At 71.6% G+C, this 113832-nt stretch carries 97 protein-coding genes and 4 pseudogenes (1 of these 101 only partly in view); 57 read left to right on the top strand and 44 right to left on the bottom strand.

The genetic code is table 11. The annotated features are described in order from the left end of the window. From ACZ6EG_RS17630 to ACZ6EG_RS17610, 5 genes are all read right to left on the bottom strand, one after another. On the bottom strand, window positions 1-1862 hold the 5' portion of the coding sequence (locus ACZ6EG_RS17630; protein WP_391969733.1) for an ABC transporter permease. Its footprint begins 481 nt before the window's first position; only the first 1862 of its 2343 coding nucleotides appear in the window; the start codon lies at window positions 1860-1862; its stop codon lies off the left edge, out of view. Continuing rightward, on the bottom strand, window positions 1859-2548 hold the full coding sequence (locus ACZ6EG_RS17625; RefSeq protein WP_356604141.1) for an ABC transporter ATP-binding protein: 690 nt from the start codon (window positions 2546-2548) through the stop codon (window positions 1859-1861). The genes ACZ6EG_RS17630 and ACZ6EG_RS17625 overlap by 4 nt, the downstream gene beginning before the upstream one ends. Then, window positions 2545-3069: a PadR family transcriptional regulator gene (locus ACZ6EG_RS17620; protein WP_384701420.1), complete on the bottom strand. Its 525-nt coding sequence runs from the start codon at window positions 3067-3069 to the stop codon at window positions 2545-2547. Before ACZ6EG_RS17620 ends, ACZ6EG_RS17625 begins: the two co-directional genes overlap by 4 nt. A 163-nt stretch (window positions 3070-3232) precedes the next feature. Continuing rightward, window positions 3233-3604, bottom strand: coding sequence for a type II toxin-antitoxin system antitoxin (locus tag ACZ6EG_RS17615; RefSeq protein WP_391969801.1), 372 nt, complete (start codon window positions 3602-3604; stop codon window positions 3233-3235). Then, on the bottom strand, window positions 3550-4497 hold the full coding sequence (locus tag ACZ6EG_RS17610) for an SPFH domain-containing protein (protein ID WP_391969732.1): 948 nt from the start codon (window positions 4495-4497) through the stop codon (window positions 3550-3552). The genes ACZ6EG_RS17615 and ACZ6EG_RS17610 overlap by 55 nt, the downstream gene beginning before the upstream one ends. A 292-nt stretch (window positions 4498-4789) precedes the next feature. Between ACZ6EG_RS17610 and ACZ6EG_RS17605 the strand changes: the two genes are divergently transcribed. Further along, complete coding sequence (locus tag ACZ6EG_RS17605; RefSeq protein WP_391969731.1) at window positions 4790-7096, top strand: transglycosylase domain-containing protein; 2307 nt, start codon at window positions 4790-4792, stop codon at window positions 7094-7096. Window positions 7097-7159: 63 nt separating this feature from the next. Here ACZ6EG_RS17605 and ACZ6EG_RS17600 read toward each other — a convergent pair whose 3' ends face one another. The 4 genes from ACZ6EG_RS17600 to ACZ6EG_RS17585 all read right to left on the bottom strand — a co-directional run bounded on the left by ACZ6EG_RS17600 (window position 7160) and on the right by ACZ6EG_RS17585 (window position 13476). Beyond that, window positions 7160-9241 carry a SpoIIE family protein phosphatase gene (locus tag ACZ6EG_RS17600; protein WP_469605431.1) on the bottom strand — a complete coding sequence of 694 codons (2082 nt, stop codon included), beginning with the start codon at window positions 9239-9241 and terminating at the stop codon, window positions 7160-7162. 283 nt (window positions 9242-9524) lie between these two features. Beyond that, window positions 9525-10229, bottom strand: a complete 705-nt coding sequence (gene fomD, locus ACZ6EG_RS17595; RefSeq protein ID WP_361017738.1) for a cytidylyl-2-hydroxypropylphosphonate hydrolase — start codon at window positions 10227-10229, stop codon at window positions 9525-9527. Between the two features lie 89 nt (window positions 10230-10318). Beyond that, window positions 10319-11722 (bottom strand): class II fumarate hydratase, encoded by a 1404-nt coding sequence (locus ACZ6EG_RS17590; protein ID WP_391969729.1) that lies wholly within the window; start codon window positions 11720-11722, stop codon window positions 10319-10321. A 77-nt stretch (window positions 11723-11799) separates the two neighbouring features. After that, a complete protein-coding gene (locus ACZ6EG_RS17585) occupies window positions 11800-13476 on the bottom strand; it encodes a fumarate hydratase (protein ID WP_356604156.1) in 1677 nt (558 codons plus the stop codon). 219 nt (window positions 13477-13695) lie between these two features. Here ACZ6EG_RS17585 and ACZ6EG_RS17580 point away from each other — a divergent pair, with 219 nt between their 5' ends. Further along, entirely contained in the window at window positions 13696-14400 is a 705-nt protein-coding gene (locus tag ACZ6EG_RS17580) for a DUF1707 SHOCT-like domain-containing protein (protein WP_391969728.1), read from the top strand. Window positions 14401-14504: 104 nt separating this feature from the next. Next, window positions 14505-14885, top strand: coding sequence for a WhiB family transcriptional regulator (locus tag ACZ6EG_RS17575; protein ID WP_356604160.1), 381 nt, complete (start codon window positions 14505-14507; stop codon window positions 14883-14885). Between the two features lie 191 nt (window positions 14886-15076). On the opposite strand, the gene glpX is transcribed toward ACZ6EG_RS17575, so the two are convergent. Further along, window positions 15077-16108, bottom strand: coding sequence for a class II fructose-bisphosphatase (glpX, locus tag ACZ6EG_RS17570; protein ID WP_356604162.1), 1032 nt, complete (start codon window positions 16106-16108; stop codon window positions 15077-15079). Window positions 16109-16234: 126 nt separating this feature from the next. Between glpX and ACZ6EG_RS17565 the strand changes: the two genes are divergently transcribed. Continuing rightward, entirely contained in the window at window positions 16235-16768 is a 534-nt protein-coding gene (locus tag ACZ6EG_RS17565; protein WP_391969727.1) for a DUF4245 domain-containing protein, read from the top strand. An 83-nt stretch (window positions 16769-16851) separates the two neighbouring features. On the opposite strand, the gene ACZ6EG_RS17560 is transcribed toward ACZ6EG_RS17565, so the two are convergent. Next, window positions 16852-17442, bottom strand: a complete 591-nt coding sequence (locus tag ACZ6EG_RS17560; protein ID WP_383648293.1) for a malonic semialdehyde reductase — start codon at window positions 17440-17442, stop codon at window positions 16852-16854. Window positions 17443-17902: 460 nt separating this feature from the next. Here ACZ6EG_RS17560 and ACZ6EG_RS17555 point away from each other — a divergent pair, with 460 nt between their 5' ends. After that, entirely contained in the window at window positions 17903-18115 is a 213-nt protein-coding gene (locus ACZ6EG_RS17555; RefSeq protein ID WP_356604168.1) for a DUF4287 domain-containing protein, read from the top strand. 60 nt (window positions 18116-18175) lie between these two features. Here the strand turns inward: ACZ6EG_RS17555 and ACZ6EG_RS17550 are convergent, their stop codons facing one another. From ACZ6EG_RS17550 to ACZ6EG_RS17540, 3 genes are all read right to left on the bottom strand, one after another. Beyond that, the gene (locus tag ACZ6EG_RS17550; protein WP_391969726.1) at window positions 18176-18427 is read right to left on the bottom strand and encodes an exodeoxyribonuclease VII small subunit; all 252 of its coding nucleotides are present in this window, start codon (window positions 18425-18427) and stop codon (window positions 18176-18178) included. Between the two features lie 9 nt (window positions 18428-18436). Beyond that, a complete protein-coding gene (xseA, locus tag ACZ6EG_RS17545) occupies window positions 18437-19645 on the bottom strand; it encodes an exodeoxyribonuclease VII large subunit (RefSeq protein ID WP_356604172.1) in 1209 nt (402 codons plus the stop codon). A 125-nt stretch (window positions 19646-19770) separates the two neighbouring features. Beyond that, window positions 19771-21168 carry an APC family permease gene (locus ACZ6EG_RS17540; protein ID WP_391969724.1) on the bottom strand — a complete coding sequence of 466 codons (1398 nt, stop codon included), beginning with the start codon at window positions 21166-21168 and terminating at the stop codon, window positions 19771-19773. Between the two features lie 127 nt (window positions 21169-21295). On the opposite strand from ACZ6EG_RS17540, the gene ACZ6EG_RS17535 reads away from it, so the two are divergent. After that, on the top strand, window positions 21296-22312 hold the full coding sequence (locus ACZ6EG_RS17535) for a 4-hydroxy-3-methylbut-2-enyl diphosphate reductase (protein ID WP_391969723.1): 1017 nt from the start codon (window positions 21296-21298) through the stop codon (window positions 22310-22312). Between the two features lie 29 nt (window positions 22313-22341). Then, window positions 22342-23106, top strand: coding sequence for a polyphosphate--glucose phosphotransferase (ppgK, locus tag ACZ6EG_RS17530; RefSeq protein ID WP_391969722.1), 765 nt, complete (start codon window positions 22342-22344; stop codon window positions 23104-23106). A gap of 223 nt (window positions 23107-23329) precedes the next feature. Here the strand turns inward: ppgK and ACZ6EG_RS17525 are convergent, their stop codons facing one another. Beyond that, complete coding sequence (locus tag ACZ6EG_RS17525) at window positions 23330-23986, bottom strand: DUF6542 domain-containing protein (RefSeq protein WP_469605418.1); 657 nt, start codon at window positions 23984-23986, stop codon at window positions 23330-23332. Window positions 23987-24162: 176 nt separating this feature from the next. Between ACZ6EG_RS17525 and ychF the strand changes: the two genes are divergently transcribed. Both ychF and ACZ6EG_RS17515 read left to right on the top strand, forming a co-directional pair. Beyond that, the gene (gene ychF, locus ACZ6EG_RS17520) at window positions 24163-25251 is read left to right on the top strand and encodes a redox-regulated ATPase YchF (RefSeq protein WP_391969720.1); all 1089 of its coding nucleotides are present in this window, start codon (window positions 24163-24165) and stop codon (window positions 25249-25251) included. 160 nt (window positions 25252-25411) lie between these two features. Next, window positions 25412-25566 (top strand): annotated as a pseudogene (locus ACZ6EG_RS17515) (DNA-binding protein); the annotation flags it as partial. Between the two features lie 415 nt (window positions 25567-25981). Here ACZ6EG_RS17515 and ACZ6EG_RS17510 read toward each other — a convergent pair. The 3 genes from ACZ6EG_RS17510 to ACZ6EG_RS17500 form a co-directional block, all read right to left on the bottom strand. After that, window positions 25982-26845, bottom strand: coding sequence for a carbohydrate ABC transporter permease (locus tag ACZ6EG_RS17510; protein ID WP_391969719.1), 864 nt, complete (start codon window positions 26843-26845; stop codon window positions 25982-25984). Next, window positions 26842-27816, bottom strand: coding sequence for a carbohydrate ABC transporter permease (locus ACZ6EG_RS17505; protein ID WP_391969718.1), 975 nt, complete (start codon window positions 27814-27816; stop codon window positions 26842-26844). Before ACZ6EG_RS17505 ends, ACZ6EG_RS17510 begins: the two co-directional genes overlap by 4 nt. Window positions 27817-27904: 88 nt before the next feature. Beyond that, window positions 27905-29227 (bottom strand): ABC transporter substrate-binding protein, encoded by a 1323-nt coding sequence (locus tag ACZ6EG_RS17500; RefSeq protein ID WP_469605413.1) that lies wholly within the window; start codon window positions 29225-29227, stop codon window positions 27905-27907. 268 nt (window positions 29228-29495) lie between these two features. Here ACZ6EG_RS17500 and ACZ6EG_RS17495 point away from each other — a divergent pair, with 268 nt between their 5' ends. From ACZ6EG_RS17495 to ACZ6EG_RS17430, 14 genes and pseudogenes are all read left to right on the top strand, one after another. Continuing rightward, the gene (locus tag ACZ6EG_RS17495) at window positions 29496-31967 is read left to right on the top strand and encodes a glycoside hydrolase family 2 protein (RefSeq protein ID WP_391969716.1); all 2472 of its coding nucleotides are present in this window, start codon (window positions 29496-29498) and stop codon (window positions 31965-31967) included. Beyond that, entirely contained in the window at window positions 31964-32992 is a 1029-nt protein-coding gene (locus ACZ6EG_RS17490) for a LacI family DNA-binding transcriptional regulator (RefSeq protein WP_469605410.1), read from the top strand. The genes ACZ6EG_RS17495 and ACZ6EG_RS17490 overlap by 4 nt, the downstream gene beginning before the upstream one ends. A gap of 466 nt (window positions 32993-33458) precedes the next feature. Next, window positions 33459-34616, top strand: coding sequence for a cellulase family glycosylhydrolase (locus ACZ6EG_RS17485; RefSeq protein ID WP_469605407.1), 1158 nt, complete (start codon window positions 33459-33461; stop codon window positions 34614-34616). A 110-nt stretch (window positions 34617-34726) separates the two neighbouring features. Beyond that, window positions 34727-34825, top strand: a pseudogene (locus ACZ6EG_RS17480) (XRE family transcriptional regulator); the annotation flags it as partial. A gap of 52 nt (window positions 34826-34877) precedes the next feature. Then, a complete protein-coding gene (locus ACZ6EG_RS17475; protein ID WP_469605404.1) occupies window positions 34878-37172 on the top strand; it encodes a DEAD/DEAH box helicase in 2295 nt (764 codons plus the stop codon). A 39-nt stretch (window positions 37173-37211) separates the two neighbouring features. Beyond that, window positions 37212-37712 (top strand): annotated as a pseudogene (locus tag ACZ6EG_RS17470) (SDR family NAD(P)-dependent oxidoreductase); the annotation flags it as partial. A gap of 226 nt (window positions 37713-37938) precedes the next feature. Continuing rightward, entirely contained in the window at window positions 37939-39525 is a 1587-nt protein-coding gene (locus tag ACZ6EG_RS17465) for a S8 family peptidase (protein ID WP_391969712.1), read from the top strand. A gap of 246 nt (window positions 39526-39771) precedes the next feature. Further along, a complete protein-coding gene (locus ACZ6EG_RS17460; protein WP_469605399.1) occupies window positions 39772-40941 on the top strand; it encodes a DUF4190 domain-containing protein in 1170 nt (389 codons plus the stop codon). Between the two features lie 147 nt (window positions 40942-41088). Further along, a complete protein-coding gene (locus ACZ6EG_RS17455) occupies window positions 41089-41841 on the top strand; it encodes a GntR family transcriptional regulator (RefSeq protein ID WP_391969710.1) in 753 nt (250 codons plus the stop codon). Between the two features lie 372 nt (window positions 41842-42213). Further along, window positions 42214-42405 (top strand): SPOR domain-containing protein, encoded by a 192-nt coding sequence (locus ACZ6EG_RS17450; RefSeq protein WP_391969709.1) that lies wholly within the window; start codon window positions 42214-42216, stop codon window positions 42403-42405. 51 nt (window positions 42406-42456) lie between these two features. Then, window positions 42457-42906 carry a (deoxy)nucleoside triphosphate pyrophosphohydrolase gene (locus ACZ6EG_RS17445; protein WP_391969708.1) on the top strand — a complete coding sequence of 150 codons (450 nt, stop codon included), beginning with the start codon at window positions 42457-42459 and terminating at the stop codon, window positions 42904-42906. Between the two features lie 139 nt (window positions 42907-43045). Then, window positions 43046-43456 carry an ATP-binding protein gene (locus tag ACZ6EG_RS17440; protein ID WP_356604726.1) on the top strand — a complete coding sequence of 137 codons (411 nt, stop codon included), beginning with the start codon at window positions 43046-43048 and terminating at the stop codon, window positions 43454-43456. 233 nt (window positions 43457-43689) lie between these two features. Then, window positions 43690-46275: a SpoIIE family protein phosphatase gene (locus ACZ6EG_RS17435; RefSeq protein WP_391969707.1), complete on the top strand. Its 2586-nt coding sequence runs from the start codon at window positions 43690-43692 to the stop codon at window positions 46273-46275. A gap of 278 nt (window positions 46276-46553) precedes the next feature. Further along, window positions 46554-47669, top strand: a complete 1116-nt coding sequence (locus ACZ6EG_RS17430) for a glycoside hydrolase family 18 protein (protein ID WP_391969706.1) — start codon at window positions 46554-46556, stop codon at window positions 47667-47669. Here the strand turns inward: ACZ6EG_RS17430 and ACZ6EG_RS17425 are convergent. From ACZ6EG_RS17425 to ACZ6EG_RS17410, 4 genes are read right to left on the bottom strand one after another with little or no spacing between them, the layout of a single operon-like run. Next, the gene (locus ACZ6EG_RS17425; RefSeq protein ID WP_356604218.1) at window positions 47653-48420 is read right to left on the bottom strand and encodes a succinate dehydrogenase/fumarate reductase iron-sulfur subunit; all 768 of its coding nucleotides are present in this window, start codon (window positions 48418-48420) and stop codon (window positions 47653-47655) included. The two genes, ACZ6EG_RS17430 and ACZ6EG_RS17425, sit on opposite strands and share 17 nt — an antisense overlap. Beyond that, the gene (locus ACZ6EG_RS17420) at window positions 48417-50354 is read right to left on the bottom strand and encodes a fumarate reductase/succinate dehydrogenase flavoprotein subunit (protein WP_469605392.1); all 1938 of its coding nucleotides are present in this window, start codon (window positions 50352-50354) and stop codon (window positions 48417-48419) included. The genes ACZ6EG_RS17425 and ACZ6EG_RS17420 overlap by 4 nt, the downstream gene beginning before the upstream one ends. Then, on the bottom strand, window positions 50354-51190 hold the full coding sequence (locus ACZ6EG_RS17415; RefSeq protein ID WP_356604222.1) for a hypothetical protein: 837 nt from the start codon (window positions 51188-51190) through the stop codon (window positions 50354-50356). Before ACZ6EG_RS17415 ends, ACZ6EG_RS17420 begins: the two co-directional genes overlap by 1 nt. A 28-nt stretch (window positions 51191-51218) precedes the next feature. Continuing rightward, complete coding sequence (locus ACZ6EG_RS17410) at window positions 51219-51509, bottom strand: hypothetical protein (protein WP_391969704.1); 291 nt, start codon at window positions 51507-51509, stop codon at window positions 51219-51221. Between the two features lie 335 nt (window positions 51510-51844). Between ACZ6EG_RS17410 and ACZ6EG_RS17405 the strand changes: the two genes are divergently transcribed. From ACZ6EG_RS17405 to ACZ6EG_RS17375, 7 genes are all read left to right on the top strand, one after another. After that, window positions 51845-54115, top strand: a complete 2271-nt coding sequence (locus tag ACZ6EG_RS17405) for an ABC transporter family substrate-binding protein (protein ID WP_469605387.1) — start codon at window positions 51845-51847, stop codon at window positions 54113-54115. A gap of 156 nt (window positions 54116-54271) precedes the next feature. Next, window positions 54272-56179, top strand: coding sequence for a translational GTPase TypA (gene typA / locus ACZ6EG_RS17400; RefSeq protein WP_356604228.1), 1908 nt, complete (start codon window positions 54272-54274; stop codon window positions 56177-56179). A gap of 700 nt (window positions 56180-56879) precedes the next feature. Continuing rightward, on the top strand, window positions 56880-57914 hold the full coding sequence (locus ACZ6EG_RS17395; RefSeq protein ID WP_391969702.1) for an ABC transporter permease: 1035 nt from the start codon (window positions 56880-56882) through the stop codon (window positions 57912-57914). Window positions 57915-58015: 101 nt separating this feature from the next. Further along, window positions 58016-59827, top strand: coding sequence for an ABC transporter substrate-binding protein (locus ACZ6EG_RS17390; RefSeq protein WP_391969701.1), 1812 nt, complete (start codon window positions 58016-58018; stop codon window positions 59825-59827). A gap of 104 nt (window positions 59828-59931) precedes the next feature. Then, on the top strand, window positions 59932-60909 hold the full coding sequence (locus ACZ6EG_RS17385; protein ID WP_391969700.1) for an ABC transporter permease: 978 nt from the start codon (window positions 59932-59934) through the stop codon (window positions 60907-60909). Window positions 60910-60919: 10 nt separating this feature from the next. After that, window positions 60920-61981, top strand: a complete 1062-nt coding sequence (locus ACZ6EG_RS17380; protein ID WP_391969699.1) for an ABC transporter ATP-binding protein — start codon at window positions 60920-60922, stop codon at window positions 61979-61981. A 12-nt stretch (window positions 61982-61993) separates the two neighbouring features. Next, the gene (locus tag ACZ6EG_RS17375) at window positions 61994-63118 is read left to right on the top strand and encodes an ABC transporter ATP-binding protein (RefSeq protein ID WP_391969698.1); all 1125 of its coding nucleotides are present in this window, start codon (window positions 61994-61996) and stop codon (window positions 63116-63118) included. Between the two features lie 142 nt (window positions 63119-63260). Here ACZ6EG_RS17375 and ACZ6EG_RS17370 read toward each other — a convergent pair whose 3' ends face one another. From ACZ6EG_RS17370 to ACZ6EG_RS17350, 5 genes are all read right to left on the bottom strand, one after another. Then, window positions 63261-64301, bottom strand: coding sequence for an ABC transporter ATP-binding protein (locus ACZ6EG_RS17370; RefSeq protein ID WP_391969697.1), 1041 nt, complete (start codon window positions 64299-64301; stop codon window positions 63261-63263). A gap of 26 nt (window positions 64302-64327) precedes the next feature. Further along, on the bottom strand, window positions 64328-65365 hold the full coding sequence (locus ACZ6EG_RS17365) for an ABC transporter ATP-binding protein (protein ID WP_391969696.1): 1038 nt from the start codon (window positions 65363-65365) through the stop codon (window positions 64328-64330). Between the two features lie 46 nt (window positions 65366-65411). Next, a complete protein-coding gene (locus tag ACZ6EG_RS17360; protein ID WP_391969695.1) occupies window positions 65412-66392 on the bottom strand; it encodes an ABC transporter permease in 981 nt (326 codons plus the stop codon). 105 nt (window positions 66393-66497) lie between these two features. Next, window positions 66498-68258 carry an ABC transporter substrate-binding protein gene (locus tag ACZ6EG_RS17355; protein WP_391969694.1) on the bottom strand — a complete coding sequence of 587 codons (1761 nt, stop codon included), beginning with the start codon at window positions 68256-68258 and terminating at the stop codon, window positions 66498-66500. 79 nt (window positions 68259-68337) lie between these two features. Continuing rightward, window positions 68338-69366, bottom strand: a complete 1029-nt coding sequence (locus ACZ6EG_RS17350) for an ABC transporter permease (RefSeq protein WP_391969693.1) — start codon at window positions 69364-69366, stop codon at window positions 68338-68340. A gap of 524 nt (window positions 69367-69890) precedes the next feature. Between ACZ6EG_RS17350 and ACZ6EG_RS17345 the strand changes: the two genes are divergently transcribed. The 5 genes from ACZ6EG_RS17345 to ACZ6EG_RS17325 are packed head-to-tail and all read left to right on the top strand — an operon-like array spanning window position 69891 to window position 75488. Next, window positions 69891-71519: a peptide ABC transporter substrate-binding protein gene (locus ACZ6EG_RS17345; protein ID WP_391969692.1), complete on the top strand. Its 1629-nt coding sequence runs from the start codon at window positions 69891-69893 to the stop codon at window positions 71517-71519. A gap of 8 nt (window positions 71520-71527) precedes the next feature. Continuing rightward, window positions 71528-72451 carry an ABC transporter permease gene (locus ACZ6EG_RS17340; RefSeq protein WP_469605373.1) on the top strand — a complete coding sequence of 308 codons (924 nt, stop codon included), beginning with the start codon at window positions 71528-71530 and terminating at the stop codon, window positions 72449-72451. After that, complete coding sequence (locus tag ACZ6EG_RS17335) at window positions 72444-73427, top strand: ABC transporter permease (RefSeq protein WP_469605370.1); 984 nt, start codon at window positions 72444-72446, stop codon at window positions 73425-73427. Before ACZ6EG_RS17340 ends, ACZ6EG_RS17335 begins: the two co-directional genes overlap by 8 nt. An 8-nt stretch (window positions 73428-73435) precedes the next feature. Further along, complete coding sequence (locus ACZ6EG_RS17330) at window positions 73436-74419, top strand: ABC transporter ATP-binding protein (protein ID WP_391969689.1); 984 nt, start codon at window positions 73436-73438, stop codon at window positions 74417-74419. Next, complete coding sequence (locus ACZ6EG_RS17325) at window positions 74412-75488, top strand: ABC transporter ATP-binding protein (RefSeq protein WP_391969688.1); 1077 nt, start codon at window positions 74412-74414, stop codon at window positions 75486-75488. Before ACZ6EG_RS17330 ends, ACZ6EG_RS17325 begins: the two co-directional genes overlap by 8 nt. Window positions 75489-76111: 623 nt before the next feature. Here ACZ6EG_RS17325 and ACZ6EG_RS17320 read toward each other — a convergent pair. After that, complete coding sequence (locus ACZ6EG_RS17320) at window positions 76112-78235, bottom strand: S9 family peptidase (RefSeq protein WP_391969687.1); 2124 nt, start codon at window positions 78233-78235, stop codon at window positions 76112-76114. Between the two features lie 186 nt (window positions 78236-78421). Between ACZ6EG_RS17320 and ACZ6EG_RS17315 the strand changes: the two genes are divergently transcribed. The 4 genes from ACZ6EG_RS17315 (at window position 78422) to ACZ6EG_RS17300 (ending at window position 82500) form a co-directional block, all read left to right on the top strand. Beyond that, window positions 78422-78616 (top strand): hypothetical protein, encoded by a 195-nt coding sequence (locus ACZ6EG_RS17315; protein WP_029393692.1) that lies wholly within the window; start codon window positions 78422-78424, stop codon window positions 78614-78616. Window positions 78617-78705: 89 nt separating this feature from the next. Then, window positions 78706-79611, top strand: a complete 906-nt coding sequence (gene mshB / locus ACZ6EG_RS17310) for an N-acetyl-1-D-myo-inositol-2-amino-2-deoxy-alpha-D-glucopyranoside deacetylase (RefSeq protein ID WP_469605364.1) — start codon at window positions 78706-78708, stop codon at window positions 79609-79611. Continuing rightward, complete coding sequence (locus ACZ6EG_RS17305) at window positions 79608-80030, top strand: DUF6113 family protein (protein ID WP_356604264.1); 423 nt, start codon at window positions 79608-79610, stop codon at window positions 80028-80030. Before mshB ends, ACZ6EG_RS17305 begins: the two co-directional genes overlap by 4 nt. Before the next feature lie 157 nt (window positions 80031-80187). Beyond that, a complete protein-coding gene (locus ACZ6EG_RS17300; RefSeq protein ID WP_469605360.1) occupies window positions 80188-82500 on the top strand; it encodes a hypothetical protein in 2313 nt (770 codons plus the stop codon). Between the two features lie 94 nt (window positions 82501-82594). Here the strand turns inward: ACZ6EG_RS17300 and ACZ6EG_RS17295 are convergent, their stop codons facing one another. Then, entirely contained in the window at window positions 82595-83470 is an 876-nt protein-coding gene (locus ACZ6EG_RS17295; RefSeq protein ID WP_469605358.1) for a transglutaminase-like domain-containing protein, read from the bottom strand. 30 nt (window positions 83471-83500) lie between these two features. Further along, window positions 83501-84514 (bottom strand): GNAT family N-acetyltransferase, encoded by a 1014-nt coding sequence (locus tag ACZ6EG_RS17290; RefSeq protein ID WP_469605356.1) that lies wholly within the window; start codon window positions 84512-84514, stop codon window positions 83501-83503. Window positions 84515-84654: 140 nt separating this feature from the next. Between ACZ6EG_RS17290 and fdxA the strand changes: the two genes are divergently transcribed. Both fdxA and ACZ6EG_RS17280 read left to right on the top strand, forming a co-directional pair. Next, on the top strand, window positions 84655-84975 hold the full coding sequence (fdxA, locus tag ACZ6EG_RS17285; protein WP_006603298.1) for a ferredoxin: 321 nt from the start codon (window positions 84655-84657) through the stop codon (window positions 84973-84975). 117 nt (window positions 84976-85092) lie between these two features. Continuing rightward, window positions 85093-86190: a bifunctional succinyldiaminopimelate transaminase/glutamate-prephenate aminotransferase gene (locus tag ACZ6EG_RS17280; protein WP_391969682.1), complete on the top strand. Its 1098-nt coding sequence runs from the start codon at window positions 85093-85095 to the stop codon at window positions 86188-86190. 110 nt (window positions 86191-86300) lie between these two features. On the opposite strand, the gene ACZ6EG_RS17275 is transcribed toward ACZ6EG_RS17280, so the two are convergent. Further along, window positions 86301-86750, bottom strand: coding sequence for an ATP-binding protein (locus ACZ6EG_RS17275; RefSeq protein ID WP_391969681.1), 450 nt, complete (start codon window positions 86748-86750; stop codon window positions 86301-86303). 321 nt (window positions 86751-87071) lie between these two features. After that, complete coding sequence (locus ACZ6EG_RS17270) at window positions 87072-88040, bottom strand: heavy metal transporter (protein ID WP_391969680.1); 969 nt, start codon at window positions 88038-88040, stop codon at window positions 87072-87074. Window positions 88041-88124: 84 nt separating this feature from the next. Here ACZ6EG_RS17270 and dapE point away from each other — a divergent pair, with 84 nt between their 5' ends. Together dapE and ACZ6EG_RS17260 are read left to right on the top strand one after the other, a co-directional pair. Continuing rightward, window positions 88125-89204: a succinyl-diaminopimelate desuccinylase gene (gene dapE, locus ACZ6EG_RS17265; RefSeq protein ID WP_391969679.1), complete on the top strand. Its 1080-nt coding sequence runs from the start codon at window positions 88125-88127 to the stop codon at window positions 89202-89204. Window positions 89205-89313: 109 nt separating this feature from the next. Beyond that, a complete protein-coding gene (locus ACZ6EG_RS17260; protein WP_391969678.1) occupies window positions 89314-90072 on the top strand; it encodes an LOG family protein in 759 nt (252 codons plus the stop codon). Between the two features lie 59 nt (window positions 90073-90131). Here the strand turns inward: ACZ6EG_RS17260 and folP are convergent, their stop codons facing one another. Further along, window positions 90132-91004: a dihydropteroate synthase gene (gene folP, locus ACZ6EG_RS17255; protein ID WP_469605563.1), complete on the bottom strand. Its 873-nt coding sequence runs from the start codon at window positions 91002-91004 to the stop codon at window positions 90132-90134. 212 nt (window positions 91005-91216) lie between these two features. Here folP and ACZ6EG_RS17250 point away from each other — a divergent pair, with 212 nt between their 5' ends. Then, window positions 91217-91570: a DivIVA domain-containing protein gene (locus ACZ6EG_RS17250; protein WP_391969799.1), complete on the top strand. Its 354-nt coding sequence runs from the start codon at window positions 91217-91219 to the stop codon at window positions 91568-91570. Continuing rightward, window positions 91567-92151, top strand: a complete 585-nt coding sequence (locus ACZ6EG_RS17245; protein WP_356604282.1) for a DNA-3-methyladenine glycosylase I — start codon at window positions 91567-91569, stop codon at window positions 92149-92151. Before ACZ6EG_RS17250 ends, ACZ6EG_RS17245 begins: the two co-directional genes overlap by 4 nt. A 28-nt stretch (window positions 92152-92179) precedes the next feature. Here the strand turns inward: ACZ6EG_RS17245 and chcB are convergent, their stop codons facing one another. Beyond that, window positions 92180-92983 (bottom strand): 2-cyclohexenylcarbonyl CoA isomerase, encoded by an 804-nt coding sequence (gene chcB / locus ACZ6EG_RS17240; RefSeq protein WP_469605347.1) that lies wholly within the window; start codon window positions 92981-92983, stop codon window positions 92180-92182. 367 nt (window positions 92984-93350) lie between these two features. On the opposite strand from chcB, the gene ACZ6EG_RS17235 reads away from it, so the two are divergent. Further along, a complete protein-coding gene (locus ACZ6EG_RS17235; RefSeq protein WP_003966491.1) occupies window positions 93351-93518 on the top strand; it encodes a DUF3117 domain-containing protein in 168 nt (55 codons plus the stop codon). A gap of 131 nt (window positions 93519-93649) precedes the next feature. Here the strand turns inward: ACZ6EG_RS17235 and ACZ6EG_RS17230 are convergent, their stop codons facing one another. Next, on the bottom strand, window positions 93650-94348 hold the full coding sequence (locus ACZ6EG_RS17230; protein WP_162492159.1) for an O-methyltransferase: 699 nt from the start codon (window positions 94346-94348) through the stop codon (window positions 93650-93652). A 298-nt stretch (window positions 94349-94646) separates the two neighbouring features. On the opposite strand from ACZ6EG_RS17230, the gene sigE reads away from it, so the two are divergent. The 5 genes from sigE (at window position 94647) to ACZ6EG_RS17205 (ending at window position 100193) form a co-directional block, all read left to right on the top strand. Then, entirely contained in the window at window positions 94647-95318 is a 672-nt protein-coding gene (gene sigE / locus ACZ6EG_RS17225) for an RNA polymerase sigma factor SigE (protein WP_356604288.1), read from the top strand. After that, window positions 95315-96331 carry an anti-sigma factor family protein gene (locus ACZ6EG_RS17220; RefSeq protein WP_391969676.1) on the top strand — a complete coding sequence of 339 codons (1017 nt, stop codon included), beginning with the start codon at window positions 95315-95317 and terminating at the stop codon, window positions 96329-96331. The genes sigE and ACZ6EG_RS17220 overlap by 4 nt, the downstream gene beginning before the upstream one ends. Window positions 96332-96426: 95 nt before the next feature. Then, window positions 96427-98682: a S1C family serine protease gene (locus ACZ6EG_RS17215; protein ID WP_469605342.1), complete on the top strand. Its 2256-nt coding sequence runs from the start codon at window positions 96427-96429 to the stop codon at window positions 98680-98682. 147 nt (window positions 98683-98829) lie between these two features. Beyond that, complete coding sequence (locus ACZ6EG_RS17210) at window positions 98830-99276, top strand: sec-independent translocase (protein WP_391969674.1); 447 nt, start codon at window positions 98830-98832, stop codon at window positions 99274-99276. A gap of 245 nt (window positions 99277-99521) precedes the next feature. After that, window positions 99522-100193, top strand: coding sequence for a hypothetical protein (locus tag ACZ6EG_RS17205; protein ID WP_356604296.1), 672 nt, complete (start codon window positions 99522-99524; stop codon window positions 100191-100193). 74 nt (window positions 100194-100267) lie between these two features. On the opposite strand, the gene ACZ6EG_RS17200 is transcribed toward ACZ6EG_RS17205, so the two are convergent. The 3 genes from ACZ6EG_RS17200 to ACZ6EG_RS17190 are packed head-to-tail and all read right to left on the bottom strand — an operon-like array spanning window position 100268 to window position 103326. Next, a complete protein-coding gene (locus ACZ6EG_RS17200; protein ID WP_391969673.1) occupies window positions 100268-101401 on the bottom strand; it encodes an Mrp/NBP35 family ATP-binding protein in 1134 nt (377 codons plus the stop codon). Window positions 101402-101444: 43 nt separating this feature from the next. Next, on the bottom strand, window positions 101445-102044 hold the full coding sequence (locus ACZ6EG_RS17195) for a DUF1003 domain-containing protein (protein WP_469605337.1): 600 nt from the start codon (window positions 102042-102044) through the stop codon (window positions 101445-101447). Continuing rightward, window positions 102034-103326 (bottom strand): magnesium transporter MgtE N-terminal domain-containing protein, encoded by a 1293-nt coding sequence (locus ACZ6EG_RS17190; RefSeq protein ID WP_391969671.1) that lies wholly within the window; start codon window positions 103324-103326, stop codon window positions 102034-102036. Before ACZ6EG_RS17190 ends, ACZ6EG_RS17195 begins: the two co-directional genes overlap by 11 nt. A gap of 281 nt (window positions 103327-103607) precedes the next feature. Between ACZ6EG_RS17190 and ACZ6EG_RS17185 the strand changes: the two genes are divergently transcribed. Next, on the top strand, window positions 103608-104303 hold the full coding sequence (locus tag ACZ6EG_RS17185) for a hypothetical protein (protein WP_391969670.1): 696 nt from the start codon (window positions 103608-103610) through the stop codon (window positions 104301-104303). 27 nt (window positions 104304-104330) lie between these two features. Here ACZ6EG_RS17185 and ACZ6EG_RS17180 read toward each other — a convergent pair whose 3' ends face one another. Then, window positions 104331-104843 (bottom strand): hypothetical protein, encoded by a 513-nt coding sequence (locus ACZ6EG_RS17180; RefSeq protein WP_469605332.1) that lies wholly within the window; start codon window positions 104841-104843, stop codon window positions 104331-104333. Window positions 104844-104876: 33 nt separating this feature from the next. Beyond that, window positions 104877-105995, bottom strand: coding sequence for a magnesium and cobalt transport protein CorA (locus tag ACZ6EG_RS17175; protein WP_391969668.1), 1119 nt, complete (start codon window positions 105993-105995; stop codon window positions 104877-104879). Window positions 105996-106505: 510 nt separating this feature from the next. On the opposite strand from ACZ6EG_RS17175, the gene ACZ6EG_RS17170 reads away from it, so the two are divergent. Beyond that, window positions 106506-107102: a suppressor of fused domain protein gene (locus tag ACZ6EG_RS17170; protein ID WP_469605329.1), complete on the top strand. Its 597-nt coding sequence runs from the start codon at window positions 106506-106508 to the stop codon at window positions 107100-107102. A gap of 29 nt (window positions 107103-107131) precedes the next feature. Here ACZ6EG_RS17170 and ACZ6EG_RS17165 read toward each other — a convergent pair whose 3' ends face one another. Continuing rightward, window positions 107132-108391 (bottom strand): MFS transporter, encoded by a 1260-nt coding sequence (locus tag ACZ6EG_RS17165; protein WP_469605326.1) that lies wholly within the window; start codon window positions 108389-108391, stop codon window positions 107132-107134. Window positions 108392-108563: 172 nt separating this feature from the next. Between ACZ6EG_RS17165 and ACZ6EG_RS17160 the strand changes: the two genes are divergently transcribed. The 3 genes from ACZ6EG_RS17160 to ACZ6EG_RS17150 all read left to right on the top strand — a co-directional run bounded on the left by ACZ6EG_RS17160 (window position 108564) and on the right by ACZ6EG_RS17150 (window position 111012). Beyond that, a complete protein-coding gene (locus ACZ6EG_RS17160) occupies window positions 108564-109205 on the top strand; it encodes a DUF6758 family protein (protein WP_356604314.1) in 642 nt (213 codons plus the stop codon). Window positions 109206-109493: 288 nt separating this feature from the next. Beyond that, window positions 109494-110351, top strand: coding sequence for a PHP domain-containing protein (locus tag ACZ6EG_RS17155; protein WP_361017836.1), 858 nt, complete (start codon window positions 109494-109496; stop codon window positions 110349-110351). A gap of 55 nt (window positions 110352-110406) precedes the next feature. Further along, window positions 110407-111012 carry a MarC family protein gene (locus ACZ6EG_RS17150; protein WP_391969665.1) on the top strand — a complete coding sequence of 202 codons (606 nt, stop codon included), beginning with the start codon at window positions 110407-110409 and terminating at the stop codon, window positions 111010-111012. A gap of 67 nt (window positions 111013-111079) precedes the next feature. Here ACZ6EG_RS17150 and ACZ6EG_RS17145 read toward each other — a convergent pair whose 3' ends face one another. After that, window positions 111080-111232: a hypothetical protein gene (locus tag ACZ6EG_RS17145; RefSeq protein WP_320774363.1), complete on the bottom strand. Its 153-nt coding sequence runs from the start codon at window positions 111230-111232 to the stop codon at window positions 111080-111082. 321 nt (window positions 111233-111553) lie between these two features. On the opposite strand from ACZ6EG_RS17145, the gene ACZ6EG_RS17140 reads away from it, so the two are divergent. Further along, window positions 111554-112459 carry an NYN domain-containing protein gene (locus tag ACZ6EG_RS17140; RefSeq protein ID WP_391969798.1) on the top strand — a complete coding sequence of 302 codons (906 nt, stop codon included), beginning with the start codon at window positions 111554-111556 and terminating at the stop codon, window positions 112457-112459. Here the strand turns inward: ACZ6EG_RS17140 and ACZ6EG_RS17135 are convergent. Both ACZ6EG_RS17135 and ACZ6EG_RS17130 read right to left on the bottom strand, forming a co-directional pair. Continuing rightward, complete coding sequence (locus ACZ6EG_RS17135) at window positions 112456-113343, bottom strand: alpha/beta fold hydrolase (RefSeq protein WP_469605320.1); 888 nt, start codon at window positions 113341-113343, stop codon at window positions 112456-112458. The two genes, ACZ6EG_RS17140 and ACZ6EG_RS17135, sit on opposite strands and share 4 nt — an antisense overlap. Before the next feature lie 151 nt (window positions 113344-113494). Beyond that, window positions 113495-113832: pseudogene (locus ACZ6EG_RS17130) on the bottom strand (DEAD/DEAH box helicase); the annotation flags it as partial.

Raw genomic sequence — 113832 nt, 5'->3', positions numbered from 1 at the left:
TCCGGCACCGACTCGTCGAGCCTGAGGTAGGCGTGCCCCTCCAGCCCCGGTGCGAGCGACGGGGGCAGCGCCTTCGGCGTGATCAGGAAGCCGCCCCGGTCCGTGCCGGCGAGCAGACCGGCGCGCGGTGCCGCCTCCTTGACGTCCGAGGGCACCTCCCAGGGGATCTCCAGGCTCTTCGGGGAGCCGTCGAAGGACGGGTCGAGGTAGAGCGTCCGCCGGTCCTTCGCCATCGCCGGCACGTCGACGCCGGCGTCCCACTCGGCCCCGCGCACGGCGAACACGTCACCGTCGCGGCACGAGGAGAGCGTCGCGATCGCGCGCAGCGAGGCGCAGTCGCCCACCGTCAGCGTCGTGGAGTCCTCCGGGTTCCGGCGGCGGTCGCCGGCGTAACCCTCGGAGTACGAGAAGACGGCGTCGACGCCCTCGGTCTCCCGGAACTTCGTCGCGGCCGCGGGGACCGGCACCTCGCTCGGCAGGGCCACCTCCATCTGCGCCTGCGTGACGTCCTTGCCCGTGCTCTTGGTGTAGTCGTCGTCCACGCCCGCGAACAGCATCTGGAGCGCGATCGCACCGGCCACCGCCACCGCGATGCCGTTGACCATGCGGGCCGCGGTGCCGCTGCTCAGCTGGAGCCGGCGCACGGCCAGCTGCCAGGACAGCGCGCCGCTGCCGAGCCGGGCGACGACCGTCTCCACGATCCAGGGCAGCAGCGCGGTGACGCCGACGAGCAGCAGGACGACACCGCCGGTCACCAGGTACTGGTTGAAGTCCCCCTGGGAGCGGCCCTGGCCGATCATCGGGTACAGCATCGCCAGTCCGGCCACCGGAAGCAGCAGCCGCCACCACAGGCGCCGCCGTGCGGGCCTGGCCGTACGCACCACGCCGAGCGGTTCGATGACCACCCCGCGCATCGCGAACAGCGTCACCAGCACGGCAGCGGCCGGCACCGCCACCGCCACCAGCAGGGCCAGCAGCGGCGAGGGGTTGAGGTAGCTCGGGAAGACGCTGATGCGGAAGACCTCGGCCGTGCCCGCCAGTTGCCGCCCGACCAGGAAGAAACCGGCGCCGAAGACGAGCCCGAGCACCGCGCCCGCCAGCGCCTCGCCGGCCGCGATCCGCCGGGTCATGCGACTGTCGGACCCCACCAGCCGCAGCGCGGCGAGCCGCCGGTCGCGTCGCTCGCCGCCGAACCGCACGGCCGCGGCGATGAAGACCGCGACCGGCATCAGCAGCACCACGAAGACGACGAGGATCAGCAGCAGGAGGACCGGGTCGGACCGCTCGGTCCCCGGGTCGGGGTCGCCGAAGTGGTCGATGCGGACGACCCGGCCGCCGTCGAGGTGCGGCGCGAGTCCGTCGGCGCCCCGGTAGAAGGCGAGTTCGTGCGAGCCGACCAGCCCGCTCTCCCCGATGGTGCCGGTGATGCGCTCCGGCAGCCGCTCCCGCAGCAGCTTGCCGGCGTCGGAGGCCAGCAGCCGCTCGAGCGCGGGGGAGACCACCATCTCGCCCGGCGCGGGGAACCGGTCCACCCCCGGCGGCAGCGGCGCCCGGGGCCCCTCGGGCTCCAGGGCGCGGCCCCGGACGGAGTCGTCGCGGAAGTCGGTGCCCACCTCGGCGACGATCAGGGTGTCGGCGCCCTTCGGCGGCCGGTCGTCGGTGAACGTGATGTCGGTGCGCGCGGCCTCCCGCTCGTGTCGGACGGCCAGTGCGTTCGGCAGGGCCGTCGTCAGCAGCAGCAGCGCCACGCCGAGCCCGACCCCCACGGCCGTCAGCACGGCCCGGGTCCACCCCTCGCGCCCGCCGGTGACGGTGAAGCGCACGCCCATGGCCAGGTCGCGGGCCCACCGGCGCACGCTCATACGACGCGCTCCATGTCCCGTGACTTCCCGTCCCGTACGACGACCTCGCGGTCGGAGTAGGCGGCCACCCGCGCCTCGTGCGTGACCAGCACGACGGCGGCGTTGGTGGAGCGGGCGGCGTCCGTGAGGAGCTCCATGACCCGCTCGCCGTTCAGGGAGTCCAGCGCGCCGGTCGGCTCGTCGGCGAAGAGCACCCGGGGACCGGTCACCAGCGACCGCGCCACCGCGACCCGCTGCCCCTGGCCGCCGGAGACCTCACCGGGCCGCTTCTTCCTCAGGTCGTCGACCTCCAACCGCTCCATCCAGGTCAGCGCGGCCCGCTCGGCCTCCTTGCGGGAAGCGCCGTTCAGCCGCAGCGGGAGGGCCACGTTCTCCACGCAGGTCAGCTCCGGCACGAGCTGCCCGAACTGGAACACGAACCCGAACTCCGAGCGGCGCAGGGCGCTGCGCTCGGCGTCGTTCATGGCCGACAGCTCGCGCCCGTCGTACGTGATCGTCCCCGAGTCGGGGGGCACGATCCCGGCGAGGCAGTGCAGCAGCGTCGACTTGCCGGACCCGGAGGGGCCCATCACGGCGACGACCTCGCCGGGGTGGATGGAGAACTCGGCGCCGTCGAGGGCGAGGGTCGGACCGTAGGCCTTGCGCAGTTGCTCGGCCGAGAGCAGCGAACCTGCGGGGGGAGTCATCGGGCCACCGCCTCACGGAGCTTGTCGAGGCGCGCCGCGGTGAGTTCCAGCCACCGCAGGTCGGCCTCCAGATGGAACAGGGCGTGGTCGCAGATCAGCTGGTCGGCGAGGTCGCCCTTGCGCTTGCGGTCGGTCAGGATGCGCATGCTGCGCAGGTGCTCCGAGCGCTGCGTGTCGAGGACGTCGGCGGCGTCGCGGTGGGTGAGCAGCGCGAGGACGACCTTGGTGTACAGGGTGGACTGGAGGTACGGCTCGGGCTTCTCCGGGGTGGCGAGCCACCGCTGTACGTCGGTGATCCCCTCCTCGGTGATCGCGTACCGCTTGCGTTCGGGACCGCCGCCCGCCTCGATGCCGTCGACGACGACGAGGCCGTTCTTCAGCAGGCGGGACATCGTCGAGTAGACCTGGCCGTAGTGCAGCGGCCGGTCGTGACCGAACTTCTCGTCGAAGGCGCGCTTCAGGTCGTAGCCGTGGCGCGGCCCGGACTCCAGGAGCCCCAGGAGGGTGTGACCGATGGACATGCCGAGCACTCTACACACGGTGTATACGCGCCATGTATACGCGGTGTGCAGAGTCCGGTGCGGGATGTGCAGGACCGCAGGTCAGGGCCGATTGTCACGGTTCCGTGACGACGGAGGCCGCGCCTCCGCACCCGGTGATGCGAGGGCGCGGCGCGCGGTTTCGTCACGGCGACGGCGTGGTGCCGGGCCCGGGGCCCGTCCCGCCGGGCGGGCGTCCCCGGCGCGGCAGCGGTCCCGCGTCCCCGGGCAGGCGGCCGGCCTCGGCCAGGGCCCTGCGGAGCAGGAACTCGATCTGGGCGTTGGCCGAGCGCAGCTCGTCCCCCGCCCAGCGGGCCAGCGCCTCGTACACCTGCGGGTCCAGCCGCAGCAGCACCTGCTTGCGCTGCTGCGGCCGACGCTTGGGGGCCGGGCCCCCGGACGGCTCGGGCCCCCCGGAGGGCCCGGTCCCCTCGGGCGATGCGGGCCCCTCGGGCGGGGTGGTCACTGGTAGAGCGTCCCCGTGTTCAGGACCGGCTGGGCGGCGCGGTCCCCGCAGAGCACGACCATCAGGTTGGACACCATGGCCGCCTTGCGTTCGTCGTCCAGCACCACGATGTCCTGCTCGCTGATCCGGGCGAGCGCGGCCTCCACCATGCCGACCGCGCCGTCCACGATCTGCCGTCGCGCCGCGACCACCGCGCCGGCCTGCTGCCGCTGGAGCATCGCCGAGGCGATCTCCGGCGCGTACGCGAGGTGCGTGAAGCGGGACTCGATGATCTGCACGCCGGCCGCCTCCACGCGCGCGTGCAGCTCGACGGCGAGCTTCTCGGTGATCTCCTCGGCGTTGCCGCGCAGCGAGAGGCCGTCCTCGTCGTGGGCGTCGTAGGGGTACTCGATCGCGATGTGCCGCACGGCCGCCTCGGTCTGGGTGGAGACGAACTCGATGTAGTCGTCCACCTCGAAGGTGGCCTGCGCGGTGTCCTCCACCCGCCACACCACGACCGCGGCCAGCTCGATCGGGTTGCCGTACGCGTCGTTCACCTTCAGCACGGCCGTCTCGTGGTTGCGCACCCGCGTCGAGATCTTGGTGCGCGAGGTGAGCGGGTTCACCCAGCGCAGTCCGTCCTGCCGGATCGTGCCCCGGTACCGTCCGAAGAGCTGCACCACGCGGGCCTCGCCCGGCGCCACCATGTTCAGCCCGCACATCGCGAGGAACGCGGCCAGCGCGATGACGATGCCGCCGATGATCAGTGCGGCCTTGCCGCCGGTCGAGGCGACCGCGGTCGCGCCGGCGATCAGGCCGGCGCCGACGAGCAGCCCGACCAGCCCCAGCAGCAGCGCGAAGCCGCCGCCGATGCTGTGCGCCTGCGTCTCGCGCACCCGTGGCGCCGGCATCTGCGGCACGTCCGCGGTGACCTGCGGTGCGTCCTGGGTGTGGTGTGCGGACATGGAGGGTCCCCCGTTCCCGCCGGGCGCGCTCGTGCCGCCCGGCGCTGTCGTCTGTCTCTATCGTCTGTCTAGCTAAGTGATATCACTTTACCCTGGATCGGCAACCCTGGGCCCCTCTCGTACGTCGGTTCCTGTGGAGCGGGTGCTGATTCTCACGTCCGTACAAGGGGGGATCGGCGGCCGTTTGTCATACCTCCCGGTGTTAGCTTTCTGAGCTGACCTGAGCGACGAACCTGTGTGACACGTGAGCGAGACGTGCACACGGACGACCGAAGCGGAGCGGATCGGACCCATGGGGCGAGCGGAAGAGAGAAGAGCGCGACAGCGCGGTGGCCGCCGCGCGGCGCCGAAACGCCGCCGTTCGTCGGGCGCGGGCGGGAAGAGCGGCATACGCCGGCTGTTCACCTGGAAGAAGATCCTCGGCACCTTCTTCGGCCTCTGCCTCCTCGGCATGGGCGCCTTCATCGTGCTGTACATGGTGATCGACATCCCCGAGGGGAACGCCGACGCGGAGCTGCAGAGCAACGTCTACAAGTACAGCGACGGCACCATCATGGCCCGGGACGGCGAGCGCAACCGCGAGATCGTCGACCTGGCCAAGATCCCCAAGGACGTCCGGTACACCTTCGTCGCCGCCGAGAACAAGACCTTCTACAAGGACGCGGGCGTCGACCTGAAGGGCACCGCGCGAGGCGTCCTCAACACCCTCTCCGGCAAGGGCGCTCAGGGTGGTTCGACCATCACCCAGCAGTACGTCAAGAACTACTACCTGTCCCAGGAACAGACGGTCTCGCGCAAGCTGAAGGAACTGGTCATCTCCCTGAAGCTGGACCGGGAGAAGTCCAAGGACTACATCCTCGCCGGCTACATCAACACCAGTTACTACGGCCGCGGCGCCTATGGCATCCAGGCCGCCGCCCAGGCCTACTACCGCGTCGACGCCGAGGACCTCACCGTCGAGCAGGGCGCGTACCTCGCCGCGCTGCTCCAGGCGCCCAACCAGTACGACTGGGCGATCGCCAGCGACACCGGCAAGAAGCTGGTCCAGCAGCGCTGGAACTACGTCCTGGACAACATGGTCGAGCAGAAGTGGCTGGACGGCACCGAGCGCCGGGGCATGACGTTCCCGGAGCCCGAGGCGCCCAAGCCGGCCCCCGGGATGGAGGGCCAGACCGGCTACCTGGTCGAGGCGGCCAACGACGCGCTCAGGCAGCGGCTCGTCGAGCAGGGCGCCGCCGAGGACCTGGAGCAGGCGAAGGCCCTGGTCGACCTCGGCGGCTACACCATCACCCTGAACGTCGACAAGAAGAAGCAGGCGGAGCTGGAGAAGGCGGTCAAGGCCAAGCTCACCAGCAAGCTCGACCCCGCCAAGCGCGAGGTCGACGCCGACGTCCAGGCCGGTGCCGTCTCCGTCGACCCGAAGACGGGCGCGGTCGTCGCGATGTACGGCGGCGTCGACTACGTCAAGCACTTCACCAACAACGCCACCCGCGACGACTACCAGCCCGCCTCCACCTTCAAGCCGCTGATCCTCGCCGCGGCCGTCGACCAGGACGCCGAGACGCAGGACGGCGTGCCGATCACGTCCAACACGATGTACGACGGCACGAGCAAGCGCCCCGTGATGGACGGCGACCAGAAGGTCGGCTTCGCGCCCCCGAACGAGGACGACGTCGACTACGGCGACATCACCGTCCAGGAGGCGATGAACAAGTCCGTCAACTCCGTCTTCGCGCAGATGGGCATCGACGTCGGCATGTCCCAGGTCGTGAAGACGGCGGGCGAACTCGGCATGGAGACCGAGGGCATGGAGGCCGTGCCGGCCCAGACCCTGGGCAGCATGGGCGCGAGCCCGCTGGAGATGGCGGGGGTCTACGCCACCCTCGACAACCACGGCAGGAAGGTCACCCCGGCCGTCGTGAAGTCCGTCGAGCACAAGGACCGCACGGTCGAGTTCCCCGACCCGATCGGCGAGCAGGTCATCAGCCGCGAGGCCGCCGACACCGTGACCTCGGTGCTCACCGGCGTGGTCGACGACGGTACGGCCAAGCGGTCCGTACGGGACAACCCGCTGCGCGACGGCCAGCAGGTGGCCGGCAAGACGGGCACGTCCGACTACAACAGGTCGGCCTGGTTCACCGGGTTCACGCCCGGCCTGGTCACCTCGGTCGGCCTGTTCGGCGAGGACGCGAAGACCCACGCCCAGGTCCCGATGTACAAGGCGGGCGGCGTCGACCACCGTGTCAACGGCGGTGGCTTCCCGGCGGAGATCTGGGCCGCGTACACCTTCGGCGTCATGGGCGAGGTCACCGAGTTCGACCTGGAGACCAAGCAGGGCAACGCGGTCGAGCCGAGCGACACGCCCACGCAGAGCGAGTCGCCGACCCGGTCGCCGACCCAGGAGGAGACCTCCGAGGCGCCGGAGACCGAGGCGCCGGAGACCCAGGAGCCGACGACCGAGGCCCCGGAGACCGAGTCGCCGACCCAGTCGCCGTCGCAGTCGCCCTCCAACAGCCCGTCCACCGAGCCGCCGACGGGCGGAACGACCACGGAGCCGGAGGACCCGCTCTTCCCCGACGGGGACCGGCAGGAGCGGTAGCCGACGGCAGGCACGCGAAAGGGCGCCCGGACCCACCGGGCGCCCTTTCCGCGTACCCGGGCCTCAGCCCCGGTTCAGCTCGAACCACACCACCTTGCCGGTGCTCAGCCGCGTCGCGCCCCAGCGCCGGGCCAGCCGGTTCACCAGGTACAGCCCGCGCCCGCCCTCGTCGGTGGCCCGCGCCTGCCGCAGCCGCGGCAGCTGCGGCACGTCGTCGCCGACCTCGCAGCGCAGCACGTCCGTGCGCAGCAGCCGCAGGGTGACCGGCCGGGAGGCGTACCGCACCGCGTTGGTGACGACCTCGCTCACCAGCAGCTCCACGGAGTCCGTGAGGTCCTCCATGCCCCAGCGGGCCAGCGCGCGCCGGGCCAGGCGGCGGGCCCGGCCGGGGGCCGTGTCGTCCGGCTCCAGGAACCAGTACGCCACGTCGCTGGGCGCGATGCCGTCGAAGCGGGCGGCGAGCAGCGCGATGTCGTCGTCCCGGTCGCCCGGCCCGAGCATGTCCAGCACCTCGTCGCACAGGGCTTCGAGGGGAGGCGGATGGTCCGGCCCGGTGAGCTGCGCGGTCGCCGCGAGGCGCTCCCGCAGCTGCTCTATGCCGGTCCAGACGTCCCGCAGGCGGGACTCGACCAGCCCGTCGGTGTAGAGGAGCAGCGTGGCGCCCGCGGGGGCGTCCAGCTCCACCGCCTCGAAGTCCACGCCGCCGACCCCGATCGGGGCGCCCGCGGGCACCCGCAGCACCTCGGCCCGGCCGCCCAGGTGCAGCAGCACGGGCGGCGGGTGACCGGCGTTGGCGATCGTGATGCGGTGCGACACCGGGTCGTACACGGCGTACAGGCAGGTCGCCATGCGGTCGGTGCCCAGGCGCTGGGCCTGCTCGTCGAGGTGGTGCAGCACCTCCTGCGGCGGCAGGTCGAGCCCGGCCAGGGTCTGCGCCGTGGTCCGCAGCTGGCCCATGATGGCGGCCGAGGTCATGGAGTGGCCCATGACGTCGCCGACGACCAGCGCGACCCGGCTGCCGGGCAGCGGGATGGCGTCGTACCAGTCGCCGCCGACCCGCGCCGTCTCCGCGGCCGGCAGGTAGCGGGAGGCCAGCCTGACGCCGGTGCAGCGCGGCAGGTTCTCCGGGAGCATCGTGCGCTGCAGCTCGTCGGCGATGTACGCCTCACGCCCGTACAGCACCGCCTTGTCGATGCCCAGCGCGCTGTGCGTGGCCAGCTGGGCGGCGACCAGCAGGTCGTCGGCCTCGAAGGCGACGCGCTCCGGGCCGCGCAGGAACAGGGCGGCCCCGATCACCCGGCGCCGGCCGCGCAGCGGCGCCAGGATGGCCCGCCGCCCGTCCGGGACGGCGAACTCGCGTCCGTCGCCCAGCAGTTCCGGCAGGGCGGCGAGGGCGGCGGGGCTGTCGGTGAAGACCGGGCGCACCCCGCGCAGCACCTCGGCGAGCGCGCTGCCCGGCCGCACCTCGCACAGCTCGGAGCCGACCGACTCCAGCTCGGAGGGCTCGGGCTGGGCCGCGGGCGTGAACCCGCTCTCGGTGTCCCGCTCGGCCGGTATCCGGTCGGTGCGCCGGAGCCGCAGCACCAGGGGGCCGGTGGGCCGCTCGTCGCCGACCGGGAGCGGCTCGCGCAGATACACGAGGATCGCGTCCGCGAAGGTCGGCACGGTGGCCCGGCACAGCCCCATCACGATCTCGTCCAGGTCCATGCCCCGGGCGATCCGCCGGGTCGCGGCCCCCACGAAGCGCAGCCGGTCGCCGTCCCGCCGCATGGGCGTGGGCCGCCCGGGCACGGTGGGCTGTCCGGTGCGGCGCTCGGGTTCCGCCGGCGCGCCACGGCGCTCCGGGGTCGACGCCCCGGACGGTGTGCCGCCGCCCGGCTGGACGGGGACGCCCTCGGTGGCGGGCCGCGGGCGGAGGGCCTCCGGCTCGACGGACGGCTCGGCGCCCGGCTGGGAGTGCTCGAAGGCACCGGTGCCGGAGGCGGGCGGCGGCTCGCCGGTGCGTCCCTGTGCCGGTAACGCGGCCCCGGGGGCGCGCGGCGGCACGGGGGTACGCAGGAGCGCCCCGCGTGGATCCGCGGGGTCGGCGCCCGTCTGGGGGCGGTCGAAGGAGGTCGGGTGCTCCGTCACGCGTGTCGAATCCATCCGTCCGGGACTGCGCGCGGCGCGTGCAGTTCGTCCCGCAGAAATCCCGATACCCGGAATACGTGCCCCGGGAACGGGATTGCCGCGTGGTCAGGGGCTGTTCCTGTGTCACCGGGGGGCCGTCGGCGGCCCGTGCCCGTCTTGCCCTCGTACCCCTCGCTCACGTCCAGCCGCCCCTCGGTGACGATCGGTCAAGCACAGCGCACGCTCCGCCGGTTGCCGCTGCCGCGCGCCCTTGCGGAGGACGATCCTACGTTTCCTGCCCGGGGGCGCAGCAAGGGTCTCACGAGGACACCTGCGCGGGCGTGCGGTCCCAGTCCCCGGGCAGTGACGGTACCGCCCAGGACGGGTCGGGGCGCCAGTGTTCCCAGCCGTCCGCGTACGGGGTGCCCCAGGCGCGGATCCCCGCCACCGCGGCGCGCCCCGCCCTGCGCACCCGCTCGGCGAGCCCGGCGTCCACCAGCCGGTCCCGCTGGGCCTGCGCGAACTCGTCCTCGTCCCGCCAGTACCAGCTGCGGTCCGGGTGGACGGAGATGTCCAGGAAGTGGTCCTCGGAGTCGACGCCGCCCGCCCAACGGGTCAGCGGTTCCTCCAGGTTCACGTACCAGTTCTTGAACCGCCAGCCCGGGTCCCAGAACAGCCACACCGACCAGGGCTCGCCGGGTCGGGCCAGCTTCAGCACGCCCGTGCCGAACCACCGGTCGCGCTGCACCGTGCGCGGCTTGGTGTAGCGCGAGGCCAGCGGTTCCAGGTGCACGGGCGTGCCGTCGGCGAGCACCGGCTTCACGCACTCGGTGCCGGGCGCCAGCCACACGGCGAGCAGCTCGGCGTCGTCCCGGACGACGGTGACGGGGCGGGCGATGTGGAGGTGCCGGCCGCCGTTCTCCCGGTACCGCCACAGGATGTGGCTCCCCGGCGCCCAGTACTCCGCCCGGGCCGCCGGACCCTTCGCCTCCGCCGCCGCGCTCACCGCTTCACCGTCTGCCATGGACAGATATTAGGTGCCCTGACCACACGACGCGGGGTGATCGCGAAGGGCGTCCGTGAAGGGGGTCCGCGCGCACGGGGAGCGGCCGGTCACGGGCGGGTCATCCGCAGCACGTCCAGGGCCTCGTCCAGCTGCTCGTTCGTCAGGTCGCCGCGCTCGACGTAGCCGCCCTCCAGCACGACCTGACGGATCGTCTTCCGCTCCGCCAGCGCCTTCTTGGCGACCTTGGCGGCCTCCTCGTACCCGATGTACTTGTTGAGCGGGGTGACCACGGAGGGGGAGGACTCGGCGTACTCCCGGGCCCGTTCGCGGTGGGCGACGATGCCGTCCACGGTCCGGTCGGCGAGCAGCCGCGAGACGTTCGCGAGCAGCCGCACCGACTCCAGCACGTTCTTCGCGATGACCGGCAGCATGACGTTGAGTTCGAAGTTCCCGGCCGCTCCGGCCGCGGCCACGGTGGCGTCGTTGCCGGTGACCTGGGCGGCCACCATGAGGACCGCCTCGGGGATCACCGGGTTGACCTTGCCGGGCATGATGGACGAACCCGGCTGGAGGTCGGGCAGGGAGATCTCCGCCAGCCCGGTCCGCGGCCCGGAGGCCATCCACCGCAGGTCGTTGGCGATCTTCGTCAGGCCCACGGCGATGGTCCGCAGCTGCCCGCTGGTCTCCACGATGCCGTCCCGGGCGCCCTGCGCCTCGAAGTGGTCGCGCGCCTCGGTCAGCGGCAGCCCGGTCGCGCGGGCCACCTCCGCGATGACGGCGGCGGAGAAGCCGGGCGGGGTGTTGATGCCGGTGCCGACGGCGGTGCCGCCCAGCGGCAGCTCGGCGAGCCGGGGGAGCGAGGCGTTGAGCCGCTCGACGCCGTACCGCACCTGGGCCGCGTAGCCGCCGAACTCCTGGCCCAGGGTGACGGGCGTGGCGTCCATGAGGTGCGTGCGCCCGGACTTCACGACGTCGCCGAACTCCGCCGCCTTGCGCTCCAGGGCGTCGGCGAGGTGGTCGAGGGCCGGGATCAGGTCACGGGTGACGGCGGCGGTGGCCGCGATGTGGATCGACGAGGGGAAGACGTCGTTGGACGACTGGGAGGCGTTGACGTGGTCGTTGGGGTGCACGTCGCGGCCGAGGCGCTCGGTGGCCAGGGTCGCGAGGACCTCGTTCGCGTTCATGTTGGACGAGGTGCCGGACCCCGTCTGGAACACGTCGACCGGGAAGTGCTCGTCCCACTTCCCCTCGGCGACCTCGCCCGCCGCCTCCTGGATCGCGGCGGCGACGTCCTGGTCCAGGACCCCCAGCTCGGCGTTGACCTTGGCCGCCGCCCCCTTGATCCGCGCGAGCGCCTCGATGTGGGCGCGTTCGATGCGCTGCCCGGAGACCGGGAAGTTCTCCACCGCCCGCTGGGTCTGCGCGCGCCACTTGGCGTGGGCGGGCACCCGCACCTCGCCCATCGAGTCGTGCTCGGTGCGGTACTCGGTCCTGTCCTGCTCGTCGGCCATCGACGATCACCTCCACGTGTCACAGCGTCCGCGCCGGGACCACTGTTCCCCGTGGAGGCGAATCGTCACCGACCGGGTCAGGCGAGTCCGGGGCCGCGTACCGGAATGGACGTGAACGTGGGCGCCGGCGCGGGGTCCTGGAAGAAGTCGTTGCCCTTGTCGTCCACCACGATGAACGCCGGGAAGTCCTCGACCTCGATCTTCCAGACCGCCTCCATGCCGAGCTCCTCGTACTCGACGACCTCGACCTTCTTGATGCAGTCCTGGGCGAGCCGGGCCGCCGGGCCGCCGATGGAGCCGAGGTAGAAGCCGCCGTGCGCGTCGCAGGCGTCGGTGACCTGCTTGCTCCGGTTGCCCTTCGCCAGCATCACCCGGGAGCCGCCCGCCGCCTGGAACTGCTCCACGTAGGAGTCCATCCGCCCGGCGGTGGTCGGACCGAAGGACCCGGAGGCGTACCCCTCGGGCGTCTTCGCCGGACCGGCGTAGTACACCGGGTGGTCCTTCAGGTACTGCGGCATCTCCTCGCCCGCGTCCAGCCGCTCCTTGATCTTGGCGTGCGCGATGTCCCGGGCCACGACCAGCGGGCCGGTGAGGGACAGCCGGGTCTTCACCGGGTACTTGGTCAGCTCGGCGAGGACGGCGTCCATCGGCTGGTTGAGGTCGATCTTCACGACGTCGCCGTCGGCGTCGAGCTGCTCGTCGGTGGTCTCCGGCAGGAACCGCGCCGGGTCGGTCTCCAGCTGCTCCAGGAAGACGCCCTCGGCGGTGATCTTCGCGACGGCCTGGCGGTCGGCGGAGCAGGAGACGGCGATCGCGACCGGGCAGGAGGCCCCGTGTCGCGGGAGGCGCACCACGCGCACGTCGTGGCAGAAGTACTTGCCGCCGAACTGCGCCCCGATGCCGATCTTCTGCGTCAGCTCGAAGACCTTCTCCTCCAGCTCCTTGTCCCGGAAGCCGTGTCCGAGCGCCGAGCCCTCGGCCGGGATCTCGTCCAGGTAGTGCGCGGAGGCGTACTTCGCGGTCTTCAGTGCGTACTCGGCCGACGTGCCGCCGACGACGATCGCCAGGTGGTACGGCGGGCAGGCGGCCGTGCCCAGCGAGCGGATCTTCTCCTCCAGGAACTTCATCATGGAGGACTCGTTCAGGACGGCCTTCGTCTCCTGGTAGAGGAAGCTCTTGTTGGCCGAGCCGCCGCCCTTGGCCATGAACAGGAACTTGTAGGCGCCGCCGTCGGTGGCGTACAGCTCGATCTGGGCCGGGAGGTTGGAGCCGGTGTTCTTCTCGTCCCACATGGTGAGCGGAGCCATCTGCGAGTAGCGCAGGTTCAGGTTCTGGTAGGCGTCGTAGATGCCCCGGCTCAGGGCCTCCTCGTCGCCGCCCGCCGTGAGCACGTTCTGCCCGCGCTTGCCCATGACGATCGCCGTGCCGGTGTCCTGGCACATCGGCAGCACGCCGGCCGCCGCGATGTTCGCGTTCTTCAGCAGGTCCAGGGCGACGAACTTGTCGTTGCCCGAGGCCTCCGGGTCGTCGATGATGCGGCGCAGCTGTGCCAGGTGGGCCGGGCGCAGGTAGTGCTGGATGTCGTGGATCGCCTCTTCGGCCAGCTTGCGCAGCGCCTCGGGCTCCACCTTGAGGAAGGTCCGCCCGTCGGCCTCGAAGGTGGAGACGCCCTCGGAGGTCACCAGCCGGTACGGAGTGGTGTCCTCTCCCTGGGGGAGCAGATCGGTGTACGCGAACTCAGGCATCTCGCCCATTCCTCACTCGACAGACGCGCGGCTGGATTCCACAGCACGACGGCTGGCCTCCATCGGCAGCGTCCACCAGCGTAAAACCTGCCGTCGGCGGCGAGCTTGTGAGGTAAGGCTCAGTAGGCCGGCGCGCGCCCGGGTGGGACGAGTGGAACCGGGGGTGCCTCGCGACAAGGTTGTCCACAGGTCTGGTCGCGATCTATCGCGTTTCGGTACGCTGCTGCCGTGGACCTTCAGAAGCACGACCGACCCCAGACCGCGGCACCGCGCGAGCCCGCCCCGCGCGTCTCCGAGCTGCGCGCCTCGGACGCCGACCGTGACCGCATCGCCGACATGCTGCGCGAGGCCCTCGCCGAGGGGCGTCTCGACGCCGAGGAGCACGCCGAGCGCGTCGAGGGCGTGCTGGCCGCCAAGACGGTCGGCGAGCTGGACGTCTTCGTCCGGGACCTGCCCGCCGGGCACGGAGGGCACACCGCCGCGCCGACCGCGCCCCACCGTCCGGCCGCCGGCACCGTCCCGTCCGACCCGGACGAGAACGTGGTGGCGGTCTTCAGCAGCGCCGTCCGCAAGGGTCGCTTGCGGGCGAGCCGCCGCATCCACGCGTACGCGGTCTTCGGCAGCGTCGAGATAGACCTCAGTGAGGCCGTCTTCGAGCACCAGCAGGTCGTGATCAAGGCGTTCTCCGTCTTCGGCAGCGTCGAGGTGCGCGTCCCGGAGAACGTGTCGCTGCGCGGCGCGGGCGGTGGGGTGCTCGGCAGCTTCGAGGTGGACACGCTCGACGCGGCCGACGCCGCGGCTCCCGTCGTCTATGTCGACGGCTGGGCCGTGCTGGGCTCGATCGAGGCTCGACCGAAGCGTGGCAAGCTCGTCGCGGATCTCCTGGGGCGGGTGCAGCGCAAGGTCGACGAGGGTTTGCGCAAGCACCTGTAGCGCGGCGCGCGCCGCGGTGGGAAACCCAGTGCATAGGCGCGCGCACAGCGGGTAAGCCTTGACGCATCGTCTCTCGCTCGCGAAGCCGTCGTCAGGAGTAGACCGTGCTGCAACCGCCGCATTCGTCCCTGCAGGTCGCTGCCGTTCCGGCCCAGCGGGTGCCCGAGCGGGACAGGGACCAAGACGCTCCCTGGCACACCGAGGCGGTGTGTCGGCGCGACGAGGCCGGACTGTTCTTCGCACCGTCCAAGGAACCCACCGCCGCCCGGCTCTCCCGCGAGGAGGCCGCCAAGCGCGTCTGCGCGCGCTGCCCGGTCATGGTCGAGTGCCGCGAGCACGCCCTGCTCCAGCCCGAGCCCTACGGCGTCTGGGGCGGCCTCACCGCCGCAGAGCGCCGCGTGGTGCTGGCCAGGCGCCGTCGCCGCGACCTCGAACTGAAGAAGACGGCCCGCCCCGCGGCGGACCGCATAGCCGCGGCGGGCTAGCGACCCAGGCATGCGAGAAGGCACCCTCTCCGCACAGAGGGTGCCTTCTCGCATACGCCGGAACCGGCCGGACGCCGAGCGTCGCTCGCCCCCCCAGGGGCGCGGGGAACTGCGCGCCCGGCCACGACGCACCCGCACCCGCCCCACGACACGCACCCCGCTTCAGCACGCGCCCCGCAGAACCGACGGAGTCACTTCGCCCGGTCGAAGTCCACCGCGCTGTAGGCCCGCAGCTTGCTCAGCCGGTGCTCGGAGTCGATCCGCCGCACCGTGCCCGACTTCGACCGCATCACGATCGAGTCGGTCGTGGCCGTCTCGGACCGGTAGCGCACCCCGCGCAGCAGCTCGCCGTCGGTGATGCCGGTCGCGACGAAGAAGACGTTGTCCCCGGAGACCAGGTCGTCGGTGGTCAGCACCCGGTCCAGGTCGTGGCCGGCGTCGACCGCGCGCTGCCGCTCCTCGTCGTCCTTGGGCCACAGCTTGCCCTGGATGGTGCCGCCCAGGCACTTCACCGCACAGGCCGAGATGATGCCCTCCGGCGTGCCGCCCACCCCGAGCAGCAGGTCGATGCCGGTGCCCTCGCGGAGCGCCAGGATGGAGCCGGCCACGTCGCCGTCGGAGATCAGCTTGATGCGGGCGCCCGTCTCCCGGACCTCCTTGATGAGCCCCTGGTGCCGGGGCCGGTCGAGGATGACGACGGTGACGTCCTCGGGGGTGCGCCGCTTGGCCTTGGCGATGCGGCGGATGTTCACGGACACCGGCGCGTTGATGTCGACGAAGTCGGCGGCCTCGGGCCCGGTGACCAGCTTGTCCATGTAGAAGACGGCCGACGGGTCGAACATGGAGCCCCGCTCGGCGGCGGCCAGCACCGCGATGGCGTTGGTCATGCCCTTGGCGGTCAGCGTGGTGCCGTCGATCGGGTCGACGGCGATGTCGACCTCGGCCCCGGTCCCGTCCCCGACCCGCTCTCCGTTGAAGAGCATCGGGGCCTCGTCCTTCTCGCCCTCGCCGATGACGACGACGCCGTTCATCGAGACGGTGGAGACGAGGGTGCGCATGGCGCGCACCGCGGCACCGTCGGCGCCGTTCTTGTCACCGCGCCCGACCCAGCGGCCGGCGGCCATCGCCGCGGCCTCGGTGACCCGGACGAGTTCCAGGGCGAGGTTGCGGTCGGGAGCCTCTGAGGGGACGTCCAGTTCGGACGGCAGATGATGCTCGGTCATCGGAGCGCACCTTTCTGATACGACGACGGCCGGATGAGGGTATGGCCATGACTCTATCGTCAGTCCGACAAAATGAGCAGGGGACCCCACGTATGAGCACGCCAGGCACCTGCGACGATAGAGGGCGTGGCAGGAATGAGTGGCAAGCAGAAGTCGGCCCGGGACATGATCCTCTCCCTCGGGCTCATCGTGCTCGCGGCGGGCGTCATCTGGATCTTCATCCCGCACGAAGACGGAGAACCCCCGGTCAAGCGGGTCGACTACCGGGTCGAGCTGCTCACCGCGCAGCGCGCCGCGTCGTACCCGGTGGCGGCGCCCCAGGGCCTCTCCGAGGACTGGAAGGCGACCTCCGTGCGCTTCAAGGGCGATGACTTCGACGCCTGGCACCTGGGCTTCCGTGCCCCGGACGGCGAGTACGTGGCGGTCGAGCAGTCCACGAAGAAGGCGGCCACCTTCATCGAGGACGCCAGTCAGGGTGCGCGGGCGACCGAGCGGACCGAGGAGATCGGTGGCCGGACCTGGACCCGGTACACGGGCGGCCGGTACGACGCGCTGGTGCTCCAGGGTGCTGACGACATGAAGGGCGCGACGACGGTCGTGGCCGGCACGGGCTCGTTCGACCAGCTCTCCAGGATGGCGGCGGCGCTGAAGCTGGCCTGAGCCCCCGGCTCGCCGGCGTACGACGAAGCCCCCCGGTGCACCACCGGGGGGCTTCGTCACGCGTCGGGTGACGGGGGGCGTTCTCAGACCGTGGTGACGACCTCGTCGTACGCCAGGCGCGGGGAGCGCGGGAACCAGGCGTCCGGGCCCGGGCGGCCGATGTTCACCACCATCAGCGGGGTGTGGTCGTCGTCCAGGAACTCCTTGCGGACGCCCTCGAAGTCGAGGCCGGTCATCGGCCCGGCGGCCAGACCCGCGGCGCGCACGCCGACGATGAAGTACGCGGCCTGCAGGGCGGCGTTCAGCAGGGCGGCGCCCTCGCGCGCCGGGCGCTCGCTGAAGAAGGCGTCCTTGGCCTGCGGGAAGTGCGGGAAGAGCTGCGGCAGCTCCTCGTGGAACTCGTTGTCCGCCGAGAGGATCGCCACCAGCGGAGCGGCGGCCGTCTTGGGCCGGTTGCCCTCGGCCATGTGCTGGACGAGGCGCTCGCGGGCCTCGGGGGAGCGGACCAGCGTGATGCGCAGCGGCGACTGGTTGAAGGCGGTCGGGCCGTACTTGACCAGGTCGTAGATCGCCTGGACCTGCTCGTCGGTCACCGGCTCGTCGGTGAAGGTGTTCGCGGTGCGGGCCTCGCGGAACAGCAGGTCCTGGGCGGCGGGGTCAAGAACGAGAGACATGGCTGATCTTCCTCGGGGTGTGCGTCGGCGCTCCGCGCGGAGCGGTGGGAGCCGTTGACGGGGCGACGCTACGGGAAAGAAGTTCAAGGTTCAACCAAAATTGGCATGCGGTGATCCGCTTCACATCGCCGCCGGGGTGAAGCGCGCCGGGCTCGGCGTGCTCACCGGCACGGACCGGCCCCGGCCGACGTCCACCACGTATCCGCCGCCTACCGTCCGATCGCCGCCGCCGACTGGACCACCTACCGCCTGAGCCTCACGCCGAGCGGCTGGGGGAGCGCGCCGGTGCCGGTGCCCCCGAAGGCGCCGGCCCGAAGGTGCCCTGGACCCGCTTCGCGGCGCTGGAGGTGAGGTGAGGTGACGCAGGTCACTCCGGCGGCCGGATGACTTCTCCCCCGGGCGCGGGTCTCACACGGTGGTAGAACGCCTCGCACACTCGGACCGCTTGGAGCGCATCGACATGACCGCCGCCGTGAAGGGGCCCGCCTCCTATTTCCCGTCGATCGAGAAGAAGTACGGCCGCCCGGTCGCGGAGTGGAAGGAAATGATCCGCTCCTCTCCGCTCGGCAAGCACATGGAACTCGTCGCCTGGCTCAAGACCGAGCACGGCCTGGGCCACGGGCACGCCAACGCGCTGGTGGCGCACACCCTGGCCGAGGACACGCGGAAGTAGGCCGCGCGCCCACGGCGACGGGGACCGGCGGCCGCCCTCCCGCGGGGCGCCGGCCGCCGCCTAGCGGTCGGCGTCCTCGTCGTCCGCCCCGGCCTCCTCGGCGAGCGCCGCGTCGAGGCGGGCCCGGGCGCCGTCCAGCCAGCGGCGGCAGACCTTCGCCAGCTCCTCGCCCCGCTCCCACAGCGCGAGGGACTCCTCCAGCGTCGTACCGCCGGCCTCCAGCCGCCGTACGACCTCGATCAGCTCGTCCCGCGCCTGCTCGTACCCGAGCGCCTCGGCCACGGCCGTCGGCTGCTCCACCTCGCTGGTCATCCACCCACCCTATGCGTCGACTCGTACGGAGAAATCACCCTCGGACACGCGTGCGCGCAGCGTCTCGCCCGGCTCCACCTCGCCGGGGTCCCGGACGGCGTGGCCGTCGGCCCGCTGGAGCACCGCGTACCCGCGCTTGAGGGTCGCGGCGGGGGAGAGGGCCACCACGCGCGCGTGCGTGTGCGCCAGCTCCGAACGGGCCCGGTCGAGCTGGTGCCCGAGGGAGCGGCGGCCCCGCTCCAGCAGGGCCGTCACCTGGTCGGCCCGCTCGTCGATCATCCGGTGCGGATCCTGTATCGACGGCCGGGCCAGGGCGTGGGCCAGCCCCCGCTCCTCCCGGTCGACGTACGCCGCCACGCAGCGCCGGGCGCGGTCCCGGAGCTGGCGCACCCGCTCGTACTCCTCGCCGACGTCCGGCACGACCTTCTTCGCGGCGTCGGTCGGCGTGGAGGCCCGCAGGTCGGCGACGTGGTCAAGAAGCGGATTGTCCGGCTCGTGGCCGATCGCCGAGACGACCGGGGTACGGCAGGCGGCGACCGCCCGCACCAGCTGCTCGTCGGAGAACGGCAGCAGATCCTCCACGCTGCCCCCGCCCCGCGCAACGACGATCACATCGACGTCGTCCATCGCGTCCAGCTCCTTCACCGCCTGCGTCACCTGCGGCACGGCGTGCACGCCCTGCACGGGGACGTTGCGCACCTCGAAGCGGACGGCCGGCCAGCGGTGCCGGGCGTTCTCCAGGACGTCCCGCTCGGCCGCCGAGGCCCGGCCGCAGACCAGGCCGATGAGCTGCGGCAGGAACGGCAGCGACTTCTTCCGCTCGGGCGCGAAGAGCCCTTCCCGCGCGAGGGTCTTCTTCAGCTGCTCCAGGCGCGCCAGCAGCTCCCCCACGCCCACCGGCTTGATCTCGGCGGCCCGCAGCGACAGCTGTCCCCGCGGCGCGTACCACTCCGGCTTCGCCTGGACGACGACCCGCGCGCCCTCACCCACCACGTCCGCCACCGCGTCGAACACCTGCCGGTAGCAGGTCACGCTCACGGAGATGTCGTACGACGGGTCGCGCAGCGTCAGGAACACGACGCCCGCGCCGGGCCGCCGCGACAACTGGGTGATCTGCCCCTCGACCCACACCGCGCCGAGGCGGTCGATCCAGCCTCCGATCAGGCGTGACACCTCGCCGACGGGCAGCGGGCTTTCGGGGGTCGAGTGGACAGCCATGCGCCCGAGCGTAGCGGCCGGGTCCGACAACGCGGCCCGCCGACGGCGGGGCCGCCGCCGAAGCCGCCGGTGTGCGGGGAGGCCCGCCCGGGTCGCCCGCCTTCCGGGCGGTCACCCCCGTCCGCTCACGTCCCCGCCGGAGGCCTGCGCCGGGCCTGGACCGCCAGCACCACCAGACCCACCGCCAGCCAGATCGCCCCCACCACCTGCGCGGTGTGCGAGGCCTCCACGATGACGGCCACGGTGATCGCCGCGCCGAGCACCGGCAGCAGCACATGGCGCCACCAGCTCACCGGCCCCCCGCGGCGCCGCACCGCGAACCAGCCCACCACGCTCGCGTGCAGCAGCGTGAACGCCGTCAGCGCGCCGACGTCGACGACCGAGACCAGGTGGTCGAGACCGTCGTCCCGGCGCGCCGCCCACACCGCCGCCCCCATCGTGATCACGGCCGAGACCAGCAGCGCCACGCGCGGCACTCCGGAGTACGTCCGCGACAGCACCTTCGGCAGCCGTCGGTCGCGGCCCATCGCGAAGATCAGCCGCCCGGCCGCCGCCTGTCCGGCCAGCGCCGCGAACGCCGCACCGATGGCCTTGCTCACCGCCACCAGGTCGTGCAGCCACGTGCCGACCGACGAGTCCACGGCGTCGTAGAACGCCGACCCCTGCCGCTCCGGTTCCGCCGCGAGCTGGGCCGACGACACCGGCTCCAGCAGCGCCACCAGGTACGTCTGCGCCACGAACAGCACGCCCGCCAGCGCCAGGCAGAACAGCAGCGCCCGCGCGACCTTCGCCGACCCGCCGGTGACCTCCTCCGCGAAGGTCGCGATCGCGTCGAAACCCAGGTACGACAGCACCGCCACCGACACCGCGCCGACCACCGCCGACAGCGCGAACGCCCCCTGCGTCCCGTCCCCGGACAGCGGCGACAGCCAGCCCCGCTCGGCACCGTCACGCGCCAGGACCACGACCGCCGCCACCAGGAACACCAGCAGGACCACGATCTCCATGGCGAGCACCAGGAAGCCCACCCGGGCCGCCGCGCGCACCCCCCACAGGTTCAGCGCCGTCGTGACGACCACCGCGATCGCCGTCCACACCCAGCGCGACACCTCCGGGACCAGCGCCTCCATGGCGATGCCGGAGAACAGGTACGCCACCGCCGGGATGAGGACGTAGTCCAGCATCGCCATCCAGCCCGCGACGAAACCGGCCCCGTTCCCGAGCCCCGCGCGCGCGTAGGCGAACACCGAGCCCGCCTGCGGGACCACGCGCACCATCTGGGCGTAGCTGAACGCGGTGAACGCCATCGCGACCGTGGCGATCACGTAGACGAGCGCCACCGCGCCGTGCGACTTGGCGTCCAGCGTGCCGAAGACCCCGACCGGCGCCATGGGCGCGATGAACAGCAGCCCGTAGACGACCAGGTCCCTGAAGCCGAGGCTGCGCTTCAGCCGGTGCTCGTGTTCCTGGTGCTCCTGGTGTTCGCCACCGGCCCCGTCGGCCGTCGTACCGGTCTCCGCCATCGTGCCTCCGCCAGCGCCTCGGACCCTGCTCGGACCCTGCTTCGGAACGTCCCCGTCCGCGTCCCCGTCAGTCTCCCCGGCAACGCCGCACCCACGCGATCTCTGACCCGCCGAACGCGGCCTTACGATGGGTGCCATGACTGCTTCGCCTGGCCGCCGTGTCCTGCTCGCCGCCCCCCGTGGCTACTGCGCGGGTGTGGACCGCGCCGTGATCGCCGTCGAGAAAGCCCTGGAGCAGTACGGCGCTCCCGTCTACGTCCGGCACGAGATCGTCCACAACAAGTACGTGGTCCAGACCCTGGAGAAGAAGGGCGCCGTCTTCGTCGAACAGACGGACGAGGTCCCCCCGGGCAACATCGTGATGTTCTCCGCCCACGGCGTGGCCCCCGTCGTCCACGAGGAGGCCGAGCGCGGCAGGCTCGCCACCATCGACGCCACCTGCCCGCTCGTCACCAAGGTGCACAAGGAAGCCGTCCGCTTCGCGAACGACGACTACGACATCCTCCTGATCGGCCACGAGGGCCACGAGGAGGTCATCGGCACCTCCGGCGAGGCCCCCGACCACATCCAGCTGGTCGACGGCCCCGAGGACGTCGCCAAGGTCGAGGTCCGGGACCCGTCCAAGGTCGTCTGGCTCTCCCAGACCACCCTGTCGGTGGACGAGACCATGGAGACCGTCGACGCCCTCAAGGACAAGTTCCCGCAGCTCATCTCCCCGCCGAGCGACGACATCTGCTACGCCACGCAGAACCGCCAGCTCGCCGTGAAGCAGATGGGCGCCGAGGCCGACCTGGTGATCGTCGTCGGCTCCCGCAACTCGTCCAACTCCAAGCGTCTCGTCGAGGTCGCCAAGCAGGCGGGCGCCCGCGACGCGTACCTCGTGGACTTCGCCGACGAGATCGACGCGGCCTGGCTGGAGGGCGTGACCACGGTGGGCGTCACCTCCGGCGCCTCCGTACCGGACATCCTGGTCGAGCAGGTCCTGGAGTGGCTGTCGCAGCGCGGCTTCGAGGACGTGGAGATCGTCAAGGCCGCCGAGGAGTCGATCGTCTTCTCGCTGCCCAAGGAACTCCGCCGCGACCTGCGCGAGGAGGCGGCGTCCCTGGTGGCGGAGCGGGGCGGCTCCGGTACGGCCGGGGCGTGACCGTCAGTCGTCCGTCGTAACGTGGGGCCATGCAGATCTTCGGCGTGGACATCGGCGGATCCGGGATCAAGGGCGCCCCTGTGGACCTCGACAGGGGCGCCCTGGCCCAGGAGCGCCACAAGGTGCTGACCCCGCATCCTGCGACCCCCGACGGCGTGGCCGACGGGGTGAAGCAGGTCGTCGAGCACTTCGGCTGGACCGGCCCGGTCGGGCTGACCTTCCCGGGCGTGGTCACGGGCGGCGCGACGGTCCGCACCGCGGCCAACGTGGACAAGGGCTGGATCGACACCGACGCGCGGGCCCTGTTCGGCGAGCGGCTGGGCGGGCTGGACGTGACGGTCGTCAATGACGCCGACGCGGCCGGCGTCGCCGAGATGCGCTTCGGCGCCGGCCGGGACCGCAAGGGCACGGTCATCCTCCTCACCTTCGGCACCGGCATCGGCAGCGCCGTCTTCACCGACGGCGTCCTCGTGCCCAACAGCGAGCTGGGCCACCTGGAGCTGGAGGGCCACGACGCGGAGAAGCGCGCCTCCAGCAAGGTCAAGGAGGACCACGACATGTCGTGGGAGCACTGGGCCCACCGCGTGCAGAAGTACCTCGCCCACGTCGAGATGCTCTTCTCGCCCGAGCTGTTCGTCATCGGCGGCGGCGTCAGCCGCAAGGCGCACAAGTTCCTGCCCCACATCGAGGGCATCAAGGCGGAGATCGTGCCCGCCGAGCTCCAGAACAACGCGGGCATCGTGGGAGCGGCGATGCACGCGGCGGAGGCAGCGGGCCGCAGCAGCGCCGGCTGACGGGGCGGGCACCGCGGGCCGGCCGGGGCGGGCTTGCGCGTGTTCCGGGGCCCTGGCGGGTCGTCGGGTCTACAGGTCGTCCGGGGCGGCGGAACCGGCCAGCCGCCTGACCTGTGCACCAGGCCACCTGACCGGCCCGCCCGACCGGCTCACCTGCCGCCCCTCCGCCCCTCCGCCCTACGTCCCTCAGCCGCCCCCCGTCACACCGGCCGGCCGGCCTTCGTCACACCGGCGGGTGCCTCCGTGCGGCGGCCCGGCGACGCATCAGCCGGATCCGGCGGACGAGCACGGTCACCCCCGCGACCAGGGTCCCGCCGTAGAGCCAGCCCGCCTCCGTGGCCAGGGCGGTCACGAGCCCCATCAGCCGCCCGCCCAGCCCCTCGCCGCTCTCGGCGACGGTCACCAGGCCCACGGCGAAGGCGATCGGCACGACGACGGGGGCCGTCAGCAGGTCGCCCCGGCGCACCCAGAGCGCGGTGAGCAGGCACACCGGCAGGAACAGCACGCCGTACACCGTGAGGGACGCGCCGAACAGCACCTGGTCGAGGAAGCCGAGCACGAGCATCACCGCCGCGCAGAACAGACCGCTGCCCAGCCCGGTCAGCCGGGGATCGGGCATCTGGCGCAGGGCACGCACCGCTCGCGCCACCGGCGGGCCGGGCCGCGCCCCCGGAGCCGGCCGTGCCTGCGCCGGCCGAGCCGTGGCCGGCCTGCGCGGGACGCCACCCGCACCGGGCCCGCCACCCGCACCGGGCCCGCCACCCGGCCGGGCGACGGCCCGCCCGGCCGCGGCGCCGCCCGCTCCCCGCCCCTGCGGGGGCAGCGGCGCCCGACCCCGTCGCGGTCCGTACTGCGCAGGTCGCGTCCCGTGTTGCTCCACTGGACCAACTTAGGTCTGTTTATGTGCCGAATAGGCCGACAGACACGCCGTCGGGCAGAGCTTGGCCGAGCGTTCGACGCCACGCCGGGGCGGTACCGGCCACCCCGTAGACTGGTGGATCGGCCCTGCCTGGCCCGCCCCACTCCTCCGCATCCTCACGTACGGGAAGTCGCAACGTGTCGCTCACGATCGGAATCGTCGGTCTGCCGAATGTCGGCAAGTCGACCCTGTTCAACGCCCTGACCAAGAACGACGTGCTCGCGGCCAACTACCCGTTCGCCACGATCGAGCCCAACGTCGGCGTGGTGGGCGTCCCCGACCCCCGCCTGACGAAGCTGGCCGAGATCTTCTCCTCGGAGAAGGTCCTCCCGGCCACCGTCGACTTCGTCGACATCGCGGGCATCGTGCGCGGGGCGAGCGAGGGCGAGGGCCTGGGCAACAAGTTCCTGGCCAACATCCGCGAGTCCGACGCGATCTGCCAGGTCATCCGCGCCTTCAAGGACGAGAACGTCGTCCACGTCGACGGCAAGGTCTCGCCGAAGGACGACATCGAGACGATCAACACCGAGCTGATCCTCGCGGACCTCCAGACCATCGAGAAGGTCCTGCCGCGCCTCCAGAAGGAGTCGCGCATCAAGAAGGACGTCGCGCCGAAGGTGAAGGCCGTCGAGGAGGCCAAGGAGATCCTGGACAAGGGCGACACGCTCTTCGCCCACGGCATCCTCCAGGGCAGCGACCGCGCGGAGCTCCTCCACGACCTGCACCTCCTCACCACCAAGCCCTTCCTCTACGTCTTCAACGTCGACGAGGACGAGCTGACCGACGAGGACTTCAAGAACGAGCAGCGCGCCCTGGTCGCCCCCGCCGAGGCGATCTTCCTCAACGCCAAGCTGGAGCAGGACCTCGCCGAGCTGGACGAGGACGAGGCCCTGGAGCTCCTCCAGTCCGTCGGCCAGGACGAGCCCGGCCTCGCCACCCTCGCCCACGTCGGCTTCAACACCCTCGGCCTGCAGACCTACCTCACCGCAGGTCCCAAGGAATCCCGCGCCTGGACCATCAAGAAGGGCGCCACCGCCCCCGAGGCCGCCGGTGTCATCCACACCGACTTCCAGAAGGGCTTCATCAAGGCCGAGGTCATCTCCTTCGACGACCTGGTCGCCACCGGCTCGGTCACCGAGGCCCGCGCCAAGGGCAAGGCCCGCATGGAGGGCAAGGACTACGTGATGCAGGACGGGGACGTGGTGGAGTTCCGCTTCAACGTGTAGCGGCTGACGCTCACCACGTCGCTGATCTGGCAGACATGCAGGTCAGAAGGGGCCCGACTCTTCGAGGTCGGGCCCTTTGCCTTTTCCCGTGCTGGGATGGTGCGGGGACGTGGAGGCCTGTCGGCGCTGGGAGCCGCTCTGGTGAGTGGCTGAACCGTGGGACGCCGGCTGCCGGCTGCACGGCCACAAGTACGCACCGACGCCCTCGTGGCCGCGATGGCGCTCCGCGCCCCGGCACCCGTCCTCGTACGGACCTCGGACCGCGACGGCTGGTCGAGACCGTGCGGCGACCGCGTACAGATCAAGGACATCTGACCTCGGCGTCTCTGCCGGGCGTGCGCGCAATTCGTCACGAGAATCGCCGCCCGGGTGACGTCCTGGACCTGAAGGCGGAGAGCAGCCACCGCAGTCGGGCGGCATCCGTCTTGCCGTAGACGGCTTCCACCACTGTCAGGGCCGGCACGAGGACGGATACGCCCACGCGCCGAGCAGCGGAGAACTTCTCCGTCTCGATGCCCTCGGAACTTCTCGGTGATCTGCGCACACGTACATGGCGCTGACGGGAGGAGGCGGACCACCGGTTTCGGCAACCGGCGATCCGCCGCTTTGCTGCTGCTCTTCCGCCTGGGACGCGGCCGGCTGGAGGGGGGGAGCGGTCGAAGCGGGCGTTGCGCGTCCCTGCGTCCTTCGCGGCCGGCTTCGGCGACTCCTTCGTCAGCGGGGACGCCTCCTACTTGGTGGCCCCGCGCGCGAACCCGTTGTAGATGTAGCGCTGGAGGAACAGGAAGATCAGCAGGGTCGGGACGATCACGAGGACGGCGCCGGCGGAGATGTTCTCCCAGTGCGCGCCGAAGGGGCCCTTGAAGCGGAACAGGGCCGTCGACATCGTGCCGAGTTCCTCGGAGGGCATGTAGAGGAACGGGATGTAGAAGTCGTTGTACGTGGTGATGCCCTTGATGATGACCACGGTCGCGACCGCCGGCTTGAGCAGCGGAAAAATGATCTTGCGGTAGATGGTGAAGGAGTTGGCGCCGTCGAGTCGGGCCGCCTCGTCGAGGGACCTCGGGATCCCGCGGATGAACTGCAGGAAGATGTAGATCGACACGATGTCGGTGCCCATGTACAGCAGGATCGGGGCCCAGCGGGTGTCGAAGAGGCCGAAGCTGTTGACGACCTGGAAGGTGGCGACCTGGGTGGTCACGCCGGGGACCAGGGTCGCGATCAGGAACAGCGCCATCACGAGACGCTTGAGGCGGAACTCGAAGCGGTCGATGGCGTACGCCGTCATGGAGCCGATGACCACGGTGCCGGTGATGGAGAACAGCAGGATGAAGGCGGTGTTGCCGAAGGCCGTCAGCAGGTGGCCGTCGGTGAACGCCGTGGCGTAGTTGGAGAAGTTCAGCCAGTCGTCCGGCAGGGACAGGGCGCCCTGTCCGTCGGAGATCTCGTCGTAGGACTTCAGCGAGGTGAGGAACACCACGAGGAGGGGCACGAGGACGACGAGGGAGGCGGTGATCAGCGACAGATAGGTGAGTGCGGTGCCGATGCGGGGGCGCCGGCGGGAGCGGTCCCGCTCAGGGGCGGCGATGGTCATACGAGGTCCACCCTCTCGTCGGGCACGATGCGGCGCTGGATCCAGGTGATCAGCAGGATGAGGGCCAGCAGCACCACCGCGCAGGCGGAGGCCAGGCCGGTCTTGTTGAACTGGAAGGCGAACTTCACCGTCTGGATGACGAACGTCGAGGTCTCGGTCGCGCCGCCGGTCATGATGTACGGGATCTCGAAGACGGACAGCGAGCCGGAGACCGCCAGGATGACGCTCAGGCTCAGCACCGGCCGGATGCCCGGCGCGATGATGTGCCGGAACTGCTGCCACCGACTCGCGCCGTCGAGCTGGGCCGCCTCGTACAGCTCCCCCGGGATGGACTGGATCGCGCCGAGGAACAGGACGAAGTTGAGGCCGGTGAAGCGCCACACGGACACGCCGGCCAGCGAGGTGTTGGCGGACTCCGGGGTGCCGAGCCAGGCGTGGTCGCCGTCGGCGCCGAACCAGGACAGGACGGAGTCGAGGGTGCCGCCGTCCTGGAAGAAGTAGAGGAAGACGAAGCCGATCGCGACCCCGTTGATCAGGTAGGGGAAGAACAGGATGCCCTTGAACAGGTTCCTGAAGCGCAGGTCGAAGCTGAGGACGGTGGCGAAGTACAGGGCCACGACGATCTGCACGACGGAGGCCGCGAGGTAGTAGAGGCTGACCGCGAAGACCTTGAAGAGTTCGGGCCGGGTGAACAGCTCGGTGTAGTTGTCGCCGCCGACGAAGTTCCGGTCGGGGCTGACGCCGTCCCAGTCGGTGAAGCTGTAGAAGATCATGTTGCCCACCGGCACGTAGGTGAACGTGACCAGCAGGGCCAGCGGGGCCAGGAGGAACAGCCAGGGGGTGACGCGGCGCCATGGCCGGTCACGCCACGAGGATCCGCGCGGTGTGCGGTGGCGGGATCGTCGCCCGACGGTCCCCTCCTTCTCGGCGGCCGGCGCGGGCGGGGATGCGGTGGAGGCGGTACGGGTCATTGCGGAGCCAGGGCCTTTCGTCGTCCGCTGAGGGGAACGGGGCGCGGAGTCCCTCCCGTGAGCGGGAGGGACCCGGCTGGGCGACGGTTCAGGAGCCGGCCGTCCGCCTCGCCTCGGACCAGCGCTCGTCCAGTTCGTCGAAGTAGCCGTCGAGCGTCCCGTCCACGGCGCCGCGCGCGATGTCGATCAGCTTCTGCCGGTAGTCGGGCTTGGCCAGGCCGATCTCGGAGGCGTTGTCGATGGCGTTGACCTCGGCCGTCCGCGCCTCCGACCGCTCCACGATCTTGACATCGTTGTCTACGTACTCCTGAAGGGTGTCGGGCATCCCCTCGGACTTCAGTGCGGAGACCGCGCCCTCCTTCGCCGCGTAACCCGACTTCTCGGTGAACCAGTCGATCCAGGCCCGTGCCGCGCTCTTGTGGTCGGAGTGGACGTTCACCGCCTGCTGGTAGTCGGAGACCAGGGTGGCGCAGAACCGGCCGCCCTCCTGGGCCGGGACGGGCATGAAGCCGATGTCGTCGGGGTTCTCACCGGCCTTCTCGGCCGCGTCCCGCATCTGATTGATCGCCCAGGAACCGAGCATCATGCTGCCCACCTCGCCCTTGGCCAACAGGGTCTTCGAGCTCTCCCAGTTGGTGGTGGCCGGGTCCTTCTCCGACAGCTTCTCGTGGACGATGTCGTGCAGGAGGGTGTCCAGCGCGTGCAGGTCGGTGCCCTTCTCCCAGGGCTTGTCCATCTCGGCCAGCTTGTCCGAGGCCTGGCTGTCGCAGCTGACCGAGCCGACGCTGTTGGTCCAGGTGCCGCTGAGCGGCCAGCCGTCCTTGAAGTTGGTGTAGTACGGCGTGGCACCGGTCTTCCGCTCGACGGCCCTCAGGTCGTCCAGGAACTGCCGCGGCGTCGTCGGCCACTCGGAGATGCCGGCCCGCTTCCACAGCGCCTTGTTGTAGACGAAGCCGTTGGCGGTGCCGAAGGTGGCGATCCCGTACGTCCTGCCGTCGACGTCGGTCTTGTCGGTGAAGCGGTACGTGCTCTTCATCGTCGAGGTGTCGCCCAGCGGCGCGAAGAACTTCGGGTAGTCGCCCTTGGGGATCACCCCGGGGATCAGCAGGACGTCGCCGTAGTCCTCGGTGTTCATGCGGATCTTCACCTCGCCCTCGTAGTCGGTGAGGCCCTCGAACTCGACCTTCACCTCGGGGTAGGTCCTGTTGAACTCGGCCGCGTACTTCTTCATCGTCCCGTCCTGGATCAGGTCGGTGCGGTTGGTCAGGACGGTGATGTCCCCCGAGACGCCGTCCGGGTCGACCGGCGCGGCGGCTGTCTCGTCGGCGTTCGGGCTCCCGCCCCCGCTGCACCCCGCGACGGTCAGCATCGCGGTGGTGAGCAGAGCGACGCCCAGCGTCTTCTTCCCCATGTGCCCAGCTCCTTCCAGGGACTACGGCTCGGGCTCCGGTGGTTGTCGGCGACTATGGCAGCCACCCGTGAACCGGTAAAGCTCATGCCTTCACCGCGATACTCAATCGTTACCTGCCTGGATTCGGGCGGTGCGAAGTACGCGGCCCCATCAGTGCCCTTGTCGGTGAGGGAGTCGCGAAGAGAGGGCTAGACCGGTTCACTTGGCTGGGGTTAAGTTGAGCGGCGTCGCCCACGAAACCGGGCCCGTCCCGCCTAAGGAGCCGCACATGAAGGAAGTCGTCCAGCTCGCCGAGGGCTGGAGCCTGCGCCACAGCGACGGTCCGCTGCCCGCCCGGGTCCCCGGCTGTGTCCACACCGATCTGCTCGCCGCCGGTCTCATCCCCGACCCCTTCCTCGGCGTCAACGAGCCGGAGGTCGCCTGGGTCGGACGGCGTTCCTGGACGTACGTCCGCGACCTCCCCGCCACCGCCACCGCCGCCGGCGCACACGAGCGGACCGACCTCGTCTTCGACGGGCTGGACACGGCCGCGACCGTCACGCTGGACGGGCGGGAGCTGGGCCGCACCCGCAACATGCACCGCCGCTACCGCTTCGACGTCACCGGCCACCACGGGCCGCTGGCGGTGGACTTCGCCTCCGCCTACGACGAGGCCGCGTCGGTGCGGGCGCTGACGGGGGAGCGGCCCAACGTCTATCCCGAGCCGTTCCAGTACATCCGCAAGATGGCGTGCTCCTTCGGCTGGGACTGGGGACCGACGCTGGTCACCGCCGGCATCTGGCGTCCGGTCCGGCTGGAGCGCTGGTCGACGGCGCGGCTGGCCGCGGTGCGTCCGCTGGTGAGCGTCGAGGACGGCACCGGCCGGGTCGAGGTGCGGGTCGAGGTCGAGCGCACCGCACAGGGCGCGGACCGTCACCTCGTCGTGCGCGCCACCGTAGGAGGCGTCGAGGCCCACGCCGCCGTCGACGGGACGCGGGCCGTGCTGACGCTCGACGTGCCCGACGTCTCCCTGTGGTGGCCGCGCGGCTACGGCGCACAACCGCTGCACGAGCTGGAGGTCGTACTGACCGAGGAGGGGCCGGGGGGCGAGGGCCCGAGGGGGGCCGGGCACGGGACCGCGGAGGGGGCCGAAGGCCGGCGCCTGGACTCCTGGCGCCGGCGGATCGGTTTCCGCACCGTGGAACTCGACCGCTCCCCGGACGAGCACGGCACCGGGTTCACCCTGGTCGTCAACGGCGTCCGCGTCTTCGCCCGCGGCGTGAACTGGATCCCGGACGACGTCTTCCCCTCCCGGATCACGCCCGAGCGCTACCGCACCCGGCTGCGTCAGACGGCCGAGGCCGGTGTGGACCTGGTGCGGATCTGGGGCGGCGGCATCTACGAGGACGACGCCTTCTACGACGTCTGCGACGAACTGGGCCTCATGGTCTGGCAGGACTTCCTCTTCGCCTGCTCCGCCTATCCCGAGGAGCAGCCCCTGCGCGGCGAGGTGGAGGCCGAGGCCCGGGACAACGTTGTCCGACTGATGCCGCACCCGAGCCTCGTGCTGTGGAACGGCAACAACGAGAACCTGTGGGGCTTCCGGGACTGGGACTGGGAGCCCGCGCTCGCCGGGAACTCCTGGGGCGGCGGCTACTACCTGGACCTCCTGCCCCGCGTCGTCGCCGAACTCGATCCGACCCGGCCCTACACCGCGGGCAGCCCCTGGTCCGGGTCGTGGGAGCACCACCCCAACGACCCCGCCCACGGGACCCACCACTCCTGGGAGGTCTGGAACCGCCGGGACTACGCCGAGTACCGCGACTCCGTCCCCCGCTTCGTCTCGGAGTTCGGCTGGCAGGCGCCCCCCACCATGGCGACCCTGCGGCGCGCGCTGCCCGGCGAACGGCTCGCTCCCGACTCGCCCGGCATGCTGCACCATCAGAAGGCCGAGGACGGCAACGGCAAACTGAACCGGGGCGTCGAACGCCACTTCGACCTGCCCGCGGACGACTTCGACCGCTGGCACTACCTCACCCAGGTCGTGCAGGCCCGCGCCGTCGCCGCCGGCATCGAACACTGGCGTGCGCACTGGCCGGTCTGCGCCGGCACCGTCGTGTGGCAGATCAACGACTGCTGGCCGGTCAGCTCCTGGGCCGCCATCGACGGCGACGGCCGCCCCAAACCGCTGTACCACGAGCTGCGCCGGGTCTACGCGGACCGCCTCCTCACGCTCCAGCCGGGTACCGACGGCCCGGTCCTCGCCGTCGTCAACCAGGCAGCGGAGCCGTGGCAGGCCCAGGTGACCCTGCGCCGGATGCGGGCGGACGGTACCGAGATGGCGGACCTGGTCCTCGACCTGACCGTCGGCCCCCGCTCGGTGCACCGGCAGGACGTGCCGCGGGAACTGGCGCCGGACGAGCGCTCGGGCAAGGAACTCCTCGTCGCCGACTGCCGTGAGCTGCGCGCGCTGCATGTGCCCGTGGCGGACAAGGACTTCGCGTATCCGGTGCCCCGTTACGACGTCGCCGTGGAGTCTCCGGTCGGTGGGGGGACGGGTAGTGTCGAGGTCGTGGTGACAGCACACACTCTCGTACGTGACCTTCTCCTGCAGGCCGACCGGCTCGGCCCGGACGCGGTCTGCGACACCGGACTGCGCACCCTGCTCCCCGGAGAACGGGCCCGGCTGCGGGTCGTGGGCGCGGCCGAGGCCGGTGCGAACGCCGTACGCGCCGCACTGTACTGCGTGGCACCGGCGTGAGCGCACCCTCCGAACGCGTCACCATCAAGGACGTGGCCGCCGCCGCGGGCGTGTCGAAGGGTGCCGTGTCGCTGGCGTTCAACCACAAGCCGGGCGTCTCCGAGGCCACCCGGGAGCGGATCTTCGCGGCGGCTCGGCAGCTGGGCTGGGCGCCCAACTCCTCGGCCCGGAGCCTGTCGCGCCAGTCGGTCGACACCGTCGGGCTGGCGATCTGCCGGCCGGCCCGGCTGCTCGGCCTGGAGCCGTTCTACATGGAGTTCGTCTCCGGCATCGAGAGCGTGCTGACCGAGCGGGACTGCTCGCTGCTGCTGCGGTTGGTCGACTCGCTGGAGGAGGAGATCGGTCTGCAGGAGCGCTGGTGGCGGGAGCGGCAGATCGGGGGTTCGATCCTGGTCGACTTCCACCAGGAGGATCCGCGGGTCGAGCCGCTGCGGCGGCTCGGTCTGCCCGCTGTCGCCGTCGGCCACCCCTCCCTGACCGGGGGCTTCCCCTCGGTGTGGACCGACGACGCCGCCGCCGTAGCCGAGGCGGTGCGCTACCTGGCGGCGCTGGGGCACCGGCGCATCGCGCACGTGGGAGGCCCCCGGGGCCTCGGGCACAGCGCCATCCGGACGACCGCGTTCGAACAGACCATGGGCGAACTGGGCCTGCGGGGCGGCCTGCACGCGGAGACCGGGTTCTCGGGCGACGAGGGGGCACGCGCCACGCGTTCCCTGCTGCTGGCCCCGGAACGGCCCACGGCGATCCTCTACGACAACGACATCATGGCCGTCGCCGGACTCGGGGTGGCGGCCGAGATGGGCATCTCGGTGCCGGAGGACCTGTCCCTGCTGGCCTGGGACGACTCCCAGCTGTGCCGGCTGACCCATCCGACGCTGTCCGCGATGAGTCACGACGTGCACGGCTTCGGGGCCCAGGTCACGCGCGTGCTGTTCAAGGTCCTCGACGGCCGGCAGGTCCCGTCCCGGCCGGTGGCGACGCCGTCCCTGGTGCCGCGTGCCTCGACCGCCTCACCCCGTTCCTAGAGCGGGCACGCGCGTGTGTGGAGCGGGGCGTGCGCCACGCTTCACACGGGGCATGGACCGGTTAACCAACCCGGACCATAGGGCCGCGCCCCGCCGCCGTCAATCGGTCCTGAATCACCTTCTTCGCTGGTGAAGGTCGACTCCCTGTCGTGATGGCGTGCTGGTCAGCCTGTTTAGCGGTTTAGTCCGCACGGCTTCCGGGAGTCCTCCGGGAGGCGTCCTCGTGTCCGGTGGGCCGATCCCGAACCGGCTATTGACATGAGCGGAACAGGCGGTGCCTCATGGTGGGGCGACGAGCCGTCCGCGGCTCCCTCGGGCCCGGACCGTCGCGCACCGGGACCGGTTCTCCGGTGCCCGCTCCACTCCCCACCCCCAGCGCCCGTGAAGCGCTCGTCAGGCGCGCCAGCAGGACCGAGACCGACGTCGGACATCGTTGTCATCGGGTGCGGCGACTTCGAGGAGACACATGCGAAAGCCGAGATGCACCCTCATCACGACGGCGGGGGCGGCGTTCGCCGCCGTCCTCGGCCTGGTGGTCTCGCTGGCCGGGCCCACCGTCGGCACGGCGGAGGCCGCGCCCACCGGTATCCGCGTCAGCAACGGCCGGGTGGTCGAGGCCAACGGGAGCGACTTCGTGATGCGCGGGGTCAACCACGCCCACGCGTGGTACCCCGACCGCACGGCTGCTTCCCTCGCCGACATCGCGGCCACGGGAGCCAACACCGTCCGCGTCGTGCTCAGCAGCGGTGACCGCTGGACCCGGACGAGTGCCACCGAGGTCTCCTCCCTCATCGGCCGGTGCAAGGCCGCCAAGGTCATCTGCGTGCTGGAGGTGCACGACACCACCGGCTACGGAGAGGACGGCGCCGCGACCTCCCTGGACAGGGCGGCGGACTACTGGATCGGTGTGCGCAGCGCGCTGGAGGGCCAGGAGGACTACGTCGTCGTCAACATCGGCAACGAGCCGTTCGGCAACACCGGCTACGGCGCCTGGACCGACGCGACGAAGGCGGCGATCGGCAGACTCCGCGGCGCGGGCATCGACCACGCCCTGATGGTCGACGCCCCCAACTGGGGCCAGGACTGGTCCGGCACGATGAGGAACAACGCCGCCTCCGTCCTCGCCTCCGACCCCGACCGCAACACCATCTTCTCGATCCACATGTACGGGGTCTACGACACCGCCGCCGAGGTGCGGGACTACCTGCACGCCTTCGTCGACAACAAACTGCCCATCGTGGTGGGCGAGTTCGGTGACCAGCACAGCGACGGCAACCCCGACGAGGACGCGATCATGGCCACCGCCCGCTCCCTGGGCGTCGGATACATCGGCTGGTCGTGGAGCGGCAACGGCGGCGGTGTCGAGTACCTCGACATGGTCACCGGCTTCGACGCGACCCGCCCGACCGGCTGGGGCAACCGCATCCTGCGCGGCAGCGACGGCATCGCCGCCACGTCCAGGACCGCCACCGTCTACGGCGGCGGGGGCGGCTCGGGCGGCGGCACCGCGCCCAACGGCTACCCGTACTGCCTGGCCGGCGGCTCGTCCGACCCGGACGGGGACGGCTGGGGCTGGGAGAGCGACCGCTCCTGCGTCGTCCGGGGCGGCGCCGCGGACCGCTGACGACCCTCTCGCCGCCCACGGGCGGTCCTCCTGCCCCGAGGGGGAGGCAGGAGGACCGCACGGGCCCGCCGTCTGCCGGCCCCGGTGTCACCGGCCCGTCGTACCGTCGGTCCCGGCCGCACCGGCTGGGCAGCGCCGACGGAGGCGCGGTCGATCTTCTCGTACTGTTCGGCCTGCAAGGGGTGCGTGCGCGGGTGCGCGGCGGCTGAGCGGCGGGGCCGGGGGGCCGGTCCCGGCGGCCGGGAGGGAGTGCGGTACGGGATGGGGCGCGGTGAGCGGGAGACGGTCGCGCGCGGGGCGCGGCTGCGGGAGGCGGCGCGGTCGCTGGCGGAGGACCACGAGCGGGCCGTCGGTGCGGTCCGGGCGGCGCTGAAGCCCCTGCACGACATGGCGGTGACCCAGGCCCTGGAGACCATCCCGGTGGCCCGGTTGCAGGACGTCACCGGCGGGCGGCTGCGGCTGGGGGCGGTCGAGAGAAGCGGCCTCGGCACGGTCCGGGCCGTACGGGACGCCGGTCCCTACCGGCTGCGGCAGATCCCCGGCGTGGGGCAGCGGACCGTGGACCAGATCGTCGCCGCCGCGCGGCAGCTGGCCGAGGCCGCCGAGGAGAGCGCCGCCGTGCACCTGGACGTGGACCGGCCCGAGCCGGGCACGACCGCCCTGGTAGTGGCGCTGCACGTGCTGGTCGAGGCGGGCCCCGAGGCGCGGCGCGCGGTCGACGCGGCGGCGGCGCTGGTCCGGCGGCTCGACCCGCTGCTGGCCGACGCCCGGCCGGCCGCCGGGCGGATCGGGTTGCTGCTGGCCGGACGGGAGCGGAAGAACCGCGCGCTGGAGGCGGTCGCGGCGATCCGGTCGCTCACCGACGAGGCGGAGCGGGAAGGCACCCCCGAACTGCTCGCCCAGGCCTCGGTGGACCTGCTGCGCGGACCGCCGGGCGACCTCGCGGCCTGGACCGGCTTCGAGCTGCGCTCCGCCGAGTACTACGGCCTGCTCGGCGAGATCGCCGGACGCGCTCCCGACACGGCCGCGGCCGAGGGCTTCCTGCCCGACGACATCGCCGAGCGGGTACGGGGTCTGCGGCTCGACGACTCCCACCGCCGGGTGTCCCTGCGCGGGTACCAGGCGTTCGGCGCGCGGTTCGCCCTGGCGCGGCGCCGGGTGATCCTCGGCGACGAGATGGGCCTGGGCAAGACCATCCAGGCCATCGCGGCGCTGGCCCACCTGGCCGCGGGGGGCCGGACCCACTTCCTGGTCGTGTGCCCGGCGAGCGTTCTGGTCAACTGGACGCGGGAGATCGAGGCGCGCAGCACGCTGCGGGCCCTGCCCCTGCACGGACCGGACCGGCAGGACGCGTTCGCCGACTGGCGGGGGCGGGGCGGGGTCGCCGTGACCACCTTCGACGCCCTGCGCGGGTTCCCGGCCCCGGGGGCGGACGAACTCGGGATGCTGGTCGTCGACGAGGCGCACTCCGTGAAGAACCCGCAGGCCCTGCGGTCGCAGGCGGTCGACCGGTGGGCCGGGCGGTGCGACCACGTCCTGTTCATGACGGGCACGCCGATGGAGAACCGGGTGGCCGAGTTCCGCAACCTCGTCAGGATGCTCGACGCCGAGGTGGCGGACCGTCTGGAGGACGGTACGGGGCTGGCCGGTTCGGTGGCCTTCCGCAAAGCGGTCGCGCCCGTCTACCTGCGCCGCAACCAGGTGGACGTGCTGACCGAACTGCCCAGTCTCCAGCACACGGACGAGTGGGAGGAGCTGAGCGCCGCCGACCAGGACGCCTACCGCGAGGCCGTGCGGGACGGCAACTTCATGGCGATGCGCAGGGCGGCGTACGCGCGCCCGGAGAAGTCCGCCAAGCTCGGCCGGCTCCGGGAGATCGTGCGGGAGGCCGGGGAGAACGGGCTCAAGGTCATCGTCTTCTCGAACTTCCGCGACGTCCTGGACGCGGTCCGGGAGGCCCTCGCCACGGAGCCAGCCGAGCCCGCCGACCCCCTCGACGACGCCGACGCCCCCGGACCCGCCGACGCCACTGTCCGCCCCGCCTCCTCGCTCCCCTTCGCCGCCTCTTCCATCCCTTCCGCCCCACCCGGCCCGCAAGGCCCTGTGTTCGGTCCGCTCAACGGCTCCGTGCCGCCCGTCCGACGGCAACGGCTCGCCGACGAGTTCACCGCCGCGCCCGGCCCGGCGGTGCTGCTGGCCCAGATCCAGGCGGCGGGCGTCGGGCTCAACCTCCAGGCCGCGTCCGTGGTGATCATCTGCGAGCCCCAGATCAAGCCCACCATCGAGCACCAGGCGGTCGCCCGGGCCCACCGCATGGGCCAGGTCAGGCCGGTCCGTGTGCACCGCCTCCTGGCCACCGGCGGGGTCGACGAACGGATGGTGCGGATGCTGGAGCGGAAGGCCCGCCTCTTCGACGCCTACGCCCGGCGCAGCGAGGTGGCCGAGGCGACGCCGGACGCCGTGGACGTGTCGGACACGGACCTGGCGCGGCGGATCGTCGAGGAGGAGCAGGCCCGGCTGGGTGTGGGCGACGGGCAGCCGGCACCGGCGCCCTGAGCGCCCGTCACCCCCGCTCGACCACCCTCCGGCACGCGTCCACGTACGTTGACCCGGGCGGTGCTGCCGTACATGCGGGAGCGGCGTTCGGGCGCGATCGTGCAGATGAGCAGCATGGGCGGGCAGATGTCCGTGGCGGGCTTCTCGGCGTACAGCGGCACGGAGTTCGCGCTGGAGGGGATGTCGGAGGCGCTCGCGGACGAGGTGCGGGAGTTCGGCGTCAAGGTCCTGATCGTCGAGCCGGGCGCCTTCCGCACCGGCCTCTTCGCGGCCGGCAGCGCCGGGATCAGCGCCGACGGCGGCCTGTACGCCAAGGTCGGCGAGACCCGCGGGTTCGTCTCCGGCGGCGAGGGGAGCCGGCCCGGCGACCCCGCCAGGGCGGCGGCGCTGATCCTCGACGCCCTGGCGGCCGAGCGCACCCCGCTGCACCTGCCGCTCGGCGACGACGGCGTCAGCGCGGTCCCCGGCCACCTCGACCAGGTCCGCGAGGACGTCGAGGCGTGGGAGAAGCGCTCCCGGGCCACCGCCTCCGACAGCTGACCGACCGGTCAGGAGGCGGAGTCCGGAAGCGGTCCGCTCATACGGCATGGGGCCCCGCACAACCGTGCGGGGCTCTTGTGCAATTCCTCTGGAAGCCTCAATCTTTCGGCTGACGCACCAAAGTCGCCCCGCAATTGGCATGACCATGACCACGTGGTCGCCGGGGGCGGCCTGCTCGGCGTGCACGAACCCCACCACGCACCACCGACTGAGGAGGACCCCTCACATGGCAGTGCTGCGTCACACCCCCCACCGCACCACCCGGCGAAGACTGGCCGCCGCCGGCGCCGTGGTCTCCGCGGCCCTCGCCGCGAGCCTCGTCACCGCGCTCCCCGCGGGGGCCGCTCCGGCCGAGGGCCGCGTCCAGTACCAGGACGCGGCGAACGCGGTCGCCGGCAGCTACATCGTGACCCTGAAGGCGGACGAGGCCAGGTCCGGTTCCGCCGAGGGCCGCGCCCTGGCGAAGAAGTACGGCGCCGACATCGAACGCACCTACACCAAGGCCCTCAACGGCTACGCGGTCCAGGCCTCCGAGTCGGAGGCGAAGCGGCTCGCCGCCGACCCGGCCGTCGCCTCCGTCGTCCAGGACCGCACCTTCCACATCACGGGCACCCAGCCCAACCCGCCCTCCTGGGGCCTGGACCGCATCGACCAGCGCAACCTCCCGCTGAACGGCTCGTACACCTACCCGGACAGCGCCGGACAGGGCGTGACGGCCTACGTCATCGACACCGGCGTGCGCATCACCCACTCCGACTTCGGCGGCCGCGCCTCCAACGGCTACGACGCCATCGACAACGACAACACCGCCCAGGACGGCCACGGCCACGGCACCCACGTCGCCGGCACCGTGGCGGGCACCGCGTACGGCGTCGCCAAGAAGGCCAAGGTCGTCGGCGTCCGGGTGCTCGACAACTCCGGCTCCGGCACCACCGCCCAGGTCGTCGCCGGCATCGACTGGGTGGCCCGCAACGCCGTCAAGCCGGCCGTCGCCAACATGTCCCTCGGCGGCGGCGCGGACAGCGCCCTCGACACGGCCGTGCGCAACGCCATCGCCTCCGGCGTCACCTTCGTCGTCGCGGCCGGCAACGAGTCCACCAACGCCTCCACCAAGTCCCCGGCCCGGGTGACGGAGGCGATCACGGTCGGCGCCACCACGTCGAGCGACGCCCGCGCGAGCTACTCCAACTACGGCTCGGTGCTGGACGTCTTCGCCCCCGGCTCGTCCATCACCTCGGCCTGGAACAGCGGCGACTCCGCCACCAACACCATCTCCGGTACGTCCATGGCGAGCCCGCACGTCGCCGGGGCCGCCGCCCTCCACCTGGCAAACAACCCGGCCTCCACCCCCGCCCAGGTCGCCTCCGCACTGACGTCCGCCGCCACCACCGGCGTCGTCACCAACCCCGGCAGCGGTTCACCCAACCGGCTGCTGTACGTCGGCGACGGCGGCACCACGCCCCCGCCCGGCGACCGCTTCGAGAACACCGGTGACTACACCGTCCGGGACAACGCCACCGTCGAGTCCCCGGTGACCGTCTCCGGCGTCGCGGGCAACGCGCCGTCGTCCCTGGCCGTCGAGGTGAAGATCGTCCACACGTACATCGGCGACCTCCAGGTCCAGCTGGTCGCCCCGGACGGCACCGCGTACACCCTGAAGTCGTACGGCACCGGCGGCAGCGCCGACAACATCGACACCACGTACACCGTGAACGCCTCCTCCGAGACCGCGAACGGCACGTGGAAGCTGCGCGTCAGCGACAACGCCTCGTTCGACACCGGGCGGATCGACGCCTGGGCCCTGCAGTTCTGACCCCCGCTCAGCGGTAACCCTCGTCCTCGCGGCACGGCTCCGGGTCGGTGACCCGGCCCGCCGCGGGGACGAGGCGCGAGTGCCGCCGCGCTGCTGCCCGCGCACGGCTCCCGGGCCGTGAGCCGCGTGACGCCCCCGTTGCCCGCGCGCTTACGATGCGTTCAGTGATCGGCCGGATCGTCCGAAGGCCCGGCCCCGCCCCAGCGGCGCCTTCGCGTCACCGCCCGAAACAGGAGCACGGCACCCGTGTCCATAACGCCGCCGCCCGGCCCCCAAGGGCCGTGGTCCCAGGGGCAGTACCCCCAAGGCCCGTACCCGCAGCAGCCCCCACCCCCGGGCGGTGCCTGGGGGCAGCCCTACGGGCCGTACCCCCGGCAGCCGCCCGTCAGTGGTCTCGCCGTCGCCGCGTTCGTGCTCGGCGTCCTGTGCTTCGTGCCCGCGCTCGGACTCGTCCTGGGCCTGATCGCGCTGGCCCGGATCCGGAAGCGGGGTGAGCGGGGCAAGGGGCTCGCGGTGGCCGGTTCCGTACTCTCCTCCGTGGGCCTGGCCCTGTGGGCGGTGACGCTCTCCACGGGTGCCGTCGGCGACTTCTGGGAGGGCCTCCGGGAGGCCGCGCGGGGCGAGGGGACCGCCTACGCGCTCGAGAAGGGCCAGTGCTTCACCACGCCCAGCGGCTCCCTGCGGGGCGTGACGTACGACGTGGAGCGGGTGCGCTGCCAGGAGGAACACGACGGCGAGGTGTTCGCCTCCTTCGACCTGCCGGGAGGCGCCTTCCCCGGCGACGAGGAGATCACCCGCTCCGCCGACGAGCGGTGCTACGCCCTCCAGGACACCTACGCCATGGACCGGTGGGCCCTGCCGGCCGACGTGGGCGTGTACTACCTGACCCCCACCTCCGAGAGCTGGCGCACGGGCGACCGGGAGATCACCTGCCTGTTCGGCAACGCCGACGAGCAGGGGACGCTGACCGGCTCGCTGCGCAACGACGGCACCGGCCTGGACCCGGACCAGCACACCTACCTGGTGGGCGAGGGGTTCCTGAACCGTGCCATGGACGGCATCCCCGCGGCGGAGGCCGTCGAGGACGACCTGGCGGGGTACCGGTTCTGGGCCGGCCGGGTGTCCGAGGCGCTCGCCCAGGAGTCCTCGACCCTGCGCGGACACGGCTGGTCCGCCGACGCCGAGGAGCCGGTCGCCGACCTGGTCCGCGATCTGGAGGCGGCGCGGGAGGAATGGCGCCTGGCGTCCGAGGCCGCCGACGCCGACACGTACTACGGGCACCTCGACAAGGCCTACGGGCTCATCGAGTCCGACGCGACGGTCACCGCCCGCAAGGCCCTGGCCCTGGACACCACCCCGCCCGACTACGAGGAGGACGGCGGCGGTGGGGGAGAGACCCCCGGCAAGGAGGTGTGACAGCCGCCATAGCGGGGAGAAAGTGCCTGCGTAAAGCCCTCCGTACCCACAAGTCATCACATCGAGTGATTCTTTGGCCTTTGCTTGCCTGGGCCAACCCACGGTTGCCACGCTGTTGCTGTCTGTACAACCTGATGGGAGTGGCCAGTGACATTCGGTGAGCAGCCGGCGTATCTGCGTGTCGCGGGTGATCTCCGCAAGAAGATCGCCGACGGCCTGCTGCCGCCCCATACCCGCCTCCCCTCCCAGGCCCGTATCCGCGAGGAGTACGGCGTCTCGGACACCGTCGCCCTGGAGGCGCGCAAGGTGCTGATGGCCGAAGGCCTGGTCGAGGGGCGTTCCGGTTCCGGGACGTACGTGCGCGAGGTGCCCGTGCCGCGCCGTATCGCCCGCTCGGGATTCCGCCCGGCCGGCGGCGCCACCCCCTTCCGGCAGGAGCAGGCCGACGGCGAGACGCGCGGTACGTGGGAGTCGCGCAGCGAGCAGACCGAAGCGAGCGGGGTCGTCGCCGAGCGGCTCGGGATCAAGCCCGGCGACCGGGTGATGTGCACGCGGTACGTCTTCCGCGAGGCGGGCGAGGCCATGATGCTCTCCACCTCCTGGGAACCGCTGGACCTCACCGGCCGGACGCCGGTGATGCTGCCCGAGGAGGGGCCGCTGGGCGGCATGGGCGTCGTCGAGCGGATGGCCGCCATCGACGTCGTCGTGGACAACGTGACCGAGGAGGTCGGCGCCCGCCCCGGCCTCGCGGAGGAACTGCTCGCCCTGGGGGGCGTCCCGGGGCACGTGGTCCTCGTCGTCCAGCGCACGTTCTACGCCTCGGGCCGTGCCGTGGAGACCGCCGACGTCGTCGTCCCGGCCGACCGGTACCGGGTGGCGTACCACCTGCCCGTCAAATAGCGGCGCCGCTGGGGGAGTTCGCGCGCGCCCCGGGAGTGTGAGATGGCGCACGCCTCCCGTGCGCCTCCCGCGCCCCTTCTCCGGGCCCACGCCGGTCCCCGAGCCCCCGCGCCGCCGGTGCGGGGCGTCATGATTCGGTCGTTCCCGCAGGTCGCCCCCGCCCCCTCCGGCATGCCCCCGACAGGAGCCGACAGGTGCGAGAGGGCGCGTTCCGTATCGTGCGCCCCCTGCGTTCTGGCTGGTTGCGTACCTCTTTGTGCAAAGCCGTATTCGCTGCGTGAAGGTTAGGCGTAGGGTCGGGCATATGCGGAACGGGGATTCCTTGACGGGCGGGGCGCGGGGCGTGCCGCGGACGGGAAGTGGAGGGACGCGATGAACGACAGCACGGTCACTCTTCCCTGGCTGGTCTTCCGGCAGGACGACAACGGCAACCGCTACCGCGTGGGCCGGTACGCGACCCGGGCCGAGGCCCAGAAGATCGCGGACACCCTCGACGACCGCGGGCACAAGCAGCTCTACTGGGTCGAGAAACTCGGCGTGAACGGCACGGGCCCGGCCGACTGACCGCGCCGGCGCCACCGGGGCACCCCTCGCGTCGGCCGTAGGCTCCGGCGTATGACGGAACGCACGGAACGCACGGAACACGCGGAGCGCATCGTGGTGGGCGCCGCCCTGGTCGACGGCGGACGCCTGCTGGCCGCACGCCGCAGCGCGCCGGCCGAGCTGGCCGGGCGGTGGGAGCTGCCGGGCGGAAAGGTGGAAGCGGGCGAGACGCCGGAGGCGGCCCTCGTGCGCGAGCTGCGGGAGGAACTGGGCGTGACGGTCGAGCCCGGTGAGCGGGTCCCGGGCCAGTGGCCCCTCCGTCCCCCTCTCGTCCTCCAGGTATGGACCGCGCGCCTGCTTCCCGGCTCCGCCGCCCCGCAGCCCCTGGAGGACCACGACGAGCTCCGCTGGCTCACCCCCGCCGAGATCTGGGACGTGCCCTGGCTCGACCAGGACGTACCGGCGGTCGAGCGGGCGCTCGGACACCTCGGACTGGCGGCCGCCGACACGCGGGGTGCGTGAACGGGCCGACGCGAGCTTCCCGTGCGCCGTCGGTGCCACCGTGCGCCCTCCTGGGCGGTACCGGGGCCCGAATACCGGGTATGTGCCCATTAACCCCGTGAAAACGGACAAGGGTGCGGCGGGGGTGCCGGCCGGGGAAGTGATCGGCGTGATCGACAGCGAAGGCGGATGTGCCGAGTGGGTCTTCCCCGCGGCGCCGGACGCCGTGCGGACCGCCCGTTCGCTCGTCCGCCGCACGCTGCACGGCTGGGATCTCGACAGCGCCGGCGACATCGCGGCACTGCTGGTCAGCGAGCTGGTCACCAACGCGCTCCGGCACGCCACCGGACCCATCGGCGTCCGCCTGGAGCACCGCCCCGCCGGACCGGTCGGCGTCCTGCTCGTGGAGGTCTCCGACCCGCTCCCGGACCCGCCCCGCGAGCGCGTCGCCGGCCCCGGGGACGAGGACGGCCGGGGCCTGCAGCTGGTGGCCTCCTCCGCCCGGCGCTGGGGGACCCGGCCAGGTGAGGTGGGAAAGACGGTGTGGTTCGAACTCGCGGTACCCCGATGAGCGGGTGACACGGCGTTTCCCGTACGGGTCGACGGCCGTTGTCGAAATGCGTGATTCGACGGCGTGTCCGCTGGTTAGAAGACTGGAAGTGTTGTCACGGTCCGGACCGAAAAGCATCGGGACCGTGCTGTGATCGTGAACACCGTGTCGTGCGGCGCCGTAGTGCTGGATACTGCGGGCAGCCGCCCCCGGTGACCGGTGCCGGACGCGGTGAGCTGGAGGGGACGGTTCGCGTGAGCGAGATACCAGCGAGGGCCACGGAGTCCGAGGGCCCGTCGGACGGTGCGCCGTTCGGTGACGCGGTGTGGCAGAGCAGCCCGCCCGGCTCCATCTACGACTACATCAAGGTCGCCTCCTTCTCCATCGGCCCCGACGGACTCGTCGACCAGTGGAGCCTGCGTGCGGAGCAACTGCTCGGCATCCCGGCCGAGCACGCCGTGGGCACCGACCCCATCGAGGCCTTCATCGACCCCGACCTGCGGGAGCGGGGCCAGCGCAAGATGGCCGAGATCCTCGACGGACGGGAGTGGACCGGCGTGGTCCCCTTCCGGGCGCCGACCGGTCCCGAGGGGGAGCGGCGGGGACGACGGGGCCAGCGCGGCCTTGCCGAGGTGTACGTCATGCCGACGCGGACCGAGGACGGCGAGAAGGCGGCCGTCTGCATCGTCGTCGACGTCCGCGTCCTGCGCAGTATCGAGACCGACCTCGCCGCCTCGCAGGCCATTTTCGGCCAGTCTCCGTTCGGCTTCCTGCTGATCGACCCCGACCTCCGGGTGCGCCGCGCCAACCAGCGGTTCGCCTCCGTCTTCGGCGGCACGCCCGACGACCACCGGGGCAAGGGCGTCCACGACTACCTGCCGCGCGCCGAGGCCGAGCGGGTCTCGGCGACCCTGCGCCGGGTGCTGGAGACGGGCGACTCCATCACCGACATGCACGTCACCGGCTTCTCGCCGGGGTCCGACGAACGCCGCCACTGGTCCGTCAACCTGTACCGGGTGCACAGCGGTTCCGGCCGGCCCATCGGCGTCGCCTGGCTGGGAACCGACATCACCGCCCGGCGCGAGGCCGCCCGCGAGGCCGCCGCGGCCCGGCGCAACCTCGCCCTCCTCAACGAGGCGGGCGCCCGCATCGGCAACTCCCTCGACCTGGAGACCACCGCCCGCGAACTGCTCGACGTCGTCGTCCCCGGCTTCTGCGACCTGGCCACCGTCGACCTCTACCAGGGTCTGCTGGCCGGTGACGAGACCCCGCCCGGCCTCGCCGACGGCGGCGGGGAGCTGCGCCGCGTGGCCTTCTCCAGCGCCGTCTCCGACGCCCCGTTCCAGGGCGCCGGCGAGCGGGTCAAGCTCGGCGCCGTCCACCACTACCCGTTCACCTCGCCCTGCGCGGACGCGCTGCGCACGGCCCGCCCGCGCGTCGTCCCCGCCGAGGACGGCAGCCTCGTGCAGTCCACGCTGGCCGTGCCGATGGTCGCCCACGACACCGTGGTGGGGCTGGCGCAGTTCGCCCGGACCAAGGGCAGCGAGCCGTTCGGGGACCGCGACCGCGACCTGGCCGTGGAGCTGGCCGCGCGCGCCGCCGTCTGCATCGACAACGCCCGCCTCTACCGCCGCGAGCACGAGCGCGCGCTGATACTGCAACGCTCCCTGCTCCCGCCGGGCGACCCGGAGGCGTCCGGCCTCGACATCGCCTGCCGCTACCTGCCCGGCAACGCCGCCACCGGCCGGCCCAGCGAGGTGGGCGGCGACTGGTTCGACGTCATCGAGCTTCCCGGACACCGCACCGCGCTGGTCGTCGGCGACGTCATGGGCCGCGGACTGCGCGCCGCCGTCGCGATGGGTGAACTGCGCACCGCCGTGCGCACCCTGGCCCAGCTCGACCTCGAACCGGCCGAGGTGCTCTCCCAGCTCGACGAGATCGCCCGCGGCCTCGGCGCCCCGGGCGGTGTCCAGCAGGCGACCCGGGCCGCCCGCCGCCCCCGCGAGGCCGACCTCTCCGAGGTGTACCTGGCGACCTGCGTCTACGCCGTCTACGACTCGGTGACCCGGCGCTGCACCTTCGCCAACGCGGGCCATCTGCCCCCCGTCCTGGTGGAGCCCGGCGAGTCCGCGCTGATGCTGGACGTGCCGCCGGGCCTGCCGCTCGGCGTCGGCGGGGAGCCCTTCGAGGAGGTGGAGGTGGAACTGCCGGAAGGGGCCCTGCTCGCGCTCTACACCGATGGTCTGGTCGAGAGCCGCGACCACCCCCTCGACGAGGGCCTCCAGGCCTTCGTGGGGGCACTCACCGACCCCACGCTCCCGCTGGAGGACGTCTGCGACCAGGTCCTCAACACCCTCGGCAGCCACCACGGCGAGGACGACATCGCCCTGCTCATGGCCCGCGTCCAGGGCCTCCCCAGCGAGTCCGTCGGCGACTGGACGCTGCCGCGCGAGCCGCGCAGCGTCGGCCGGGCCCGTGAGTACGCCCGTGCCCAGCTGCTCGCCTGGGACCTGGAGCCCCTGGTCGACACCACGGAACTGCTCGTCAGCGAGCTGGTCACCAACGCCCTGCGGTACGGGGAGGGGGAGATCAGACTCCGCCTGCTCCTCGACCGCACCCTGGTCTGCGAGGTCTGGGACTCGGGCCTGGTCCAGCCCCGCAGGCGCCGGGCCCGCGACACCGACGAGGGCGGCCGGGGCCTCCAACTGGTCGGCCTGCTCAGCGCGGCGTGGGGCTCCCGCCGTACGCCGCGCGGCAAGACGGTCTGGTTCGAGCTGCCCCTGCCGGGCGGGGACACCCGGCTGACCGACCCGGCGGAGGCCTTGCTGAGCCTGTTCTGACCCGGCCAGGTGTCGTACGGGTCCGGGCCCGCCGGCTGCGGCGCGCGCGCTCGATGCCGGCCAGGAGCAGGGCCGCCCCGGCCGTGACCAGGGGCGGCACGAGGTCGGCGGAGATCACCGCGGTACGCCCCCCACCGCAACCGGAACACCGGTTCGAGTCGTCCACGCTGGCAACACCGGCCACGACCGGTCGCACCCGACGAATGGCGTCACCTGTGGAGCGTATGGGGACGCATCGGCCATCGCGACCGGGGGCGGGCGACAGGGAGGGGAAGCCCGTGGACCACACGGAGCCGAGCACGGAACAGCGGACCACCGCGCCGGAGACCGCAGGCGGCGGGGAGACCCGTGGGAGAAGGAAGAGACGGCTCCGCCGCACCCGCCGCACCGTCCTCGCCGTACTCGTGATCCTGCTCCTCCCCCTCCTCACCGCCGAGGCGGCCCTGCGCGTCAACTACCTGGGCGACCCCGCCGACGGCACGTACACCAGGAACCGTGACGCGATGTGGCTCGGCCACGCCTGGGTCGACGGCCGCAAGGACGACGCGGACCTCGCCGCGCTCGCCCGCCGCCTGAAGACCACCGGCATCCGGGACCTGTACGTCCACACCGGACCGATGGAGCACGACGGCACCCTGCCCGAGGCGCGCTACCCGAAGGCCGCGTGGCTGATCGACGCCGTGCACCGGGAGCTGCCCGGCGTCCGCGTCCAGGCCTTCCTCGGCGACGTGCTCGCCACCGAGGGACCCGACGGCATGCGCCTGGCCGAGGCCGCCACCCGCGCCGCCGTCGTCGGCTCCGCCCGCCAGGTCCTGGACGCCGGGTACGACGGGGTCCACCTGGACCTGGAGCCGCTGCACTCGGGGGACCGGGACTACCTCTCCCTCCTGGACGACGTCCGCGCCGTCACCCGGGACCGGGGCGCGCGGCTCTCCGTCGCCGCCCACCAGATCGACCCGCTCCCGGCCCTGCACACCGTCTTCGGCGTCTTCACCGAGCATCCCAAGTGGTGGTCGCAGGAGTTCTTCGGCCAGGTCTCCCGTCGTGTCGACCAGATCGCCGTGATGACCTACGACACCGCCCAGCCGCTGGAAGGCACCTACGGCGGCTACGTCGCCCAGCAGACCTCGCTGGCCCTGGAGGTCACCCCGCCCACGACCCACCTGCTGATCGGCCTGCCCTTCTACCACGAGAGCAACTTCGACCACTGGGGTCATGCGGAGACGGTCGCCGCCGCCGTGCGGGGCGCCCGCCTCGGCCTCTCCCGGACCGACGCCGACCGCGAACTCTTCGGCGTCGCCCCGTACATCGACTTCGCCGCGACCGAGACGAACTGGAAGGAGTACCGCGAGGGCTGGGTCCGCCAGCGCCGGTCCGCTAGCTCCGGCGCCTGATCTTCGACCCCAGCCAGACGAGCGGGTCGTACTTGCGGTCCACGGCCCGCTCCTTCAACGGGATCAACGCGTTGTCCGTGATCCTGATCCCCTCGGGGCAGACCTCCGTGCAGCACTTGGTGATGTTGCAGTAACCGAGGCCGTGCTCGTCCTGGGCCGTGCGCCCGCGGTCCAGGCCGGTCTCGTCGGCGGCGTCCAGCGGGTGCATGTCCAGTTCGGCCACGCGCATGAGGAAGCGGGGCCCCGCGAAGGCCGGCTTGTTCTCCTCGTGGTCGCGGACGACGTGGCAGGTGTCCTGGCACAGGAAGCACTCGATGCACTTGCGGAACTCCTGCGAGCGGTCCACGTCCTCCTGCATCATCCGGTACTCGCCCGGACCGAGGTCGGCGGGCGGGACGAAGGACGGGATCTCGCGGGCCTTGGTGTAGTTGAAGCCGACGTCCGTCACCAGGTCGCGGACGACGGGGAAGGCGCGCAGGGGCGTGACGGTGATCGTCTCCTCGCGGGTGAAGACGGACATGCGGGTCATGCAGAGCAGCCGCGGCCGCCCGTTGATCTCCGCCGAACAGGAACCGCACTTGCCCGCCTTGCAGTTCCAGCGGACCGCGAGGTCGGGGGCCTGGGTGGCCTGAAGGCGGTGGATGATGTCGAGGACCACCTCGCCGTCGTTCACCTCGACGCTGAAGTCCTCCAGGCCGCCGCCCTCGACGTCACCCCGCCACACCTTGAAGCGGGCCTCGTAGCCGCTCATCCGGACAGCTCCTCCTCGGCGAGGTACTTCACCAGTTCCTCCTTCTCGAAGAGGGCGAGCAGGTCGGGCCGGATCGGCTCGGTGGTCTGCCGTTCCAGGGTGATCTGGCCGCGCTCCGGGTCCGTCGCGGCCGGGCCGCCCGCCGGGTCGGCCGGCGTGCACAGCAGGTTGACCGAGCGCCAGCGGCGGTCCATCGACGGATGGTCCTCACGGGTGTGCCCGCCGCGCGACTCGGTGCGTTCCAGCGCGGCCCGCGCCACGCACTCGCTGACCAGCAGCATGTTCCGCAGGTCCAGGGCGAGGTGCCAGCCCGGGTTGAACTGCCGGTGCCCCTCCACGCCGGCCCGGCGGGCCCGTACCCGCAGCTCGGCGAGTTTCTCCAGGGCCTGTTTCATCTCCGGCTCGCGGCGGATGATGCCGACCAGGTCGTTCATCGTCTGCTGGAGCTCCTGGTGGAGGGTGTACGGGTTCTCCGGCGGGCCGCCGCCCGGCTCACCCGTCTCGGCGGAGAACGGCCGCAACGCCTCCGCGGCCGCCGCGTCGACCTGTGCGTCGTCCACCCGGGGCCGCGCCCCGCCCTCCCGTCCCCCCGCGTACTCGGCCGCGTGCCAGCCCGCCCGGCGCCCGAACACCAGCAGGTCGGAGAGCGAGTTGCCGCCGAGCCGGTTGGAGCCGTGCATGCCCCCGGCGACCTCACCGGCCGCGAACAGCCCCGGCACCCCGCGCGCGGCGGCCGTGTCCGAGTCGACGGCGATGCCGCCCATCACGTAGTGGCAGGTGGGGCCGACCTCCATCGCCTCGGCGGTGATGTCGACGTCGGCCAGCTCCTTGAACTGGTGGTACATGGAGGGCAGCCGGCGCTTGATCACCTCGGCCGGCATCCGGGTCGAGACGTCGAGGAAGACACCCCCGTGCGGGGAGCCCCGGCCCTCCTTCACCTCGGCGTTGATGGCCCGGGCGACCTCGTCGCGGGGGAGCAGCTCGGGTGGGCGCCGATGGTGGTCCGGGTCGTCGTACCAGCGGTCGGCCTCCTCCTCCGTCACGGCGTACTTGTCCTTGAAGACGTCGGGGACGTAGTCGAACATGAACCGCTTGCCGTCCGAGTTCCGCAGCACCCCGCCGTCGCCGCGCACCGACTCCGTGACGAGGATGCCCTTGACGGACGGCGGCCAGACCATGCCCGTCGGGTGGAACTGCACGAACTCCATGTTCAGCAGGGGAGCCCCGGCCAGCAGCGCCAGCGCGTGTCCGTCCCCGGTGTACTCCCAGGAGTTCGACGTCACCTTGAAGGACTTGCCGATGCCGCCGGTGGCGATCACCACCGAGGGCGCCTCCAGCACGAAGAAGCGGCCGGTCTCGCGGGCGTAGCCGAAGACGCCGGAGACCTGGCCGCCGTCCTTGAGGACGCGGGTGACCGTGCACTCCTGGAAGACCTTGAGGCGGGACTCGTGGTCGCCGGTCTCCCGGTGGTCCTCCTGCTGGAGCGCGACGATCTTCTGCTGGAGAGTGCGGATCAGCTCCAGACCCGTACGGTCGCCGACGTGGGCGAGGCGCGGGTACTCGTGGCCGCCGAAGTTGCGCTGCGAGATGCGGCCGTCCTCCGTGCGGTCGAAGAGGGCGCCCCAGGTCTCCAGCTCCCACACCCGCTGCGGGGCCTCCTGGGCGTGCAGTTCGGCCATCCGCCACTGGTTGAGGAACTTGCCGCCGCGCAGGGTGTCGCGGAAGTGGACCTGCCAGTTGTCCCCGGCGTTGGCGTTGCCCATCGCCGCGGCGATACCGCCCTCGGCCATCACCGTGTGCGCCTTGCCGAACAGGGACTTGCAGATCACGGCCGTACGGGCGCCCCGCTCGCGGGCCTCGATGGCGGCGCGCAGTCCCGCGCCGCCCGCGCCCACCACGACGACGTCCCACTCCTGCCGGTCGACCACGGACATCAGAACAACCTCGGATCGTCGAAGGCACCGGACGCGACGAGATACACGTAGAAGTCGGCGAGCGCCACGCTCACCAGCGAGGCCCACGCCAGCAGCATGTGCCGGGCGTTGAGCCACCCGACCAGCCGCCAGGCGCGGTAGCGCACGGGGTGCCGGGAGAAGTGCTTGAGCTTGCCGCCGACGATGTGCCGGCAGGAGTGGCAGGAGAGGGTGTACGCCCAGATCAGCACGATGTTGACGAGGAACACCAGAGTGCCCACGCCCATGTGGCCCCACGCGTAGTGCTCGTCGCGGAAGGCCAGCACCGTGTCGTAGGTGAGGATGCCCGCGACCGCGAGCGCCGCGTAGAAGAAGTACCGGTGGACGTTCTGCAGGATCAGCGGGAAGCGGGTCTCACCGGTGTACTTCTTGTGCGGCTCGGCCACCGCGCAGGCCGGCGGAGAGGCCCAGAAGCCCCGGTAGTAGGCCTTGCGGTAGTAGTAGCAGGTCAGGCGGAAGCCGAGCGGGAAGACCAGGATGACGATCGCGGGCGAGATGCCCCACCAGCTGCCGAAGATCTCCCAGTTGGGCCCGGAGCGCATCGGCTCGCAGTTCTCCGCCAGGCAGGGGGAGTAGAAGGGCGAGACGTAGGGGGCCGCGTAGTAGTCCGTGCCCGCGAAGGCCCGCCAGGTCGAGTAGACGACGAAGGCCAGCAGGCCGGCGGCGGTGGCGGCCGGGGCCAGCCACCAGCGGTCGGTGCGCAGGTGCGGGGCGCGGATGGCGGCGCGCGTCGGGGTGTGGACGCCGCCGCCCCGGGGATGAGGGTCGGTGTCGGGGGGTTCCGTACCAGTGGCCACGGGGCGACTCCGGTCGGTCGGGGCGGTTTCAGGGGGCGCGGCGGTAGCGGGCGCCGAGTCCCTCGTCGTCCGAGTCCGTCCACAGGGAACCGTCGTACGGAGTGTCGGGGATCGGGACGAGGTCCGGACGCCTGGGCGTGTCCGGTGCGGCCGCCGCCGCGCGCAGCAGCGCGAGGCTCTCCCGCAGGTGGTCGGCGTCGGTGCGGACCCGGCGGACGTCGAGGTCGCCGGCGCCCAGCCGCTGTTCCAGCCGGGCCACCGTCCGGGACAGGTCGTCGAGGCTGCGCTGGATGGATGACAGGTCGTCGTGCACGGACATGACGTGACCTCGTTTCCGCCCGACATTCGGCACGGGCCGGCCCTGGGTGGTGACGTTCGTGCGCCTGAGAGTGTCGCGCGTCACACCTGTCGCTGGGAAGGGACGTGCAGCGATTGGCCGGGGCGCGTCGGTGCGTCAGGGGTGGCGTTGCGCCGCACGGGTGGGCTTACGCACCGTCGCCGTCGTGTCTCCCAGCGTCGCCGAACCGTTTCCTCTTCAGTGGCCGCATCCCTGTCCGGATACAAATGATCAACTCCAAATACCGCATATCGCGCCAGTAACGCATATGCCGTCTGGGCGATCACCGCGCCCGCGGCCTTCCGGAGGTAGCAGAGATGTCTCACGTCGGCGTCGGTCCGCGCGCGGTCACGCGCTCGGTCGCCTTCCTCACCGCGAGCGTGCTCGCGGTCCCCGCGCTGGCCGGCTGCAGCTCCGAGGACCCGTCGGGCAAGCCGCTCGCCGAACAGGACGTCGCCTCCGCGGCCCGCACCCGGATCGCCGACGGCGGCACCCTGCGCTGGGCCGTGGACTCCGTGCCGGCCACCCTCAACACCTTCCAGTCGGACGCCGACGCCACCACGGCCCGCGTCGCGCAGGCCGTGCTGCCCTCGATGTACCGGATGGACGAGACCGGCCGCCCGGTGCGCAACCCCCAGTACCTGGAGTCGGCGAAGGTCGTCGGGACCGAGCCCAAGCAGGTCGTCGTCTACAAGCTCAACCAGCAGGCCGTGTGGAGCGACGGCCGGGAGATCGGGGCCGCCGACTTCGCCGCCCAGTGGCGCGCGCTGTCGGGCAAGGACAGCGCCTACTGGACCGCCCGCAACGCCGGCTACGACCGCATCGAGAAGATCGAGCGGGGCGCCGGAGACCTGGAGGTCAAGGTCACCTTCAGCAGGCCCTACGCCGACTGGAAGTCCCTGTTCACGCCCCTGTACCCGAAGGACGTCATGGGCACCCCCGACGCCTTCAATGACGGGGCGCGGCGCAAGCTGAAGACCACCGCCGGCCCCTTCGCCCTGAAGAAGGTCGACACCGGGGCCGACGAGGTCGTCCTCACCGGCAACCCGCGCTGGTGGGGGGAGCCGGCCAAGCTCGACGAGATCGTGCTGCGCGCCGTACCGCGCGAGAAGCGGGTCTCCGAGCTGGTCGCCGGGAAGCTCGACCTGGCCGAGATCGACCCGGACACCGCCGACCAGGTCGGCCTGGCCGCCCCCGCCGGGGACGCCGCGACCGGCACCCCCCTCATGGGCCCGGACGGCACACCGGCCGCGGGCTCGGACGCGTCGCCGCACGCGGGGCCGCAGGGCAGGTCCGCCGCGGCCGCCCTGCGCTCGTGGGCGATCGCCAACGGCTCCGACGAGGAGGCCGCGGAGGAGGAGGTCCTCGCCCGCGAGAAGCGGCGCAAGGCGGAGGCGAAGCGGGAGCGGCGGCAGAAGGCCCTGAGCGGCTTCGAGGTCCGCAAGTCACTGGAGCCCGCCTACACGCAGCTCGCCCTCAACGGCGCCGAAGGACCCCTCGCCGACGAGCGCGTCCGCCGGGCCGTGGCCCGCGCCCTGGACCGGGGCGCGCTCGCCGAGGCGGTGCTGAAGCCGCTGGGCCTGCCCACCGAGCCCGTGGGCAGCCACCTCGCCCTGTCCGGCCAGGCCGTCTACGCCGACGGCAGCGGCGCCCTCGGCGAGCAGAACGCCAAGGAGGCCCGGGCGCTCCTCGCGGACGCCGGCTGGGAGCCCGGCGGGCCGGTGAAGGAGAGCGAGGCCGGCGAGAAGGCGGCCGGCGCCGAGAAGTCCGGGACCGGCGGTGAGGGCGCTGACGGCGGTGACGGCGAGGACGGCGAGGAGTCCGACGGCGGCGACGACGGGACGTACATCGTCGGCGAGGACGGCAAGAACGACGGCGGCAAGAACGACGGCGGCGCCACCGACCAGGAGAGCGGCGAGAAGCACAGCGGCGGCAAGAACACCGCCCAGGGAGGCGCTCCCGGCGCCTACGCGCCCAAGGGCACCGCCGCCCCGGCCGGCTCAGCGGTGGCACCGCTCGCCAAGGACGGCGAGGCGCTCACCCTGCGCTTCGTGCTCCCCTCGGGCCCCGGCTCCGAGGCCCTGCGCACCGTGGCCGACCGCATCTCGGACATGCTGAAGAAGCTCGGCATCGGTGTCGACATCACCAAGGTCCCGGACGAGAACTACTTCAAGGACCACGTCGCCTCCGGCGAGTACGACCTGGCCCTCTACTCCTGGCCGGCCTCCGCCTACCCCGCCACCGACGCCCGCCCCGTCTACGCCAAGCCCGTCCCGGCCGCCGACGGCTCCCTGAACGTGGCGCAGAACTACACCCGGGTCGGCACCGACCAGGTCGACCAGCTCTTCGACCAGGCCATGGCCACACTGGACGAGAAGAAGGCCCGCGCGCTGCTCCGCAAGGCCGACTCCCGGATCTGGGCGGCGGCCGGCTCCATCCCCCTCTACCAGCGCCCCCAGCTGGTGGCGGCCCGCAAGAACCTCGCCAACGCGGGGGCCTTCGGCTTCGAGACCCCCGTCCACGAGGACATGGGCTTCCTGAAGAAGGGGTCCGCCGGCGCCGAGGCCCCGGCGAGCCCCACGTCGTGACCTGGCGCCCCGGTCCGGTGCGCCCCCGCCCCGGCAAGCCGCAACCCTCGGGGCCCCGTACCATGGGGTGAGGCCGTGGCATGTACCGCCCGGCAGGCCCGCGTGACACGGACGTACGCAAGGGCCGTCCTCACATCTCCGGGAGTACGCCTCAATATGGCCACGCGCCACGACATCCGCAACGTCGCCATCGTCGCCCACGTCGACCACGGCAAGACCACCATCGTCGACGGAATGCTCAAGCAGGCCGGTGCCTTCGCCGCGCACCAGCTCGACTCCGTCGACGACCGCATGATGGACTCGAACGACCTGGAGCGTGAGAAGGGCATCACGATCCTGGCGAAGAACACGGCGGTGAAGTACCACCCGAAGGATGGCGGCGACGTCATCACCATCAACATCATCGACACCCCCGGCCACGCCGACTTCGGTGGCGAGGTCGAGCGCGGCCTGTCGATGGTCGACGGTGTCGTCCTGCTCGTGGACGCCTCCGAGGGCCCGCTGCCGCAGACCCGCTTCGTGCTGCGCAAGGCGCTCCAGCAGCGGCTGCCGATCATCCTGTGCATCAACAAGACGGACCGTCCGGACTCCCGGATCGACGAGGTCGTCAACGAGACCTACGACCTCTTCCTCGACCTGGACGCCGACGAGGAGCAGATCGAGTTCCCGATCGTCTACGCCTGCGGCCGCGACGGCATCGCCTCCCTCACCAAGCCCGAGGACGGCACGGTGCCGGCGGACTCCACCAGCCTGGAGCCGTTCTTCTCCACCATCCTGGAGCACATCCCGGCCCCGACCTACGACGAGGACGCCCCGCTCCAGGCGCACGTGACCAACCTGGACGCCGACAACTTCCTCGGCCGTATCGCCCTGCTCCGCGTCCACCAGGGCGAGCTGAAGAAGGGCCAGACCGTCGCCTGGATGAAGCGCGACGGAACCGTCAGCAACGTGCGCATCTCCGAGCTGATGATGACCGAGGCGCTCACCCGCAAGCCCGCCGAGAAGGCCGGCCCCGGTGACATCTGCGCGGTCGCCGGCATCACGGACATCATGATCGGCGAGACGCTGGCCGACCTGGAGAACCCGGTCCCGCTGCCGCTGATCACGGTGGACGAGCCCGCGATCTCCATGACCATCGGCACCAACACCTCGCCGCTGGTCGGCCGCGGTGCCACCGGCAAGGGCGCGGACAACAAGGCGGTCGTCAAGGACCGCAAGGTCACCGCCCGCCAGGTCAAGGACCGCCTCGACCGCGAGCTGATCGGCAACGTCTCGCTCCGCGTCCTGGACACCGAGCGCCCCGACGCCTGGGAGGTGCAGGGCCGTGGTGAGCTGGCGCTGGCCATCCTGGTCGAGCAGATGCGCCGCGAGGGCTTCGAGCTGACCATCGGCAAGCCGCAGGTCGTCACCCGCGAGATCGACGGCAAGGTCCACGAGCCGGTCGAGCGCATGACGATCGACGTGCCCGAGGAGCACATGGGCGCGGTCACGCAGCTCATGGGCGTGCGCAAGGGCCGGATGGACAACATGTCCAACCACGGCTCCGGCTGGGTCCGCATGGAGTTCGTGGTCCCCTCCCGCGGTCTGATCGGCTTCCGTACCGAGTTCCTGACCCAGACCCGCGGCACCGGCATCGCCCACTCCATCCACGAGGGCCACGAGCCCTGGTTCGGCACCCTCACGACCCGTAACAACGGCTCGCTGGTCGCCGACCGCTCCGGCGCCGTCACCGCGTTCGCGATGACGAACCTCCAGGAGCGCGGCGTGCTCTTCACGGAGCCCGGCACCGAGGTGTACGAGGGCATGATCGTCGGCGAGAACTCCCGCTCCGACGACATGGACGTCAACATCACCAAGGAGAAGAAGCTCACGAACATGCGGTCGTCCTCGGCCGACTCGTTCGAGGCGATCGTCCCGCCGCGCAAGCTCTCCCTGGAGCAGTCCCTGGAGTTCTGCCGCGACGACGAGTGTGTCGAGGTGACCCCGGAGGCCGTTCGCATCCGCAAGGTGAACCTGGACGCCCGCGAGCGCGCCCGCGCCGCGAGCCGCGCCAAGCACGGCTGATCCACCCGCCGCCGGCGTACGGTCGGCGGGCACGGGAAGCCCGGGCACCCCCATCACGGGGGTGCCCGGGCTTTTTTCAACCGGTTTTCCGGGGCCGGGACGCGCGCGGGGACCCCTCTGAGCGCTCCCCGGTGTCCGAAACACGGAGATCGGCGCCCGATAGCCAGGTAACACGTCCGTTTCGCGGCCTTCTCGTCCCGAACAGTTTGTCCAGATTTTGGAAGATCTACCTGTCAGCTGTGACTGAATTGAGATTTAAAGACGGTGGTCGGTCCTTCTGCTCATGGCAGATAGTTAGCCGCGTAGCGCTCGGGTCAATGGGTCACGTGCTGTGGGGACAGCACTCGACTCACGAGCACCAGGGGGTGTCTGAACTTCCGTCAGGGGTGTCGGAAGACAGACGTGTGCCCCCTCCTGTCGGTGAACACGTGGAGTCATGAGGAGGAGCCCCATGCGCGGTGTCACGAACACCAGGTGGGTCACTTGGTCCGTCGCCCCCCGCTTCGCCCCGTCGGACGGCGATCGGCTCTGAGGAGCGGGCCGGCCGTCGGCGTCCGGGCTTCCGGCTACGCGCGTCCGGCTGCGGGTTTACCCCGTTCCCCGGGATCTCCCGACGCTTCTCCATGATCCGTTCCGCGATCGCGCACACCCTGCGCTGGTCGCCGGTACGGCACACCCACACCTGTGAAATGGGCGAACTGTGACAAGTCCAATCGACATCGAGGGCGGCGGAACGCCGGCCGCCGTCGGCGACGGGCCGGAGCCCGCCAAGGCCGTCGAGGAGAAGAGCCACGAGGGTCGGTCCCCGGGGCAGCTGATGTGGCTGCGCTTCAAACGGGACAGGACCGGGGTCGTCTCCGCCTGTGTCGTGATCGTCTTCTTCCTGGTCGCGGCGCTGGCACCGCTCATCGCCAAGGTCTACGGGAAGAACCCCTACACGCTGTACGCCCAGGAGCCCGACTACCCCTTCCTGCTGGACGACTTCGCCATGCCCACCGGTTCCTTCGGTGGCATGTCGGGCGACTTCTGGTTCGGCGTCGAGCCCAAGCTCGGCCGCGACGTGTTCACCATGCTGCTCTACGGCATGCGGACCTCCCTGTACATGGCCGTGGTCGTCACCCTGCTCTGCGTCCTCACCGGTGTCGTCATCGGCATGGTCAGCGGCTTCTTCGGCGGCCGGGTGGACTACTGGCTGGGCCGGGTCACCGACTTCTTCCTGGCCTTCCCGCAGCAGCTCTTCTTCATCGCCTTCATGCCCGTCGTGACCGCGATGTTCGTCTCCCCGCAGGACGAGACCCCCACGTACCTGAGAGCCGTGGCCATCACCCTGGTGATGTGGTTCCTCGGCTGGATGGGGCTGGCCCGGCTGGTCCGCAGCTCCGTACTGACGCTGCGCGAGCGGGAGTTCGTGGAGGCGGCGAAGGTGTCCGGGGCGTCTCCCTGGCGCATCGTGCGCAAGGAGATCCTGCCGAACATCGTCACGCCGATCCTGGTGCAGGCCACCTACATCCTCCCGAGCACGATCCTCTCCATCGCCTTCCTGTCGTACATCGGGGTGGGCTTCGTCGAACCGACCCCGGACTGGGGCCGCATGTTCGCCATCGGCGCCGACGTGTACGAGCAGGACCCGATGTTCATGTTCTTCCCGGGCGTGGCGCTGGTCGTCTTCGTCCTCTCCTTCAATCTTCTCGGCGACTCCGTCCGGGACGCATTCGACCCCAAGACCGGACGCTAACCGTCCATTGGTGGGTGGGGGAGCTGCCGCCCCCGTGCCGGGCTTCCGGACCGTCAGGCAGCACTCGTGGACAACTCTCGACAGGCAGGTGGATCGGCATCATGAAGCCCATCAGAAACCGCACCACGCGCACCACGCGAGCCATAGCCGTGGCCATGGTGGCCGGCGCCCTGGTGCTGACCGGCTGCTCCGGTGACAGCGACGGCGGCAGCAAAGGCAAGAGTGACGCCAAGGACCAGAAGGACGCCGCCCAGCAGCAGGACCCGGTGGCCTACGGTGACGCCGCGGCGTCGAACGGCCCGGCGGAGGAGGTCGCCGGCGCGAAGCCCGGCGGGATCATCAACGTCTACATGCAGTCGGACCTGACCCACATGGACCCGGGGCAGATCTACGTCAGCGACGCCGGCCAGTTCGCCAACCTGATCCACCGTGGCCTGACGAACTTCCAGGAGGACGCGGAGGGCAACCTCACCGTCGTCGGTGACATCGCCACCGACTCCGGCCAGTCCTCCGACGGCGGCAAGACCTGGACGTTCAAGCTCAAGGACGGCATCAAGGACGACCAGGGCAACCCCATCACCTCGAAGGACGTCCGCCACACCATCGAGCGCCTGTACTCCAAGGTCATCTTCGACGGTCCGACCTTCGTCCAGTCCTGGCTCTCCGGCAACGACTACCGCAAGGCACTGCCGGACGGGCCGTACAAGGGCAAGCACCTGCCGGACACGGTGCTGGAGACGCCGGACGACAAGACGGTCGTCTTCCACTTCTCCCAGCCGCGCCAGGACCTCCCGCAGGCCCTCGCCATGGCCGGATACGCCATCGTTCCCGAGAAGCGGGACACGAAGGAGAAGTACGACGACGCCCCGGCGGCCCTCGGCCCCTACAAGATCTCCGAGTACAAGCCCGGCAAGTCCATGAAGCTGGTCAAGAACGACCAGTGGGACCCGAAGACGGACTCGGTGCGCCACCAGTACGTCGACGGTTACAACTTCACCAGCACCATCGACCAGGCCAGCCAGACCAAGCGTCTGATGGCCGACCAGGGCGAGGCCAAGAACGCCATCCAGTTCACGGACTCGGTCGACCCGGCCCAGATGTCGGCCGTCATCGGCGACGCGTCGGCGAAGAAGCGGACCATCCAGGGCTACCAGCCCTACGTGTGGCAGCTGACCTTCAACCTCGACCGCATGAAGGACAAGAAGGTCCGCGACGCGATCACCTACGCGATCCCGAACCAGTCCATGGTCCAGGCGGACGGCGGTCGCTACGGCGGCGAGGTCGCCGGCGGCCTGCTCGCCCCGACCCTGCCGAACTTCGACCCGAAGTACGACCCGTTCGGCAAGCTCAAGAAGCCGAACGGCGACCCGGAGATGGCCAAGAAGCTGCTGAAGGAGGCGGGCGTCAAGGAGGGCACGAAGCTCACCTACGCCTACTCCAACACCCCGCGCGGCCAGGCTCAGATGCTCATCATCAAGGACGCCCTGGCGAAGATCGGCTTCGACGTCCAGGCCAAGGAGATCGACCGGGCCAGCTTCTACGAGCAGGTCGGCAAGCTGAAGAACCCGTACGACCTCTACATGACCGGCTGGGGCCAGGACTGGCCGTCCGCCTCCACGGTCATCACCCCGGTCTACGACGGCGAACTGGTCTCCGACGGCGCCTCGAACTACTCGCACATCAACGACCCGCAGGTCAACGAGCTGATCAAGAAGGCCCTGACGCAGGAGCCGGAGGCGGCCGCCAAGACCTGGGAGCAGGCCCACCACCGCATCGTGGAGGAGATCAACCCGGCCGCACCGGTCTACTACTCGAAGCAGATCCAGCTCTTCGGATCGAACATCGGCGGCGCCAAGTACAGCAACGAGTCGAGCTACATCGACATCAACGACCTGTTCCTGAAGCAGCCGTAGCCCTCCAGCCCGGCTGACCGCGGGGGTGCGCGCCAGGCGGAGCGCACCCCCGCGGACGGCAACCCCTCCCTGCCGCCGCGTTCCGAAGAGAGCATCCACCTGCCATGCTTCAGTTCCTCGTTCGCAGGTTGATCGGCGCTGTTGTGATCATGTTCTTGATCGGCGCCTTCACCTTCTTCCTGTTCTATACGATCCCCCAGGACTTCGCCGAGTTGTCCTGCGGCAAGAACTGCTCCCCCGAGAACATCGCGGTGATCCGCGAGAACCTCGGCCTCGACAAGCCGATCACCGCCCAGTTCTGGGAGTTCATGACGGGCATCGTGACCGGTCGGGACTTCGCCCAGGGGCACTGCTCCGCGCCCTGTCTGGGCATGTCCTTCGACACCAAGGAGTTCGTCTGGGACTCGATCATGGACCGGTTCCCGCTGACGCTCTCCCTGACGGTGGGTGGCCTGATCATCTTCCTGGTCCTGGGCCTGGGATCGGGTCTGCTGGCCGCCTGGAAGCGCGGCACGGTCGCGGACAAGCTGGTCAGCGGTGCCTCGATCGTCCTGAGCTCGTTCCAGATCTACTTCCTCGGCCCGATCGTGCTCGGCATCCTCGTGTACCAGTCCGGCATCATGGACAACCCGAGCTACAAGCCGTTCACCGAGAACCCCGCCGCCTGGGCGATCGGCCTGCTCATCCCCTGGCTGGTGATGGCCACCATCTTCACCGCCCAGTACACCCGTATGTCCCGCTCGACCATGATCGAGCAGCTCCAGGAGGAGCACGTCCGCACCGCCCGCGCCAAGGGCATGAGGCAGCGGTACGTCTTCTTCCGCTACGCGTGGCGCGGTTCCCTCATCCCGATCGTCACGATCCTCGGCATGGACCTCAGCGCGCTGCTGTCCGGCGCGGTGGTCACGGAGTTCACGTTCGACCTCGCCGGCATCGGCCGTCTCGCGGTGGACTCCTCGCTGACCAAGGACCTGCCGGTGACGATGGGCGTGATGCTCTTCGGAGCCTTCTTCATCCTGCTCCTGAACATCCTCGTGGACCTCGCCTACGCCTACATCGACCCGCGTGTGCGGCTCAGCTAGGAGAATCACCGTGAGCACTCTGACCAAGACCGAAGGCGAGCCGGCCCCGACCGGGCCGGAGTCCTTCCTCTCGGTCCGCGACCTCCGGGTGCGGTTCTCCACCGAGGACGGCATCGTCAAGGCGGTCGACGGCCTGTCCTTCGACGTCGAGCGCGGCCGGACCCTCGGCATCGTGGGAGAGTCGGGTTCCGGCAAGTCCGTCACCAACCTGACCGTCCTGGGCCTGCACAACCGCAAGAACACCACCGTGGAGGGCGAGATCGTCCTCGACGGGAAGGAACTCGTCACCGCGACCGAGAAGGAGATGGAGAAGCTCCGCGGCAACAAGGTCGCCATGATCTTCCAGGACCCGCTGACCGCGCTGTCGCCGTACTACACGGTGGGCCGGCAGATCGCCGAGCCCTTCATGAAGCACACCGGCGCGTCCAAGAAGGAGGCGCGGGCACGGGCGATCGAGATGCTGACCAAGGTCGGCATCCCCCAGCCCCAGTCCCGGGTGGACGACTACCCGCACCAGTTCTCCGGCGGCATGCGGCAGCGCGCGATGATCGCCATGGCGCTGGTCTGCGACCCCGACCTGCTGATCGCCGACGAGCCGACGACCGCGCTGGACGTGACGGTCCAGGCGCAGATCCTGGACCTGCTCAAGGACCTCCAGCAGGAGTTCGGGTCGGCGATCGTCTTCATCACCCACGATCTCGGTGTCATCTCGGACATGGCCGACGACCTGCTGGTGATGTACGCGGGCCGGGCCGTGGAGCGCGGAAGCACCGCCGAGGTGCTGCGCCGACCGCGCCATCCGTACACCTGGGGCCTGCTCAGCTCGATGCCGAGGCTCGGCGGCAGCATCGACCAGGCACTCACGCCGATCCCCGGCACTCCGCCCAGCCTGCTGAACCCCCCGTCCGGGTGCCCCTTCCACCCGCGGTGCGCCTTCACGGGCGAGGTGCCGGGCGACCGGTGCAGCACCGAACGTCCGCCGCTCGGCGAGGGACGCGCGGCGGCCTGCCACCTGACGGCGGAACAGAAACAGACCTTCTTCATCGACAAGATCCAGCCCCGGCTGCGCTAGGGAGACCGAGACATGAGCGACGAACTCACCCTCCCCGCACAGCAGGGCTCCGCTACCGCGTCCCCCGAGCCGCTGCTGAGGGTCGAGGGTCTGACCAAGCACTTCCCGATCTACGGCGGGTTCCCGATCAAACGGAAGGTCGGTGCCGTCCAGGCCGTGGACGACGTCGACCTCACCGTCGGCGTCGGTGAGAGCGTCGGCCTGGTGGGAGAGTCCGGCTGCGGCAAGTCCACCACGGGCCGGCTCATCACCCGCCTGCTGGAGCCGACCGGCGGGAAGATCGAGTACGCGGGCCACGACATCAGCCACGCCTCCCGGAGGCAGCTGGCGCCCGTCCGCTCCGAGATCCAGATGATCTTCCAGGACCCGTACTCCTCGCTCAATCCCCGCCAGACCGTCGGCACGATCATCAAGTCGCCGATGGAGGTCAACGGGATAAACCCGGCGGGCGGCCGGGACACGAAGGTACGCGAGCTGCTCGAGCTGGTCGGCCTCAACCCGGAGCACTTCAACCGCTTCCCGCACGAGTTCTCCGGTGGTCAGCGCCAGCGCATCGGCGTGGCCCGCGCCCTGGCGCTCAACCCGAAGCTCATCGTCGCGGACGAGCCGGTCTCCGCGCTCGACGTCTCCATCCAGGCCCAGGTGGTGAACCTGCTCCAGAAGGTGCAGCAGGAGATGGGCATCGCCTTCCTGTTCATCGCCCACGACCTGGCCGTCGTCCGGCACTTCTCCAAGCGCGTCGCCGTCATGTACCTCGGCAAGGTGGTCGAGGTCGGCGACCGGGACTCCATCTACACCAGGCCGCGGCACCCCTACACCCACGCCCTGCTCTCGGCGGTGCCCGAGGTGTCGATGGTCGACGAGCCCGAGAGCCGTGAGCGCATCCGCCTCGCCGGTGACGTGCCCTCGCCGATCATGCCCCCGTCCGGCTGCCGCTTCCGCACCCGGTGCTGGAAGGCGCAGGACAAGTGCGCGAGCGAGGTGCCGCCGCTGGTCCGCATCGCCGGCAACCGCGACGGTCACCTGACGGCCTGCCACTTCCCGGAGGAGCCGACGATCGCGGCCCGCGAGGAGGACATCGTCCTGGACCCGGCGCTGGCCGCGCTGGAGGAGACGGACAAGGACCGGTCCGCCTGATCCGCCCCGCCCCGTGAACGGACCGAGGGCCCGCGCCTGGGGAGGCGCGGGCCCTCGGTTTCCCTGGAGCGGACGTTCCGGGCTCGGGTCAATGGGCCGAGGAGGTCCGTTCCGCGGGCGGTGCCGACAGAAAGGGGTGTTGTCAGGCGGCCGCCCGGGGCTTCTTGGTGAGACGGGGCGAGGGTACGTCATCCGTCTCGGGGTAGTGGCACGCGGTCAGGTGTCCGGGCTTGTTCCCCTCCACCTGCACCAACGGCGGCACCTCCGACGCGCACTTCTCCGTCGCCTTCCAGCACCGGGTGCGGAAGCGGCAGCCCGAGGGCGGGTTGATCGGGGAGGGCACGTCGCCCACGAGCCGGATGCGCTCGCGGGGGGTGTCCTCCACGGTCGCCTCGGGCACGGCGGACAGCAGGGCGCGCGTGTAGGGGTGGCGCGGGTTGTCGTACAGGTCGTCCCGGTCGGCGATCTCCATGATCCTGCCGAGGTACATGACCGCGACGCGCTGCGAGAAGTGCCGGACGACGGCCAGGTCGTGGGCGATGAAGACGAACGCGATGCCCAGTTCCCGCTGCACCTTCTGGAGCAGGTTGACCACCTGGGCCTGGATGGACACGTCGAGCGCGGAGACCGGCTCGTCGGCCACGATCAGCTTGGGCTCCAGGGCCAGCGCGCGGGCGACCCCGATGCGCTGGCGCTGGCCGCCGGAGAACTCGTGCGGGAAGCGGTTGAAGTGCTCGGGGTTGAGGCCCACGATCTCCAGCAGCTCGCGCACGCGCTTCTCGCGGCCGCCGGCCGGGTTGATGTCGTTGATCTCCATCGGGCCGGAGATGATCTTGCCGACCGTCTGGCGGGGGTTGAGGGACGCGTACGGGTCCTGGAAGATCATCTGGATCTCGGACCGGATCGGCGCGAGCGCCCGTCGCCCCGCGTGGGTGATGTCCTGGCCCCGGTAGGTGACCTTGCCGCCCGTGGGCTCCAGCAGGCGGGTGATCAGCCGGCCCGTGGTCGACTTGCCGCAACCGGACTCCCCGACCAGGCCCAGGCTCTCACCCTCGCGGACCGTGAAGTCCAGGCCGTCCACCGCCCGGACCGCACCGACCGTGCGCGGGATCGGGAAGCCGCCCTTGATCGGGAAGTGCTTGGTCAGACCGCTGACGTCCAGGAGCGTTTCCGCGTTGCTCATGATGGTGAAGTCCTGTCTCTTGTACGTCAGTTGTGCCGGGAACCGGTGAAGTCGGCGAACAGCTCCTGGCGCTGTTCCGGGGGCAGGTGGCAGGCGGAACCCCGGCCCTTCTCCACCTGGAGCAGGGGCTGCTGCGAGGAGCACAGCCCGCCGGGGACCTTCTCGACGAAGGCGCAGCGCGGGTGGAACCGGCAGCCGGTGGGCGGGTTGAGCAGCGAGGGCGGCGAGCCGGGGATCGGCTCCAGCGGCACGTCGACCGGACCGTCCAGGCTCGGCATCGAACTCATCAGACCCAGCGTGTACGGGTGCTGCGGATCGCGCAGCACCTCCTCCTTCGTCCCGCGCTCCACGCACCGGCCGCCGTACATCACCAGCACGTCGTCCGCGATGTCGGCGATGACACCGAGGTCGTGGGTGATGAAGACGATGGCCGTGCCGAACTCCTGCTGGAGGTCCTTGAGCAGGTCCATGATCTGCGCCTGGACCGTCACGTCCAGGGCCGTGGTCGGCTCGTCCGCGATCAGCAGCTCGGGGTCGCAGACCAGCGCCATGGCGATCATCGCGCGCTGGCGCATACCGCCGGAGAACTGGTGCGGGTAGTCGTCCACCCGCACCTCCGGCTGCGGGATGCCCACCCGGCGCAGCATCTCGATCGCCCGCTGCCGGGCCTCCGCCTTGGAGGCGCCGGTGTGCTTGCGGTAGGTCTCGCCGATCTGCTTGCCGATGGTGTGGTACGGCGACAACGAGGCCAGCGCGTCCTGGAAGATCATCGCCATCTTGTTGCCGCGCAGCCGCTCCAGCTCGCGCTCGGTGGCGGTGAGCAGGTCCTTGCCGTCGAGGACGATCTCGCCGTCGATCGCGGTGCGGTCGCGGTCGTGCAGGCCCAGGATCGTCAGGTTGGTGACCGACTTGCCCGAGCCCGACTCACCGACGATGCCGAGCGTCTTGCCCTTGGCGAGGTCGAAGGAGAGCCCGTCGACGGCCTTGACGATGCCGTCCTCGGTGGAGAAGTGGACCTTCAGGTCCCTGACGGAGAGGAAGGGCTGCTGTTCGGTGCTCGTCACGGGGACGCTCCAGGAGGTGATGCAGAGGGGGTAGGGAGGGCGGAGGTCAGGCGAGCCGGATCCGCGGGTCGATGAGGGCGTAGACCGCGTCGACGACGATGTTGAAGATGACGATCGCGCCTGCTGCCAGGACGGTGACGCCGAGCAGCATGGGCAGGTCGCTCTGGAACACGGACTGGATCGCCAGCCGGCCGATGCCCTGGAGGCTGAAGGTCGTCTCCGTGATGATGGCGCCGCCGATCAGCACACCGAGGTCGATGCCGAAGAGGGTCACGATCGGGCCCATGGCGCCGCGCCAGGCGAAGCGGAAGAAGACGTTGCGCTTGGACAGGCCCTTGGCCCGGGCGGTGCGCACGTAGTCCTCGCTGAGCTGCTCCACCATCTGCGAGCGCGTCATGCGCGTGTAGTTGGCGGTGAAGATGATCGACAGCACCAGCCAGGGCAGCAACAGCCCCGAGACCCAGGCGGCCGGGTTCTCCGTGAGCGGCGTGTACGACGGCTGGCTGAGCACGCCGAGCTCCGAGACCAGGAAGTACATGGCGATGTAGCCGACGAAGTAGATCTGCAGCGAGGAGCCCAGCAGTGACACGGAGCTGGCGAACTTGTCCAGGAACTTGCCCTGCTTCAGCGCGGCGAGCATGCCCGCGCCCACTCCGATGATCAGGAAGAAGACGGCAGCGCCGAAAGCCAGCGAGAGGGTCAGCGGCAGGCGGTCCATGATCGTGCCGAAGACCGGCTCGCGGTTGGCGAAGGAGTAGCCGAGGCACGGCGCGTCGCAGTAGCCGTATCCGGCGTAGTCCCGCCCGGCGAAGACGCCGACGAGCCAGTGCCAGTACTGCATCAGGATCGACTCGTCGATGCCCAGGTTCTTCCGGATCTGCTCCAGGGCCTCCGGCGAGCAGTTCTTGCCGCAGGACATCATGGCGGGGTCACGCGGAACGGCGTAGAAGAGCCAGAAGGTGACGGCACTGATGATCAGCAGAATGACCATCGCACCGGAGACTCGGCGGACTAGGAAGCGGAGCATGGGGCGTGACTTTCCGGACGGGGCGCCGTCGCCGGGGGTGAGAGGGGGGTGGGGCGCAGGGGGCGACCGCAAGCGTGGTGGCCGCCCCCCGAGGAGCGTGCGCGCTTACTTCTTCGCGTAGAGCTTGCAGAGCGCGATGCACGTGTTGCCGGCGTCGTACACGACGTTGCCGATCTTCGATCCGTACATCCAGTTGCGGATGGAGTGGTAGTCCGGCACGACCGGGGCCAGCTCCATGATCTGGCGGTCGATGGCGCCCCAGGCCTTCTTGGCCTCTTCCGGGTCCGCGATCTTGGAGGCGGCGTCGATCGCCTTGTTGACGCCCGTGTCGTTCAGCTGGGCGTAGTTGTTGCGGCCCTCGCCGATGTTCTTGCCGTGCCAGCACGGGAAGAAGACGGAGTAGCCGTTGGGCCAGTCCGGGCTCCAGCCGGCGGCGAACAGGTCGTAGCCGTTGTCCGTCTTGCCGATCTGCGTGTAGAAGGTCGACTTGTCCAGCTGCTGGTTGACGACCTTGAAGCCGGCCTCCTCCAGCGCGTTCTTGATCGCGACGGCCTGCTTGAGCGCGTTGTCCGAGGTCTGGTAGGCGATGACCAGCTTCTGGCCGACCTTGCCGGCCTCCTTCAGCAGTTCCTTGGCCTTGGCCGGGTCGCCGCCGGGCTTCTTGGTCGTGCCGTACAGATCGAACTGCTGGTAACCGGGGGTCACCGGGCTCATGATCGTGGTGGCGATCTCGCTGACCGAGGCGCCGCCCTTGATCGTCTGGAGCTGCTGGTGCGGCCAGGCGTAGTTGATGGCCTGGCGGACCTTGAGGTCCGTGATGCGCGTGGTGTTGATCGGCCAGTAGTAGGTGACCGTGTCGACCTGGGTGAGGACGCGCTTCTTCAGCTCGGCGTTGGTGAGCACCTGGGCGATGCGCTCGGCGGCGACCTCGTTGAAGATGGCCATCGCGTACTGGTCGTTGCCGGAGTCCGCGATGAAGCGGTCGGTGGCGGCCAGCGGCTGGAAGCCGAACTGGAAGTGGAACTTGTCCGGGTAGGCGTTGCGGATCGCGTCCGTCTTCGGGTCCCAGTGCTCGTTGCGCACGTAGGTGAGGGACTTGCCGACGCTACGGCTCTCGATCTTGTACGGGCCGCAGGAGAACGGGCGCTTGTCGTACTTCTCCTTGGTGTCGTGCTTCTTCGACACCAGGGCGTAACCGCGCATCGCGACGGTGTAGTTGAAGTCACCGCGTGCCTCGTTGAGGCGGAAGGTGATGGTGCGGCCGTCGATCTCGATCGAGTCGAGGTGCTTGCCCTCGTAGGGGCCCTTGTACTTGTCCGCGCCCACCAGCCACGACTGGACGAAGATCGGCCCCTCGGTGATGAACGAGGCGAAGAGGCGCTCGAAGGTGTGACGGACGTCGTCCATCGTGACCTCGGAGCCGTCCTCCCACTTCAGGCCGTCCTTGATGGTGAAGGACCAGGTCTTGCCGCCGTCCTTCATCGTGCCGGGGTCCGTGGCGATGTCGCCGACCAGGGTCGTGTTGCCCTTGTCGTCGATCTTGTAACCGGTCAGACCGCGCAGGATCGGCACGGTGATGGCGGCCTCGGTGGAGACGTAGATCTGCGCCGGGTCCATGTGGTCCATGTCGAACTGGTCGAGCGAGTAGACCGTCCCGCCCGTGACCGCGCCCTTGACCTCGGGGGCCGGACCGGTCGAGTCGGCCTTGGTGCCGACGGGGATGTCCACGGTCTTGCTGCCGCTGACCTTGGGGGCGTCGCTCTTGCCGCCGCCCTTGTTGTCGCTGCCGCCGCAGGCGGTCAGGACCGAGGAAGAGGCCGCGACGACACCGGTCGCTATGAGGAAGTTTCTACGGGAGAAAGCCATGGTGAACCTACCAAGGGTGGGCATACGGGACGGAGTGGGCCGGCCGGACTCCTGTGTACGGACCGGGAGGAAGGACGGGTCAGCGCTTGGACTTCGGGTCGAGTGCGTCGCGCACCGAGTCGCCGAGCAGGTTGAAGGCGAGCACGAAGACCACCATCGACAGGCCCGGGAAGAGCATGAAGGTGATGTCCTCGGTGTAGAACTGGGCACCGCGCTGGATCATGACGCCCCAGTCCGGGGTCGGGTCGATCATGCCGACACCGAGGAAGGCCAGACCCGCTTCGGCGGTCACGAAGGCCGGGAGCATGAGCGTGGACTGGATGATGATCGGCGTCCACAGGTTGGGCAGCAGTTCCGTGAAGACGATGCGCCGCGGGGACGCGCCCGTGACCTTGGCGGCCTCGACGAACTCCCGCTCGCGCAGGCCCAGGACCTGGCCGCGCAGCAGACGGGCGAGGGAGGCCCAGCCGAAGCCGGACAGCACGATGATCAGGGAGACGGCCCGCAACCAGGTCGGGATGTTCTCGTCGGGGGCGACGAAGAGACCGTAGATGACCGGCATGAAGGCGATGAAGAACAGCGTGGAGGGAAACGACAGCAGGATGTCGATGACCCGGCCGACGAGGTAGTCCGTCTTGCCGCCGAGGTAGCCCGCCGTGGTGCCGATCACGATGCCGAGGAAGGCGGTGACCAGCGTGGCGGCCACCGCGATGCCCAGCGAGGTCCGGATGCCGTAGAGCAGGAAGGTGAAGACGTCCCGGCCCAGCTGCGGCTCGATGCCGAACCAGAACTCCGAGCTCATGCCGCCGTTGGGACCGGCCGGGTACGAGAAGGCGTCGAGCAGTTCGGGGCGCTGGCTCGCGTACGTCGTGTACGGGTCCTTGCCGTACAGCTTGGCTATGAGCGGCGCGATGAGCGCGATCACGAAGAAGAAGATCACGATGCACGCGGAGGCAACACCCGCGCGGTCGCGCTTGAAACGCTTCCAAGCCAGTCGGCCCGGGGAACGGCTCTCGCTGCCCTGAGTTCCGGTGGGCGTGGGCGACGTGACGACGCTGTCGTCGGTCACCGCGAGCGGGGCAGCCGCTGATGGAGTTGGGGGGGTCATGGTGCTCCTGGCCCAAGGGAGGGTCTGATGACTCCGCAGGGCGTCCCCCTACGGGCTACGCCGGACTTTTTCAACGCAATTCGTTCAAGGTCAATAAAATCCGGAACGGCTTGGCTCTGTATTTACCTTCTTTACTGTTGCTTGGGCGAACCATAGCTACGCGTGTAGCGCGCCGTGATCGATCCGTGCCCTACATCGGGCCAACTGGACTAATCAGGCAAGGTGCTCGTTATGCGGACGCGAGATCGTCGAAATGTGTACACCGAGGGTTCTGAATCCAACGGTTCGGCATCGGATGGTGAAGATCTATTGCGCTCCACGTTCAAGATCCTTGTGCCGGGTAAAAGCCTTGCCTCCCCCGGCGGACCACCGTGTGGCGACGGTGTGCTGTGGGGTTCCTCCAAAGGGAGGTATGCGTGTGCGATGTGCACCCTTTGCCCTGATGCTGGCCGGTAATGGACCAGAGGACGAGTCAGCGATCCAGCCGAACGAGTCGGACGAGTCAGGGCACGAGGAGGCACTCCATGCGCGGAGCCAGGCACGCCAGATGGGCCGCATGCGCTGCGGCGGCAGCCCTCGCGGCGACGGCCTGCGGAGGCGGCGGCGACAGCGGCGGGGACACCGGCGCGGTGCTCAGCTCCTCATGGGGAGACCCGCAGAACCCGCTGGAGCCGGCCAACACCAACGAGGTGCAGGGCGGCAAGGTCCTCGACATGATCTTCCGGGGGCTGAAGAGGTACGACCCGAAGACCGGCGAGGCGCAGGACATGCTCGCCGAGAAGATCGAGACCTCCGACTCGCAGAACTTCACCGTCACCGTCAAGGACGGCTGGACCTTCAGCAACGGCGAGAAGGTGACCGCCCAGTCCTTCGTGGACGCCTGGAACTACGGCGCGAGCCTGAAGAACAACCAGCGCAACGCCTACTTCTTCAGCTACATCGACGGCTACGACAGGACCCACCCCGAGGACGGCGGCGAGCAGAGCGCCGACACCCTGTCCGGGCTGAAGGTGACCGGGCCCCGCACCTTCACCGTCAGGCTCAGCCAGAAGTTCTCGACGTTCCCCGACACCCTCGGCTACCCGGCCTTCGCACCTCTGCCCCGGGCGTTCTTCGACGACCACGACGCCTGGCTGAAGAAGCCGGTCGGCAACGGCCCCTACCAGGTCGACAACTACACCCGCGGCTCCCAGATGTCCCTCAGGAAGTGGGACCAGTACCCCGGTGACGACAAGGCGCAGAACGGCGGCGTCGACCTGAAGGTCTACACCGACAACAACACCGCCTACACCGACCTGATGGCGGGCAACCTCGACCTGGTCGACGACGTCCCGGCCGCCCAGCTCAAGAACGTGAAGAACGACCTCGGCGACCGGTACATCAACACCCCGGCCGGCATCATCCAGACCCTCGCCTTCCCGTTCTACGACGAGGCCTGGAACAAGCCGGGCTCCGAGAAGGTCCGCAAGGGCCTCTCCATGGCGATCGACCGCAAGCAGATCACCGACACGATCTTCCAGCAGACCCGCACCCCGGCCACCGACTGGACCTCACCCGTGCTCGGTGAGGACGGCGGCTTCAAGGAGGGGCTGTGCGGTGAGGCCTGCGAGTACAACCCCGAGGAGGCCAGGAAGCTGGTCAAGGACGGCGGCGGACTGCCCGGCGGACAGGTGAAGATCACCTACAACGCGGACACCGGCTCCCACGGCCAGTGGGTCGACGCGGTCTGCAACTCCATCAACAACGCCCTGGAGAACGACCGCGCCTGCGTCGGCAACCCCGTCGGCACCTTCGCCGACTTCCGCAACCAGATCACCGACCAGAAGATGAGCGGCCCCTTCCGCGCCGGCTGGCAGATGGACTACCCCCTCATCCAGAACTTCCTCCAGCCGCTGTACTACACCAACGCCTCCTCCAACGACGGCAAGTGGTCCAGCCAGAAGTTCGACGACCTCGTCGACCAGGCCAACGCCGAGCCCGACACCGCCAAGGCCGTCGGCATCTTCCAGCAGGCCGAGGAGGTACTGCGGGACGAGATGGGCGCCATCCCGCTCTGGTACCAGAACGGCAGCGCCGGCTACTCCGACCGGCTGTCCGACGTGGAGCTCAACCCGTTCAGCGTCCCGGTCTACGACGAGATCAAGGTCGGCTGAGGTTCGCCATGGGACGCTACGTCGTCCGGCGGCTGCTCCAGATGATCCCGGTCTTCATCGGGGCCACGCTGCTGATCTTCCTGATGGTCAACGTGATGGGCGACCCCGTCGCGGGACTCTGCGGCGACCGGGAGTGCGACCCGGCGACCGCCGCCCAGCTGCGCAAGGAGTTCGGCCTCGACAAGCCCGTGTGGCAGCAGTACCTGACCTACATGGGCAACGTCTTCACCGGGGACTTCGGCACCGCCTTCAACGGCCAGCCGGTCACCGAGCTGATGGGCACCGCCTTCCCGGTCACCATCCGCCTGACGCTCGTGGCGATCCTCTTCGAGATCGTCGTCGGCATCGTCCTCGGTGTCGTCACCGGCCTGCGCCGCGGCCGGCCGATCGACACCGGGGTCCTGCTGCTCACGCTGGTCGTCATCTCCGTCCCGACCTTCGTCACCGGCCTGCTGCTCCAACTGCTGCTCGGCGTCGAATGGGGGTGGATCGACCCGGCCGTCTCCTCCGAGGCGGCCTTCGGCGAGCTGATCGTCCCCGGCCTGGTCCTCGCCTCGGTCTCCCTGGCGTACGTCACCCGCCTGACCCGGACCTCCATCGCGGAGAACCGGCGCTCCGACTACGTCCGTACCGCCGTCGCCAAGGGCCTGCCCCGCCACCGGGTCATCACCCGGCACCTGCTGCGCAACTCCCTCATCCCGGTCGTCACCTTCATCGGCACCGACATCGGCGCCCTGATGGGCGGCGCCATCGTCACCGAGCGGATCTTCAACATCCACGGCGTCGGCTACCAGCTCTACCAGGGCATCCTCCGGCAGAACACCCAGACCGTCGTCGGCTTCGTCACCGTCCTGGTCCTCGTCTTCCTCGTCGCCAACCTCCTCGTCGACCTCCTGTACGCCGTACTCGACCCGAGGATCCGCTATGCCTGACCCGCAGCAGCCCTACGAGCCCGAGCGCGCCGTCGCCGGCACCGGCATGGGCGGCACGATGGACCTGGGCGCGAGCGAGGCGATCACGCTGGAGCAGCCGCCCGGCCCCGACGGGTCGCGCCCCGAGGACAAGCCCCGCAGCCTCTGGTCCGACGCCTGGCACGACCTGCGCCGCAACCCCGTCTTCATCATCTCGGCGCTGGTGATCCTCTTCCTGGTCGTCATCTCGATCTGGCCCTCGCTGATCGCCTCCGGCAGCCCCCTCAAGTGCGACCTCGCCAAGGCCCAGGAGGGGTCGCAGGCGGGCCACCCCTTCGGCTTCAACGGCCAGGGCTGCGACGTCTACACCCGCACCGTCTACGGCGCCCGCACCTCGGTGGCGGTCGGCGTCCTCGCCACGCTCGGCGTCGCCGTCCTCGGCAGCGTGCTTGGCGGGCTCGCCGGGTTCTTCGGCGGCGTGGGGGACTCGATCCTGTCCCGGATCACCGACGTGTTCTTCGCCATCCCGGTCGTCCTCGGCGGGCTGGTCCTGCTCTCCGTCATCACCAGCAACACCGTCTGGCCGGTCATCGGCTTCATCGTGCTGCTCGGCTGGCCGCAGATCTCCCGCATCGCCCGCGGCTCGGTCATCACCGCGAAGCAGAACGACTACGTCCAGGCCGCCCGCGCGTTGGGCGCCTCGAACTCCCGGCTCCTGCTGCGGCACATCGCGCCCAACGCCGTCGCCCCCGTCATCGTCGTCGCGACCATCGCGCTCGGCACCTACATCGCCCTGGAGGCGACGCTGTCCTTCCTCGGCGTCGGCCTCAAACCGCCCAGCGTCTCCTGGGGCATCGACATCTCCGCCGCCGCCCCCTACGTCCGCAACGCCCCGCACGCCCTGCTGTGGCCCTCGGGCGCGCTGGCGATCACCGTCCTGGCGTTCATCATGCTCGGCGACGCGGTGCGCGACGCCCTCGACCCGAAGCTGAGGTGAACCGCCGCATGCTGCTCGAAGTGCGCGACCTGCACGTGGAGTTCCGCACCAGGGACGGCGTCGCCAAGGCCGTCAACGGCGTCAGCTACGGCGTGGACGCGGGTGAGACCCTGGCCGTCCTCGGCGAGTCCGGCTCCGGCAAGTCGGTCACCGCCCAGACGGTCATGGGCATCCTCGACGTGCCGCCGGGCCGGATCACCGGGGGCGAGGTCCTCTTCGAGGGCCGGGACCTGCTGAAGCTGAAGGAGGACGAACGCCGCAAGGTCCGCGGCGCCGAGATGGCGATGATCTTCCAGGACGCGCTGTCGTCGCTGAACCCGGTCCTGACCGTCGGCGACCAGCTCGGCGAGATGTTCACCGTGCACCGGGGCATGTCCCGCAAGGACGCCCGCGCCAAGGCCGTCGAACTGATGGACCGCGTGCGCATCCCGGCCGCGAAGGAGCGGGTGCGGCAGTACCCGCACCAGTTCTCCGGCGGCATGCGCCAGCGGATCATGATCGCCATGGCGATGGCCCTGGAGCCGAAGCTGATCATCGCCGACGAGCCCACCACCGCCCTCGACGTCACCGTCCAGGCCCAGGTCATGGAACTCCTCGCGGAACTCCAGCGCGAGCTGCACATGGGCCTGATCCTCATCACCCACGACCTGGGCGTGGTCGCGGACGTCGCCGACAGGATCGCCGTGATGTACGCGGGCCGGATCGTGGAGACGGCGCCGGTCCACGACATCTACAAGGCACCGGCCCACCCGTACACCCGCGGCCTGCTGGACTCCATCCCGCGCCTGGACCAGAAGGGCCAGGAGCTGTACGCCATCAAGGGCCTGCCGCCCAACCTCACCCGCATCCCGCCCGGTTGCGCGTTCCACCCCCGCTGCCCGATGGCCCAGGACGTCTGCCGCACCGACGTACCGCCGCTGTACGAGGTGACGGAGTCGGAGTCGGAGCGGGGCAGCGCCTGCCACTTCTGGAGGGAGTGCCTGCATGGCTGAGCCGATCCTGGAGGTCCGGGGCCTCGTCAAGCACTACCCGCTCACCACCGGCATCCTCTTCAAGAAGCAGGTCGGGGCCGTCAAGGCGGTCGACGGCGTCGACTTCCACCTCGACCGCGGCGAGACCCTCGGCATCGTCGGCGAGTCCGGCTGCGGCAAGTCGACGGTCGCCAAGATGCTGGTCAACCTGGAGAGGCCGACGGCCGGGGAGATCCGCTACAAGGGCGAGGACATCACCCGGCTGTCGGGCAAGGCGCTGAAAGCCGTGCGCCGCAACATCCAGATGGTCTTCCAGGACCCCTACACCTCCCTCAACCCCCGGATGACGGTGGGCGACATCATCGGGGAGGCGTACGACATCCATCCGGAGGTCGCCCCGAAGGACGACCGGCGACAGCGGGTCCAGCACCTGCTCGACGTGGTCGGCCTGAACCCCGAGTACATCAACCGCTATCCCCACCAGTTCTCCGGCGGCCAGCGCCAGCGCATCGGCATCGCCCGCGGACTCGCCCTGCGCCCGGAGATCATCGTCGCGGACGAACCGGTCTCGGCCCTCGACGTGTCCGTGCAGGCGCAGGTGATCAACCTGATGGGCCGGCTCCAGGACGAGTTCGACCTCTCCTACATCTTCATCGCCCACGACCTGTCGATCGTCCGGCACATCTCGGACCGGGTCGGCGTGATGTACCTCGGCCGCATCGTGGAGACCGGCCGGGACGCCGAGATCTACGACCACCCCACCCACCCGTACACCCAGGCCCTGCTGTCCGCCGTGCCGGTGCCCGACCCTCGGGCCCGGGAGCACCGCGAGCGGATCATCCTGACCGGTGACGTCCCCTCGCCCACCGCCATCCCCTCCGGATGCCGCTTCCGCACCCGCTGCTGGAAGGCGCGGGAGCGCTGCGCCCTGGAGGTGCCCGCGCTCGCGGTGCCCGCCGAGTTCCGGCACGCCACCGGCCCCGCGGCCCACGACTCGGCGTGCCACTTCGCGGAGGAGAAGCAGGTGGTGCCGCCGGAGACGGACGGCGACGGCGAACGGAAGGGTGGGCGCGGCAGCGGGCCGGGGTGACATGGCGCTCCCCGGCCCGCTCACGGCACCCGCACGGCCGCACGCTGATCAGCGTCGCGCGTCCGTATATCGGTACCGCTTCGGTTGAGTTGCCCGCGTGTTAAAGCGGTCGGCCGGCGTGGAACACGCGGTGGCCGCGCTCCGGCCGCCCCCGGCCACGGACGCAGCGGCGATGCGCCCCTCTGCGCTGCCGTACGCCAACTGATGAAGACGCACGGGTACTTGTGCTCCTCGCCAGTGTCCAGGCAGCGGCTCGGCAGCTTGCCAGGAGCCCTCGGCGCGCTGTGACCGCCAGGCGACAACGCGCCGGAAGCCTGTCCCTCGGAGCGGCTGGAAGGTGATTCGAAGGACCGTACCCAGTTCCGTGCGCGCCTGTGGTGGGGGCCGGACGCCCGGTGCGAGCACGTGGCGCGGGGGCCTCGTCATCGTCGTCGTGGTGATCTGCGTGACGTGTGCCGGGCTGAGCCCGCAGTGGCTTTCGGCGGCCGCGCTGCTGGCGGTGGCCGGAGGGTCCGCGGACAGGGCGGATCTCCGCGGAGACCTTCGGGAGGGCCCGGCCGCGAGGGGCCGGCGAAGCGGACCGGGGTGCGCCAGGCCGTCCCGGTCCGCCTCATTCCTCGTGCTCAGGTGGCGGGCCCGAGCGACCGCTTGAGGAAGTCCACCTGGAGCAGCAGCAGGTTCTCGGCGACCGACTCCTGCGGGGTCATGTGCGTGACGCCGGACAGGGGCAGCACCTCGTGCGGGCGGCCGGCCGCCAGCAGGGCCGAGGACAGGCGCAGGGAGTGGGCGACGACCACGTTGTCGTCCACCAGCCCGTGGATGACCATCATCGGGCGGTGCGGCTCGGCCGCGTCCACCAGACCCGCGTCGTCGATCACCGAGTTGCGGCGGTAGACCTCCGGCTGCTCGTCGGGGTGGCCGATGTACCGCTCCTGGTAGTGCGTGTCGTAGAGGCGCAGGTCGGTGACCGGGGCGCCGACGACCGCGGCGTGGAAGACGTCCGGCCGGCGCAGGGCCGCCAGCGCCGCCAGGTACCCGCCGAAGGACCAGCCGCGGACGGCGACGCGGTTCAGGTCGAGCGGGAAGTCGGCGGCGAGGGCGTGCAGCGCGTCCACCTGGTCCTGGAGCACGACGGCGGCCACGTCGTCCTTGATGGCCTTCTCCCAGGCGGGGGACCGTCCGGGAGTGCCCCGCCCGTCGGCGACGATCACCGCGAACCCCTGGTCGGCGAACCACTGCGAGGTGAGGTGGGCGTTGTGGGCGGCGACCACGCGCTGGCCGTGGGGGCCACCGTACGGGTCGAGGAGGACGGGGAGGGGGGTGTCACCGTGGTAGTCCCTTGGCATAAGCACGGCGCACGGGACGCGGCGTGCGCCCCCCTGGGTGAGCGTCACGCGCGGGGACAAACCGGGGTCTTCGGCATAGGAGGCCACGGTCGCGACCGGCTTTCCGTCCCGCAGCACCTGAGCCCGGGCGCCGGGCCGGTCGAGCGTCGCGGAGACGAGAACGGTCACGCCCCCGGCGCGCACCGCCGAGTGCACGCCGGCCTCCGGCGAGACACGCTCCACGCCGAGTTCGTTGACCCGGTACACATGCACTTCACCGGTCTCCGGATCGGCCGCCTCCGCACCGGCGGACGCGGAGACCAGCACGTCGCCGCCGGAGACGTCCAGTACGGCCCGCAGGTGCAACTGCGCTCCGGTGAGCGGTCGTTCCCCCACCGCCAGCACCCGCGCACCACCCTCGTCGGTGATCCGTACGAGCTGCCCGGAAGGGCTCCAGCAGGGCACCCCGGGGAAGAGTTCCAGCCAAATCGGATCTTCGTCGGCGTGCACCATCCGGGTCGTGCCGGACTCGGTGTCCACGGCCAGGAACAACTGGCTGCGCTGGTCGCGCGCCTGGACGAGGAGGAGCGGCGCACCCGCCGCTGACCAGTGCACTCGCGCCAGATACGGATACCGCGCCCGGTCCCAGAGGACCTCCGTGCGCCCCCCGTCCAGTCCGATCAGGAACAGCCGCACGTCCGCGTTGGCGGTGCCCGCCGCCGGGTACGGCACGTGGTGTGGATCACGCTCGGGGTGGGCCGGGTCGGAGATCCACCAGCGGCTGACCGGCGTGTCGTCCACGCGCGCCACCAGCAGCCGGTCCGACTCCGGACCCCACCAGAAGCCCCGGCTGCGCGCCATCTCCTCGGCGGCGATGAACTCGGCCAGCCCGTAGGTGACGCCCTCCGCGTCGGCCTCGGCCAGCGCCCTGTCCCCGTCCCCCTCGGCACCCACCACGCGCAGGGCGCCCTGGGCGACGTAGGCGATGTGCCGTCCGTCGGGGGAGGGGCGCGGGTCGATCACCGGCCCCGGGACGGGCAGTTCGCGTGCCGTCCCGGCCCGCAGTTCGGCCGCGAAGAGCCGCCCCGACAGGGCGAAGGCGGCCAGCTCGACGGCCGAGTCGGTGGCGTAGCCGACGATGCCGGCGCCGCCCTCGCGGCTGCGCTCACGCCGGGCCCGCTCCTCGGGCGACAGGTGCTCCTCGGCACCGCCGAGCAGGGCGCGCGGGTCGGCCGCGACGCGCTCCCCGCCCTCCTCGACGTCGAGGACCCACAGCGCGTTGGCCCGGTCCGTACCGGAACCGGAGCGCAGGAAGGCGACCCGTGAACCGTCGGGTGCCACGGTGAACGAACGCGGCGCGCCGAGCGTGAACCGCTGGGTGCGGGCGTGCCGTTTGGGGAAGGAATCGGACTCGGTCGTCATGCCCTGACCATATTGGCCATGCGCCCCCTTGTGCGGCCGTGCGCCGAGAGATGCGCGCGCACGGATAGTTATGATCACTAGCGCATAGTGGGTACCAACCAGATGCCCGCTGCGTGGATTTATCTGCTCCGAGCTCTGACTGCGTCCGACCCCCCGTGTCCCTGGGCCCATTGGAGGTGAGCCGCCGTGGCACTCTCGATTTCGGCGGTTGTGCTGCTGGCGATCATCGTCTTCCTGCTGGTCAAGAAGTCAGGACTGAAGGCGGGGCACGCGGTCGTGTGCATGCTCCTCGGCTTCTACCTGGCCTCGTCGACCGTCGCGCCCACGATCAGTGAGCTGACGACGAACATCGCAGGGATGATCGGGAGCATCAACTTCTGACGCGGCCGCACACCCGGCCGCGCATCGGCCCGCGCCCGGACGGTCTCCCGCGTGAGGAGGACGGGCGCGCGGCCTCATAGGGTGGTCCCATGACGGAACAGCCCGCCCGGCGTCTGCTGCTGGTGCACGCGCACCCGGACGACGAGTCGATCAACAACGGCGTCACCATGGCCAGGTACGCGGCCGAGGGCGCCCACGTGACCCTGGTGACCTGCACCCTCGGCGAGCGGGGCGAGGTCATCCCGCCCGAGCTGGCGCACCTGACCGGGCCCGCGCTCGGCGGGCACCGCCGCGACGAACTGGCAGCCGCGATGCGCGCGCTCGGCGTGGACGACTTCCGGCTGCTGGGCGGGCCGGGGCGCTTCGCCGACTCGGGGATGCTGGGCCTGCCCGACAACGAGGACCCCGGCTGCCTGTGGCAGGCGGACGTCGACCGGGCCGCCGCGCTCCTCGTCGACGTGATCCGCGAGGTGCGCCCCCAGGTCCTCGTCACCTACGACCCCGACGGCGGCTACGGCCACCCCGACCACATCCAGGCCCACCGCATCGCCATGCGCGCCGTCGAGCTGGCGGACGAGGCCGGCTGCCCGGTCGCCAAGGTCTACTGGAACCGCGTGCCGCGCACCGTCGCCGAGGACGCCTTCGCCCGCCTCCGCGACGAGCTGCCCGGACTGCCGTTCGACAAGGCGGCCGGGGTCGAGGACGTCCCCGGTGTCGTGCCGGACGAGGTGATCACCACCGAGATCCGCGGCGACGCCCCCGCCCGCGCCGCCAAGGCCGCCGCCATGCGCGCGCACGCCACGCAGATCACCGTGGCCGAGCCGTACTTCGTCCTCTCCAACGAACTGGCCCAGCCGCTCTTCACCACCGAGTACTACGAACTGGTGCGGGGCGAGCGGGCCGGTGACGCGGACGCCCGCGAGGAGGACCTGTTCGCCGGGCTCGGGACCGGGACCGGTATGGGCATCGGGGCCGGGATCGGAGAGGCGTCGTGAGCGGGCGGAACGAGCCGGCGGCCTCCGCCCTGGCCCAGCCGCTGCGGGCGCCGTCCCTCGGCCGGGCCGCCCTGTACCTGGGCCTCTTCCTGCTCGGTGCCGTGGTCGGGGTGGCCGGGGCACTGCTGCAGCCCGCGTGGTTCCCGGGCGGGCTGCTGCTCGCGCTGGCCGCGGAGGCGGGCCTGTGTCTCGGCGCGGGCCGGGCCGTGGGGCGCCGGGGCGGGGCCGTCGCGCCCGCCGCGGGATGGGCCCTCGCCGTGGTCCTGCTCACCACCAGCCGTCCGGAGGGCGACTTCCTCTTCGCCGCGGGAAGCGGCTCCTATCTCTTCCTGCTCGGTGGTATCGCCGTCGCTGTGATGTGCGCCACCCTCGCGCCGGTGCGGCAACCGGACGGCGGCGCCGACCGACTTCGCAAGTGACGTACTGCTTCGCCGAGACGTCGGCGTGGGAGTCCCGTGTGGGTTTCCCCGGCGGTCCCGGGATACCCGCGGGAAGTGGCCAGTATGGTGGTGCGCGCCGCCGGGCCGCCCGCTCTGAAGGGGTGACGGGCGGCGGAGCCAACCGGGAGAACCTGCCTTGAGTCGTGAAACTGACAGTTCGTCCTCCGGGCCCCACGGGCGCGGCGGAGCCGCATACCCGTCGGGCACCCCGCCCTACGGGACACCCACGGCTCCCGACGCCGGTGCGGACGCGGGCCGTTCGGCCTCGCGGCCGGAGGAGCGCAAGACCGAGACGACGCTGACGACCCGCATCCGGATCAACATCCCCGGATCACGGCCCATCCCGCCGGTCGTCATGCGCAAGCCCGTCGCGGACGCTGAGGGCGACACCGCCGACGCGGAGACGGCCGAGCGGTCCGAGCCGGGCCCCGCCGTCCCCGCGAGCGCCGGCGAGACTCCCGCCGAACCCGCGCAGCACTCCGGCCCGGCCGACGACAAGCCGGCCAGCGACTGGTTCGCGCCGCGCAAGTCCGGCCCGGGCAAGGGCGCGCAGGGCGGCGGCGCGGCCAACGGCGCCGCTCAGCCCGGCGGTTCGACCCCGGCGCCGACCGCTCCCGGGGCCGGTGCTCCCGGCACCGGTGCCGCCGCACGCCCGGGCGGCGGGAGTGGCCGTCCCGGTGGCGTCGTCGGCTCCATGAACGTGCCGGGCGGCTCCCGGTCCGGGTCCACCAACGGGGCCGGGATGTCCGGCGCCACCGGCGGTCCGGTGGCGCCCGGCCACGGCGGCGGCACCGGCTCCTTCGACGTGACCGAGGCCCTGGCGGCGGGCCCGCTGGGCAACGGCAACGGGAACGGCACGGGCACCGGCCCGGGTGCCGACGGCGGCGGACCGCGCCGCGACGACCTGCCGTACTTCTCGGGGAACGGCCAGGGCCACCAGGCCGCCGCGCCCCGCGGCGAGCAGCACGGCCCGAACGGGCAGTCGCCGTACGGCGGTGGCCCCACGGGCCCGACCGGCGGCCCGGTCACCGGCGACAGCGCCCTGACGACGCCGCCCCCGGTCGCCGACCTCGGCCTCCCGGGCAGGCCCACGGGCCTCGGCGCCCCCCAAGGGCAGACCGGGCCCGCGCCCGACGGAATGCGCGGCCCCGACGGCCTGCGTGGACCGGGCGGCCCCGCAGGCCCGGGTGGCCCCGGAGGACCGGGCGGCCCGGGCATGCCCCAGGGCCCCGGTGCCGCCGGTCCCGACGCCGCCCGGCGCGGCCCGGGCGGCGGGCTGAGCGACGACACCGCGATCCTCACCCCCCAGAAGCCGGTACCCCCCGGCTACGGCAACCCGGACAACGTCTCCGGCAACACCGTCTCCAGCGGCATCCCCGTCGTGCCGGCCGACCGGAGCACGCCGTTCCAGACCGCCGCGCCCGCCGACGGACCGCTGCCGCACACCCCGCCGAAGCTCCCCGAGCCGGTCTCCACGCCCCCCGCCGGGTCCAACAAGCCGGCCAAGAGGAAGGGGCGCGGAAAGCTTCCGCTGCTCGTCGGCGGCCTGGTCGTGATCGCCGGTGTCACCTACGGCGCCGGCCTGCTCATGAACCGCTCCGACGTCCCCAAGGGCACCAGCGTGCTCGGCGTCGACATCGGCGGCGGGACCCGCGACGACGCCGTCGAGAAGCTGGACGACGTCCTCTCCGCCCGCGCGAGCAAGCCGCTCAAGCTCACGGTGGGCGGCGAGACCGTCTCCCTGAAGCCGGACCAGGCGGGCCTGCAGATCGACACCCAGGCCACGGCCAGCTCCGCGGCCAAGAGCGACTACAACCCGGTCTCCGTGATCGGCTCGCTCTTCGGACAGCAGCGGGTCGTGGAGCCGGTCATGCCCGTCGACGAGGAGAAGCTGCACGCCGCCCTGCGGGACGCCGCCGGTGGAGCGGGGTCGGCGACCGAGGGCACGATCAAGTTCGAGTCCGGCAAGGCCGTGCCGGTGTACGGCAAGGCGGGACAGGGCATCGACGTCGACAAGTCGACCGAGGCCGTCGCGGCGGCGTACCGCGCCCAGGTGGAGACGGGCACCGCCGCCTCGGTGAACGTGCCGACCACCGCCCAGCAGCCCACGGTCTCCAAGGCCGAGGTCGACCGGATGCTGAAGGAGTTCGCCGAGCCGGCGATGTCGGGCATCGTCACCGTCGAGGCGGGCGGGGTGGAGGTCAGGTTCAGCCCCCAGAACTCCCTGTGGAAGTTCCTCGCCGTCGAGCCGGTCGACGGCAAGCTGGTCGAGAAGTACGACAAGGCCGCGCTGAAGGAGCTGTACGGCGGCGCGTACGACGGCGTGCTGATCACCCGGGGCAACGGCAAGAAGACCCCCGTGACCCCGGAGGACGTCATCAGCGCCATGCGCCCGGCCCTGAAGAGCAAGACGGACCGCGTCGCGGTCATCGAGACCAACCCGACCTGACGCGACCCGACGGCAGGGGGCGCCCGGCGACCGCCGGGCGCCCCCTGCCGTTGTCGAGAAGGACGGAGGCGACCGCCGGAGCGTCGGGGCGGCCTCAGTTGAGCAGCGCGCGGGCCGCCCGGGCCTCCCCGCGGATCTCCTCCGCGACCGCCTCGTCCACCGCCGCGACCACCTCGGCGTACGCCTCCAGCTCACCGGCCCCCGCCGTGAACTCCCCGCGCTGCACCAGCAACCGGGCCCGCTCGTACCGCAGCCGCGCCGCATGGGCCGGCAGCAGCAGCGCCAGCTCGATCGCCCACAGGCCGACGTCGGACCGCTCCGGCCGGGCCGCCGCCCAGGCCCGGATGTTGTTCAGGATGCGCGCCACCACGTCCAGCGGCGCCGCGGGCTCCAGCATCGAGGCCCGCAGCCCGGCCCCCGTGGCACCCGCCACCAGCGCCTCCGCGTCGTTCCCGCTCAGCACCCGCCCGCCGTCGAAGGGATCGACGAGCACCCGCTCCTCCCGCGACCCGGACACCGGACCGGACTCCGGCCCGAACCCGACCACGAAGTGCCCCGGCAGCGCGACCCCGTACACCGGGGCCCCCGCCCGCCGGGCCACCTCCAGCCACACCACGGACAGCATGATCGGCAGCCCGCGCCGGCGCCGCAGCACCTCGTGCAGCAACGACGAATCGAGGCGCTGGTAGTCCGCCGCGACCCCGTGGAACCCGTAGCGCTCGCCGAGCAGGTCCCGCACCGCCACCGCCCAGGCCTCCGGCGAACCCGGTCGGAACGGCAGCTGTCCGGCCAGCCGGTCCAGCTCCACCTGCGCGGCGTCCAGACCCGCCTCGTCCAGCGTCCCGTCCGCCTGCGCGCCCACCAGCAGGCAGAGCGCCGCCAGGTCGGGCCGCTCGGACCGCGCCTCCTCGGCGAACCGCCGCCGCAGGTCGGCGGAGCGTTCCGGTGACGGGGGACGGGGGTGACGCATAGCCGGTTCGTGCCCTTCCATGGCGATCGGTTACCGGTCCGTCCCGGCATCCGCCGGTTCCCGGTAGTGGTGGTACGCGTGATGCGCGGCGAAGCCCATCCCGGCGTAGAGCGCCCGCGCCCGGGCGTTGTCCGTCTCGACCTGGAGCCAGGCCGCCGACGCGCCCTCGTCGAGCGCCCGCCCGGCCAGCGCGGCCATCACGGCGGTCGCGAGCCCCCGGCGGCGCAGCGCGGGGTCGACCTCGACGGCCGCGAAGGAGGCCCACCGCCCGTCCACGACGCACCGCCCGATCGCGGCCGGGGCACCCCCGTCCGCACCCGGAACCGTCGCGAACCACACCGACGGCCCCCCGCCCAGCACCCGCAGGGCCACCTCGCTCACGCCCTTGCGCTGGTACCGCGCGAGCCACGCCTCGTCCGCCTCCCGGGCCAGGGCCACACCGGCGCCCTCCGCCCGGTCGGCGACCGGTGCCAGCGCGCCGGTCCACACCTCCGCCGACACCTCCCGCGCCCAGCCCCGCCGCTCCAGCTCGCCGCAGAGCATCTCCTGGGTGCCCGCGGCGCCGGTGGCGGTCTGCACGTACGCAGGCAGTCCGCGTGCGGCGTACCAACCGCGTACGGCGGTCAGCGCCGCGTCGAGCGGCAGACCCGGATCACCCAGCGGCAGCACCGAGTTGGCCCGCCGCGTGAACCCGGCGGCGGCCCGCAGCTCCCAGTCGCCGAGCCACTCGCTCTCCACCGGCCGCCACGCCCGTGAGGCGGCCCGCGCCAGCTCCGCGTAGGTGGCGGCGGGACCGCGTCGACGGGCGGGCGCGGACGGCACGACCTTGCCCGCGACCAGCGCGGATTCCGGGACACGCACGCTCTCGCCGCTCTTGCGTGTGATCAGCAGCACACCCTTGTCCCATGATGTGAGAACACCGACCGTATCGGTGAACTTCTCACCCGCCGCACCAGCTTCGCTCAAGCGCCGCACGGAGACTCGTTTGCCCACGTCAGCAGCGGTGATACGGACATCGAGACGCCCAGCGGCAGAGATTTCCACGGGTCGGTCCACCCCTCCTGTTCGGATCATGCCCAAGAACGGAGATACTAGGGGCGGGCATCGACGACGCCGCGCTCCCGCGCGCCAGGCGGCGGAGCCTGAGGAGGCCCGCCAGCGCCCTATCGAGGAGGAACGACAGCGTGACCTACGTCATCGCGCAGCCTTGTGTCGACGTGAAGGACAAGGCGTGCATCGAGGAGTGCCCGGTCGACTGCATCTACGAGGGCCAGCGGTCCTTGTACATCCACCCGGACGAATGCGTCGACTGTGGTGCCTGTGAGCCGGTCTGCCCGGTCGAGGCGATCTTCTACGAGGACGACACTCCCGAGGAGTGGAAGGACTACTACAAGGCGAACGTCGAGTTCTTCGACGAGCTCGGCTCGCCCGGCGGCGCCAGCAAGCTGGGGCTGATCGAGCGCGACCACAGCTTCATCGCCGCGCTGCCGCCGCAGAACCAGTAGGAGCGGCCCCGCACCGCGCCGCCTCGGTCCCGTACGGCTGATCGCCCCTGATCGGTGCCGTGCGGGACCGAGGCGTTTTCGCCGCTCGAGCCGCACCGAGAAAGTGAGCCAGAAACCGTGTCCGCAGTCTCCGATCGCCTCCCCACCTTCCCCTGGGACAGGCTGGAGCCGTACAAGAAGACGGCCGCCGCGCACCCCGACGGCATCGTCGACCTCTCCGTCGGCACCCCGGTCGACCCGGTCCCCGAGCTGATCCAGAAGGCCCTGACCGACGCGGCGGACTCCCCGGGCTACCCGACGGTCTGGGGCACCCCGGCACTGCGCGACGCGATCACCGGCTGGCTCGGGCGCCGTCTCGGCGCCCGCGACGTCACCCACCGCCACGTACTGCCCATCGTCGGTTCCAAGGAACTCGTCGCCTGGCTCCCCACCCAGCTGGGCCTCGGCCCCGGCGACAAGGTGGCCTTCCCGCGCCTGGCCTACCCGACCTACGAGGTCGGCGCGCGCCTGGCCCGCGCGGAGTACGAGGCGTACGACGACCCGACCGAGCTGGACCCGTCGGGGCTGCGGCTCCTGTGGCTCAACTCCCCGTCGAACCCGACCGGCAGGGTCCTGTCCAAGGCCGAGCTGACCCGCGTCGTGGCCTGGGCGCGCGAGCACGGCGTCCTCGTCGTCTCCGACGAGTGCTACCTGGAGCTGGGCTGGGAGGCCGACCCGGTCTCCGTCCTGCACCCGGACGTCAACGGCGGCTCCTACGACGGCCTGGTGGCGGTCCACTCGCTCTCCAAGCGCTCGAACCTCGCGGGCTACCGCGCGGCCTTCCTGGCGGGCGACCCGGCGGTCCTCGGCCCGCTCCTGGAGATCCGCAAGCACGGAGGCATGATGACGTCCGCGCCGACGCAGGCGGCCGTGGTGGCGGCCCTCGGCGACGACGAGCACGTCCGCGTCCAGCGCGAGCGCTACGCGGCCCGCCGCACGGCGCTGCGCGAGGCGCTGGCCGGTCACGGCTTCCGCATCGAGCACAGCGAGGCCAGCCTCTACCTCTGGGCCACCCGCGAGGAGTCCTGCTGGGAGACGGTGGCCCACCTCGCCGAGCGCGGCATCCTCGTGGCCCCCGGCGACTTCTACGGCCCGGCGGGTGAGAACTTCGTCCGGGTCGCCTTCACGGCGACCGACGAACGCGTCGAGGCGGCGGTGCGACGTCTGACGGCCTGAGCGGACGGCCCGGGCTGCTCACGGGCTCACGGGTCCACGGCCGAGGGCACACGGAAGGCGAGGGGGCCCGGAGAACTCCCGGGCCCCCTCGTCGCACAGGTCGGCGACCGTCAGCCGAGCGGCAGACCCTGCACCGGCAGCGAACCGGCGGCGGGCAGCCCGCCCTTGCCCAGCGCGTCCGTCGGCAGGCCGCCCTCGGTGGCGGTCCCCGCGGTGTCACCGACGATCTCGCCGGCGGAGCCGGCCGCGTCCCCGGCGGCCTTCTGCGCCACGGGCGTGGTCTTCTTGACGACCGAGCCACCGGTCTTGCCCGCGGCCGGCACGGTCTTCTTGACGGCCTTGCCGCCGGTGTCGCCCGCGGTCTGCGTGACGTTCTGGGCCGCGGAGTCGACGGTGTTGCCGACGTTCGCCCCGTCCAGGGCGGTCAGTCCCCCGAGGTTCGGGGTGGCCGGCAGTTCGGGAGCCGCGCTGGCGGAGCCGGCCGCACCGACCCCGGCAGCCGCTCCCGCAGCGACGAGCAGCGCGGCACGGGCGATCCGGCGGGTCAGGGGGAGGGACATGATGCTCCTTCGACGGAAGTCAACGATGGGTGATCCGACCGTGCCTGGCGAGTGATCCACCGGGCTCGGACGCAGTGACTACCGCTCGAAGGCCGCGAAGGTTGCGGCGGCGCAACGTAAAGAGTTGGTAATGCGTCGCATTATCGGGTGCACAGAAAAACGGGCAAAAGGTGGCCGGCCGGAAAACCCTCCGCATCCTCACAGCCCTTGGTTTCCCTGGCCTCCGGCGGGTTCGGGGGCGACGGCGCGGACATCCGCGCACCGACCGGCCGGGCCTCGGCGCCGGTAACCCCTCGGAGTGACGGCTCGTACGGGCGAGCGCTACCGCGTGGAGGTGATCCGGACCGCGCCCGCGGCCCGCTCCGCGCCCTGGGCGCCGCCCGCGGTCGTCGGATGCCACCTGCTGTCGGTGTTCCCCGCGGTCCACTCCCGGCCCGCGTAGGAGACCCGTTGGATGTGCAGCGACGAGGCGTTGGCGACCGCCCAGTGCGCCAGCTGCCACCCGCGCCGCCCGGGGTCCGTGTCCGCGCCGGTGCCGGTGGCCACGGGGAGTGTCACGGTCCGCCCGTCGGTGCCGCCCGCGGACGCCGAGGGGGCGGGCGCGGCGGCCGGGGCGTCCGCCTCCGCGCCGGCCGGCTGGAGGACGTCCCGCCCGAAGTCCCGTACGAGCGCCTCGCGGACCGCGTCCGGCCCCTTGTCCCGGCCCGTACCGGGACGGCCCTCGCAGGTCAGCGTCGCGGCGGACCGCCCGGTCAGCGCGGCGGCGAGCAGAGTGGCGTCCGGTTCGTGCTTGGCGTACGCCTCGGGGAAGCCGCTGCGCTGCACCCGCTGCGCGGCGACGGTCAGCGGCAGGCTCGTGTAGCCGGGCACCTTCACCAGATGGTCGTAGAACTGGCCCGCCGAGTACGCCGGGTCCATGATCTCCCCGGGCGTGCCCCAGCCCTGCGAGGGGCGCTGCTGGAAGAGGCCGAGCGAGTCGCGGTCGCCGTGGTCGATGTTCCGCAGCGACGACTCCTGGAGCGCGGTCGCCAGCGCGATCGTCACGGCACGCTCCGGCAGGTCGCGCGCGGTGCCCACCGCGGTGATCGTCGCCGCGTTGACCGCCTGCTCCGGCGAGAACTCGTACGTCTGGCCGCCGTTCTCGCCCGAGACGACCCGGCAGCCCGGAGCGCCGCCGCCCCCGGTGACGTACTGCACCACGAGGTATCCGGCGACCGCGAGCAGGACCACGAGGGCCGCCCCGGAACGGAGGAGACGGCCATGGCGTTTGCGAGGCGGCGGCTGAAGCACGCGTACAAGGTACTGGAGGGTAGGGAGTGGTGTACCCCGGGTACGGACAGTGCCCGGCGGGACAGGGGCGTTAGGGTCGGGGCCATGGCCGATACCCCGCTTGACCTCACGCTGGACGCCGCGGAGCTCACCGCGCGGCTCGTCGACTTCCCCTCCGAGAGCGGCACCGAGAAGCCGCTCGCGGACGCGGTCGAGAGCGCCCTGCGCGCCCTGCCGCACCTGTCGGTCCAGCGGTACGGCAACAACGTCGTGGCGCGCACGGACCTGGGCCGGGCGGAGCGGGTGATCCTGGCCGGCCACATCGACACCGTCCCGATCGCGGACAACGTACCGTCCCGGCTCGACGAGGACGGTGTCCTGTGGGGCTGCGGCACCTGCGACATGAAGGCCGGCGTCGCGGTCCAGCTGCGCATCGCGGCGACCGTCCCGGCCCCCAACCGCGACCTGACCTTCGTCTTCTACGACAACGAGGAGGTCGCCGCCGAACTGAACGGCCTCAAGCACGTCGCCGAGGCCCACCCCGAGTGGCTGGAGGGCGACTTCGCGGTGCTCCTCGAACCGTCGGACGGCCAGGTGGAGGGCGGCTGCCAGGGCACGCTGCGGGTGCTGCTGAGGACGACGGGGGAGCGGGCGCACTCCGCGCGCTCCTGGATGGGCTCCAACGCGATCCACGCCGCCGCCCCGATCCTCGCGCGCCTGGCGGCCTACGAGCCGCGCCACCCGGTGATCGACGGCCTGGAGTACCGCGAGGGCCTGAACGCGGTCGGCATCACGGGCGGGGTCGCGGGCAACGTCATCCCCGACGAGTGCGTCGTCACGGTCAACTTCCGCTACGCCCCGGACCGCAGCCCGGAGGAGGCCCTGGCCCACGTGCGCGAGGTCTTCGCGGACTGCGGGGTGGCGGAGTTCGTGGTCGACGACCACAGCGGCGCGGCCCTGCCGGGGCTCTCCCACCCGGCCGCGGCGGCCTTCATCGAGGCGGTGGGCGGCACCCCGCAGCCCAAGTACGGCTGGACGGACGTGTCGCGCTTCTCGGCGCTCGGCGTGCCGGCGGTCAACTACGGCCCGGGCAACCCGCACTTGGCGCACAAGCGGGACGAACGGGTGGAGACGGCCAAGATCCTCGCGGGGGAGGAGCGCCTGCGGTCCTGGCTGACGGCGTGATCACCCCCGTGGTTTAGCGCGGCGCGTGGCGGACATGCTGAGGTCCCTCGTACGTAACCCGCGTAGACCTACGCTGAGGCGGAAGAACCTGCAACTGGAGGGAGCGCCCATGCCGACCGGCAACCCCGAGGGCAAGAAGCAGCCGCCGGAGGAACAGCGCCTGGGCCCTGTCCTGCGACGGCGGGGTCAGGTCCAGAAGAGCACCACGGACCAGCGCCTGCTGGACGAGCGTGCCCCCACGGACTGGGTCCACACCGACCCGTGGCGCGTGCTGCGCATCCAGTCCGAGTTCATCGAGGGCTTCGGCACCCTCGCCGAGCTCCCGCCCGCCATCAGCGTCTTCGGCTCCGCCCGCACGCCGGCCGACTCGCCGGAGTACGACGCCGGGGTGCGGCTGGGCCGCGGCCTGGTCGAGGCGGGCTTCGCCGTCATCACCGGCGGCGGGCCCGGCGCCATGGAGGCGGCCAACAAGGGCGCACTGGAGGCGGAGGGCACGTCGGTCGGGCTCGGCATCGAGCTGCCCTTCGAGCAGGGCCTGAACCCGTACGTCGACATCGGCCTGAACTTCCGCTACTTCTTCGTCCGCAAGATGATGTTCGTGAAGTACGCGCAGGGGTTCGTGGTCCTGCCCGGCGGTCTCGGCACCCTCGACGAACTCTTCGAGGCCCTCACCCTGGTGCAGACCCAGAAGGTGACCCGCTTCCCCATCGTCCTCTTCGGCACCGAGTACTGGGGCGGCCTCGTCGACTGGCTCCGGGGCACCCTGGTCGCCCAGGGCAAGGCCGCGGAGAAGGACCTCCTCCTCTTCCACGTCACGGACGACGTGGACGAGGCGGTGGCCCTGGTCTCCAAGGAGGCGGGCGTGTAGCGCACGCCGTCGGCGGGCGGGGGAGGCGGCGGGCGCCGGGGTGCCCGGGCCGGCCCCCGCTAGGCCAGCCCCCGCCGGGCCACCGCGGGCGTCCGGTGCCCGGCGATCGTCGCCACCATGTCCAGCACCTGCCGCGTCTCCGCCACCTCGTGCACCCGGTACACCCGCGCCCCCAGCCACGCCGACACCGCCGTCGTCGCCAGCGTCCCGAGCACCCGCTCCTTCACGGGCCGGTCCAGCGTCTCCCCGACGAAGTCCTTGTTGGACAGGGACACCAGCACCGGCCACCCCGTGTCCACCATCTCCCCGAGCCGCCGCGTCGCCTCCAGGCTGTGCCGCGTGTTCTTGCCGAAGTCGTGCCCGGGATCGATGAGCACCGACTCCCGGGGCACCCCCAGCGCCACCGCCCGCTCGGCCAACCGCAGCGTCACCTTCAGGATGTCCGCCATGACGTCGTCGTAGGTGACCCGGTGCGGCCGGGTCCGCGGCTCCGCGCCGCCCGCGTGCGTGCACACGAGGCCCACCCCGTACCGCGCCGCGACCTCCGCGAGCTTCGGGTCGACGCCGCCCCACGCGTCGTTCAGCAGGTCGGCCCCCACCTCGCACACGGCCTCGCCGACCTCGTGCCGCCAGGTGTCCACGCTGATCACGACGTCCGGGAACCGCCGCCGCACCTCCGCGACGAACCCCACCGTCCGGCGGGCCTCCTCCTCGGCCGACACCTCGTCCCCGGGCCCGGCCTTCACCCCGCCGATGTCGATGATCGCGGCACCGTCGGCCACCGCCCGCTCCACGCGCGCGAGGGCGGGTTCGTCGTGGAAGGTCGCCCCCTGGTCGTAGAAGGAGTCCGGGGTCCGGTTCACGATCGCCATGATCACCGGCTCGTGCGCCGTGAACTCACGCCTGCCCAGCCTCAGCGTCCCCTGCGACATCTTCTCGTCCACACCGTTCTCTCGTCCCGGACATGACCCCGGGGACCGGCCTTCGGCCGCCTACGGTCCCGACTGTCAGACTCGCATGGCACGATCGGACCCGACACAACCGACTCCCACTCCAGTTCCGACTCCGATCCGACCAGCGACGCGTCCCGCCGACCAGCGCGGTGACCGCGTCCTGCCCGACCATGGGGGCCCCAGCGATGGTCATGTTCCTGTTCCTCGTCGTCGCGCTGGCCGTCGTGGTCGCCGCGGTGACGCTCGCCGTGGTGAGCGGCGGCGACAGCGGGCCGCTGCCCGACGCCGCCCCCGAGCGGCTGCGGGACTCCCTGCCCCCCGACCGCCCGGTCGACCGGGCCGACGTGGAGCGGCTGCGCTTCCCGCTCGTCGCCCGCGGCTACCGCATGGCGGACGTCGACGACGCCCTCGGCCGCCTCGGCGCCGAGCTGGCCGAGCGCGACGCCCGCATCGCCGACCTGGAGTCCGCGCTGGCCGGCGCCCGGGCCGCCGTCACCCACCGGCACGTCTCCATGGAGAAGCCGGCCCAGGAGGAGGGGCAGTGAGCGCCGGGGAGGCCGTGGCGGGCCCGGACGGCGCGCCGCGCTGCCCCTGGGCCCTGTCCACCGCGGACTACGTGACCTATCACGACGAGGAGTGGGGCCGCCCGGTCCACGGCGACGACGCCCTGTTCGAACGCCTCAGCCTGGAGGCCTTCCAGTCCGGCCTCTCCTGGATCACCATCCTGCGCCGCCGGCCCGGCTTCCGCAGCGCCTTCGCCGGCTTCGCGATCGCCGAGGTGGCCGCCTTCACCGACGAGGACCGCGCACGCCTGCTCGCCGACGCGGGCATCATCCGCAACCGCGCCAAGATCGACGCGACCCTCGCCAACGCGCGCGAGCTGGCCCGGTGGGCCCCCGGCGAGCTGGACGAGCTGATCTGGTCGCACGCCCCCGACCCGGCCACGCGCCCGGTCCCGAAGACCCTCAGCGACGTCCCCGCCGTCACACCGGAGTCGACGGCCCTTTCCAAGGCGCTGAAGAAGAGAGGCCTGCGTTTCGTCGGCCCGACGACGGCGTACGCGCTGATGCAGGCGTGCGGTCTGGTCGACGACCACCTGGCGGCGTGCGTGGCGCGGCGGGCCTGAGTCGTCCGGCCCGCCCGCCGCACCGGGCTCAGCGCCCCAGGTACTTCGGCTTCTCCTTGTTCACGAAGGCGCGCACCGCGATCGCGTGGTCCTCGGAGGAGCCCGCCCGCGACTGCAGCTCGTCCTCCTTCTCCAGCGTCTCGGCGAGCGAGTGCGTCAGCCCGTACGCCATGGCCTCCTTGAGCGCCGCGTACGCCACCGTCGGGCCCTGGGCCAGCGCACGCGCCGTCCGTTCGGCCTCGGCGCGCAGGTCGGCGGCGGGGACGACCCGGTTGGCGATGCCCAGCTCGTACGCCTCCCGGGCGCCGATGCTGCGCGGGAAGAGCAGCAGGTCGGCGGCGCGCCCGGGACCGACGACCCGCGGCAGCGTCCAGGAGATGCCCGAGTCGGCGGTGAGCGCGACGCCCGCGAAGGACGTGTTGAAGGCCGCCGTGTCCGCCACGATCCGGTAGTCGGCCGCCAGCGCGAAACCGAAGCCCGCCCCGGCCGCCACGCCGTTCACGGCGGCGACCACCGGCTTCTCGGCCTCCGTGAGCGCCCGCACGATCGGGTTGTAGTGCTCACGCACCGTGCTCATCGTCGCGCCGGACCCCGTCTCCCGGTCGGCGGCCAGCAGCCCGATGTGTTCCTTGAGGTCCTGGCCAACGCAGAAGGCCCGGTCGCCGGCGGCGGTCAGCAGCACCGCCCGCACGGCGTCGTCCGCCGCCGCGGAGCGCACCGCCTCCCGGAGCGCGACCTTGGTCTCGATGTTCAGCGCGTTCATCGCCCCGGGGCGGTTCAGCGTGATCGTCGCGAGCCCGTCGCTCACCTCGTAGAGCACGGTGTCGGCCATGGGTTTCCCCTCCGCGTCGTGGTCGGTCGTCGTCGACCGTGTGGGTCCGGGAGACAGCATGACGGAGATCACCGGCGCCGGACCGCTCGTGAGATGTGAGCTGCGTCAAAGGAATCCGGTCCGTTTTCCCTCGGTGGACGTGCGCGGGGGAGCGCAGTATCGCAGTCACATCGCCGAATTGAGTGGTTTTGCTCGCGCGCGTTGCCCAAGCGATGCCGACCGATGTTGGTCATCGGGTCCTGGGATGCGGGATAATGGCTGGGAAGCAATGTGTTCGATGCCGGTGTCGCGTGTCCGGGCCGGACTGCGCGTGCCCTCACGGGCCGTCGGCGGTGACGGTGAGCTGGTATCAGGAAGGGGAACGAGCATGGCGGCCATGAAGCCGCGGACGGGCGATGGCCCGCTCGAGGTGACCAAGGAGGGGCGGGGCATCGTCATGCGCGTTCCGCTCGAAGGCGGCGGTCGACTCGTCGTCGAGCTGACCCCCGACGAGGCCGACGCACTCGGCGACGCCCTCAAGAAGGTCGTCGGCTGACGCGCGAGCGACCATACCCGTTCGATCGCCCCGGTACCGCACATGGTGCCGGGGCGATCGTCCTGCCGGTCCTCCCCGCTTCCGCCCAGGGGCGCCGGACCGGCTTCCCGGGGTGCTCGCGGGGCGGTGGTTCACCGTTTGGCGGCACACAGCAGCCCGTCGCCCACCGGAAGCAGTGACGGCACCAGTTCCTGACTCTCCCGGACCGCGCGCAGCAGCTCCCGGAGCCGCAGCACCTCGGTGGGCTGCGGACCGGAGTCGATGGTCCGGCCCGCGCCGAAGACGCCCTCGAAGGCGACGAGGCCGCCGGGGCGCAGCAGGCGCAACGATTCGGCGAGGTAGTCCAGGTACTCCAGACGGTCGCCGTCGCAGAAGACGAGGTCGTAACCGGAGTCCGCGAGCCGGGGGAGGACGTCCAGGGCGCGGCCCGGGATGAAGCGGGCCCGGTTGCTCGCGAACCCCGCGGCCCGGAAGGCCTGGCGGGCGAACTGCTGGTGCTCCGGCTCCGGGTCGACGGTGGTCAGTACGCCGTCCGGCCGCATTCCGTGCAACAGATGGATTCCGGAGACCCCGCAGCCGGTGCCGATCTCCGCGACCGCCTTGGCGTCCACGGCGGCGGCGAGCAGTCCCAGCGCGGAGCCCGTTCCCGGGGTCACCGAGCGCAGGCCCGCCTCGCGGGCCCGGTCGCGTGCCCAGAGCAGCGCGTCGTCCTCGGCGACATAGGCGTCGGCGAACGCCCAGCTCGTCTGCCGGTTGCCGGTAATGACCCTCTCCTGTCCCCGTCGTTGCCTCGGCGTGACTGTATCCGTTGGCGTCGGGAACCCGCAGATGGGACCGGTCGTTTGAAGGGGAGGACGAGACGACGTCCGAAGACGGGCGAGCGGCCGGACGGCGACTGGGGGCAGCGAAGTGGGCCATGGTGCCGAGCAAGTGCTGACGCAGCCGTACGAGCCGTGTCAGCCCAGATCAAATTCTCGTAAAACCGCTTATCCGGAGCTAACGGGCGAGGTGGCTATGGTAGGGGCTCCACTGGACACCACCAGAGCCGACAGGGGAGGTGCGGCCGTTCCCGCGGATCGGGGCGGAGTGCTGCGGCGCTTCCTCGGATCGGCAGGCAGGCCGAAATCCGTGAACGACACCGCTGCTGACCACAGCCACGCAGGCCGTCCCTCCACGGGACACACCCAGACCGCGACCTTCTCCAGCGACGCGGACGGGCAGGCGTGGACTCCGCCCACCTGGGAGGAGATCGTCAGCACCCACAGCGGCCGGGTCTACCGCCTCGCCTACCGCCTCACGGGCAACCAGCACGACGCCGAGGACCTCACCCAGGAGGTCTTCGTCCGTGTGTTCCGGTCGCTGTCGACCTACACGCCGGGCACCTTCGAGGGCTGGCTGCACCGCATCACCACCAATCTCTTCCTGGACATGGTGCGCCGCAAGCAGCGCATCCGCTTCGACGCGCTCGGCGACGACGCGGCCGAGCGGCTGCCCAGCAGGGAGCCCAACCCGCAGCAGGTCTTCCACGACGCCCACTTCGACGCGGACGTCCAGCAGGCCCTCGACACCCTCGCGCCCGAGTTCCGCGCGGCCGTCGTCCTGTGCGACATCGAGGGGCTGTCGTACGAGGAGATCGCCGCGACCCTCGGCGTCAAGCTCGGCACGGTCCGCTCCCGGATCCACCGGGGCCGGTCCCAGCTGCGCAAGGCGCTCGCGCACCGCGCTCCCCGGACCCGCGCCGAGCGTCGTTCGTTCGCGGCCCGTGTCCCGGCACTGGGAGGAGGGGGCACGAGCGCGTGAGTGGGTCACGGCCTGAATCCGAGGGGCACCTCGCAGAGCAGCATCTGGGAGACCGACTGTCCGCCCTGGTGGACGGAGAGCTCGGTCATGACACGCGTGAGCGTGTGCTGGCGCACGTGGCGACCTGCCCGAAGTGCAAGGCGGAGGTCGACGCGCAGCGCCGGCTGAAGAACGTCTTCGCGGAGGCGGCCCCGCCGGCCCCGTCCGAGAGCTTCCTGGCCCGCCTCCAGGGGCTGCCCGGCGGAGGCGACAGGGACGGTGGCGGTGCGCCGCTGGGCGGAGACGGGTTCGGCACGGGTTTCGGGGGCTTCGACGGGGTCTTCGGGACCCGTCGGGACGAGCGCTTCGAGTTCGGCTACGCCCCCGCGCGGACGCACTCCTCCGTGCTGACGCCCTCCGCGCCGGGCCGCGGCTTCCGTGTCCACGACGTGAGCCGGCAGGAGTCGGAGCGGCCGTCCTCGCGCGGGCTGCGGTTCGCCTGCGCGGCCGCCGGAGCGGTCTCGCTGGCCGCGATCGCGCTGGGCGGTGTCACCGTGGGCACGCCGGACACCACCTCGGAGGCACGCGGCTCGGGCAACGGCAGCAATGTGACGCCCGCGCGCACCGCCGGCGCCGGAGTCCTCACGAGCCACGAGAGCCAGCGCCGCCGTGCGGGCGGCCCGCTGCTCGGGCAGGTGCAGGGTCAGCGGACGCTCGGCGACACCCCTGTCGCCCCCACCGCGGTGTCGGCGCCGCTGCTGCCCGGGCTGTCGGCCCCCGCGGGGGCCGACCCGCGGCAGCACGCGCCGCGCACCCCGACCGCCGCGGAGACGGGTGGCGCGGAGACGGCCAAGGCCGCCGCCAGGTCGCCGCTGATACGTCCGCTCGAAGCCGTCCCGCCCCTCGCGCTGACCGCGTGGTCGATGGTCTCCGAGGTTCGGCCCCCCGCCCTGCTCGCCGCCCCCGTCCCCGACCCGGTGCCGCCGCCCTACCCGGCGGCAGCACCCGGCGCTTCCCACCGTCCGGCTCACTGACCGGGCTCTGCGCGCCGGCCCGGGAACCTGATTGAATCCGGGGTGGCGCCAGAGCCCTTGGGGCCGACGATCTGCGGCCGGCTGCGGGGGAGAACATGAACGAGGGGAAGCCCACGAAGGCGAAGTGGTGGTCGCGTCCCCGCTCGGCGGACGTGCCCGACGGTGACTTCGAACTGGAACGCCCTCGCGCGGCCGACACCACCGTCACCGGTGACGACGAGGCCGGCGGAGGCGACTTCGAGCTGGAACGCCCGGCACCGTGTCCCGCGTCCGGCGCGGGGGACTACGAGCTGGAGCGCCCGGCGCCCGGGTCGGTCGAGGGCGCGGCGACGGGCCCGGACCCACGCGCGGGCTCGTCCGCCGCCGAGGGGCACCTGGACGCGGCCGACGCCCGGCATGCGGAGGCGACCGCGGACGCCGGCCCGCACCCGGTCGCGCCGACCCGGCCCGGCCCGGACGGCGACGCCGCCACCGATGCGCCCATCGGCGACGGGCCCGTCGCCGAAGCGCCTGTCGCCCCGGGGCTCATCACGGACGTGCCCGCTGCCGAAGTGCCCGGCACGCCCGGGCCTGTCGTCGAAGCGCCCACCGCCTTGGGGCCCAGCGCCGACGCGCCCACCGCCCCGGGCCCAAGCGCCGGAGCGCCCCTCACCGCCCCGCCCGTCACCGAGCGGACCAAGCCGCTGCACGACCCCGATCCGTACAGCACCCCGCCGTACGGTGAACCGGGCCCGTGGGCCCCGGCTCCGCCCGTGCAGCACCCGGCGGCGGCGCCGGGGCGGGCTGCCGTGGCCGAGGGACCGCCCGCAGCGGCGGTCCCCGACCCGACGGCGGCGGACGCCCCGCAGCCGGCTCCAGCGGCGCACGGCACGGCAGCATCGGCACCCGGCGCACCTGCCGCACCGGGCGCACCTGCCGCACCGGGCGCACCCTCCGCACCGGGCGCACCCTCCGCACCCGGCGCGGCCGCCGGGCCCGCCGCGCACGCCGGTGCCGCGCCGCCCGCGGGTGCCATGCCCGACCCGGCGTTGACGGACGCCCCGCCGCCGGCCCCGCCGGTGGCTGTCGACGCGCCGTCCCCTTCGGCGACGGTGCCGGGGCAGGCGACGTACGACGCCCCGGCGGCCGCCACCCCGGGCGCCGACCCCTGGCGGCGCTACGACCCCTGGGCCGCCTCGGCCGCCACCGCGCCCTGGCAGCAGAGCGGCGCGGCCGTGCCGACGCGGGACCAGCGACGCGGGCGGACCAGGAAGGCGCTCATCGGCGCGGCACTCCTGATCGCCCTCGTGTCCGGCGGCATCGGCGGCGGCGTGGGCGCCTACCTGGAGCGGAACGGCGGTGTCGGGACCGTGGAGCTGCCCCAGGCCGGCAAGGAGGCCGCCGAGCGGGCGCCGGACAGCGTCGCGGGGATCGCCGCCCGGGCCCTGCCCAGTGTGGTGACCCTGCACGTGAGCGGCGGCGACGCGGCGGGCACCGGCACCGGGTTCGTGCTCGACGACCGCGGTCACATCCTGACCAACAACCACGTCGTGGAGCCGGCCGGGTCGGGCGGCGGGATAACCGTCACCTTCAACAGCGGCGACACCGCCGAGGCCACGGTCGTCGGCCGCGACAGCGGATACGACCTCGCCGTGGTGAAGGTGAAGGGCGTCCGCGGCCTCACCCCCATGCCCCTCGGCAACTCCGACAACGTGACGGTCGGCGACCCCGTCGTCGCCATCGGCGCCCCCTTCGACCTGGCCGGCACGGTCACCTCCGGGATCATCAGCGCCAAGGAGCGGCCCATCACGGCGGGCGGCGAGGAGGGCGACGGCAGCGACGTGTCCTACGTCGACGCCCTGCAGACCGACGCGCCGATCAACCCCGGCAACTCCGGCGGCCCGCTCCTGGACGCCCAGGGCCGGGTGGTCGGCATCAACTCGGCCATCCGCTCCGCGGGCAGCGGCGGCGCGGATTCGGACGGCGGCCAGGCCGGTTCCATAGGACTGGGCTTCGCCATCCCCATCAACCAGGGCAAGCGCGTCGCCGAAGAGCTGATCAACACCGGCAAGGCCACCCACCCGGTCATCGGCATCACCCTCGACATGGCCTACACGGGCGACGGCGCCCGCGTCGGCACCCGCGGCAGCGGCGGCGGTCCCGCGGTCACCGCGGGCGGTCCCGGCGCGGAGGCCGGCATCGAGGCGGGGGACGTGATCACCGCGGTCGACGGCCAGCGCGTGCACTCCGGCGAGGAACTCATCGTCAGGACCCGCGCGCACCGCCCCGGCGACCGCCTCGAACTGACGCTGGAGCGCGACGGAGAGGAGACGAAGGTCTCACTGGTCCTGGGCTCCTCCGGCGGCGACTGAACCGGCGCACAGGTCCGACAAGGGGCCAGGAAGGCAAACAATTCGGAAAGCGCCCGCGTACAGGCGCTCGGGGCTCGCGGGACGGTACCGGTCGGACGGGATCGGCGGGTACCGTGGGGGCGGCCCGGACATCCCAAGGAGCTTCAGGTGTTCAATGACATAGGCGCACTCGAGCTGGTGACACTTGTCGTCCTCGCCGTGCTCGTGTTCGGCCCGGACAAGCTCCCCAAGGTCATCCAGGACGTCACGCGGACCATCCGCAAGATCCGGGAGTTCTCGGACAGCGCCAAGCAGGACATCCGCCAGGAGCTGGGCCCCGAGTTCAAGGACTTCGAGTTCGAGGACCTCAACCCCAAGACGTTCCTCCGCAAGCAGCTGGACAACGACGACCTGGGGCTCAAGGAGATCCGCAACGGCTTCGACCTGAAGAAGGAGATGGCCGAGGTCACCGACGCCGTCCACGGCCGCGAGCCCGAGTCGTCGTCCTCATCCGGTGCCTCGTCCTCGTCCGGCACCACCGGCGGTCGCGTCGACATGTCGAAGAAGCCCGAGCCTCCCGTCGACCGCCCGCCCTTCGACGCGGACGCCACCTGACATCACCCGGCGGGCCGCCGCCCGCCCCGGGGCCCGACCCCGGCGCCCCGTGTGACGCGTATCACGCACCGTACGCGGCGCACAGGGGCCGAAGGTGACGCCCGCGCGACCCACGCGCCGGGCGCTTTCCCGGCTGTCGCCTGTGGTGTGGCTATGCTGCCCGAGTTGTTGTGCGGACCGGACGAGTGCGCCCGAAGGGGGGCGGGCCGTTCCGTTCCGACGAGAGCGAGGAGGCGTCCGGGCACATGGAGACGACGAGTCAGGCGGTCGCGCAGACGCCGGGCACGGAGGATGGACAAGAGGTCCCCTCCGCCCGGCGGACGATCGACGGCTATCTGCGTGCGCCCTTCCCGTGGTACGGCCTCGACGAGGCCTTCACGGGTCGGCGCTGGCTGATGCAGGTCGGCGCGGCGGCCGACGGAACGGTGGAGCACGGCTCGATCGGGCACGGCGACGAACCGTCGGTGCGCAACGAGCACGTGTCCGGTGACGACCAGGACGCCAAGGAGAAGTTCGCGGTCGTCGTGACCGTCGCGGCCAACCCCGACCGGCGCAGCGCCGACGGCACGGGCCTGCTGGAGGCCACCTCGGTCTCCTCCGCGGCCTGGCTCGCCGGCGTGGGGCTGCTCTCCTTCACCTGGCCCGGCCAGATGGACCACTCGCTGCGGGACGACTGGCTGGAGCAGCAGACGGAGACCGCGTGGGTCCTCGCCGACGACCTCGAAGGGGCCGACTGGACGTCGCTGTCCCTCCCCGTGGACGGCGTACCGACGCCCTTCCACTACCGGGAGTCCGAGTTCGGCTGGGTGCTGGCCGGTTCCACCGAGCAGGGCGTCCACCTGGGGGCGTACGGGCGGGGGATGAGCGCGTACGGGCTCGCCTTCTCCGTGGTCAAGGACGTCGCCGCGTACGCATGACGGCATGACGGCATCGGGGGGCGCCGTCCGGTCGGACGGCGCCCCCCGATGCCGTGGGAGAACGGCGCGGAACGTCAGAACTTGTTCTTCGGGGTGATCCCCAGCGACAGCCCCGACAGCCCCCGCTGCCGGCCGCCCAGCTTCCCCGCGATCGCGCGCAGGGCCGCGCCCGCCGGGGAGTCCGGGTCGGACAGGACGACGGGCTTGCCCTCGTCGCCGCCCTCGCGCAGGCGGACGTCGATCGGGATGGAGCCGAGGACCGGGACCGAGGCGCCGGTCGTGCGGGTCAGCCCGTCGGCGACCGCCTGACCGCCACCGGTACCGAAGACGTCGACCATCTCGCCGCAGTGCGGACAGGGCAGGCCGGACATGTTCTCGACCACGCCGACGATCTTCTGGTGGGTCTGGACGGCGATGGCGCCCGCCCGCTCGGCCACCTCGGCTGCGGCCTGCTGAGGGGTCGTCACGACCAGGATCTCCGCGTTGGGCACGAGCTGCGCCACCGAGATCGCGATGTCGCCGGTGCCGGGCGGCAGGTCGAGCAGCAGGACGTCCAGGTCGCCCCAGTACACGTCCGCCAGGAACTGCTGGAGCGCGCGGTGCAGCATCGGGCCGCGCCAGACCACCGGCGCGTTGCCCGGGGTGAACATGCCGATCGAGATGACCTTCACCCCGTTGGCCGAAGGCGGCATGATCATGTTCTCGACCTGGGTGGGCCGCCCGTCGGCGCCCAGCATCCGCGGCACGGAGTGGCCGTAGATGTCGGCGTCGACGACACCGACCTTCAGGCCGTCCGCCGCCATCGACGCGGCGAGGTTCACCGTCACCGAGGACTTGCCGACGCCGCCCTTGCCGGAGGCGACCGCGTAGACCCGGGTGAGGCTGCCGGGTTTGGCGAAGGGCACCTCGCGCTCCGTCTGGCCGCCGCGCAGGGCGGTCGCCAGCTCCTTGCGCTGCTCGTCGCTCATCACGTCCAGCTCGACGTCGACGCGCGTGACGCCCTCGACCCGCGAGACCGCCTCCGTCACGCGCTGCGTGATGGTGTCCCTCATGGGGCAGCCGGAGACCGTCAGGTACACGGCGACCGCGACCGCTCCGTCCACGCCGATCTCCACCGACTTGACCATCCCGAGCTCGGTGATGGGCCGGTTGATCTCGGGGTCGTTCACCGTCGCCAGTGCTTCGCGCACCGCGTCTTCCGTAGCCATAGGACGATGGTACGGCGCCGCCCACGGGGCACGGAAAGCCCCGTCAACGGTCGTGTACGTCACGCCCCGCGGACCGATCCGCCGGGAATACCCCGCGGTCGGGGTGGTGGCCGTTCTGCCGTTCCTCCAGGTCCTTGAGGACGTCCTGCAGCTCGGAGCGGATCCAGTCCCTCGTCGCGACCTCGCCCAGACCGATGCGGAGGGCGGCGATCTCCCGCGTCAGGTACTCCGTGTCGGCGATCGAGCGCTCGTTCTGCTTGCGGTCCTGCTCGAGATTGACCCGGTCCCGATCGTCCTGCCGGTTCTGCGCGAGCAGGATCAGAGGGGCCGCATAGGAAGCCTGTAGCGAGAGCATCAGCGTCAGGAAGATGAACGGGTACTCGTCGAAGCGCAGCCCGCTCGGCGCGGAGACGTTCCACACCACCCAGCAGATGATGACGACCGTCATCCAGACGATGAACCGCCCGGTGCCCAGGAAGCGCGCCACGCGTTCCGACAGCCGGCCGAAGGATTCCGGGTCCCATTCGGGCAGCAGCCTGCGGCGCGGCGGACGCGGCTGGTCCAGCCGGGTCCGGCTGCGGGAGGCCGCCGTGGCCCCCGACGCCGCCCGCTCACGGGGCCCGCTCTCACGCTCAGGCACCATCGGCGCCCACCTCCCCCGTCGCGTCCTCCAGGTGGTACTCGGTCTCCCGCCAGTCGTCGGGCAGCATGTGGTCCAGTACGTCGTCCACGGTCACCGCGCCCAGCAGCGACCCGGAGTCGTCCACGACCGGCGCCGCGACCATGTCGTACGCGGCGAAGAACCCGGCGACCACGGGCAGCGCGGCGTCCGGCTCCAGGGGTTGCAGGTCGGCGTCGAGGATCGAACCGACCAGGGTGTACGGGGGATCGCGCAGCAGGCGCTGGAAGTGGACCGTGCCCAGGTACTTGCCGGTCGGGGTCTCCTCGGGCGGCCGGCAGACGTAGACCTGGGCGGCGTGCGCCGGGGACAGGTCGGGGTTGCGGATGCGGGCCAGGGCGTCCGCGACGGTCGCGTCGGGCCGCAGCACGATCGGCTCGGTCGTCATCAGACCGCCGGCCGTGTGCTCCTCGTACGCCATCAGGCGCCGCATGTCGGCCGCGTCGTCGGGCTCCATCAGGCTCAGCAGGCGCTCCTTGTCGGCCTCGGGCAGCTCACCGAGCAGGTCGGCCGCGTCGTCGGGGTCCATCGCCTCCAGGACGTCCGCGGCGCGCTCCTCCTTGAGCTTGCCGAGGATCTCGATCTGGTCGTCCTCCGGCAGTTCCTCCAGCACGTCGGCCAGGCGGTCGTCGTCGAGGGCGGCGGCGACCTCGGCGCGGCGCTTGGCCGACAGGTGGTGCAGCACGTTGGCGAGGTCGGCGGGGCGGAGCTGCTCGAAGGTGGCGAGGAGGTTCTCGGCGCCCTGGCCCTGCTCCTCCACGGAGAAGCCGGTGACGCCGGACCACTCGACGGTCAGCGTCTCGCCCTTGTTGCGCCGGAAGGCGCCGCCCTTCCTCCCCTTGCGGACGAAGACCTTGTCGATCTCCCAGTCCCGGCGGGCGGGCAGTTGCTGCACCGACAGGTCGAGGACGGTGACCTCCTCGGCGGTGTCCGTGAGGGTGACCCGCCGGTCGAGCAGCTCGCCGAAGACGAGGCGCTCGGTGGGCCGCTGCTCGAAGCGCCGCACGTTGAGGACCCCGGTGGTGATGACCTGGCCGGACTCGATGCCGGTGACCCGGGTCATGGGCAGGAAGATGCGGCGGCGGGTGGTGAGTTCGACGACCAGCCCGAGCAGCCGCGGCGGTCTGCGGCCGACGCGGAGCATGACGACCAGATCGCGCACGCGTCCCACCTGGTCACCGGCCGGGTCGAAGACGGCGATGCCGGAGAGGTGGGAGACGAAGATCCGGGGGGCGCCCGCTGCCATGGCCGCGGCTCCTTTTCGTAAGCGTGCGTCAGATTGCGTGAGAGCTGATTCGTAGGGTGTCTCTTCCCGAATTGCCCGCTCGGACGGGCTTCAGGCTAGCCCGTCCCGAACGGCTCCGCCCTGGTGGGCGGTCCGGACGGACTGGCTCCGTCCGCCGTCCGCGGCCCCGGTACGCTGCGGTACGCCGCCCGGCCCCCGGTCGGCCCGTGCCGGCCCCTGTCAGAAAGGCAGCCCCACCTGTGTCTGTGACTCCCCGGCGCCGATTCCGCAGGGTCGCTCTGATGGGCGCGGTGTGCGCCCTGGTGGTGACGGGCGGAGGGCTGACGGGATGCAGTGGCGAGGACCCCGACGCGGGCACCAACGGCGTGGGCAAGCTCTCCGCCGACAAGATCCACGCCAAGACCCGCACGGTCGCCGGGACCGCCCGGGCGGTGCACCTGCACGGCTCCGTGGAGGCCGGCGGGAGCACGTACCGCCTCGACATGCGGCTGAAGCCCGAGGGCGGGACCGGGTCGGTCGCCGCCGAGGGGACGACGTTCGGGCTGCTGCGCGTGGGCGAGCAGCTCTTCCTGAAGGCCGACGCCGGTTTCTGGAGCCATGACGGCGGCGATGCCAGGGCCGCCGAGAAGCTGGCCGGCAAGTACGTGAAGGTGCCGGAGAGCGACCCGGTGTTCAAGAAGTTCAGCGGCTTCACGGACAAGGACGTCCTCCTCGGCGGTCTGCTGACCCTGCACGGCACGGTGGAGACGGACGGGCGCCACGAGCAGGCGGGCGTGCGTACCGTCCGGATCACCGGCGACGAGGGCGCCGGCGGCACCCTGGACGTCTCGCTGGAGGGCACGCCGTACCCCCTGCGCCTGGTGCGGGCGGGGAGCGCGGGCACGATCAGCTTCTCGGAGTGGAACCAGGACTTCGCGCTCCAGGAGCCGGGCAAGGACGACACCCTGGACTACGGCGGCCAGCTGCCGACGTCGTAGCGAACGCCGACACGCGTCCCGGGGGCGCTAACGCCTCTTGCGGCGCTTGAGCAGCAGCCGCGGCAGCCCCGCCGGCGCCGGCTCCCGCGTCGTGGCCGGACTGGGCAGCGGCGCCTCGGCCAGGGAACCGTCCGGCAGAGGAGCCGTCCCCCCCGTCGGCTCCAGGCGCAGCACCCGGCACTCGCGGGCCCAGCGGCCGGTCATCGCCTCGCCGTCCGGGGCGTTGAGGCGCTTGCCCTTGAGGTCGGCGACGGCCGCCTGCCACGCCTCCGTCCCGGACTCCAGCTCCACGACCCGGGCCGCCCAGGAGACCAGCCGGCCGCCCTTGTCCTTGCTGCGCACCGTCACCTCGGCCGCGGCGCCGTCGGCCAGTCCCGGCAGCGGCTGCTCACCGGGGCCGTCGCCGACGACGAGGGCGGCGCCCTCGTGCCAGACGTGCCACAGCGCGCGGGCGGGCACCCCGGCCCCCTTGACCCAGATGAGGCCGGACTTCTTCGTGGCCTCCTCGACGAGGGCCTGGTCGAGCAGCTCGCTTGTCATGCGGTCAGCCTATCCAGGAGCACTCCGGCGGGCTCAGAGCCAGCCGTTGCGCTTGAGCGTGCGGTGGATGCCCAGACAGAGGCCGACCGTGATGGACAGGACCAGCGGATAGCCGAACTTCCAGTGGGTCTCCGGCATGTAGTCGAAGTTCATGCCGTACACCCCGCACACCATCGTCGGCACGGCGATGATCGCCGCCCACGAGGTGATCTTGCGCATGTCCTCGTTCTGCGCGACGGACGCCTGGGCGAGGTTGGCCTGGAGGATGGAGTTGAGCAGCTCGTCGAAGCCGACGACCTGTTCCTGCACCCGCGCCACGTGGTCGGCGACGTCCCGGAAGTACTTCTGGATCTCCGGGTCGATCAGCCGCATCGGCCGCTCGCTGAGCAGCTGCATGGGACGCAGCAGCGGCGCCACCGCCCGCTTGAACTCCAGCACCTCGCGCTTGAGTTGGTAGATCCGACCGGCGTCGGTGCCGCGCGGCGTGCCCTTGCGGCCCGGCGAGAAGACCTCCGTCTCGACCTCGTCGATGTCGTCCTGCACCGCGTCGGCGACCGCGATGTACCCGTCGACGACGTGGTCGGCGATGGCGTGCAGCACCGCCGAGGGGCCCTTGAGCAGCAACTCGGGGTCGTCCTGGAGGCGGTGGCGCAGGGCGCGCAGCGAGCCCTGGCCGCCGTGCCGGACGGTGATGAAGAAGTCCCGTCCGGTGAAGCACATGACCTCGCCGGACTCGACGACCTCGCTGTTGGCGGTGAGTTCGTCGTGGTCGACGTAGTGGATGGTCTTGAAGACCGTGAACAGGGAGTCGTCGTAGCGCTCCAGCTTGGGCCGCTGGTGGGCCTGGACGGCGTCCTCCACGGCCAGCGGGTGGAGGCCGAACTCCCGGGCGATGCCGGCGAATTCGTCCTCGGTGGGCTCGTGCAGACCGATCCACACGAACCCGCCGTCGCGGCGCACCTGACGCATCGCCTGGTGCGGGCCGAGCGGCGTGTCCGTCTCGACGCGCGCGCCGTCGCGGTAGACGGCGCAGTCGACGACGGCGGTGGCGGTCGCCGGGTCGCGGGTGGTGTCGTAGACGCCGCTGCTGTCCTTGCGCAGGGAGACTCGGGACGGGCGGACCGCGGCGCGCAGGTCACGGATCATCGACATGGCGGGCTCCTTCGCTACGGGCAGCGAACGGCGCCGGGACGGGTGGAACCACCCGGAATGAGGACGTCCTGACCGTACGTGCTCGGCACGTCCACAAAGCGGGGTGCACCGCACCGTCGCGGTGGCCGACTTCGCTGCTGATTCAGCTGCTGACCGGATCGATCGATCGGGTCAGGCACAACGAGACGAAGTGCTCTTCCGAAGGACGGCGCGCGGATGAGGGGGAGCGGCGGTGGCGAGGAGCCGGAGCAGCTGCATCAGCGGCCGGAAGAGCGGGTGGTACTGCACGGTCGACTTCGGTCCATGCCAGCCCCACCTCCTCCGGCCGGTCCCTCGTGAGGGACGATCGATTCCCTCTGTTTGGGAGGGTTCCCCGTAGGGGAGTCTTCAGGCGTCGGGGTCGTGACCGCGACGCTTCTGCGTGCTGCCCCGAACGCTGGCCAGAGTACCAGTCACGTGGCGTGTCAAGGCGCCGCTTTGCCGCTTCCCTACGAGTTCTATGCTCGCCGCATGGCTGATGTTCTTCCTCTGGTCGAAGCCCGGTTGCTGAGCGCGCTGGGCGAGCCGGACGCGCGCGCGGCGGTCACCTTCCTCGGCACCGACCGCATCGAGGTGCTCCGCTTCCCGGGCGGCGGCCAGGAGGGCGACATCGTCCGCTACGCCACGCTCGGCATGTCGGCCCAGCCCATGGCGGACCCCACGGCGGTGCTCGCCGACCCGGTCAAGGGCCCGCGCGCCGAGCTGGTCCTCTCCGTCCGGGACGGCCTCGCCGACACCGGCAAGGTGCTCCGCCCGCTCGCCGTGCTGGCCGCGTCGCCGCAGGTCGAGGGCGTGGTCGTGGTGCCCGGCGCCTCGCTGGACGTCGGTGAGCCGCTGTGGCCGGGGGCCCCGTTCACCTCGGTCCTGGTGGCCGAGCCGGGCGGCCTGGTCGAGGACCTGGAGCTGGACGCGCCGCTGGACGCCGTACGGTTCCTGCCGCTGCTGCCGATGACGCCGAACGAGGCCGCGTGGAAGCGGGTGCACGGCGCGCAGGCGCTCCAGGAGCGCTGGCTGACGCACGGGACCGACCTGCGCGATCCGTCCCGCAGGTCCGTCCCGTTGGAGTGAGGGAACTCACCGCTCGCCGACCGGCCTCGTCAGTCGGCGAAGACCGTGGCCCCGTCCCCGGTCGCGTGCCCGGGCTCCAGCGCCTGCGCCATGGGGGTCCCCCCGCTCGGGCGAAGCCGAGAGTGGGGGAGGGTGAGCGCGCGACGCCGTAGGAAGACCACGACCGCGCCCAGGACGGCGGTGACCGCCGCGACCACGAAGGGGATGTGGATGTCGGTCCACTCCTCGATCTTCGGCGCGAAGTAGGGGGCCGCGGCCGCCGCGAACCAGCGCACGAAGTTGTAGCCCGCGCTCGCCACCGGACGCGGCGCGTCCGACACGCCGAGGGCCAGCTCGGTGTAGACCGTGTTGTTCACGCCGATGAAGGCGCCCGACAGGATCGTGCAGACGATGGCCGTGGTGTGGTCGCCGTAGCCGAGGGCCAGGACGTCGGCGGCGAGCAGTACGAGCGAGCCGCCGAGCACCTTCAGCGAGCCGAAGCGCTTCTGCATGCGCGGTGCCACGAGGACCGAGAAGACGGCGAGCAGGACGCCCCACGCGAAGAACACGGCGCCGGACCTGTACGGGGACATGTTCAGCACGAACGGCGTGAAGGCCAGCACGGTGAAGAACGTGTAGTTGTAGAAGAACGCCGAGATCGCGGCGGAGGCGAGACCACCGTGGCCCAGCGCCCTGAGCGGGTCCAGCAGGGAGGTCTTGCGGGCGGGCTTCGGCTGTTCCTTGAGGAACACCGTGATGCACAGGAAGCCGATCGCCATCAGGAACGCCGTGCCGAAGAACGGGTAGCGCCAGCTGGCGTCGCCGAGCAGGGCGCCCAGCAGCGGTCCGCAGGCCATGCCGAGGCCGAGGGCGGACTCGTAGAGCAGGATCGCCGCGGCGCTGCCGCCGGCCGCCGCGCCGACGATGACGGCGAGGGCCGTGGAGACGAACAGCGCGTTGCCGAGGCCCCAGCCCGCCCGGTAGCCGACGAGCTGGCCGACCGTGTCGGAGGTGCCCGCCAGACCCGCGAAGACGACGACGAAGGCCAGGCCGAGCAGCAGGGTCTTGCGTCCGCCGATGCGGCTGGAGACGAAGCCGGTGACCAGCATCGCCAGGGCGGTGATGAGGAAGTACGAGGTGAACAGGAGGGAGACCTGGCCGGCGTCGGCGTCCAGGCCCTTGGCGATGGACGGCAGGATCGGGTCGACGAGTCCGATGCCCATGAAGGCCACGACGGACGCCCCGGCGGTCGCCCACACCGCCTTGGGCTGCCGCAGGATGCCGCCGGCACCCGCGTCGAAGGGGTCCATGCTTGCTCCGTGACGACGTAATGGTTGGTGTTTACACATACTATGTTAGCTCAGCTAATTAATGCAATGTACATCTAGTGCTTCCGGGGTCGGCCCGGTCCGACGGGCCCCTTCCGCCCGGATGGGTGATCGTCCTTGACGCGGGCGGGTGCGGGTAGGACCGTGGGGCTCTATGAGGGGCGAACCCAGTTGCCCGAAGTGTGGTGGCCGGGTCAGGGCTCCCGGCCTCTTCGCCGATTCCTGGCAGTGCGATCTGCACGGGACCGTGCACCCGCTGCAGCCCGTGCTTCCGCCCAGCGTCGAGGCGCTCGGCGTCGTGGTGCACCGCACGCAGGTGCCGGTGTGGATGCCGTGGCCGCTGCCGGTCGGCTGGCTGTTCACCGGCGTGGCCTGCGCGGGCGACGACCGCAGCGGCGGCCGGGCGACGGCCGTGGCCTGTTCCGGCCCCGGTCCCCTCGGGGGCATGGGCGAGCTGATCCTGATCGCCGAGGAACTCGGCGTCGGTCTCGGGGCGCGCTACGCGGGCATCGACGCCCCCGACCCGGGGCCGTACATGAACGTCGAGAAGCCGCCCCAGGCCAAGGTGCTGGCCGCGGGCCGCCCGACCCCCCTCTGGCACGTCTCCGGCGCCCCCGCCGACCGGGCCGTCTTCGCGGGCGAGGCCCTCGGGCTGTGGCTGTGGGCCGTCGTGTGGCCGGAGCGGTCGGGGCTGCTGATGTACGAGGAGCTGGTGCTGACCGATCTGCGGGACGCGGGCGCCGAGGTCGACCTGGTGCCGTGCGGGGCGCTGTCACCGCGTCTGCTGCGGCCGTAGGGGCCCGGTTGCCGGTACTGTCGCCGCGCTTGCTCCGGCCGTGGGGGTGGGTTGCCGGTCGCCGGATCTCCTGTGCGAGGAGGTGTCGGGCGGTGCCGGGCGGATACGGGCGGGCGCTGTGCGGCAGGACGTGTGCGGGCGCGTGGGGAGACGCCGGCCGGAGGCGCGGAGGGGCGTCGGGCAGGTGTGTAGGGGGCGCAGGGTCGCTTCGGGTGTGACGGTGGGGATCGGAGTTCCGGTTACCCTTGAGCGTCCCCTTCCGTCCCGTCACCGCTTGGAGCCAGCGTCGTGCGCATCGATCTGCACACCCACTCCACCGCGTCCGACGGTACGGACACCCCCGCCCAGCTGGTGCGCAAGGCCGCCACGGCCGGGCTGGACGTCATCGCGCTGACCGACCACGACACCACCCGCGGTCACGCCGAAGCCGTCGCCGCGCTCCCCGAGGGGCTCACCCTCGTCACCGGCGCGGAACTCTCCTGCCGGGTCGACGGCGTCAGCATGCACATGCTGGCCTACCTCTTCGACCCCGAGGAGCCCGCCCTGCTCGCCGAGCGCGAGCTGGTCCGGGACGACCGGGTGCCGCGGGCCCAGGGCATGGTCGCCAAGCTGAACGAGCTGGGCGTGCCCGTCACCTGGGAGCAGGTCGCGCGCATCGCCGGTGACGGCTCGGTCGGTCGGCCGCACGTGGCCTCCGCCCTCGTCGAACTCGGCGTCGTGCCCACCGTGAGCGACGCCTTCACCGCGGACTGGCTGGCCGACGGCGGCCGGGTCTTCGTGCCGAAGCACGAGACCGACCCGTTCGAGGCGCTCCGGCTGGTCAAGGGCGCGGGCGGCGTCGCCGTGTTCGCCCACCCGGCCGCCGCCAAGCGGGGCCGTACGGTGCCGGAGGCCACGATCGCCGAGCTGGCGGCCGCCGGACTCGACGGCATCGAGGTCGATCACATGGACCACGACGCGGACACCCGGGCCCGGCTGCGGGGCATGGCGAAGGAGCTGGGGCTCCTGACGACCGGCTCCAGCGACTACCACGGCAGCCGGAAGGCCTGCGTGCTCGGCGAGTACACGACGGACCCCGAGGTGTACGGGGAGATCACGCGACGGGCGTTCGGGGCCTTCCCCGTGCCGGGGGCCGGCGGGGTCTGAGACCCGCCTCCCGCACGCCCGTCCTCCACTCCTCCGCAAGGCCAGTAGCTCACCCATGTTCGATGTCGCCGTCTTCGGCTCCCTCTTCCTGACCCTTTTCGTGATCATGGATCCTCCCGGGATCACGCCGATCTTCCTCGCGCTGACCTCCGGCCGCCCCGCCAAGGTGCAGAAGAAGATGGCCTTCCAGGCCGTCTGCGTCGCGGGTGGCGTGATCACCGTGTTCGGTCTGCTCGGGCACCAGATCCTGGACTACCTGCACGTCTCCGTGCCCGCGCTGATGATCGCCGGCGGTCTGCTGCTCCTGCTGATCGCGCTCGACCTGCTCACCGGCAAGACGGACGAGCCCAAGCAGACCAAGGACGTCAACGTCGCGCTCGTCCCGCTGGGCATGCCGCTGCTCGCCGGGCCCGGGGCGATCGTGTCGGTCATCCTGGCGGTGGAGAAGGCCGACAGCGCGGCCACGCAGGTGTCGGTGTGGGCGGCGATCCTCGCCATCCACGTGGTGCTGTGGCTGGTGATGCGCTACTCGCTGCTGATCATCCGCGTCATCAAGGACGGCGGCGTGGTCCTGGTGACCCGCCTCGCCGGCATGATGCTCTCCGCGATCGCCGTGCAGCAGATCATCAACGGCGTGACGCAGGTGATCCAGACCGCGTGAGCGGACATGCGCGGGGCCCCGCACGGCGTTCCGTGCGGGGCCCCGGTGTGTCGGGTGCGGGTCCGCGCTACGAGGCCGTGGTGTCGGCGGGGCGGATCCACAGACGCTGCCCTATGGCGGCGGCCTGCTGAACGATGCGGTTCACGGAGGCGGCGTCCACGACGGTCGTGTCCACGGGGGTTCCGTCGACGTCGTCGAGTCGCATGACTTCAAAGCGCATGGCCTCTCCCTTGATCTGGTCATCCTCCTGAGGAGAACTACTGGTGTGGCTCCCGGGTCGTCGGTGCCCGGGGCTTCCGTACCTAGTCAACGGGCTGTGTGTTACAAACATTCCTTACGCTAAGGAAATTTTTCGAACGTCTAACTACTGACCGGTATGCGATGCGGACTCCGGGCGGGCGGCTCGCACGAGACCCGGTACGAGACTCAGTGCAGGAGCCAGTACAGGGCAGCCAGTACAGGGCCCAATACAAGACCCAGTACAGGACCCGGTGCAAGACCGACGGGGACCAGTTGTGTTCGCAGCGTGACCGCCGGGACAATGGAGGCGATGAACGACGACCTCGCGTCCATGAACGCCCGCATCGATCGCACCAACGAGCTGCTGCACCGCATGCTCGCCGAGGTGGCCAAGACGCCCTCGACCCACGCGATCTTCGTCGACGCCGGCTATCTCTACGCGGCGGCGGGGCGCCTGGTGGCCGGCACCGAGGACCGCCGGGCCTTCGACCTGGACGCCGAGGGGCTGATCGAGGCCCTCATCGACACGGCCCGCACGATCTTCGCCGACAGCCGCCTGCTGCGGGTCTACTGGTACGACGGCGCCCGGCGCCGCATCCACACCGCCGAGCAGCAGTCCATCGCCGAGCTCCCGGACGTGAAGGTCCGCCTCGGCAACCTCAACGCCAACAACCAGCAGAAGGGCGTCGACTCCCTCATCCGCTCCGACCTGGAGTCCCTCGCCCGGCACCGCGCCATCAGCGACGCGGCCCTGCTCGGCGGCGACGAGGACCTGGTCTCCGCGGTCGAGGCCGCCCAGGGCTACGGCGCCCGCGTCCACCTGTGGGGCATCGAGGCCCCCGAGGGCCGCAACCAGGCCGATCCGCTGCTGTGGGAGGTCGACAGCCAGCGCACCTTCGACCTCGACTTCTTCAAGCCGTACGTCTCCCGCCGCACGGCCCAGGTCTACGAGGTGACGGGCGGCTCCCGCCCGACCCGCGAGGACGTCCGGTTCGTCGGCGCGCAGGTCGCCGCGAAGTGGCTGGCCGCGCGGGGCCGCGAGTCACTGGTCGAACTCCTCCCCGGTCACCCCTACCTCCCCGGGTCGGTGGACCAGGACCTCCTGGTGGAGGCCGAGGGGCTGTTGCAGTACTCGCTCCGTGGCCAGTCCGACCTGCGACGGACGCTGCGGGACGGCTTCTGGGAGCACCTGCAGGCGCAGTACTAGGCCGTCGTTCCGAGGCCGCGCCGGACATCGTCGAAGAAGTCGGCCAGCGCGCGTGCGGTGGGCAGCGGCTGGTCGGTGTTGGGGGAGTGCTCGGCGCCGGTGATCACGGTCCGGCGCGCGTCCAGTCGTGTAGCCATCTCGTCCAGGAGGGGCACCGGCCAGGTGTCGTCGTAGGCGCCCGACAACACGTGGCAGGCGGGCGCCACCGCGGCGAGTTCGGCGACGCGGTCCGGTTCGTCGCACAACTGTCGTCCGGTGGCGAGAAGTTGGGCGGGCCTGGTGCCCAGCCAGCGGCTGCGCAGCCGTTCCGGGTCCCCGGGGCCGACGGCGGGACCGCCGACCTCCTCGGGTGGGCCCATCGCCTGGATCACCTTCCAGACCTCGGCCATCGTCATCGTGTCGAGAGCGTCCCGCAGCAGCTTCACCCGCTGCTGCTGGGAGACGGAGATCCGGGCCGGGCCCGAGGACATCAGGGTGAGGGACACGAAGGGGGCGCGGTCGAGCAGGACGGCGGCGCGTGCGATCTGGCCGCCGAGGGAGTGCCCGACCAGATGCACCCGCACCCCGAGGGCGGCCACCTGCGCCAGCACGTCCCGTGCCAGCTCGGTCTGCGCGTAGGCGGCCTCGTCGTGCTCCGGCCCGTCGGACTCGTACTGCCCCCGGCCGTCCACGGCGACCGTGCGGTAACCGCGCGCGCCGAGCGGCTCGTGCAGCAGCGTGAAGTCCTCCTTGCTCCCCGTGAACCCGGGCAGCATCAGCACCACTCCCTTCGGCTCGACACCGCCGGCCACGGGTGAGTCGACGACGGCGAACTCACCGCGCGCGGTACGCAGTCGGTACGTGCGGGCGTCCGGGGGCGGGGCGAAGGCGGCGTTCCTGCTCACGGGCCGAGGTTATCCGGGGGAGGTCGACGCGGGGCGGGGTGGTGGGTGGGTGTCGGGACGCGACCAGGCCGCGACCAGGGGGAGCGACGCCGTCGGCCCGGCCCCGCCTGGGTGGCGGGACCGGGCCGACGGTCGGGTGGAACGGTGCCGATCAGCTCTCGCCGGAATCCGCGGGCCGGCTGCCGGCCGCCGCCTTGCGGGTACGGCGGGCCTTCGGCTTCGCCTCGGCGTCGGGAGCCATGGCGGGCGCCTCGACGGTCGCGGTGGCCTTACGGGTCCGACGCCGCGGTGCGGCCTCCGGCTCCTGCGAGGACTGGGCCGGGATCCCGGCCGCGGCTTCGGCGGGTTCGGCGGTCTTGCGGGTGCGGCGGCGCGGCTTCGTCTCCGCTGCTTCGGCGGTGCCTTCGGCGGTGTCGACGGCGGCTTCCGCCTTGGTGGCGGCCGTCTTGCGGGTGCGGCGGGGCTTGGCCTCGGTGGTTTCCGGTGCCT

The organism is Streptomyces sp. NPDC041968, assembly GCF_055589025.1.
Note: the sequence above shows the minus strand (reverse complement) of the source record. Positions and strands in the feature narration are given on the sequence as shown.

Excerpts from the sequence above, each read along its gene's own strand:
- ACZ6EG_RS17610 (WP_391969732.1), bottom strand. The coding sequence starts at position 4,497 with ATGTCCGCACACCACACCCAGGACGCACCGCAGGTCACCGCGGACGTG.
- ACZ6EG_RS17345 (WP_391969692.1), top strand. The coding sequence starts at position 69,891 with ATGCGCGGAGCCAGGCACGCCAGATGGGCCGCATGCGCTGCGGCGGCA.
- ACZ6EG_RS17555 (WP_356604168.1), top strand. The coding sequence starts at position 17,903 with ATGACCGCCGCCGTGAAGGGGCCCGCCTCCTATTTCCCGTCGATCGAG.
- ACZ6EG_RS17600 (WP_469605431.1), bottom strand. The coding sequence starts at position 9,241 with ATGGATTCGACACGCGTGACGGAGCACCCGACCTCCTTCGACCGCCCC.
- ACZ6EG_RS17425 (WP_356604218.1), bottom strand. The coding sequence starts at position 48,420 with ATGAGCGGCTACGAGGCCCGCTTCAAGGTGTGGCGGGGTGACGTCGAG.
- ACZ6EG_RS17175 (WP_391969668.1), bottom strand. The coding sequence starts at position 105,995 with ATGTCGATGATCCGTGACCTGCGCGCCGCGGTCCGCCCGTCCCGAGTC.
- ACZ6EG_RS17195 (WP_469605337.1), bottom strand. The coding sequence starts at position 102,044 with ATGGTGCCTGAGCGTGAGAGCGGGCCCCGTGAGCGGGCGGCGTCGGGG.
- ACZ6EG_RS17215 (WP_469605342.1), top strand. The coding sequence starts at position 96,427 with ATGAACGAGGGGAAGCCCACGAAGGCGAAGTGGTGGTCGCGTCCCCGC.
- typA (WP_356604228.1), top strand. The coding sequence starts at position 54,272 with ATGGCCACGCGCCACGACATCCGCAACGTCGCCATCGTCGCCCACGTC.
- ACZ6EG_RS17385 (WP_391969700.1), top strand. The coding sequence starts at position 59,932 with ATGCTTCAGTTCCTCGTTCGCAGGTTGATCGGCGCTGTTGTGATCATG.
- dapE (WP_391969679.1), top strand. The coding sequence starts at position 88,125 with ATGGCCGATACCCCGCTTGACCTCACGCTGGACGCCGCGGAGCTCACC.
- ACZ6EG_RS17260 (WP_391969678.1), top strand. The coding sequence starts at position 89,314 with ATGCCGACCGGCAACCCCGAGGGCAAGAAGCAGCCGCCGGAGGAACAG.
- ACZ6EG_RS17550 (WP_391969726.1), bottom strand. The coding sequence starts at position 18,427 with ATGACCAGCGAGGTGGAGCAGCCGACGGCCGTGGCCGAGGCGCTCGGG.
- ACZ6EG_RS17140 (WP_391969798.1), top strand. The coding sequence starts at position 111,554 with ATGGAGGCGATGAACGACGACCTCGCGTCCATGAACGCCCGCATCGAT.
- ACZ6EG_RS17360 (WP_391969695.1), bottom strand. The coding sequence starts at position 66,392 with ATGCTCCGCTTCCTAGTCCGCCGAGTCTCCGGTGCGATGGTCATTCTG.
- ACZ6EG_RS17235 (WP_003966491.1), top strand. The coding sequence starts at position 93,351 with ATGGCGGCCATGAAGCCGCGGACGGGCGATGGCCCGCTCGAGGTGACC.
- ACZ6EG_RS17160 (WP_356604314.1), top strand. The coding sequence starts at position 108,564 with ATGAGGGGCGAACCCAGTTGCCCGAAGTGTGGTGGCCGGGTCAGGGCT.
- ACZ6EG_RS17590 (WP_391969729.1), bottom strand. The coding sequence starts at position 11,722 with ATGGCCGACGAGCAGGACAGGACCGAGTACCGCACCGAGCACGACTCG.
- ACZ6EG_RS17335 (WP_469605370.1), top strand. The coding sequence starts at position 72,444 with ATGCCTGACCCGCAGCAGCCCTACGAGCCCGAGCGCGCCGTCGCCGGC.
- chcB (WP_469605347.1), bottom strand. The coding sequence starts at position 92,983 with ATGGCCGACACCGTGCTCTACGAGGTGAGCGACGGGCTCGCGACGATC.
- ACZ6EG_RS17250 (WP_391969799.1), top strand. The coding sequence starts at position 91,217 with ATGTTCCTGTTCCTCGTCGTCGCGCTGGCCGTCGTGGTCGCCGCGGTG.
- ACZ6EG_RS17320 (WP_391969687.1), bottom strand. The coding sequence starts at position 78,235 with ATGACGACCGAGTCCGATTCCTTCCCCAAACGGCACGCCCGCACCCAG.
- fomD (WP_361017738.1), bottom strand. The coding sequence starts at position 10,229 with ATGGCAGACGGTGAAGCGGTGAGCGCGGCGGCGGAGGCGAAGGGTCCG.
- ACZ6EG_RS17410 (WP_391969704.1), bottom strand. The coding sequence starts at position 51,509 with ATGTCCGTGCACGACGACCTGTCATCCATCCAGCGCAGCCTCGACGAC.
- ACZ6EG_RS17510 (WP_391969719.1), bottom strand. The coding sequence starts at position 26,845 with ATGACCATCGCCGCCCCTGAGCGGGACCGCTCCCGCCGGCGCCCCCGC.
- ACZ6EG_RS17585 (WP_356604156.1), bottom strand. The coding sequence starts at position 13,476 with ATGGGCGAGATGCCTGAGTTCGCGTACACCGATCTGCTCCCCCAGGGA.
- folP (WP_469605563.1), bottom strand. The coding sequence starts at position 91,004 with ATGTCGCAGGGGACGCTGAGGCTGGGCAGGCGTGAGTTCACGGCGCAC.
- ACZ6EG_RS17485 (WP_469605407.1), top strand. The coding sequence starts at position 33,459 with ATGCGAAAGCCGAGATGCACCCTCATCACGACGGCGGGGGCGGCGTTC.
- ACZ6EG_RS17350 (WP_391969693.1), bottom strand. The coding sequence starts at position 69,366 with ATGACCCCCCCAACTCCATCAGCGGCTGCCCCGCTCGCGGTGACCGAC.
- ACZ6EG_RS17605 (WP_391969731.1), top strand. The coding sequence starts at position 4,790 with ATGGGGCGAGCGGAAGAGAGAAGAGCGCGACAGCGCGGTGGCCGCCGC.
- ACZ6EG_RS17475 (WP_469605404.1), top strand. The coding sequence starts at position 34,878 with ATGGGGCGCGGTGAGCGGGAGACGGTCGCGCGCGGGGCGCGGCTGCGG.
- ACZ6EG_RS17170 (WP_469605329.1), top strand. The coding sequence starts at position 106,506 with ATGGCTGATGTTCTTCCTCTGGTCGAAGCCCGGTTGCTGAGCGCGCTG.
- ACZ6EG_RS17330 (WP_391969689.1), top strand. The coding sequence starts at position 73,436 with ATGCTGCTCGAAGTGCGCGACCTGCACGTGGAGTTCCGCACCAGGGAC.
- ACZ6EG_RS17500 (WP_469605413.1), bottom strand. The coding sequence starts at position 29,227 with ATGGGGAAGAAGACGCTGGGCGTCGCTCTGCTCACCACCGCGATGCTG.
- ACZ6EG_RS17325 (WP_391969688.1), top strand. The coding sequence starts at position 74,412 with ATGGCTGAGCCGATCCTGGAGGTCCGGGGCCTCGTCAAGCACTACCCG.
- ACZ6EG_RS17540 (WP_391969724.1), bottom strand. The coding sequence starts at position 21,168 with ATGGCGGAGACCGGTACGACGGCCGACGGGGCCGGTGGCGAACACCAG.
- ACZ6EG_RS17420 (WP_469605392.1), bottom strand. The coding sequence starts at position 50,354 with ATGTCCGTGGTCGACCGGCAGGAGTGGGACGTCGTCGTGGTGGGCGCG.
- ACZ6EG_RS17340 (WP_469605373.1), top strand. The coding sequence starts at position 71,528 with ATGGGACGCTACGTCGTCCGGCGGCTGCTCCAGATGATCCCGGTCTTC.
- ACZ6EG_RS17405 (WP_469605387.1), top strand. The coding sequence starts at position 51,845 with ATGTCTCACGTCGGCGTCGGTCCGCGCGCGGTCACGCGCTCGGTCGCC.
- ACZ6EG_RS17145 (WP_320774363.1), bottom strand. The coding sequence starts at position 111,232 with ATGCGCTTTGAAGTCATGCGACTCGACGACGTCGACGGAACCCCCGTG.
- ACZ6EG_RS17390 (WP_391969701.1), top strand. The coding sequence starts at position 58,016 with ATGAAGCCCATCAGAAACCGCACCACGCGCACCACGCGAGCCATAGCC.
- glpX (WP_356604162.1), bottom strand. The coding sequence starts at position 16,108 with ATGACCGAGCATCATCTGCCGTCCGAACTGGACGTCCCCTCAGAGGCT.
- ACZ6EG_RS17450 (WP_391969709.1), top strand. The coding sequence starts at position 42,214 with ATGAACGACAGCACGGTCACTCTTCCCTGGCTGGTCTTCCGGCAGGAC.
- ACZ6EG_RS17165 (WP_469605326.1), bottom strand. The coding sequence starts at position 108,391 with ATGGACCCCTTCGACGCGGGTGCCGGCGGCATCCTGCGGCAGCCCAAG.
- ACZ6EG_RS17625 (WP_356604141.1), bottom strand. The coding sequence starts at position 2,548 with ATGACTCCCCCCGCAGGTTCGCTGCTCTCGGCCGAGCAACTGCGCAAG.
- ACZ6EG_RS17180 (WP_469605332.1), bottom strand. The coding sequence starts at position 104,843 with ATGACAAGCGAGCTGCTCGACCAGGCCCTCGTCGAGGAGGCCACGAAG.
- ACZ6EG_RS17205 (WP_356604296.1), top strand. The coding sequence starts at position 99,522 with ATGGAGACGACGAGTCAGGCGGTCGCGCAGACGCCGGGCACGGAGGAT.
- ACZ6EG_RS17560 (WP_383648293.1), bottom strand. The coding sequence starts at position 17,442 with ATGTCTCTCGTTCTTGACCCCGCCGCCCAGGACCTGCTGTTCCGCGAG.
- ACZ6EG_RS17200 (WP_391969673.1), bottom strand. The coding sequence starts at position 101,401 with ATGGCTACGGAAGACGCGGTGCGCGAAGCACTGGCGACGGTGAACGAC.
- ACZ6EG_RS17190 (WP_391969671.1), bottom strand. The coding sequence starts at position 103,326 with ATGGCAGCGGGCGCCCCCCGGATCTTCGTCTCCCACCTCTCCGGCATC.
- ACZ6EG_RS17375 (WP_391969698.1), top strand. The coding sequence starts at position 61,994 with ATGAGCGACGAACTCACCCTCCCCGCACAGCAGGGCTCCGCTACCGCG.
- ACZ6EG_RS17295 (WP_469605358.1), bottom strand. The coding sequence starts at position 83,470 with ATGCGTCACCCCCGTCCCCCGTCACCGGAACGCTCCGCCGACCTGCGG.
- xseA (WP_356604172.1), bottom strand. The coding sequence starts at position 19,645 with ATGGCTGTCCACTCGACCCCCGAAAGCCCGCTGCCCGTCGGCGAGGTG.
- ACZ6EG_RS17370 (WP_391969697.1), bottom strand. The coding sequence starts at position 64,301 with ATGAGCAACGCGGAAACGCTCCTGGACGTCAGCGGTCTGACCAAGCAC.
- ACZ6EG_RS17505 (WP_391969718.1), bottom strand. The coding sequence starts at position 27,816 with ATGACCCGTACCGCCTCCACCGCATCCCCGCCCGCGCCGGCCGCCGAG.
- ACZ6EG_RS17445 (WP_391969708.1), top strand. The coding sequence starts at position 42,457 with ATGACGGAACGCACGGAACGCACGGAACACGCGGAGCGCATCGTGGTG.
- ACZ6EG_RS17355 (WP_391969694.1), bottom strand. The coding sequence starts at position 68,258 with ATGGCTTTCTCCCGTAGAAACTTCCTCATAGCGACCGGTGTCGTCGCG.
- ACZ6EG_RS17620 (WP_384701420.1), bottom strand. The coding sequence starts at position 3,069 with ATGTCCATCGGTCACACCCTCCTGGGGCTCCTGGAGTCCGGGCCGCGC.
- ACZ6EG_RS17275 (WP_391969681.1), bottom strand. The coding sequence starts at position 86,750 with ATGTCCCTCCCCCTGACCCGCCGGATCGCCCGTGCCGCGCTGCTCGTC.
- ACZ6EG_RS17495 (WP_391969716.1), top strand. The coding sequence starts at position 29,496 with ATGAAGGAAGTCGTCCAGCTCGCCGAGGGCTGGAGCCTGCGCCACAGC.
- ACZ6EG_RS17535 (WP_391969723.1), top strand. The coding sequence starts at position 21,296 with ATGGGTGCCATGACTGCTTCGCCTGGCCGCCGTGTCCTGCTCGCCGCC.
- ACZ6EG_RS17185 (WP_391969670.1), top strand. The coding sequence starts at position 103,608 with ATGGGCGCGGTGTGCGCCCTGGTGGTGACGGGCGGAGGGCTGACGGGA.
- mshB (WP_469605364.1), top strand. The coding sequence starts at position 78,706 with ATGACGGAACAGCCCGCCCGGCGTCTGCTGCTGGTGCACGCGCACCCG.
- ACZ6EG_RS17465 (WP_391969712.1), top strand. The coding sequence starts at position 37,939 with ATGGCAGTGCTGCGTCACACCCCCCACCGCACCACCCGGCGAAGACTG.
- ppgK (WP_391969722.1), top strand. The coding sequence starts at position 22,342 with ATGCAGATCTTCGGCGTGGACATCGGCGGATCCGGGATCAAGGGCGCC.
- ACZ6EG_RS17150 (WP_391969665.1), top strand. The coding sequence starts at position 110,407 with ATGTTCGATGTCGCCGTCTTCGGCTCCCTCTTCCTGACCCTTTTCGTG.